Origin of the sequence: Trichococcus palustris (assembly GCF_900114465.1) — a bacterium.
GTDB lineage: Bacteria > Bacillota > Bacilli > Lactobacillales > Aerococcaceae > Trichococcus > Trichococcus palustris.
Window position 1 is genome coordinate 1 of the sequence record NZ_FOTD01000006.1, and the last position, 115,343, is coordinate 115,343.

Here is a 115,343-nt window from a genome sequence, read left to right on the forward strand (position 1 = left end):
AAACGAATCCGCTAAGTGCTGTAAGGAGGACTGAAGCGCAATACTGTCGACTTCTTTCAACCAACCGGTTTCTTCTTCCCTTTTCATTTTGGGGAGCATGGCGGAGCAAGCGTTATAGGACAAGCCTTTGCCGGTTTCCGCATAGGTGGTGTTCCAGAGATCCAGAAAGTGATTAAAGACAAATCGTGAACAGCCGATGGTTTTCGCAATCAGAATGGTTTGTTCCTGATTGGGATAGAGGCGGAATTGATAGGCTTTGTATCGCAGCATTGAACTCATCTCCTTTACTCCAATTATACGCCGAGGCTGTCATAAGAACAAAAAAGACCGCGCCGATTCATCCCACGATTGAAATCACGGGTGTTCTCGGCGCAATAATAAAGAAAAACGAGGTGAATCTTCATGAAAGAAATTTGCTACCGCAATGAATATAAGCATGAAATATCACAGAAAAACAAAATCATCCTCACGAGCCGATTGAGGAAATTTCTGCCGCACGATGAGAATGCCATCGACAACAGTTATTTCGTCAAAAGCTTGTACTTCGACACCATCTATGATGACGCCTTTTGGGAAAAGGAGGATGGCGCAGCCTATCGCGAAAAGTTCCGAATCCGCCACTACAACAACGTTCACTCCTTCATCCGCTTGGAAAAGAAAGTGAAGGACGGTGCCGTCGGGTACAAAAGAAGCGCGCGGCTCACAAAAGAACTGGCCGAACAGCTCATCCAGAAAAACTATGACGTTCTGGCCGATGAAACCGACCCTCTGCTCCAGGAATTTTATGCGAAATGCAAAAGCCAATGCATGGAGCCGAAAGTCATCATCGCCTATGAACGGGAGGCTTTCGCCTATGTGCCCGGCAATGTACGCGTCACCTTCGACTACGACATGCATGCCTGCACGCAGGTATCAACCTTTTTCTCCTGCGAAACAACCGGCATGAGGGAACCCGGCATCGCTTGCGTCCTCGAAGTCAAGTTCGACAAATACTTACCGCTTTGGATCCAAAATTTGGTCCAGGTGGAAGAAACATCCAGCACATCCCATTCGAAATATGTCATCGGCCGGCATCTGAACCAATACTGACCATAACCAGGAGGAACAACAATGAACACTTTCACCGATATTTTGAAAAACAGCTTTTTGGACCAGACATCCGACTTTTCCATCGCGGGGGCTGCGGTTTCCCTTTCCTCCGCCCTTCTCATCGGGCTTTTCATCTTCTTCATCTACAAGAAGACCTACGCCGGCGTCATGTATTCCAAACCGTTCAATACGTCATTGGTCCTTTTGACGGTCCTGACCACCTTCGTCATCCTGGCGGTAACGTCAAACGTCGTCCTTTCGCTCGGGATGGTCGGAGCCCTTTCGATCGTCCGCTTCCGTACCGCCATCAAGGAACCCTTGGATCTGGTTTTCCTTTTCTGGTCCATCAGTGTCGGCATCATCCTCGGCGCCGGGCTTTACCCCCTGGCTTTCTTGGGATCCGTGTTCACCACTGCGATCCTGCTGCTTTTGACAGCCAAGGTCGACGGGTCCGCCCCTTATATATTGATGCTGCACCTGGAGAATGAGAATGCGGAATTGGAAGCAGTCGAACTCCTGAAGAACCGCTTCGGCAAACTGGTCGTGAAATCAAAAAGCATCACCCATGGCCAACCCGAACTGATCTATGAAGTGAAAATAAAAAATAACGAAACCAATTTCCTGAACGACCTCTGCGCTCTCGAAGGCGTCCAAAATGCAACCTTGGTCAGCTACAACGGCAACCAAGCCTGAGCTGAAACAACCAAAATAAAATGAACTTATTAGGAGACAAATATGATGAAAAACACTAAAATGAAGATGAATAAACCCTTCTCGAAATACCTTTACCTCACCAGCAGCCTTGTGCTCTTGACCGCCTGTTCAGCGGATGCAGACACTGCTTCCACATCCAGTGCCGTCAGCATCCCAGAAAACACAACCACATCAGATTCTTCCTATTCAACCGACAACAGCACCCTTGTCTCCTTCGAAGCGGAAGCCATCACAATCGATGGCTCAGGCGCGACGGAAGCGGACAGCATCCTCACCATCACCAAGCCTGGGACCTACATTTTGAGCGGCACGCTCAGCCAAGGACAGGTGCGGGTCGAAGCAGCCGACGAAGCCGATGTCCAAATCGTCTTGAACAGCGTCTCCATCACCAACTCCACCGGCTCCGCAATCTATGTGAAGAGTTCGAACCAAACGACGATCACCCTCGCCGAAAATACGACCAATACCCTTACGGATGGCGAAAGCTACACCTTTGAAGACAGCGAAGATGAACCGGACGCTACCCTATTCAGCAAAACGGATCTTGTCCTGAACGGAACAGGAACACTTGTTATCGACGCGAACTACGCACACGCAATCAAAGGCAAAGACGATGTGACCATCGCCGAAGGTATCTATAATATAACCGCAGTCGGCGACGGCATAAAAGGCAGAGATTCCTTGACGATTCAAAGCGGAACATTTAATATAGTATCCGGCGGTGATGGCCTGCAGACTACCAATGAGGAAGAGGAAGGCAAAGGATACCTGTCCATCCAATCCGGTTCCTTCACCGTTACCGCGGGAGGGGATGGCCTCCAAGCGGCCACCGACCTGCAGATCAGCGGCGGAGATTTCGCTCTGACAACGGGCGGCGGCAGTGCCAACAGCACCAAGGATGCCAACGGTGGATCACCAGGATTCCCAGGTGCTGTAGAAAGTTCCAGCAGCGAAGATGCAGCCAGCGCCAAAGGTCTGAAAGCCGGAGCATCTTTAGCGATTGCCGACGGGACCTTCTCGTTGGATACAGCGGATGACGCCCTGCACACCAATGACGCCATCACGATACAGGGCGGGGACTTCACCATCTCTTCCGGCGATGACGGCATCCACTCCGATGCTTCCTTGACGATCGATGGTGGAACGTTCGACATCGTCCAAAGCTATGAAGGCCTGGAGAGCATGGCGCTCACCATCAATGGGGGCGAATTTAACATAACAACATCCGATGACGGCATCAATACATCAGGAGGCAATAACGTTTCCTCATCTGATGGCAGCAACACCGTTCAAGACACGTTCGCAAACACAGCTACAGGATCCGGTACATTGATCATCAACGGCGGTACGATTACCGTCAACGCCGTCGGTGACGGTGTCGACAGCAACGGCAGCATTGAAATGAATGGCGGCACGCTCGTTGTGAACGGTCCGACGGAAAATGACAACGGAACCTTGGACTATGATACCAGCTTCGCTATGAACGGCGGTACCCTCGTCGGAATCGGCAGTGCCGGCATGGCGATGAGTCCTTCGTCGACATCCACCCAAAGCTTCCTGTTCACGACCGATTTGGCACTTTCCGCCGATGAAGCCATCCAGATAACGGGACCGGACGGCGAAGTCATCCTGACATTCAAGGCTTCCGAAGTTTCGCAATCACTCGTTGTCTCGACACCGGAACTGGTTGAAGGGAATACGTATACGGTTTCTTCCGGCGGCACGACAGCTACCGATCTGGCGGCCACGACTGAGGCCAGCTCCAGCGGCATGATGGGCGGCGGCGCTGCACCAGGCGGATTCATGAAATAAGCAAAGGCATAGATGGAAAGGAACTACCATGAAAAAAAGAAAAAAAAGGAAAAAATTAAAAAAGAAATATTCTGTTTTGCTGGTGGCTCTCTGCATTACCGCAGGCATCCTCTTGACAGTTTCCAATAATGCAACAGAACCCGATTATTCAGATTACAGCGCTTCGGCAAAAGCGGTGCCGGCAGGTGTTTCGGACACTACCGTCGCAACAGAAGAAGCAGCGACGATCAATGCCCCCTCTACGGATGCGGGCATCGCCCTTTCGGACGAACTGGCTCGGTTGAATGAAACCTACCCCAACCAAGTCGGATTCGTTCTGATAAACGAAGGGACGGGCGAAACCATCGCCACAAACGAATCGCGCATTTTCACGAGCGCCAGCCTCTATAAACTGTTCCTTACCTATGCTGTATTGGAAAAGGTCGACAAGGGCGAGCTGGCCTTGACCGACGTGATGGATGACACGCTGGAGGGGTATTCCGGAGCGACCATCGACGATTATTTGACGGACACCATCACCCTTTCGGTGAACGAAACGGCCCATGGCCTCGCCCATCTCATCGGCTGGCAAAACGTAGAGTCCTTCATCCATGAGAACGGCTTTAAGAATACGACCTTTAACCCTTACCTGGAAACGGACGGCATTTATTACTCCGGAACCTTGCAGACCACGCCGGCCGAGGTGGCTGAATTACTGGAACGCCTGTTGAAGGGCGAATTATTGTCGGAATCGAGCACCTCTTACTTCCTCTACCTGTTGGCGGATCAGCAATTGGTTTACGCACTGAATACGGGGCTGACGGATGAAGTTTCCTTTGCACACAAAACCGGCATATTGGATGATGTTTCCCATGATGCCGGCATCATCACGCTGGATGGCCAGGATTATATTGTCGCCGTCCTGACCGACGGCTGGCAAAACGCAATCGATGAAGCGACCCCTGTCTTTGAGAGCGTCGGCGCTTCCATCATGACTTATCTGCATGCATCGGAAAATAAATAAACATCACAAAAAAAGATTTTCCTTTTCGAACATAAGAAAAGGAAAATCTTTTTTATTTTCTCCATCCCAAGCTGCCGCCTGAAAGCCAGACGGGCCCCACCTTTCTATCGCGCTTGGTGGGATTCCGTCGCCTATTTTTCCCCTGCTGCGGATGGGCAAAATTAGGTAATTCGACTTATGTGCGGTATGATGGCGGGGTACTTACCTTTCATCAACGTTCTGTTCCAAAAAAATCGGACTGATTCAAGACAGTACAAGTAATTATTAAGAGGAGAAAAACATGAAATTACAGGTAGAGAAACGCACTGAGGTTGGATCATCTGCTGCTAAGCGTGCAAGAATGAATAAGAAAATCACCGCGGTCATCTATGGAAAAGACGTTGAAGCCACTCCCGTATTACTTGATGCAAAAGATTTTGATGGGATCCTTAAGAATTTAGGCATAAATGCCATCTTCGATGTAGCTGTGTCCGATGGCAAGACTGCACAAGTGATCATCAAGGATGTCCAAGTCGACTCCCTAAGCAACCAAATCTATAATGTGGCATTACAAGCCATTAAAAAAGGCCAAAAATTGACAATGAGTGTGCCTATTCACCTTGAAGGCGCAGAAGAAGTCAAAGAAGGCATCTTATCCCAAACACTGAACGTATTGGAAATCGAAACCATTTCCACTAACATACCCACTGAATTCGTCATCGATGTCAGCAAAATGAAAATCGGCGAAGCCCTGACGGTTGCTGATATCATCGTTGATAAAGACATCACTATTCTTGCGGATGCAGACGAAACCGTTGCGGTTGTAGCAGCACCTTCAGCTTCGGAAGAAACAACGCCAGCTGCAGCAACAGAACCTGCAGTGATCGGCGAAAAACTAAAAGCATAAGCCATAACCAAAAGGACTGAGAGGGTATATTCCCTTTCAGTCCTTTTTTGATGTTATTCACTTTTTTGCAAGACATGCACCGTCGGACAGATTAGCTCTTCCATCATATCGTCTTGTTTGGCGCTGATCTGGCGCATGAGAGAATGATTTCCGCAACAGGAGGATTTCTCCGCGGAAAAGATTTCCACTTTTGCGGGCTCATTCATCGGGCAAGCCGTGACGGGACAAGCATTGCATTTTTTTCTACCGCTCCCGATCAAGCGGATTTGCCGGAATAAAATATAGCCCATCAGGCTCAAAAACAACAGTAACACAATCCAAGATTGCAGATTCATTCAGTATTCCTCCTCATTTCTCATTTGACCATCGGTTTCGCCAGGCTTCCCCATAGCGGCGAGGCCAGTTTAGGGGCGGGCCGCACAACCAGGAACAGCAGCGCGGCAACAGCAGCGAACGCCAAACCGGCCGCAAATCCAAACGGCGTCCCCAACAGGAAGACCGAGCCGATTTGGTTGATGATGAAAGCCAGCACATAAGCCAGCGTCGTCTGGTACAGGACACCGAACGCAGTCCACTTCGCGCTGCCGAATTCCGTCCGCATCGCCCCGACCGCCGCGAAACACGGCATACAGATCATATTGAACACGAGAAACGAAACGGCGCTGACCGGATTGAATAGCGTACTGAAGGCCGTAGCCACTTCCGCTTCCGAGCCGGTCGCGCCCATCAGCACACCCAGCGTACCGACGATGTTTTCCTTCGCGATCAGTCCTTGGATAGTCGCCACCGTCGCTTGCCACGAGCCGAAGCCCAACGGAGCGAAGAAGACGGCGACAACGCTACCGATGTTAGCCAGGATGCTGTCGTTGCCTGCTCCAGTCATCTGCAACTGCCAGTTGAAGGACGACAGGAACCAAATCAGGCTGGCGCTGAGGAAAATGACCGTTCCGGCATTTTGCGTGAAGGCCAGACAACGTGCCCCCACCGCACGCAGAATGCTTTTCCACTGCGGCCAATGATACATCGGCAATTCCATGACGAACGGCGAAGGCTCGCCGGCGAAGATGGCCGTTTTCCGCAGCAAAACGCCTGAAAAAACGACCGTCGCGATACCCAGCAGGTACATGGATAAAGCCACCCAGGAGGCCCCGCCGAAGATGGCATTGGCGATCAGCGCGATGACAGGCAATTTGGCTCCGCAAGGGATGAACGACGTCGTCATGATCGTCATGCGGCGATCTTGCAAATTTTCGATGGTGCGCGAAGCCTGGATGCCCGGAACCGAACAACCGGATCCGATCATCAAAGGGATAAAGGATTTACCCGACAAGCCGAAGCCCCGGAACACCCTGTCCATGACAAACGCAACCCGCGCCATATAGCCGCTGTCCTCCAACAAGGTCAAGCAGAAGAACAAGGCTGCCATCTGCGGCAAGAAACCCAAGACCGCTCCCACCCCGCCGATGGCACCATCAATGACCAAACTGCTGACGGCAGGATGGATAGCAATCTTGTCAAAAAAATTCTGCGCCGCTTCCGGTACAATCCGCCCGAACAGTTCATCATTTACCCAGTCGGTCCCCCACGTCCCCACCGTCGTGATGGCGAAATAGTAGACCGCAAACATGATCAGGATGAAGATCGGCAAGCCCAACCAACGATTCGTCACCACCTGGTCGATGTAGACCGAGACGGATTGTTTGTTTTGGTTCTTGACCAATACCTTCTGCGTCACTTTGGTCACGAACTGGTAGCGTTCGTTGATCAGGATGGCTTCGGAGTCGTCGTCCAAATCCTTTTCGTAGCGGCTGAGCAACCCTTCCATCACCTGCAGCGCGTCTGCGGGGATGTTCAATTTCTCTGCTGTCTGGCTATCCCTTTCAAACAGTTTGATGCTGTAATACCACAGCAAATGTTGTGGCACAATCGGCGCAAGAATCTCCTGGAAAGTGTCCAAAATGCTCTGAACTACCGTACTATAGGAAATCGGTTCGGCAATCCTATGATCGACGGCGGCTACCGCTGCAATCAGATTGTCCATACCGCTCTCCTTCAAAGCCGAAATCGTGACGAACGGGATGCCGAAAGCCCGGGAAAGACCCTCCACATCCAACTGGTCGCCGCGATTTTCGACGATATCCATCATATTCAAAGCGACGACCATCGGCAGATGCAATTCCATCAGTTGGGTCGTCAAATAGAGGTTCCTTTCCAAGTTGGATGCATCTACAATATTCACGATCAGATCCGGCGCATCCATCGTCAGAAAATCGCGCGTGACGATCTCTTCGATCGTATAAGGCGACAGGGAGTAGATGCCCGGCAGATCGACGACTTCCGTTTCACCGTCCTGCCGCAGTGTCCCCATTTTCTTCTCGACCGTCACTCCCGGCCAATTCCCCACTCTTTGGGTGGAACCGGTCAGATGATTGAACAAGGTCGTCTTCCCGCTGTTCGGGTTCCCTACCAAAGCAATGCTCTTAGCCATTCAGTTTCCTCCCCCAAAGTTGACTTCTATCATTTCCGCATCTTTTTTGCGGATGGAAAGTTCGTATCCGCGAACCATTATTTGAAGGGGGTCACCCAAGGGCGCAACTTTGCGGACATAGATGGGCGTCCCTTTCGTGATGCCCATATCCATCAGCCTTCTGCGGGTTGCCCCTTCCCCCGTTACTTTGTTCACAATGGCGGTCACACCAATCGGCAAATCTCGTACATTTGTCAAACCGCTCACTCCATTCACTTGAATTGCTTCCTTACGCACCTAATTGAGAATAATTCTCATTACGGAATAAGAGTACGTCATACAGACGTTGAGGTCAAGTAAATTCGGAAATTTTGCGATTATTTCATCCCTTCTTATCTTTTTCCGGACAAAAATATGCCATCCCGAAGCAACAGCCATCTTATCGCAGTTTTTACCATCTCAAAAAGACCCCTGAAGGAAGAAAGTACTCTTCTTTCAGGGGCCACTCTGCTTCTATTATTACCGGTCATTGCTAGCGGAAATGGTCATCTTTTCTCCTGTTGACGCCGGAAACATCAAAAACGGCTTTGATGACGACCGCGATGACGGCCCCCAAAACGGCCCCGATCGGCCCGAAAAGCAGGATGCAGATGACGGTCGCAGCAAATGTATACAGCGGACGGATACCGATTTCCTTACCGGTGATGAACGGTTCGGCTACTTGGCGGACGATGGCGAGGATGATGTACAGCAGACCGATTTGCCATGCCAGGGTGGTGTTGCCCAACAACAGATGGATGATGGCCCACGGAATCATCACCATGCCGCTGCCCAATACGGGAATCAAATCAAGGACGGCGATACCCAAAGCTTTCAGAAACCAGAAGTCGATCCCGAAAAACAGGAAGCCGACGCAAAGGATCAAAAAGCTGATGCCGGACAGTTTGATGCCCGCTTTCAGATAGCCCTTGATTCCTTTGCCGGTTGCGTTGATGATTTCTTGTATATAATAGCTGATTTTATCCAATTATGTTCACTCCTATCCTTATGAACAAAGTATACAGAAATAATACCGAATAAGTATCCGTCTTGGGGCGGATTTCCACCTGCTGCCTACGGTGCGTCTTTTGCTTCCGGGTGCCTGCGAAAGCATTCTATGTTACTATGATAAAGGAAAAAACAGAATATTTCACGTTTGAACAACGTCAAAGGAGCCTAAGATGGATACTTCTTATTTTAAAAAATTTTATGACAAATCCCGTTCCGAACGGATCGCCGCCCTGCAGCAAGCCGGCATCCTATCCGAAGAGGATGCCATCCGATTGGAAGATGGACTCGCACTGTCCCCGGAAATAGCCGATAACATGATCGAAAACCAGCTGTCCACCTATGAACTGCCCTACGGCGTCGCCTTGAATTTCCTGATCGACGGGAAAGACTATGCCGTCCCGATGGCAATCGAGGAGCCATCCGTCATAGCGGCCGCCAGCTCCGCCGCCAAAACCATCGCGCAGGCGGGCGGTTTCGCAACGGTCGTGCAGAAGCGGCTGATGATCGGCCAAGTCGCCCTGAAAAAGGTGCCGGACAGCGCCTTGGCCGAACAGACTATCCGAGCCCATGAAGCGGACATCCTGAAGCGGGCGAACGAAGCGCACCCTTCCATCGTCAAACGCGGCGGCGGCGCCCGCAAAGTTTCGGTGCGCATCATCCCGGCCGATGCAATCGGGGGAACACCCGAATTTGTCGTCGTCCACCTGCACGTGGAGACGTTGGAGGCGATGGGAGCCAACATCATCAATACGATGATGGAAGGCGTCAGCCCTTACCTGCAAGACCTGACGGGAGGCGAAGCGCTGATGGGAATCCTGTCCAACTATCCGACCGATTGTCTGGCCACCGCCACCTGCCGTATCCCGGCGAACGCCTTGGCAAAGGGGGAGCTTTCGGGTGAGGAAGTCCGCGACCGGCTGATCGAAGCTTATCAATTCGCCTATGTCGACCCCTACCGCGCCGTGACCCACAACAAAGGCATCATGAACGGCATCGATGCCGTCGTTCTGGCTTCCGGCAACGATTGGCGCGCGATTTCCGCCGGCGCCCACGCCTATGCTTCCCGTTCCGGCCAATACCGCTCCCTGTCCTCCTGGAAAAAGGCGGAGAACGGCGATCTCATCGGAAGCCTGACCCTGCCCTTGCCTGTCGGTGCGGTCGGCGGTTCCATCAGCTTCCATCCTGCGGCAAAGATGACGAGAGCCATCCTTGGTGATCCATCCGCAGCCGAACTGGAAGCCGTCATCGTTTCCGTCGGCTTGGCCCAGAATTTTTCCGCCATCAAAGCCTTGGTGACGGAGGGCATCCAAAAAGGGCACATGGGCCTACAGTCACGGTCATTGGCGATCAGCGCCGGCGCCACTGGCGAACAGATCGAATGGGTTTCAGAGCAACTGAAGAAAGAAAAAAACATGAACTTGGCCACGGCAAAAGCCTTGCTGGAACAGCTGAAAGCCGAGTAGACATACAAAATTCTGCCCTGAATAAGGAAAAAACGTGACCAAACGGGTTCGTCGGTTATCTGACTCCCTTTTCACTCTCAAAACCCGACATTCAGGAGGAACGTCGGGTTTTATGGCTAATCGGCAGCAATCCAGGTGCGGCCTTCTATCGATACGGAGCGTACGCACAAAGAAAGCAGCATTCCCAATCAATAGCGGGATTGCTGCTTTTTCAATCTATTCATTCGTTTTGTTGATGTAGAGGCGTTTGTTGTCTTCCATGCCGGCCACACAGATGACAGCCGGATCGGCTGCTATGTCCAGCGTCACGGTTGAACCGTCCGTCGGCAAGGTTTGCGAGAACACCGCTTCGTATTCCTCAACCGTCAATTCCTTGCGGTCGGCGAATAAGGCTTTGTGTTCCGCGATGGCCAAGGCTTCGCGGAATCCTTCCTGCAGCCTGCCGGCGAAAAATTCACCGACAGCACCGGAACCGTAGCTGAACAGGCCGATTTTGTCGCCCGCCTTCAGGTCATCGGACAATTCCAGCAACGACAACAGGCTCAGATAAAGCGAACCGGTATAGATGTTCCCGACGATTTTGTTGTAGCTTGTGCTCGTTTGGTAATGCGCAACCAATCGTTCGCGGTCGGCTTGCGAACCTTGATCCAATATTTCGCGCAAAGCCTTCATGCCCATCTTTGTATACGGCAGATGAAAACAGATCGCTTCAAAATCCGCCAAGGTGGCGCCATATTTCGCTTTGTATTGCTCCCAGACATTCAAGAAGAAGGCGATGTATTGTTCGTTCGAGTATTTCCCGTCGACGAATGCCGTTTCCGAATAGATCGGTCTCCAAAAATCCATGACTTCCGACGTCAAATAGGCGCTTTCGTTCTCCAACACCAGGATGCGCGGTTTTGTGCTGATGACCATGGCAACAGCCCCGGCACCTTGTGTCACTTCACCGGCAGTGCCGATCCCATAGCGTGAAATATCCGTCCCTAGCACCAATACGCGGCTCTCAGGATTCAAGGCGATGTGGCCTTTCGCCATCTGGATGCCCGCCGTCGCCCCGTAACAGGCCTGCTTCACTTCGATTGCGCGCGCATGCGGTTGGATGCCCAACAGATCATGCACATAAACAGCACCCGCTTTGGAATTGTCGATCCCTGATTCCGTTCCGAAAATGACCAGATCAATCTTTTCCAGATCTTCTTCATCCAAAATCTGCAGGGCTGCATTCGCCGCCAATGTCACCGCATCTTGTGTGACCGGAGCGACCGCCATTTTTTCCTGTCCGATGCCGATTGTATATTTTGCCGGATCCACATTCCTCGCTTCAGCCAGCTTCACCATATCCACATATGTATTTGGCGTATAGAAGCCAATCTTATCTATTCCGATTTCCAAGTGAAAAACTCCTTTACTCTGCTATGTATCAGTAAAACTCTCACCTCAAATGATAGACCAGGTCCGCTGAAAACACAACGTCAATGCCCGAAATTTAAAAATAACTTAGAAAATTGACTTGCACCATCTCTATATTTTCTTTTCTTTAAAAAATCTTATATGCAAATCCTTCCATATTAAAGTAAAATAGAGATTCCGAAAGAAATAGATCCATTTTCAATATACATGCAAATCATTTTATCAACCAAAAGGAGTTTTATTATGGAAGAAGTTGTGATTGTCAGTGCTGCCCGCACCCCCATAGGTTCGTTCGGAGGAAGTCTGAAAGATAGTTCCGCCGTCGTATTGGGAAGCATGGCTGTACAAGCAGCCCTTCAGCGGGCAAACCTCTCCCTGAACGATATCGATTCCGTCATTTTCGGAAATGTCCTGCAGGCCGGGCTTGGCCAAAACCCCGCCCGCCAGATCGCCATCCAGTCCGGCATCCCCTTCGAAGTTCCGGCCATGACGGTCAATGAAGTCTGCGGTTCAGGCATGAAGGCCATCATCCTCGGCAGCCAGGCCATCCGTGTCGGCGATGCAGAAACCGTGGTCGTCGGCGGAACGGAAAACATGTCCCAGGCGCCTTATCTGCTGAACAACCAACGTTGGGGAAGCAAACTCGGTGATGTGCGCACAATCGACAGTTTGGTGCACGATGGCTTGACCGATGCGTTCGACCAGACCCATATGGGCGTAACCGCCGAAACGGTTGCGGAAAAATTCGGGGTGACCCGCGAAGAACAGGACGCCTTCGCCTTGCATTCCCAGCAAAAAGCCGCCGCTGCCCAAGCAGCCGGCCATTTCAAGGATGAAATCGTCCCGGTCTCGATCTGGGACCGCAAGAAACAGGAAACGCTTGCCGCAGAGGATGAATATATCCGTAAAAATGTGACAGCGGAAAGCTTGCGCAAACTGAAGCCCGCCTTCATGAAGGACGGTACAGTAACCGCCGGCAACGCGTCCGGCATCAATGACGGCGCCGCCGCCTTGGTTTTGATGGCCAAATCGGTTGCCGAGGCCCAGAACATCCCTTACCTTGCGACTTTGAAGGGATATGCCGAAGTCGGCATCGATCCCGCCATCATGGGCTATGCGCCCTACCATTCCATCAAAAAGGTTTTGGCTAACCTGGATCTTTCCGTCGACGACATCGACCTATACGAATTGAACGAAGCCTTCGCTTCGCAAAGCATCGCCGTAGCCAGAGACTTGGGTTTGCCGGAGGAAAAGATCAACATCAACGGCGGCGCCATCGCCCTGGGCCATCCGATTGGGGCATCCGGCTCCAGGATTTTGGTGACGTTGCTTTACGCTATGGAACGGACCGATAAAAAAATCGGCCTCGCCTCTCTTTGCGTCGGCGGCGGCATCGGCATCTCGCTGGTTGTCGAAAGACCCTGATTTCCCGAAATGGCGATTCCTTTCTGTTTTCAGATTTCTAAACCAGATCATCCAGGAATGTTCCATTAGGGAATTACTGCGTTCCCTGTTTTCGATTGCCGGATGGTGGCGCGGCGGTTTATTTGGCGCAGATAATGTCGGGAAAACCTTCCGAAAAGTCGGCGACGGTTTTTTTGATTGCTCCATCGCGATAATAACCCTTCGTGGAGCCTTCGGCAGGTTATTCTATGTGGAACGTTGTATTTTAAATTGTCGAACCACTTTCGGCGGGTTTATTCCGTTGGAACTCCACAATTCTCGGCATACAACAAAAGGGGGCTGGGACAAAATTCCTAGCCTCGTTCGCATTTCCTAACAATTAACCGTAAACGTGTTCCAAAAAGCAGACCTGAAGTCACTTCACGAATAATGCTCAGACGGTCTGCGACCATCCTCCGCTTATTCGCTCCAGTGATTCGGGTCTAAACGCTTTTTGTCTCACTCTCTTTTTTGACCGACTGAAATCGAACGACAATCATTTCTTGATGCTTGCCGCCATCTCCAGGATGGCTATCGGGTCTTTGGTGCTATCGATGGAGTAGACGACTTCCTCTTCTTGCCATTTGATCGTCGTCCGCGGTACAGAGGGGTCTGCGTAATCGATGCGGATGTGACCCGTATCTTTCGGCGGCGGTAAAAAGAGTGTTTCCAAGGCTTGGACAACTGCCCTTGCGGAGGAGACGCCACGCTCCCCGTCACTGATCAGCTGCCTCGTTTCCAGCAGCCAGTTGCCTTCATTCCATCCCAAAAAGGTCGAACCGGCTCCGGAATCCTGGTAGCCACTGATGCCGTATCCCAAGTCTACTTTTGGCGGAGCGCTTGGTCCGTATCCCTGACCGGCATCATGATGATCCACCGCTACAGCAGCAGCGGCTTTGCTGACATAGACGGTCGCTTCAAAAGTGGCTATCGGGGAAGCCTGCTGACTATCAGCCAAAGCGGGTGCGTTTACCGCAATCGGTTCCTTCGTTTCGTAATACGTGATGAAATAACCGTATGTCGTCCGTTCCGTCTTGGCGCTGACAAAAGCATAGCCCGGTTCAAGCGGGAGCCACGCCGGCAGGTTCAGCGGGCTTTCCCCCAGACTATCCGCCACTTCCTGCAGCACCACCCCGGTTGTTTGCCCGGTACCCGCACCACCGCTTTCTTGACTTTCCGCTGAACTTTCCGACTCAGGAATCGATCCGGAAGATGATTCCTTTTCTGAATCCGAACCGGAACTATCCTTTGCCGAACTGCTGGAAACAGCAGAGGATCCGTCCGGCTCACTGGCTAAAGATGCACTGACACTGGAAACGCCGGAAGAGGAGTCCGCCTTCTGAAACAAGCTGCAACTGCCGAGTATAGATGATACAAACAACATACCTGTTAGGAAAACCATCCGTTTTTTTGACACCGCTCTCATCCCTTTCTGCCTTAATGATATACGCAACCGTTTTCATCCGCAAGAGATACGCCCTTCGCTGCAATCCCCTCTCCGCCAGTTTCCGGAGACCGATGGAATTGTGTCCAAATGCGATATTTTATTGAGTTTTCAACGGAAATGTGGCATACTCTTTATGAGAAAATTTTAATTTTAAAATAGAAATTTGTAGAGGAGACTGAATCCGTGACGACCTACCATAGTACGCGAGACGCAGGAAATACACTGACGGCTTCACAAGCAATATTAAGAGGAATAGCTCCCGATGGCGGGTTGTATGTACCTGATCATATCCCTTCCTTAGATATTGCGCTGGATCAACTGGCCAACCTGACCTATCAAGAAACAGCCTATGCCGTAATGAAAAACTTTTTTGATGATTTTACCGAAGAGGAATTAAAGCACTGTATCGCGGCCGCCTACGATGAAAAATTCGACGATGCGACGATCGCTCCGCTTGTGAAAGCAGACGGCCACTACTACTTGGAATTGTTCCATGGCCCGACCATTGCATTCAAGGATATGGCCCTATCCATCCTGCCGCACCTCTTGACGACTTCCGCCAAGAAAAACGGCAGCACAAAAGAAATCGTGATTTTGACGGCGACTTCCGGCGATACCGGAAAAGCTGCCCTTGTCGGCTTCGCTGATGTACCGAACACGAAAATCATCGTCTTCTATCCGAAGAACGGCGTCAGCGCCATCCAAGAAAAACAGATGGTTACGCAAAAAGGCGACAACACCTATGTCGTTTCCATCGATGGAAACTTCGACGATGCACAGACAAACGTGAAGAACATGTTCGGAAATGCCGATTTGGCGGCACGTCTGGATGCTGCCGGCTATCAATTCTCATCCGCCAACTCAATCAACATCGGGCGTTTGATTCCGCAAGTCGCTTACTATGTGTACGCTTATGGTCAAATGGTCAAACAAGGCGCCATCGCTGCCGGTGAACCCATGAACGTGGTTGTGCCTACCGGTAACTTCGGAAACATCTTAGCTGCCTACTTTGCGAAACAAATGGGCTTGCCGATCCAAAAATTGGTCATCGCTTCAAACGAAAACAAAGTCTTGGTCGACTTCTTCCAAACAGGAGCCTATGACCGCAATCGCGACTTCATCCTGACGACTTCCCCATCCATGGATATCTTGGTTTCCAGCAATCTGGAACGTCTCTTGTATTTGATGGCTGACGAAAATCCGCAAGCCATCCAAACATTCATGAACCAGTTGAAAGAAGTGGGACGCTACGAAGTGACGGCAGCGATGAAAGAAAAAGCAAAAGATTTCTACGCCGACTACGCGAACGAAGCGGAAGTATCCGCACAGATCGCAAGCTTGTACCATACGGACGGCTATGTCATCGATCCGCATACAGCCGTTGCTGCGCATGTCGCAAACAGCTATACTGCGGAAACAAACGATGCTACGCCGATCGTCATCGCATCCACAGCCAGCCCATATAAATTCCCGCAGGCTGTATTGGACGCCATCGACCCTGAATTCGGTGACGGAACGATGGAAGAAATGTTGGAACGCTTGAGAGAATTGAGCGGTGTCGCTTATCCAAAAGCGATCGAAGAACTGCTTCATGCCGAAGTGCGTCATGACACGGTCATCGCCTCCGACGAAATGCAGGACAGCGTGGAATCCATCCTTGGATTGAAACGTTAATTCCAATAGTAACATTCATACTGATGATCTGGATCACTCCAGATCATCAGTTTTTTTATTGCCTTCGTATTGCGGTACTTCTTGTCCATATTTTGGTAAAATAGACTTGAGCAGAATCCGCTACAGAAATGAGAGAAACCTTATGAAAATATTGATTGACGGGGATGCCTGCCCCGTAAAAGACATCGTGATCGAGGAAGCCGTGCGCAGAAAGATTCCCGTCACGATCGTCACCAGCTTTTCGCATTATTCCAACGCCGAACAACCGCCCGGCGTCAAGACCGTATACGTGGATTCGGGAGCGGACGCAGCCGATTTCCGGATCATCCAATTGGCCGTAAAAGGCGACCTTTTGGTTACGCAGGACTACGGGTTGGCTTCCCTCGCATTGCCGAAAGGTCTGACCGTGCTGCACCACAAAGGTTTCCAATATGACAACGACAATATCGGACAGCTGCTGGAATCCCGTTATCTGAGCGCCATGATCCGCAAAAGCGGCAAACGGACAAAGGGACCGAAACCATTCACGACAGAAGACCGCCATAAGTTCAGGCATTTGCTGGTCACTATCCTTAAGGAAAAGACAACAGAATCATAAAGGGAGCGTGAACAATATGCGCAATGAAATCATTATCGAAGATGTGAAACACCTCGTCGCGGAAAAATTAAGAAACGAATCCACCGGACACGACTGGTGGCACACGTTGCGGGTCTACAACACCGCGATGGACATCGCCAAAGCCGAACAGCAAGGGAATCCCTTCGTCATCGCCTTGGCCGCCCTCCTACATGACGTCGCGGACCATAAATTCGGCTATACCGATGATGACCGGGAAGATATCATCACCACTATTCTGACGCCGTTTGAAGTCGGCGATTCCGTCATCCAAGCAGTCGTCTACATCGTGAACAACATGTCCTTCAAGCAAGGCAAAAACAAACACGTCTTGACCAGCATCGAAGGACAGATCGTCCAGGATGCGGATCGGCTGGACGCGATCGGCAACATCGGCATCGCACGCGCCTTTGCCTATGGCGGACATAAAGACCGCCCCCTTTATAATCCGGATCGCACCGAAGGCGAAGAAGGCGATACCATCAGCCATTTTTACGAAAAGCTGCTGCAGCTGAAGGACAAGATGAACACCGAAACCGGCAAACAAAAGGCGCTTATCCGCCATCAAAGAATGGAACAGTTCCTGCAGGACTTCTACGATGAATGGGACGGCAAATGATGGGCTAAAAGAATAAAGAGGGTGGTCACAAATCATTATTGCTGATTTGTGTCCACCCTCTAATTTTTTAACTTCGTTCGCCATTTTTGGTTAATTCCCTTTGATGACCAATCCCAACATGACCAAGAAATCCAGCGCCTGTTCCTGGCTTACGATGCATCCTTTCAGATCTTCGATGGTGACGCTGATGCGGTCAAATTGCGAGCTGCTGATATCGATCCCCTTCAGGGCGGTGCCGACAAAATTGATGCCCGACAGGTCGCAATCCGTAAAAGCCACCTTCGCCAGCTTGTTCTCGTAGAAATCGGCATCCTTCAGGCGGCAGCTGGCATAATGCACGTTTTTCTGCTTGCTGAAACCAAGCGCGGCCAACTGCAGATTGCAATCCTGGAAAACGACATCCTCAAAATAGCTCTCCGCAAAGGACGTCCCGACTAAACGGCAATTCAGGAAAGTGACCCGTTTCATCGTCATTTCACTGAGCTGGGCATTCGCCAAATCGCAGCGTTCGAACACCACGTCGCGCAAGTACATTTTGGAAACGGCCGCTTCATCGAACGTCACATTATCGAACTTGACCTCGGTGAACTCCACCGCTGAGTCGGTGGCGAGGGAAATCGTGCAGTCCTTGAAGAGCGCGTTATCGATATAGGGTTCCCCCGCATCATAGACGTCTTCAAAATGCTTTTCTGGTAATTCCGATGGTACTTTCGGTTTCATGATTTTTACGGCCACTTTTTCTGTTCCCCTTTGCATTCGACTTCATATTTCCAACAGTATAACACGATTCCATCAGGGAAAAAGGTGCGGCTGGAGAAAAATCTCTTTACGGGCACAACGCTACAGTTTGAAGTGCCCGAAGCTCACTCGGATGGCGTTTTTTTGGTCCCCGAACAGCAGACCTTCCTTCACGATCACTTTTTCAGCCAGCAGTCCCTGCAGGATGCGGTCCATCTCTTCTTCCTGCTTATCCGGAAAACGGCAGTACAGATGGAACCCCCCTTTTGCCGGTTCGAAGACGATTTGATCACCGAATTTCCCTTTCAACCAGTTTTCCAATTTCTCCGCACGGTCTCTCAGGGCATCCACGATGATCGGCTGATGTTTCATTATCTCGCTAGTCAGATAATGATCCGCCAACAGTTGCGGCAGAAAACTCAAGCCGGAATCGATCTGCTCCCTGATGTCCGCCAATTCCTTCAAAATAGCAGTTGGTCCGACCATCCAGCCGATGCGGATGTGCTGGCCCGCGAATTTTGACAACGACCCCACATACAGCACCTGTTGGCGATCGTCCAGGCTTTTCAAAGGCCGGTTGTCGACGGCTTCGTCAAAAACGAAACTGCCGTAAGCATCATCCTCCACGATCGGGATGCGCTTCAGCAGACAGTAATCCAGGATTGCCTGTTTCCGTTCCGGGCTCATGATCGTTCCGGTCGGATTCTGGAAAACGGGATTCAGGAAAATCATCTTCAATGGATACTGCAGCGAGGCTTCCTGCAGCCCTTTGACGGTCATGCCTTCCGCATCCATCGGAATGGGTACGATCCGCAGGCCTGCCGCCTGGAACAGCCGCAGCGAATAAAAGTAGGACGGCGCCTCGATGCCGATTGCGTCACCCGGCTTCAGCAGCCCTTGGGTAATCAGAAACAACGCTTGCTGGGTACCCGAGGTGATGAGGATTTCCTCGATCGGAACGGCCATCCCGTATGCCTGCTTCAGATGTTCCTGGACGCTCTCCCTTGTCGACAGCATCCCCCTGTTCTCTTGGCTGAAAGCCAATTCCCCCTGCAGCATCTCCCCCAAAGACATATCCGGCATCTTCAACTCCGGCAAGAGGTCCTTCGGCAAGTCCCCGTTGCCCAAATCCATTATTTCCCGGGAACGGTGCTGTGTCAGCAGCCCCTTGGCTGCTTTTTGATAGGGGCTCGCCGCCGACAGATTATCCGGCGTCAGCGACGTCTGCCAATTGATGATAGGCTTGGTCTGCATCCCCCATTTATTCGGGTTCACATAGGTGCCGCTCCCCCTTTTGCGGATCAATATCCCCTGCATCGTCAATTCTTCCAACGCCCGGATGACGGTGGAACGATTGACTGCCAGCGCTTCGGCCAATTTCCTTTCGGCCGGCAAGGGCCTGCCGGGCACCAATTCGCCGGCTTTTATCTTCTCTTCGATCGCTTGCATGATCTGTTGATAGAGCGGCCTTCCTCGCTCTTGCTCCAGCCTCCATTCAGCCATTCGCTCACCCCTCAAACTTTTTTCTTATTATACATCAAATTGGTTGGTATGGAAACAGTCCAATTGGATGTAGGCATCCGCTGCAAAATAAATTAATATTTAATCATTCTTTAATCTGTTTATTATTTTATCCAAGGAGGATTATCAATGACAACAAAAATTATTGGTTCTGAAAAAGTGAAACGCGGCATGGCGCAAATGCAAAAAGGCGGTGTCATCATGGATGTGGTGAATGCGGAGCAAGCCCGGATCGCAGAAGCGGCCGGCGCCGTAGCGGTTATGGCTCTGGAACGCGTCCCTTCCGATATCCGTGCGGCCGGCGGTGTTGCCCGGATGGCAGACCCTACCATCGTGGAGGAAGTGATGAACGCCGTCAGCATCCCGGTCATGGCGAAAGCCCGCATCGGCCACATCACCGAAGCGCGCATCCTGGAAGCGATGGGCGTCGACTACATCGACGAAAGCGAAGTACTGACCCCTGCCGACGAGGAATTCCACCTGTTGAAATCGGACTACACCGTTCCCTTCGTCTGCGGCTGCCGCGATCTGGGCGAAGCCTTGCGCCGCATCGGTGAAGGCGCATCGATGTTGCGTACGAAAGGCGAACCGGGAACCGGAAATATCGTGGAGGCCGTCCGCCATATGCGCAAAGTGAACGGACAAATCCGTCTATTGATCACGAAATCGGATGACGAATTGATGACATTCGCCAAGGAAATCGGAGCGTCTTACGAATTGGTGAAGCAAGTGAAACTGCTCGGCAAATTGCCGGTCGTGAACTTCGCCGCAGGCGGCGTTGCGACGCCAGCCGATGCGGCCTTGATGATGAGTTTGGGGGCGGACGGCATCTTCGTCGGATCCGGCATCTTCAAAGCCGAAAATCCCGAAAAATTCGCCCGCGCCATCGTCCGTGCGACAACCAATTACGAAGACTATGCCTTGTTGGCTGAATTGTCCAAAGGCTTGGGCGAACCGATGAAAGGAATCGACATCAGTACCCTCCAAGCTTCCGAACGCATGCAGGAAAGAGGCTGGTAAGCATGACAAAAAAAATCGGCGTATTGGCTTTGCAAGGGGCCGTTACCGAACATATCCTGTCGCTTGAAAAATTGGGCGCCCGCGCCACAGCCGTGAAGCTGCCCGCCGACTTGGACGGGCTGGACGGGCTCATCATTCCCGGCGGTGAATCGACCGCCATCGGCCGGCTGATCCGCGAGCAACACCTGGAAGAGCCGTTGCGGACTTTCTTCGAAGCCGGCAAGCCGATTTTCGGCACCTGTGCCGGCCTGATTCTGTGCAGCACCGACCGCAGCCATCCGACCGGCGATCTCCGTCTCGGTTTCATCGAAATGGAAGTGGAACGGAATGGCTTCGGCCGTCAAATCGACAGTTTCGAAGCGCTGCTTCCTTTTGAAGGGATCGCAGAGCCGGTGGAAGCCGTCTTCATCCGCGCGCCTTATATCCAATCCGTCGGTGCCGGCGTCACCGTTTTGGCTACCATCGACGGCAAAATCGTGGCCGCCGAAACCGATCAGATCCTGGTCACCGCCTTCCATCCCGAGTTGACGGATGATTTGGCCGTACTGCAGTATTTCCTAGAAAAAGTGAACCAAGGATCAACAAACGGTCGCACGGTCCACTGAAAGTTCCACAAATAGACCAAGGAGGCCGTCTCAATCGAGGCAGTCTCCTTGGTCTATTTTGAAGTGGCACATACAAACTGAAGATTCGGAAGTGATCCCTAGTCACGGTAAGGCTTTTTTGGATGGCAGGTGCGGTGGATTCCCGGCGAAAATTCGCTCCTCCGGTGAGCTGCATTTTCGCCGGAGAAGAGAATCCAAAAAAATATCACCTCCGGACAGCAAGGCTTCGCCGGGGTACGACTGCCCGGAAATAAATCTGCTCCGGTCGACAGGTCCCTCGCCGGAGAACGGAGCTTCCTCGAGTCCAATCAGCCCCTTTCTTGACAATTAATATCGTGAAATGCCATCGGGGTCTAAACGCTTTTTTTCTCACTTTTTTCAGTATAATATATCGTTGCTGACGGTTGTGTAGAACAGCTCCTTTATCCTATCCGGATCAGCGGTCTGGCCCAGTATCCACATCAATTTGCAGAGGACGGCTTCGGTGATCATGTCGTAGGCTTCCAGAACGCTCACCTTATCTTTGAGCTGATTCCCGACTTTATAGATCGTCATATCGCTGCCTTCGTTCGGCACTTGCGTCGTCATGACTACCGTCTTCCCCTTCTCTGTCCACTGTTGGATGACATCGTAGTAACGGTATTGCGGCAGCGAAGGGATCCCCCCGACACCGTAGCTTTCCACGATGACGGCATCATTTTTTTCCAGCATATAGGACAGAATATCGGCATCCGCACCCGGCGTCAGTTTAAAGAGCCCGACTTTGGCATCCAATTTATCAAAGAAGATCGGCTCTGCCGCCTTTTCGGTGGTGATGTACTGGATCAGATGGCTGTCCTGGATGATGGCCAAATAGGGGTAATTGATGCTGGAAAAAGCCTGCAGACTTTTTGAATGCGTCTTTCTGGCGCGCGTCCCCAGGATGACCTTTCCGTTGAACACAATCTGCACCCCGCTGGCTTTGTCGGACGCTGCATAGAGGAAGCTGTCGAACAGATTCGTTTTGGAATCGGTCACTTCCACATTGATCGGTTTTTGCGCCCCCGTGACCACAATCGGTTTTGGCGAATGTTGGATCAGGTAGGACAATGCCGCGGCGGTATACGCCATCGTGTCCGTCCCATGGGTTACGACGAAACCATCATAAGCGTCGTAGTTGGACCGGATCGTTTCCACCATCAGAATCCAAATATCCGGTGAAATATTCGTGCTGTCGATATTGCAGATCTGGATCGTCTCCACTTCGCATACGTCCGAAATGGTCGGAATATATTTCAGGATCTCATCCGATGTCAATTGCGGATCCAAACCATTCTCGGTGACTTTAGAGGCGATCGTTCCGCCTGTCCCGATCATCAATATTTTTTTCACTTGCAAACCCCCTGTTTCATACTTTCGTTATTACCCATTATCGCACAAAAGCAAAGAGTCAGGACATCCAATTTACTGGTATGCCCTGACTCTTTTATGATTTTCTATTAGCCCTGCCTATGCAGCGGCTGTTTCGTCTTTTTCTTTCAAGATGATGTTCAATAATAAAGCGACGATTGTACCGGCGGAAATGCCGGATGAGAATAATCCGCTCAAAATACCCGGCAATTGCGCCACTGTATCCGGCACGAAGGATACGCCCAAACCAATCCCCAATGCGGAAGCAACGATGATCATGTTGCGGTTGTTGAAATCAACGCGCGACAAGGATTGCACACCTGCAGCTGCTACCGTACCGAACATCAAGATACCGGCTCCACCCAAAACAGGCAGCGGCATGATGGAGATAAGGGTAGCGAATTTAGGGAAAAGGCTCATCACGATCATGATGAATCCACCCATGATCGCAACGGTACGGGAAGCGTTGCGGGTCAACGGAATCAACCCGGCGTTTTGGCTGAATGTGGCAGCCGGACCGGAACCCATGAACGGCGCGATGAACGAACCGAATCCATCGGCACGGACGCCGGCAGCGATCCGTTCATCGCTCAGTTTTGTCTCTGTCACAACCCCAAGCGTCTGCATCACCCCAACCGTTTCAATGACGGTCACCAAATAACCGGATACGAAAGGAAGAGCATATTCCAATTTGAACGATGGCACCCCAAATTTGAACAATTGCGGGAAAGCGAACCATTCAGCGGAGGCAACTTGGCTGAAATCGACCAATCCTAATGGGATACAGACGACATAACCGATGATAGCGCCGATCAATACCGCGGCAGGAGCGATTCTTCTGCTGCCGTAATGGTTAAGCAACGCAATGACCAAGAACACAAACACCGCAATGCCGATGTTGAGCGGAGCGCCGAAGTTTTCTGATCCGAAACCGCCGCCGGCCCAGCCCATCGCAACGGACATAAGCGTCATCCCCATCAAGGAAATAACCGACCCGGTTACAACCGGAGGGAAGAATTTCATCAAGGGCTTAACAAAATAGCTTAAAACGATTTCCAGCAAAGCGCCCAGCATCGTACCACCGAAGTAACCCAAGATACCACCGGCACCGATTACGGAAGCAGCCGGAGCAACGAATGCGAAGTCTGTGCCCATGATCGTCGGCATCCCTGCACCGACACGGAACCATTTCGGTCCGAAACTTTTTGATTGGATGATGGACACCACACCAGATGCCAACAATGCCGCACTGACCATATAAGCAGTGTCCGCAACGCCGAAACCGGCAATCCCAGAAATGATAAGCGGAACAGCGACCAATCCGCCAAATGCCGTGATGACGTTTTGAAAACCGAGAACGACGGTCGTTCCCAAATCCGGTTTGTCTTCAACACCGTATACTAAGCCTGTACTTTTTATCTTTTCCATGAATATCCCCCTATATTACGAACATTAATAATAGCTGAATGAAATATAATTCGTATATTTTTATGATAAAACAAATTATATCGATTTTATTCCAATAAGTAAATAATAAATAACGAAATATAAGTGCTTACATTATTAGAAAATTCACATTTACTATAAAAAGCTCATCAAAATCCGAACATTATAAGCAAAACCGGCGTTTCTCTCCGTAAAACCTCCATTTTGAAACGAAAACCCCTCACCAACGAAAAAAATCCCAAGTGGCAAAGATGCATCCGCTTCGAAACTAGAATCTTTTCATCATTATTTTCCGATTATTTTGCTATAATAGCAGATGAGGGTTAGACAACTCCCTACAACAGGAGGAAAATCTATGAAAAAAGAAAAATCATGCGGAGCCATTGTTCTTTCCAGCAACAACGGCAACCGGAAAGTATTGCTGATCCAGCACGAGAACGGCGGCCATTGGGCGTTCCCGAAAGGCCATGTCGAAAACGACGAAACGGAAATCGAAACGGCTGCACGGGAAATCAAGGAAGAAACCGGGCTGCAGGTTGAAATAAGCACGGCCTACCGAAAAGCGGTCAGCTACTCACCCGCGGAAGGCATCACGAAAGAGGTCGTTTATTTTCTGGCTTTCGCGGCTGATGAAGAGATCCAAAAACAGGACGCGGAGGTCGCGGACTACATTTGGCTGCCGATGAATGACGCCTTGGCAAAAGTCACCTATGCCAACGACAAGTACATTCTGCAGACCGCAATTGACTTTGTCGAAGGCTTGAAAAACTGATCCAACCGGAAACGGCACTACTCTTGATTACGATATTTTGAAGATAATGGAGGAATCGAACATGAAAAAGACTAGTACTTTTTGGCTAAATTCAGAAAAAACAGATGGAGACTATACGGAATACAATCTATACAAAAGCGGCGTCCGCATGGGCGGCATCTCCCACCTCAAAGGCGATGACTTTTGGAGTTGGTGGGTCTACGGAATCGGCAAGAAGAACAAGCCCACCATCCACAAAGTCGACACAGAAGATGAGGCCAAAAAAGCATTGGAATATGAAGTCTAAACAAGAACGAACATATTATAGACATTACGGTCCCGCCGCTTAGATTGAGCAACATCTAAACGGCGGGACCGGTCGCTCATCAGGACCGATTGAGCTAGCTATTTCAGTGGAAATAAGGAGTGGACATTTTGACAAAATTAATAGTGGATTCAACCTGCGACCTTAACGAAGCGATGCGCAAGCACCCCCAACTGGAGTATCTGCCCTTGAACATCATCATCGACGGCAAAAGCTACAAGGACGGCATCGAAATCGATTTGGAACGCGTCTACGAAGTGATGCGCAAAGGCGATGTACCCCAGACTTCACAGATTGACATCGCTAGCCTAATGGAAATACTGGACCGGAACCGCGATGCCAATGAAGATTTGATTTATTTGGCTTTCTCGAGCGCTATGTCGGGAACCTACGCGGTAGCACATCAAGTTTTTGAGATGTACCGCGAAGAATATCCGGACATGAAATTGACTTTGATCGACTCGCAAGGCGGCTGTGGCGGCGCAAGCCTGGCTGCCATCCAGGCTCTGAATATGCTGGATAAAGGCTATTCCCATGAGGAAATTACTCAAGCCGTGCAAGAAATCGTAGAGCATACTTCCTATTCCTTCACGATCGCTAATCTGGATTGGCTCCAAAAAGGAGGCCGCATCAACAAAGCAACCAGCCTCATCGGCGATACGCTGAACATCAAGCCTTTGTTGACTGTGAAGGCAGGAAAAATTGTGATGGATCAGCTCTTGCGCGGGCATGAGAGAGTCTATAAACGCATCAGCAAAAATACGCTGGATCACATCGGTTCCCACACGGATCAACTGATTGTCATCAGTCATGTGGGTGATCCGGAAACCGCACAGAAACTCAAGACGATGCTGAGCGAAGCATTGCCGGAAGCTACTTTTATTATATTAAGGGTCAGTGCAGTTCTAGGGGTGCATCTCGGCATCGGTGGCGTCGGCGTGTTCGCCCTTTCCGAATTTCCGGCGAAATACGATCGACGCCCTGCGTTTTTGGAAGATTTAAACGCTAATATGGAGAAAGCGTAATAACAATTTAATGGGGAAGGGGCCACTGGCTGGAGGAGAGCCGCGGAATCGGCACGCTGCTCCGGTCAAGCAGACGCGCTCCGGAGGATAACGGCAACAGTCAGCCGCTATTCCGGCGAAGCCGCCCTTATCGGAGGACGAACGGATAATGTGGGCTGAACTCCGGCGAAGCCTCCGTTCGCCGGAGCACAGCAGTGTGATGCCCATTCGTTGGAATTCGTCCGGATAAATCCGAGCGCACTGAAAAGAGGCTGCCTTCAAAAAAGGAGACAGCCTCTTCGTCACTTTATTCATCAATTCAAATTATGAACGAGACTTTTCCATCAGCTGTAAGGTAGCTCTCTTTCGTCGTCTGTCACCTTCAAATCGAAAAGAAGTTATTCAGGATCCACTTGATTTTCAAGGTTTTGGGGACCAATTGCATGAATTTTTGATGGGCCGTCAACTCTTCGATGGCCTTCTCGTTTTTCTCCAGATACGCTACGACAGCATCCAAAGAAACATCCTCTCCAGCGAGCCGTTCCACCATTCTTTTTATATCGGGCCCCGTAATCAAGGAATGCTTATCGTGCAATTGGTATTTTTCTCCCTCAGCGGCGATGCTCTTGATGAGCAGCAGCAATGCGATATTGAACCTCGTCCCCCTGAAGGTCACGATGCCTATGTTCGTCTGATTGTCCTCATACCAATAGTTCCCGTCATCGTAGTAGAGTTCCCTCTTCAGAAAATCAAAATCCCGTGTAATCTTATCATTGTTCAGGGTCAGATAATCTCCCGTCCGCAACAGCCTCTCCATATTTTCACGTACTTCATTGGAAACGAACCCTTCATCGCTGATGAATTTCGGGGGTCTTCCTTCTTTCGTCATTTCTACCATGATGCGCTTTGCCTTGACATCGATATCTTTCACGATCCACACCCTGCCCGCCAACAGAATTTTGCTTTCGATTTGGATATCAGGCGTAAACGGCAGACTGCCGATGCGCTCATGCTGGTAATGGACGGAAAAATCACTGGTCGTGAAAAACAGTGCGTAGAAATCCCTGGAGCGCAGCAGACGCTCCCCTTCCAAGCCGACAATTGCCTCTTCCTCCATGATTTCGATGAAATCTTTTTCCACCATGTAGTCGATCAATAACGCCAAATCCGCATCCGGTATCGCTGACCAGACCGGAAAGGTTTTATTCAGCTGCAACAATTGCGTCATCGGCATGCTGACCCTTTGGAAGAGGATCGCCATCACTTGATGCGCCAACGCATTGTAGGGCGTCTCGATCATTTCCGTGGCATCCATTTCCCCTCGTTCCAGCAAATCCAGCGCGGCATAGGTCTGAAGCATCTCCCATGAGTCATCCTCCACGATATGCAGGATGCTTTGATGGGTTCGCCGTCCGCTGCGTCCCAGTCTTTGGCTGAGAGAAGATGTTGACGGTGGGGAGCCATACTGCACCACGCTGTCCACCGATCCGATGTCTATGCCCAATTCCAAGGTGGAGGTGCAGGTGATCGTGAACAACTGATCCTCGTTGTTTTTGGCAAAAAATTCCACTTCCTCACGCAAAAGTTTGTCCACCGATGAGTGATGGGCAAAATAGCGGATGGGTGCGTGCTCTTTTTTTGCCATCTTATCCAGTTTATGGGTGATTTCTTCCACTCGGTTGCGGGAATTCGGAAAAATCAGCATCGTTTCCGTTTTGGAATACTGATAGATAGCCGCCAAGGATTCCCTTGCAACGAACGGACCCGCCTCACCACTCGTGTAGTCTATCGTGATGAGCAGATCATTTTTTTCGCGGTCCACGAGAATATCCGTATCCCGCTGGCTGCCGAAGAAGGCTTTCGCATAGCCGAAATCCTTCTTGTTCAAGGTTGCACTCATCGCGATGAAACGGGGAGATTGCATGAATTGGCTGATCCGCTGCAGCAGCGATTGCAGGTGAATGCCCCGTTCCGTCCCCAGAAAACTGTGCAGTTCATCGACGATGATCCATTCTACCCCTTTGAAGAGGTGCTGCGCTTCACCAGGACGGTTCACCAGCATTCCCTCAATCGATTCTGGCGTAATCAACAGAACGCCTTTCGGTTGGTTCACAATTTTTCTTTTCTGCGCTTGGGAAACTTCACCGTGCCATGGCGTGATTGGCACATCCAAATACTGGCAGAGTTCGCTGATGCGCTGAAATTGATCATTGATCAGGGCTTTCAGAGGAGAGATGTACAGCACCTTCAGTCCCGTTTCCCAATCATCCACACTATTCAGCGCCGGAATGAATGCTGCTTCCGTTTTTCCCGATGCCGTCGGAGCGGACAGGATGAGGTTATGATCGGTATTGGCAACCTGTTTGATGGCGGCACTCTGAATGCTCGTCAAGCTAGGCCACCCTTTATCATAGATGTACTGCTGGATGTCTCTGCTGAGACTATCAAATGCCTGCATCAGTAGACCTCTATTTCATCGTGGTCATCTGCGTCCTTCGCCACGACCGATTGCCTTCTGCCAAACCGATCGGAAAGGATCTGGCCGAAAGAATGGTCCGGATTTTGGCGCTGCAAGGACAGGATTTCGATAAAGTCCTTGATGACGGACCGTGGCGTCAAGAATGCCGCAGCTCCCGGCCGGTTCAACTGGTCTTCCATGTATTGCTGAATTTCGCTGTCCGTCACCGACAGCGCCGTTTGATAAGCCGTATTGTATATTTCCAACAACTTGGTCAAAAGGATGAAGATCTCTTCCGCTGTCAGCGGCTTCAGATCGATGACGGTACTGTTTACATTGACATAGTCTTTGTTTTTCATCAATTCGTTTCCAAAGCGTGTTTTCAAAGCGCCATAGCTGGCCAATCCTCTGCGTTCGTCATAGACCGTATTCTTCGTTGCGCCAAAATTAATGAATAAGCCTTTTGCTTCATTGGTTTTCGTTTCGTTATACAGATTGAGGATCATTTCGTAATTTTTTTCTCGGGTCAAGGCGCGGGGCAATTTGTACAGATTGACTGATTCATCAAAGTTTATGACAAATCCCTTGTAGCCGATCTTCAGGAATAATTCCGCCAGATTCTTCAACGCGATGAGATAGTTTGCATCGTTGATGACGTTCTTGATACCCAATTCTTTGGAGGCTTCCGTTTTTGTCGTGATATCCCCACGGATCCAACGAATCGCTTCAATCTGAAGGGACATATTATCGCCCGCAATCCCTTCGAAATATTTCATCAGCGCCTGCCCGAATTCATAGGAAAGCCCCGATGAATAGAAGGAATTCGTCGTCTTCAGGATGGCATTCTCCACCAATTTCCAATGGGACTTTTCCAGCAAAACGGGAACGGTGAGGCTATTTTCCGCGGCAATCTGCTCGAGCAGAACCTGAATCCACTGTTGGACGATCGTCTCGATGGCATTCCCGTCGCGGTTATTTTTGATGACGATCTTATTGACGACTTCATTGTACAACGCCAACGCTTTCCCGGATGAATCATAGAAACGACGCGTCGGGGTCAAGTCGATCGTGGAGACGACGAAATTCTTTTGCAGCGCCAACGATTCGATCGTCCGCAAAACAAAACTTTTCCCCGAACCGAAATCGCCTACCCAAAAACGCAGATCGCTGTTGCCGTCTTCCAATTTTTGCAAGGTATCGATGATTTCCTTGACTTCGTTGCTTCTGCCTACCAACACATGTTGTACCCCTTTTACTGGAACAACACCTGCCTCAAGCGAGGCAATAATCGTCTGGGCATCCTTCTTTCTCAGCTTGCTTTCAGCCATAGATCCAGTCCCTCATTTCTTCCATAAAATCCTCCTCAATGATGACCTGTTGGTGGCTGATCACCAGCACCTGATCATCAAATATTTCATACAGCACCTCATTCAATTCTGTGAAGTATGCCTGATGGAGTTTCCCTTTATTTTTTGCGTGTTCCTTGAAATCATCCAAAGATATCCCGTTGCCTTCCACTACCTGTTTGAGGAAACGCATATGCTCTGGCTCCTGTTCGCTGTCCTGTTTTTCGGATTCTTCTATATTAGAGTCCAAACTTTCTGCTTCTCTTTGCTCCACTGCCGGTGGAATCTCCGTCTCGGCAACAATATCCAGACTGACCGCCGAAACTAGCCCTTCGCCGGTCTCCTCTTCACGCAGATAAGTGTCAACCATATCGATGATGTTATCCAGGGCAGAATGTGATGCGGTGATTAAGGCTGTGTCCAGTTTGATTTCTCTGCGTATCGGTTGCGTGCATTCCTTTAAAAGTTCCGGCAAACTTTTGATAGGCAGATTCGGATCCGCCAGTAAACGCTGATAATCGGCCTGTCTGGTTGGATGAATGAAGCCATCCCGTTCTTTTTGCAGCGCTTTTGATACCGGCAAAGCCGTCCTTTCCATCAAGAAAATAAACAGGATGCGCTTATCCGAATCCTCGCTCTGCTTGATCACCTTCGTGGCTATCTTTTTCAAATCCGGATCTTTTGCAACATCCTCGAGCAGCACGCTGAGCTGCTCCGCCGATCGGCTTATAAGGAGATTGGCAGACTCATGCCAGACGGTCTTGTTCACGTTCCGCAAGGCTGCAATGGTTTGGTAATCCAGCTCGATCTCAATTTTTTGGCTCAGATAGCCTTGCATCTTCCGGAACGTTTCATCCGGAAAATATTTTTGCAGACTCTGCAGGCTTTCCTCAACAGGCAGCACACGGAGTCCCTCCACCTCCTGACGGATCGTGTTCTCGGCAAGGAGATAAAGATCCGTTGGCAGACGTACCGTTTCTGCCCAGACACGTCCATCATTCAGCGGCAGATGGAAATATTTCCTGAAATAATTATTGGGTTTGATCTTCCATTTGATGGATTCATCCTCCAGATCGCGCAATACGATCTGCAAAATGTCTACGTATTTCGACAAGCAAAGGGCCATGACAGCCGGTACTTCAGTAAACCGCGTCACCCGTCTCGTCAGGTGATTGAAATAATCCCTTTCGGTCCCATCAAAGATTTCTTTGTCCCGCAACATTCCCGACGGATCCCACCAAACGATTTTGGTGGAGAATGGTGTCAATCCAAATTGTTTTCTGGTCTCCTCATCCGGAATGGGTAAATTTTCCCGGCATGCGTCAACCTCATGCGCAAGGATTGTTTGGATATCCCGGGACAACATGGCTTTCAGGTCGTAGGAAAACAAATTAGCCACATGCGTATTTTCCAGCCTGTAAAACGAATAGACCACCTCTTTGGATAGCCGATATATTTCGTCAAAGACGGATACGCGGTAATAGTAACGCTCATATTTCAGATTTTTGATGTTTTTGCGTTTCTTCCTCAGTTCCACATCGACCACAGCGCATAAGCTTTCAAATAATGCGCCCATCACTTCCTCCACTTGCCTTGTAAAATTGTCATTCATTCTTAGGGGAGGTGAAACATAGCTGATCCAAGCCTCTTTCGCAGCTTTTTTTGGATGGCTCTTTTCTATGATGATCTCTCTTGGATTGATGAAAGACTCCTCGTTATTCACCAATTCAATGATCGATAATTTTTCTTCTTCGGTTAGTTGCTTATTTTTGAATATTTTATTTACGAATTCGAACATTTTGGAGGCCCCCCTTCCCAAGTCACTGCAGAGAATATGCCCTAAGTATACTTCTTATAGCGCGCATATTCAAGAACGCACGTTCTATGCAACTTGGATTAAAGAGCCCTCCTCATTGCATTTAAATAAAAATTTCTGATTTTCTATCGATTTGGAGGTTTTACATGGACATTATCCTATAGTTTCCTTACAAATCGCCTCAGATAAAACTATACCGTAATTTGCGGGAAATGGAATGGCTATAAATATTTCAATCAATTCCAAACCTATATGGTCGTGTCCCACCTCATTCCACCCTTATCATTTTCCCTAAGGCAACAAAGGTGCTACACTTTAATTAACAGAAAGCACTTATCAATCCTATGTATCTCAGAACCTCATGAGCTCAATTGCAACAGCTGCCAATCTCTCATTCATGAAAAGAACCTCGTCACCAGCAGCATCATCGATAAGGAGAGAATATAATGAACACGCTACGTAATTATGTGGACTCGGTCTTCTTGAATCTGCCGCAGACTCCCGAAATGGCAACGCGCAAGCAAGAGATGATTATGAACATGGAGGCCAAGTATCAACAATTATTGGCAGATGGAAAAAACGAAAACGAAGCGATCGGCGCGGCCTTGGCGGAATTCGGCCATGTCGACGACAGCAGCCGGGCACCAGCCGCAACGCCCAATACGGAGATAATCCCTGAAGGCGCGATTCATCTGTCCGCCGCCGAAGCGGACGATTATTTGGACCATCGGCATAAATTTGCCTTTGCCATGGCGGCGGGCGTGTTCCTCTGCATCATGGCGCCGGCTGCCATGATCCTGTTCCGGGAAATTCCGCAGTTCTTTGCGGTCACTGCAAGAGTCTCCCAAAATACCATTGATGTCCTCGCATTGGTTCCGCTCTTCGTTTTTGTGGCTGCCGCCGTCGCTCTGTTCATTATCTATGGGGCAAAGGACAGCGAATACGGCTTGAACAATCAGATCATCCATCTGGACGCCCAAACGCGGGCAGACCTGAGCAAGGAACAACGGGAATCAAAATCCCGTACAACCGTCGCCATCGCTGCCGGTGTCGTCCTCTGCATCCTGGCACCCATCGCTTTGCTGCTGTCGGTCCTTCTCCTTGGCAATGAAAATCCTTTACCCGTCGTCTTCCTGTTGAGCTTCGTGGCAGTCGGCGTGTTCCTGTTCGTATTCTATGGCATCCAGATCGATTCCTACACAATCCTCCTTTCCGGCAGAAACAATTCGCCGGAGCAGCTGCGCACCAAAAAAGTGACGGATACCGTAGCGGGCGTCGTCTTCCCGCTTGCCGCTGCCGTCTATCTTATCGCCGGATTCCTCTATAACGCCTGGGCGACGGCCTGGATCATCTTCCCGGTCGTGGGCATCCTTTTCGGAGTATTCGCCGCCGTCTATGGTGGCTATAGCGAGCTCAAAAAGAAAAGATGATTATTTACTGTCGCGGCCCAAACGGGGACTGTCTCGAATGAGGCAGTCCCTCCTTTTTTCGGCTTGCATGCTACTGCTCCTGTTGCAATACTCCCGATCTCCGGCGAAGCCTCGCTGTCCGGAGGTAACATTTTTTTGGGGATTCCCTTCTCCGGCAGGACTCCGGTTCACCGGAGCAGGGCGTCATCTCCGACCAAGGAGGCGTTCGCCGGGGAACGGGGATCTCCCGGGGCACTCTTCTCCGGCAAGGAAAATGTTGGCCGGAGAAGACTTGTTTCCGGGTGGCCGAACTCCGGCGAAGCCTAGCCGACCGGAGGTAACATTTTTTTTGGATTCTCTGCTCCGGCGGGACTCCGTTTCACCGGAGATTAAGCGATCAGAGCAGAAAAAGTTGAATAGATTGCATCAAAAAAAGTGAGGTCCGAACGCATCCTGCGCTCGGGCCTCACTTTTTCTGAGAAAAGATTACTCAGCTGTATTGTCTTGCATGATTTGTGTATTTTTTTGGTATAACTCTTCGATCTTGCCGCTGTCTCTCATTCCAACTACGATGTTATTGACTGTTTTCAGGAAGTCGCCGCCGTTTTTCGCAACTGCGATAGCTGATTCGTTTGGCGTGCTGGCAATATCAAAATTGGCGATCATCAAGCCTTCATTTTGGGCAATGAATTGTTTCGCAACGGTTTCTACCATCATGACGGCATCCACTTTACCGGTCGTCAATGATAGGATGGCTGTGTTCCATTTCGGTACGGACTGGATTTCTGCATCCGGGAAGGTTGTCGTTAGATAGTCTTCTTGGATGGTCCCTTTTTGGGTAGCCAATTTAGCTGTCTTCAAACTGTCTTCTGAAGTGAACTTGGCTGCATCTTCCGATCTGATCACGATAACGTCTTTTTGTGTATAATAGATATCCGTGAAATCGACGCTTTTCGCTCTTTCTTCCGTAGGGTTCATGCCGGCGATGATCATATCGATTTTGCCGGTCGTCAATGATGGGATCAGTGCATCGAAGTCCACGTCCTTCACTTCCAACTTAACGCCAATTTCATCGGCGATTGCTTGGGCGATATCAATATCAAATCCAGTTATTGTATCCTTGCCGTCTTTTACCAGATGCCATTCGTATGGAGGATAATCAGCCGATGTCCCCACCACCAATTTGCCTTTGTCTTTGATTTCTTGTAATTTATCAGTTGAAGCCGTTGACGCTGATGATGCTGTTGCGGAGCTGTCTGACTTATCGCTTGTATTGCCGCATGCTGCCAAAGCTAAAATACTCATCGTTCCCAAAACCAATTTCAATAATCCTTTTTTCATCTTAACCCCTCCAAATTTTGTTTTTTTGTATTATAGGACTTTTGATAAAAAGTCCTTTGTACGCTCATTTTGCGGATTGCCGAAAACTTGTTCCGGCGTTCCTTGTTCCACAATATACCCGCCATCCATGAAGAGGATGCGGTCTCCCACTTCCTTCGCGAAGCCCATTTCGTGTGTCACCACAACCATGGTCATCCCTTCAAGCGCCAAATCTTTCATAACCTGCAATACTTCTCCGACCATTTCCGGGTCAAGGGCCGATGTCGGCTCATCGAACAGCATCATTTTGGGCTCCATCGCCAACGCTCTGGCGATGGCGATCCGTTGTTGCTGGCCGCCGGATAAAGATTTCGGATAGACATTCGCTTTCTCGGTCATGCCCATGCGGGTCAATAACTTCATCGCCGTCGCTTCCGCCTGCTGTTTTGACACTTTCTTTATATAAGTCGGGCCGATGGTGATGTTCTCCAAGACCGTCAAATGCGGGAAAAGATTGAAGCTTTGGAAAACCATTCCCATCTTTGTGCGGATTTCATCGATGTTCGTCCCTTTTTTATTGATGACCTGCTCTTCGAAAATCACTTTGCCCGAGGTAGGTTCTTCCAAAAGGTTCAGGCAACGGAGGAAAGTGCTCTTCCCCGATCCGGATGGGCCGATGATAACGACCACTTCGCCGGCTTGGATTTCTTCCGTTATACCCTTCAATACTTGTTTGTCGCCAAATGATTTGGTAAGATTTTCTGTTTTAATCACTTTGTTTCATTCTCCTTTCTAGCATATCCACTAACTTCGCAACGACTGTCGTCATGATGAAGTATAGCACGGCAGCAATCACCAACGGGAAGAATGGCATGAACGTCGCCCCGCGGACGGTATTGGATGCGAACATCAAGTCCCGTAGTCCCAGAACGGATACGATGGATGTTTCTTTGATCAGTGTTGCGACCTCGTTCCCCAACGCCGGCAGGATATTTTTGACTGCTTGCGGGTAAATGATTTTTTGCATCGCCAAACGTTTGCTCATCCCGATGGAACGGGCTGCTTCCATCTGGCCTTTGTCGACCGCTTGGATACCGGAACGGATGATTTCAGCGATATAGGCCGCCGAGTTGATTGAGATGGCGATGACCCCCGAAAGGAAGTCCGGCAGTTCAATGTTGATGACGTACAGTCCATAATAGATGATGAACAATTGAACCAACAGCGGGGTCCCTCTGATGATCTGGATATAGCCGTAAGCCAATTTGCTGAGCAGCTGGTTCGGCGACATTCTCATTAATGCCAACCCTGTACCCAAAATAGCCCCTATAATGATTGAACTGATGGAAAGGGCGATTGTGTAACCGGCACCTTGCAAGTAAAGCGGCATGTAGGTCTGAAAAAAGTTTAAATTCATTTGCTTGTGTTCTCCTTCTTTATTATGATTGCTCTGATTGATGTGGTCTTTTTGCGCACTAAAAAACCGCCCCTTGTATTTCTACAAGAGACGGGTCAATTTTTGATTCCGCGGTACCACTCTAGTTGATCTGTTGCGAAACAACACATCCACCTCGATTATATTAACGCATAAAATGCGTAAAAGGCTACTGAACGTTCACCTTTTCGTCATCCGAAGTGCGCTTCAATCTGATATTTTACTGCTGGGCTTCCACTCTGTCCCAGCTCGCTGGAGAAAATATTCAAATCTACTCTCTTCATCACTGACTTTGTTCTATTAAGTTTTGGTATTAATTTATGATATAAGATTTCAATTCAGCTGTCAACTGTAACCTTATTTAAGTTTACGCTTATTTTGACTTTTTGACTTCCTATTCCTACCATAAGCGCCTCAACAATTCATCTTAAACGCGTTCTAAGAATCACCCTACACTAGTGTGCCGTTATGGATGGGCTGACCGATTTCTGTCTCGCTTATTCCGCATCGATGATTCCGACTGCTCCGCGTTCCTCTTTCATCAGCAGCGTCATGATGAGTGCGATCAGCGAAAAGAGGCCGACGATAATGAATACGGCTCTGAAGCCAGCCAAATCGGCAAGCAATGTTACCTGTCCATTCGTTGCTGTAGCCTGTGATACTATCGTCATGATTACAACGAACAAGGCTGTTCCCAAAGATCCAGCTAACTGCCTTTGCGTATTGAACATCGCGGAGGCATGGGAGACCAATCCCATCGGCACCGCATTGAAGGCTGCCGTCTGCAACGGCATCAAAGTGGTCGAAAAACCGAGCGTACGGACCATCTGCAGGAGGACGATCGTCGCAATTGGAGTTTCCAGATCGATAAAACCGAACGCAGCAGTGGCTGCCGTTATGAGCACCAACCCAAAGGCAGCCAATTTTTTGGCCCCATAGTTATCAAACAGCCTGCCTGTTATCGGGCTCATGACGGCCATGAGGATCGATCCCGGCAAGAGCACCATACCCGATGTCATCGGCGAAAAACCGCGGATCGTTTGCAGATAGATCGGGATCAACAAGATGGACCCGAACATGCCAGCAGTGATGACAAAGGAAATAAGGATGCTCGTGCGGTAGCCTTTATAGCGGAACACAGCGAAATCCAGCAATGGGAAAGCTGATTTGTTGCATCTTTTGACAAGCAAAATCAGTGAAACGGCACCTACCACCAACGGCAGCAAGACCATCATGCTGAAAAACGGGTTGGATGATGCATTGCTGAATCCGAACAACAGGCCGCCAAAACCCAGTGTGGAATAGATGACACTCACATAATCCAATTTCGGCCTGCTGACTTCTCCTACATTTTTCATGACGAACAGCGCTATGATGATGTCGATGAGTGCGATCGGCAGGATGAAGTAAAACAGTCTATTCCATTCGAAATTCTGGACGACCCAACCGGAGAAAGTCGGACCGATGGCAGGCGCAAAGTTCATCGCCAATCCGATGATCCCCATGGCGTATCCCCGTTTTTCGATCGGATACATATACAAAATGACGATCATCTGCAGCGGTAGGACAATGCCCGCCCCTACAGCTTGTATCATCCGCCCCCCTATCAACATCCAATATTGGGTTGAGATTGCGGCGACGAACGTTCCCAGTGAAAAAAAGAGCATGGCGAAAAGATACAGTTGTCTCGTTGTGAATCGGCCCACCAGATAGGCGGATATCGGGATCATGATCCCGTTGATGAGCATATAGGCCGTTGTCAGCCATTGCCCTTGTGTTGTTGTTATCGAAAATTCTTTCATGATACTTGGTAATGCCGTACTCATGAGCGTCTGGTTCAGGATGGTCACGAACGACCCCATCACAATGACACCCAAAATCGACAGTACCTGCCTCTTTGAATAGTTTTCTTTTTCTATTGGTGCTTCCAAATAAAAACCCCTTCCGGTTCAATGCAGTAAATCAATTCAATCCATTAAAAACAATGATACTTTTTTAGTGGAAGATTATGTTTTAGAACAGTGTTGTAAATATATTAACTTTTAAGGGGAGTCTTTTTGACTTACCTTAAAAGTTTTTTTATATGGGCAAAACATGAATAAAATTATTAATCTGATTCTTTACTAGTTTGCTTTCGTTGTTTACGATTTAAACTCATCATTTCGACTCCAAACTGCAACATTCTCGAACCAGCCTTTGGTACTATTGGTGGGTCTCTTCATCCCTTAATCTTTGAGTACAATCAAAAATCTTTTTTAAGGACCTCATCGTAATAAGCATTTCTTCCTCTGTTAATTCTTCTGTCACTAAATTCATCATAGCTTGAATTTCTGCATGAATCTCGGGAATAATCTCTTTAGCTTTTTCTGTTAGATATAAATTATAAGCCCTACTATTTCTTTCATCTTGCTCTTTATACACATAACCTAGCTCTATCAGTTTTGTAATGGTCCTCGCTGACATTGCCTTGTCATTCCCTATTTCTTTGCTCATTTTATTTTGGCTAATACCTTCATTTTTCTCTAAGATAAATAAATACGGACAAGAGCCACTGCTTAGTTCATATTTTTTTAAAGCCTTATCCAAATGAATTTGTATGTTTCTATAAATCTTACTATTGAGCTTTACGAAATGCATACTTTCTTTTTCCATAGTTATCACCACCTCTGCAACTAGTTGACTAGTCAACACTTATTGTATTACCCCCACGTTGACTAGTCAACACTTTTTGCAAAAGAAAATTTAGTAGGTTTCTTAAAAAAATAGAAAAAATCTGACTTTTACTCTATATATTTATCAAAAAAGCACCCTTCTCGTCCAGATTAGCGGACGGGAAGGATGCTTTCCAGCTATTTTTTTGTCTATTTTTCTTTACCCGAAGAATGCCAGCAACACACCGGCTGCCACGGCCGAGCCGATAACACCCGCCACATTCGGGCCCATCGCATGCATCAACAGATAGTTGGAAGGGTTGCTCTTGATGCCTACCTTCTGCACTACACGCGCTGCCATCGGAACGGCGGAAACACCGGCTGCCCCGATCAGCGGATTGATTTTCCCGTTGGTCAATTTGTACATCAATTTGCCCATCAAAACGCCGGCTGCGGTGCCGACCGAGAAGGCGAAAAAGCCCATCACGATGATTTTGAGGGTCGTGGCCGAGAGGAAGAGGTCGCCGTTCGCTTTCGCCCCGACGGTGACGCCCAAAATGATTGTGATGATATACATGAAGGAATTTTGCAGTGTGTCCGATAATTTAGGCACCTGACCGCTCTCGCGGACCAGATTCCCCAGCATCAACATGCTGATCAGGGATGTTGCGGAAGGCACGACCAGGCTGATGAAAATGGTCGTTACAATCGGGAACAACACCCTTTCCGCCTTGTTGACTACCCGCATTTGCTTCATTTCCGTCTGCCGTTCTTTTTCCGTCGTCAACAGACGCATGATCGGCGGTTGGATGATCGGAACCAAGGCCATATAAGAATAGGCGGCCAGAGCGATGACCGGCAGGAGGTGATTCGCCAATTTGGAAGTGAGGTAGATGGCGGTCGGGCCATCCGCCCCGCCGATGATGCCGACCGAAGCTGACTCCTGCGGCGTCATGCCCAATGCCAAAGCACCAAAAAAGGCGGCAAAAATACCGAACTGCGCTGCGCCTCCGAGCAGCAAGGTTTTCGGGTTGGCGATCAGCGGACCGAAGTCGGTGGCTGCCCCTAGACAAAGGAAAATCAACGGCGGATAAATGCCCAGATTCGTCCCTTGATACAGATAATAGAGCAGCCCGCCCGGCTGGCCATCTGCAGGTGCATTCATCAACCCAGCCAGCGGCAAATTGACCAATAGGATCCCGAAAGCGATCGGAATCAACAGATAGGGTTCATATTCTTTTTTGATGGCAAGATATAAGAATAAACATGCGATTGCAATCATAATGACTTCTTTATACGTTGTATTCGCGATTCCCGATGTCCGGATTAATTCTGTCAAAGCTTGTACCATGATGGTGCCCCCCTTCCTACAGAATCAACAGCAGCTGATCAGATTCGACTTTTTCGTTCGGTTTCACCAATATTTTCTGGATGACCCCGTCTACAGGTGCAACAATCTCATTTTCCATCTTCATGGCTTCCAACACGATCAGGTTTTCGCCGCGCTTCACGCTCTGCCCTTCCTTGACGAGTACCCGCAGAATGGTTCCCGCCATCGGGGCTGCCATTTCTTTTCCACTGGCGATTGGTTGCGATGGTTGGAAAACGTGCGGCTGTTTTTCCGACGTTCCCATTTCGGCATCATCCGGCAATTCCCGCACTTTCACTCGATAAATTTGGCCGTCGATTTCAATTTCATAGTTTTTCATAAAAAAACCTCCTAGAAATATTTTTTCCTGTTTCCTGACCGTCACTTGACGCGGACCACTTCCACAATCTCGAACTTTTTGGCGGGATGTTCTTCGTAAGCCATCACCAGCGCCGTAACGGCTGCCGCCTTCGCCCGTTTCTCATCCACAACTATATTCACTGTTGCATTTGGCGTCGCACTTGTCCGTTGAAGCTCTTTTTTATCGCTCATAGCCTTTTCTTCCGTCGGATCACCGACCAGTTTATGGGTCAGTTCGACCATGAACCATAGACAAGTCAAGACAACAAAAACAACCACCATCGCAACGACTGTGACGACCATGCCATCCATCAGACTAAATGTTTCCATCCGTTTCACCCTTCCCTCTATCTGCGGTACCGTGCTTGAATGCGGATGATATCTTCAGCAGCATCCCTATTTCCCTTGTCATCGTAAGAAATTGCTTTCGCTATTTTTTCCGGGGCATATTTTTCTTCCAGATAGGCTTTGCCTACTTGCGGGAACAAGGCATAGGTCAAAACGTCTTCGTCGTTCCGTGCCAAATCGCCCAATTCCGCTTTCAATTTTTCGAATTCCGGCTCCAGATGATTGGCGGGTCGGTCGGTGATCACTTCATCATCCCCAATGATCTGTAAGCGGAAAGCGCCATCGATTGGGACAGGCGTCTTCCCGTATTTCCCGCGCAGATAATCCTTCACTTCATTCGGAACCATTTTATAGCGTTCCCCTGTCAAGACGTTGAAGACCGCTTGCGTTCCGACCATTTGGCTCATCGGCGTCACCAAGGGCGGATAACCCAGATCCGCACGGACACGCGGCACTTCCCTCAACACCGCTTCGTATTTGTCGCTGGCTTTGGCTTGTTTCAATTGCGAATTCAAATTTGACAGCATGCCGCCGGGCACTTGATAGATCAAGGCTTTCGGATCGACGCCCATCATTTTCGGATCCAATTCCCCGGAAGCGAGGTATCGGTCCCGCACGGGTTTAAAGTAATCGGCGATTTCTTCCAGCTTAAAGACATTCAGGGCTGTATCATAGCCCAACTCCTCCAGCACCAATCCCATCGATTCGGTCGGCGGTTGACTTGTCCCTTCGGCGAAAGGTGAGATGGCACAATCGATGATATCCGCTCCGCCTTCAATCGCCGCCATATAGGTCATCTGCGAAATGCCGCTCGTTGCGTGCGTATGGATATTCAAAGGGACGTCGATGACCTTTTTGATGGCGGGAATGAGTTCCGCTGCTACCTTCGGCGTCAAGATGCCGGCCATATCCTTGATGCAGATGGAATCGGCTCCCATTTCCGCCAATTCTTCCGCAAGCGCCGTATAATAGGCGATTGTGTGGACCTCGCTGATTGTGTAGCAGATCGCCAATTGCGCATGGGCTTTATATTTTTTGACGGCCTGCAGGGATGCCTGCAGGTTGCGCGTATCGTTCAAAGCATCGAAAATGCGGAAGATATCGACCCCGTTTTCCACAGCCTTTTCCACAAACTTATCCACAATGTCATCGGCATAGTGCCGATAGCCGATCAGGTTCTGCCCCCGCAGCAGCATCTGCAGCTTGGTATGCGGCGCCCGTTTGCGGATTTCGCGCAGCCGTTCCCAAGGGTCTTCATGCAGAAAGCGGATGGCCGCATCATAGGTGGCCCCGCCCCAGCATTCGAGGGCATAATAGCCGGCTTCATCCATCGTTTCCACAATCGGCAGCATATCTGCAGTTGACATCCGGGTTGCCATCAAGCTTTGGTGGGCATCCCGCAAAACAGTTTCCGTAAAACGTACTTTGGTTCTTTCATCCATTCCGTCCACCCCTTGTATCATCACTCTATCGCCCTACCTTTTCCCAACGATTCCCTTAAACCCCTTGCGTTAAAGCGCTTACATTTAAATGAGAGCCATATTCCATCCATTCAGCAACCGGCTGCTTGGATGGAACGGAAATATAGTGATGCGTTTTTCATATATATATACATTATATACTATCTAGATAATTAATAAACAGATAATATCTACATATTATCTGTTTATCGGCGTTTTTCATCATATTTTATCGCTTTTATAAGCCAGCCTTGCTGTTTTTGAGTGTGTGCAGACTGTTCAGAATCAAGACGATTTTTCCGCTGCGGCTATTTCTTTGCTGTTTCGTCAACGATGTTTTGGACGCGCCCGACTTGGTCGCCTTCCGCCAACATGACTTTGATGCCATGGGGATGTTGCGCGCTGTTCGTCAGGAGGCGTTTGACATGCCCTCTTGTCAGTGTGCCGGTCCGTTGATCTTTTTTCAGCACGATGTCAACCAATGCCCCGATCTTTATGTTCTTTCTTTGTTTTCCATCCATTCGAATCCACTCCTTTTCGGTCCCCTCAGTATAACATATCCCGTCCGACAGTAGACTGAGAAAAACGCCCACACTGGCAATCGCTTGGATTGCCGATGGGGGCGTTGCCTTCTTGGTTAGGGTCAGTTTATTTTTCCGCTCAATGAAATGATTTCGTTGACGGCTTCATTCAGATACTGGATGGTATCATGCAACGGTTTGTCGGTCGTGATGTCCACCCCGGCCACTTTTGCGGCTTCCGCCGATTCCAGTTGGTCACCCAAAGCCAGGAATGCCAGCCATTGCTTCACGGCTGTCTCGCCTTCTTGTTTGATGCGCAGGAAAGCCTGAGTAGCGATGGTCAGTCCAGCCGAGTAGGTGTAGGAGTACAAGCCCATATAGTAGTGGATCTGGCGCATCCAGGTCAATTCCGCACCGGCATTGATTTCCACGGCATCACCCCAGAATTGCGCCAACACCGTCCGTTTGATTTCGCTCAGCTTCGCCGCATCGAAACTCTTGCCGTCATCGATCAAGGCGTAGACTTCGCGCTGATAGGCGGCTTCCAGCAAGTGCGTGATGAAATTATGGAAGTAGGTATCGGACAGCATCTTGGTCAATGCGAAGCGCTGCATCCGCACATCTGCGCTCTTGCGCGCCAACGAATCCGTCAGCAACAGTTCATTGAAGGTCGAAGGGGCTTCGATCAAATAAAGCGAAGGCTCCGCACCCAAGATGCTGTTGCTCTCGTTGGAAAGGATCATCTGCCCGGCGTGGCCCAACTCGTGGATCAGCGTGTAGACATCAGATAACTGGTCCGTCCATGACATCAGGATGTATGGGTGCTTTCCGTAAGGGCTGGTGCAGAAGCCCCCGGTGGATTTGCCTTTGTTTTGCACGAAATCGATCCAGCGCTCTGGATAAGCTTGCGCAATCATGGCGACGTATTCTTCCCCCAATAGGCTCAGCGAATCGTTCACCATTTCTTTGGACTTCTCGATCGTCACTTCCGGCGAATAATCCGGATCCAGCGCAATCTTCAGGTCGGCGTAGGTCATCCTGTCCAATCCGCGTACCTCTTTCAGATGCGTGATGTATTTTTGCATGACCGGCGCAAGGTCGTTCATGATCGTATCGATTTGGCGATTGTACAGCTCACGCGTCACTTCCTGTCCGTACAGCAAGTAATCGATGACGGAGTCGAAGCCGCGCATGGTCGCCAGCGTCTTCTCCTTTTGAACTTGTGTGTAGTAGGCGGTTGCGACCACATTCTGGTAGTCTCCCAGCACTTGCGAGAACGCATCGAAAGCTGCCCGGCGGACCGCCGTATCGTCATGATACATATAATAATCCTCATAGAGCACGAAACTCAACGGATATTCCTTCCCTCCGACCGTGAACGTCCCGAAATCCATATCAGCCAGACGCGCCTGTTCATAGATGTCGCTGGATGCATTCAGCGTAGGCGCCAATTGCGCCAACGCTTTTTCAACCGCAGGATCCAATTGGATTTGTTTATCTTTCTTGATGTGCCGCATATAAGAGGCGAATGCCGGCTCTTCCAGGACTACCTGATCGAGTATTGCCGTATCGCAGTCCATCAATTCCGACTCAAAAAAAGTCAGTTTGGCGTTGATGTCCGCCAAAGCATTAGCTACTTGACGGGACAGTTCGACATTGGCCGGATCGGTCAAATCGGTTGCTTCCGGTAGCATGGCGTAATGGTCCACCCACGAGACGGTCTGCGTGATCCCTTCGTATTCCTTCAAGGCCGCAACGATCGTTTTTGCATCCATCACATGCCCTTCATAGCTGGCGCAGAACTTTTCTGTCGCAGCCTTCAAACCTGCCAGCGCAGCCTCGAACTCCGCCCTTGTTTCATATAATGCCGTGACATCCCACGTCAATTCTGCCGTGACATCCGCCCGGTTCTTCAGTTCTTCATTTGCCATATATTTCTCTCTCCTTGAAATGATAGTGGACGTTACCGCAGACGGTTCCGTTCCTGATCAGTAAGTAGCCTCGATTTCTTTGACTCGGTCATACAGATACTGGTTGACCGGTGCATGCAGGTCGTATTTTTTCGTTTTCTTCAGCACCGTCCCAGAAAACAGTTCGACTTCCGAAGGGCGCTTCGCCAAGCCGTCCTGCCGCATCGAAGGCATGCCGGCCGGCGATAGCTTCCCGATGATCGCCAAGTCTTCTTCCAAATCCGCTTCCGTCAGGTTTACGCCTTCCTTTTGGGCGATCGGCAAGACTTCCCGCATGGCGGCGATCATCAATTCCCTTGAGGGACCTTCCACCTGGATATCGCGGAAAACGCCTTCCTTCACCATCAGCACTTGGTTGACCCCGACGTTCAGCATGAATTTCGCCCACATCCGGTGCATGATGTCGTCCTCCACCACATACGGCAAGGCCGTCTCCTCGAAGAAGGCCGTCACGGCATCCAGCCGTGCCTGTTTTTGAGGTTCGTCCTTATCGATGCCGATGCGCAATTCGCCGATGTGCACATAGTTCACTTCGTTTCCGCTGCGGAGTGCATCCATCCCTTGCGCGACGCAATGGACGATTTTTTCGCTGCCGAAGACATTCGCCAAAACTTCCTCGCTCGCTATCCCGTTCAGGACCGAAAGGATGGTCGTATCCGGCCCGATCTGATGCCGGGCCGTCTCAATCGCCGCATCCAGGTTCGTCCCCTTCACCGCGATGATGACCAGATCAGCCGGTTGCATCTCGGCGCGTTCATCGACATACTGGAATGCGCACTTCTCGCCGTTGCAGACGATGCCTTCCTTTTCGTACCGTTCCATCCGTTCCTTGTTCACGACGATGCGTACGCGGTCTTTGCCGATGGCTTTCGTGAAATGATGTCCATACAAAATGCCCAGTGCTCCCAACCCTACAATCGCTACGGTTTCTATCTTCAAAACATTACACCCTTTCTTTCCATGTTATCTTTGGCTGCAGTCTAGGCTTCCGCACGTTTGCAACTTTTCAAACTTTCAGCTTGTTTTTTTGGAGTTGCGCAATCAAATAAGGCAGATCGGTCTCAAATTGCAGTCCGTAGAAAGCCTCCACCCCGTTTCGGATGGTCCGCTCAATGACCTTGTTGTTGTAGCTGACGGCCGTCTCGGTCGCCACCGCCAACGGTTGTTTTTGGAATAAAAACCCCCCCACGACGCTGGTGAACAGATCCCCCGCGCCGTCGAAATGGCCCGGATAGGCTGGGGCAAAGAAATAATCAGCGGCTGCCCGTTCCTCGCTTGCGCATGCCGCGCCGATCGATCGGGCATCGAATGTCACGCCCGTCAAAATAACGGCCGATTGGCTCAATTGGCGCAGGCCGTCCAACAACGCTTCGATGTCGGACAGCCGATACGGTTTGGTCAGACAAGGCTGCTGCATCAAGAAACAGGCCTCCGTAATGTTTGGCACGATGACGGTTGCTTCTTTGCAGAGTTCCGCCATCGCCTCCACGTATTCCTGCGTGAAGCCGGGATAGAGGACGCCTTGGTCAGCCATGGCCGGATCCAAAACAATCTGCGCGTCTTCTTTTGCGAATTCTTTGATGATCCCCTTCACCAATTCGATTTGCGAATGGGATCCCAAGTAGCCGATCAGGATGCCGTCGAATAGGATGCCCAAGGATTTCCAATGGCGAAGGATATTTCCCATCTCTTCCGTCAAGTCCAGAAAGGTATAGTCGGCGAACGGTTGACCGGTATGGGTGGACAAAAGCGCTGTCGGCAAAATGCTTACCCAATTATCCAGGCAGCTCACAACCGGAACCGCAACGTTCATCGAAATGCGGCAGCTGGCAGAAATATCTTGAATGAGTAGTACTCTCGGTTGCTTCAAATGATCACACCTCTTTTTCATAAAAATCCATTGCATCCATTTTATCATTTTTTTCAATAAATGCTTCATTTACAGAACAATTTGTAGGAATGTTAATCTCTTCCAAGAAAGGAATGCCTTTCTTGCGCAAAAAGTATATAATGAGAAAATAATGAGTGGAGGAATGAAGATGGAGAATAAAAAGACAAATACGTTCAAAATAGTGCTGATTGCTTTGTTCATGGCATTGACCGTCGTGATGACGATGCTGTTCCGCATCCCGATACCGTTCGGCTATGTGAATTTGGGCGATGCGACGCTGTTGTTGGGCGGATTGGCCCTGGGCGGCAACGCGGGATTCTTTATCGGCGGCCTCGGGAGCGCCTTGGCTGATCTACTGTTGGGATACGCCAGTTATGCCCCGATCACCCTGATCGTCAAAGGCTTGGAAGGCTTCCTCTGCGGCTGGCTGTTCAAGAAAATGCGCCATCAAAAGCCGTTGGTTGCCACTGTCATACCGGGCATCTGGATGGCGATCGGCTACTTCATCGGGGATACCATCCTCTTCGGTGTCGGTGCCGCTATCGGCTCTTTCCCGTTGAACCTCGCGCAAGGTCTTGTGGGTGCCGGTCTTTCAGTACTGTTGTACAAAATGCTGAAACCTACCCTTGATAAAAGATTTACTAAACAATAAACGGTTCGATAAGATTTGCGGCCGGCGGAGAAATCCGCCGGTTTTTTTGTTTTGCTCTTGCGGTTCCCGATGATGTTCCTCATCGGGAACTCCACGACGAATGTTCCCGGCTTTCCCGGCGGAGGCCAGTTCACCGGGAAAGCCAATCCGATATCACTTCATATTACCGGTGAACACGGCTTCGCCGGTAATTCAACATGCTTTTCGCCTGCAGTTCCCGGCGAGGTAGATTTTTATCAATTTCTACATTCAATTGACATAAACATACAAGCTTTATGCTCGCCGATACGGAATGCCTCAAAACAAAATAAAAAATTGTCTAACACCTTATCCTATCAAAAAAACCCATCCTTTTCGAATGGGTCCCCAAAATATTAAAACAGCAGATAAGCCAGCAACGGGATCGTTATGACGGACAACATTGTCGACAGGAAGACGTATTTGGTCGCGAAGGCCGTGTTTCCGCCGTATTGCGTGGACAGTGCCACCGCCATGGCCGGACCCGGCATGGCTGCGATGATGACGAGGATGCCCAGCATGATCGGATTTGTCAAAAAGCCCTTCGTAGCCCACCACAGGAACAATGGGACCACAACCATCCGGAAGATGGCGAAGGCGTAGATTTTCATCCCCTTGAAGGCATCTAATATCTTGATGTCCGCCAACGATGAACCAATGATGATCATGGCCAGCGGGGAAGTGATGTTCCCGATGCTTGTGGCCGTATCCATCACCAACGCAGGCAGCTTGATGTCAAAAAGAAAAATGAAGACGGCAAAAACCGAGGCCACGTTGCCGGGGTTCAGGGCGATGGCCTTCCAGTTCGCCTTCGATTTTTGGGATCCCTTCGTGATAAGATAGATCCCATAAGAATAGATCAACAGGTTATTGGGTATGCCGTAAAGGGAAGCATAGAACAAGGCTCCGGTTCCGAAAATCGCCTGCACAACGGGCAAACCCATGAAACCGTTGTTCGTGAATACCGTCAAAAACTGCAGAATCCCCTCCGTATCCGCATCTGTGCGAAAAAGCTTCGGGGTGAACCTAGACAAAATGACGGAGAAGAAATACATCAAGGTGGCCGTCAGCAAGACAAAGAGCGTATCCGCCTTGGTTCCGAATTCCCCTGCCCCTTCCACCGAAGAGATCACCAGCGCCGGAACCGTCACATAGGCGATCAACGCCGCGAAATTTGCATTCGCATGCTTATTAAATACCTTCTTTATCGTCGCAATATATCCCACCAACATAATCAGCACCAGCATGATCATCCGGCTGAAAACTACCGTAACATCCAAAAAAACGCCTCCTCTTTTTAACCCACTACCAATTAATCTCTATCCTAAATAGTAACACACTTTGTGCTCGAATATGGTGTCCAAATCAGCCCAACCCGCACCGGTTGATTGGGCAATCGTGACAGAAAACATCAAAAAAAGATACTTCCTGGATTGGACGCCATAAGCGCATCATCCAGGAAGTATCTTTAATATTCCATTGCATCAGAGCCCTGATTCGTGCTCCGCCAATTGATAATTTTTCGGATCGACGCGTTGCAGCAACGGTTCCTCCCTGTCGGCGACCATGAAATAGAGTTCATGCATCGCGCGGGTGCAGATGGTGTAGACGATCTGCAGTTCATTGTCGATGACGTTTTGGCTCGGATATTGGCAAAGGGCGAACACCACGTCGAATTCCAACCCTTTCGCGAGTTGCGCCGGAATGACGATGACCGGATGATGGCTGTTGTCCGTATCCCGTTGCACCGATCTGAAGGCGATGTCCGCTTCCGCAAGCTCATCACTGAAGCGCTCGGCTTCGGCGTAGTTCTTGCCGATGAAGGCGACACGCAAGCCGGCCGCTGTGCTCTCCTCCACTTTCCGTTTCACGTAGTCCATATAGTCCCCTTGTCCCTCGGTCTGGATCACGACCGGTTTCTGGCCGGAACGGATATAGTTGCCCGCAGGTATTTCGTGCTCGATGAAGCTGTTCGAAAACTGGACGATTTCATTGGTCGAACGATAGCTGGTCAGCAGCTGGAACGAGCGGAACGAGTCATCGGCGAAGATTCTCTTCAGATCCTCGAAGGACATCCGTTTCATCAAGATATTCTGGTTCAGGTCCCCGCTCATCACGAACCGCGCAGTCGGATAGGAATCTTTCAGCATCTGCAATTGGAACGGCGAAAAATCCTGCACTTCATCCAGACAGATGTACTTATATTTCTTGGCGCTTGTCGGCCCCTTCAGCAAGCGAACGAGCGTGTCATACGCATCCATGTCTTCCAACAACAGCTGTCTGGCTTTCACATGATTCGCCACGATCGCGATATGCTCTTTCCAGTCGGCTTCATTCAAGCCGAAGTCGCTCAGGTTGACAAGCTTAGGCACGGCTTTCAGGAAATGGATATATTGACTTTGGTAGCGGACGAAGGCCAGCGCTTCGATTTTTTGCTCGATCGGTTCAAACGCCGTATCGATGATCTGTTCCGCAAGCTCATCCTCCGCCGCCTTCTTATTCCGCGACTGCAGTTCATAATGGCGCAGATTTCGGTTGGAAAGGTTCATTATCGCTTCTTCGACCCATACCGCCCGCAGCTGATCCACTTTGATGAGATTGATTTTGTGCAAGAGCTTGTTCTGCAGAATCAACAGTTTGCTGGCCAACGAGCCTTCGCTGTCGATGCCATAGAACAGCGCGGCGATTTCTTCCTTGGAGATGAGCACCTCATCCTGGAAACGGATGTCCGCGAAGCGCATGTACCGTTTCTTCAACACGGCCGCGTATCTCTTCAGCGCCTCATAGAAGGCCAGGCTGTCCTTCAGCAGCGCCACATTCGTCAGCCTTTCGTCTTGATGGGACACAAGCTTGAACTGCGGGACTTTCCGTTTCATGAAATCCTTGAAGGTTGTGCTGTCCACGTTCAGCTCACCCAATGCAGGCAACACCTGGGAAATGTACTCCTGGAAAATTTTGTTGGGCGAGAACAGGACAATCTCTTCTGCCGTCAATTGGTCGCGGAAGGCATAGAGCAGATAGGCGATTTTTTGCATCAAAACCACAGTCTTGCCTGATCCGGCGACGCCTTCGATCAAGGTGACAGCTTTTCTTGTCTCCCGGACGATCTGGTTCTGTTCCCTCTGCAATGTCGATACGACCGCACCCATTTGGTAGGAGGAATGTCCTTCCAGCACTTCCAACAGATAAGGGTCGCCCATGACGTTGTCGGTGTCCAGCATCCGCACGATTTCGGCATCACGGATCAAAAATTGGCGTTTCAAGTCGATTGTGAAAGCCAGAGACTGCTGACCGACCTTGATTTTGACGTCATCGCCGATGTTTCCTTCATAGTAGAGCGAGGCGATCGGTGAACGCCAATCGACGACCAGATTATCGTTCTCTTCGAACAACGAACCGATGCCGATGTAGATGGTTTCCTGGCCGTCTTCGTCATGGTAATCGATGCGGCCGAAATAAGGCGCCGCCTGCATCTTTTCCAGGATGGCCACGCGGTTGTTGCTGTTGATCAATTCTTTGTCCCGGATCATCAGATCCTTTTCGAATTCGCGCAGCTCGCCAGCCGATTCCCACATGCTTTCGGTTGAACCTTGGCTGATCTTTATTTCCTTGGATAATTTCAATTGTTGTCTTTGCTTCTTCGTTTTCACTTCTACTTGTTCTTTTAAACGGGTCCATTCATTTTTGATGATCTGAACGACACGGTATACTCTTTCTTGTTCTGTTGCTTGATCTTTTTCCAACAAGACAACACCCCTTTCTTCAGAAGAAAACTGCAATGACAATGGATTTTCTTCACTTCGCTAAAATTACGGCCTTTAGCAGTATACCACCTGAAAAGGAATCTGGCTATGCGGAGCGTATTTTGGGATACAATAGGCTACTACTTCATGCGAATCATTTTGCGACATGAAAAAGGGACGCAGCGGTTGGCATGCGTCCGGATAAAGGCTAAAATAGCTCATCGGCTCAAGCTTGCAATAAAATTGATGGTCGTGGCGATGATGGTCGTCCCGAAAACAAAGGACAGCAGCGCGTGCCCCAATGCCATTTTCCGGAATGCAGTATTCGTCAAAGCGGTGTCCGAAACCTGATAGGTCATCCCGATGGTAAAAGCCAAATAAGCGAAATCTGAAATTTTAGGCTGTTCAGTCCCCTGGAATTCGATGCCGCCGTTCACACCCTTATAGTACAGCTCCGCATAACGCAGCGTATACAGGGCGTGTACGGTCGCCCAAGAGGTGACGATGCTGAAAAGGCCAAAACCGATGTCCAGAAAATTTGCCCCCTTGCTCGTCAATAAGAACGCAACCGCCCCAATGCTGATCAGACTGGCAATCAGAACGATGAAATCGATCGTGGTATACGTGATATCTTCTTCTTCCACCATGGTTTCCGTTGCGGCCGCTTCACTCCCACGGAAGTCTTGCCACAGCATATACAGCAAAATTACGGCCGCACTGTCCCAACCGATCAAGGGGGCCAGCTCCCATCTCAGGAAAAATCCCCCGGCAAGGCCCGCGAGCACGCCTATGATAAACGCAATCAAGAAACGCGTCTTTTTTTTGCGGATATCCTTTCCATCTGGATGGCTGCCTTTTGCCGCTTGTCTCGTCTCTCCCATATATACGCTCTCCCTCCGCCGAAACCCGATTGGCTTCGTGCTGCATTCTTTATTTTTCATAACAGCATTATACCACTTACCAGGAAGCCTTTTCTATCGAGAGTGATTAATTTGAAAGACTGGATTAACAGCCGGACAATTTGGAGTATAATAAAAAATGCAATACAGATTGAGCAGCATTTGATCCTGCTTACCTGAAAATGAGAAAAGGAGCGATATCATGCTAAAAGAAATTAAAAACCAGGCAGCCGCCATCGCCACGGAATTGATCGATGCAGCGCAGCTGCGAAGCGGGCAGATCGTTGTGGTCGGTTGCTCCTCCAGCGAAGTTGGCGGGCATCAAATCGGGAGCGATTCAAGCCCCGAAATCGGCAGAGCGCTTTTCGAAGCGCTGCATGCCGTCTTCTCCGAAAAAGGTATTTACCTTGCGGCGCAATGCTGCGAACATCTGAACCGCGCCATCATCATCGAAGCGGAGGCTGCCACAGGTCTGGAAATCGTAAATGTCGTTCCCAAACCGAAGGCTGGCGGCTCCTTCGCGACTGCCGCCTACAAGGGCTTCCACCATCCCGTGGCGCTGGAAGAAATCAAGGCGGACGCGGGCATCGACATCGGCAATACCTTGATCGGGATGCACTTGAAGAAGGTGGCTGTTCCCATCCGCCTGACGCATGGCCGCATCGGCGAAGCCCCCATCACTGCCGCACGGACCCGCCCCAAATACATCGGCGGCAGCCGCGCTGTGTATGACGATTCCTTGAATTAACGGTACCAGGAATTCTGTGATAATGAGAACAAGATTAAGAAAAAAGGATAGAACGCTGAAATTCCGATTGACACAAGCGCTCCCATTTGATAGAGTTAAAGGAACAAAATATTCGATACAATATGAAGAAGAGGCCGCGGTTAACAATCAGTAAGGGATTCCCCGAAAGGTGTTGCCGCCGAAATACAAGCTATTGGGGCCAACGTTGAATAAACTTGGCACTGTCAAACAAAGCCGCCCAGCTTTGTTTGGTGCGCTTCTCATATTGGGGGCTTTTGGTAAATTACAAATTGGATGGAGCGGCTTTCGCCGTCTTATCCTCTTTTGGAGCGACTATGAGACCACATTCTCATAGTCGTTTTTTGTCATTGTGCCTATCTGTCGCAAAAGAAACATATTCAAGGAGGAGATTTTATAATGGCTATTTTTGAAGGTTCCGGATGTGCAATAGTTACGCCGTATAAAGATACGGAAAATCAAGAAATCAATTACGAAGTGTTGGAGGAATTATTGGAGTTCCACATCGCGAACGGCACGGATGCCATCATCATCGCAGGTACGACAGGAGAAGCTTCCACCCTGACCGATGAAGAACAGTTAGAGCTGATCCGATTCACTGTCGAAAAAGTGAACCATCGCATCCCCGTCATCGGCGGTGCCGGCAGCAACGACACGAGACACGGCGTCATTTTGACGCGTGAAGTAGAGAAAACGGGTGTGGATGCGATCTTGTCCGTGACGCCGTATTACAATAAAACGAACCAACAAGGATTGATCGAGCACTATACCGCCATAGCCAACAGCGTGAAAGTTCCCATCATCCTTTACAATGTCCCTGGCCGTACCGGCATGAACATCGAACCACAAACATTGGTGGAACTGGCAAAAATCGACAACATCGTCGCTTTGAAGGATGCTACCGGGAACTTTGGACAGGCCGTCGACAACTTGAGCTTATTGGGTGATAGCATGGATATGTATACCGGTAACGACGATACCATCATCCCGTTTATGAGCCTGGGCGCAAAAGGGGTCATCTCCGTTTTGGCCAACATCGCTCCCAAAGCGACAGCCGAAATGACGCACCTCTTCCTGAACGGCGACGTCAAACAGGCTGCCGCGATGCAAGCCGAATACAAAGAATTGATCGACTGCCTTTTCATCGAACCCAACCCGATTCCGGTGAAAGCCGCGTTAGGATTGATGGGCTTCAACGTTGGACCTTTCCGTCTTCCTTTAGCCCCCCCTAGCCCAGAAACAATTGAGCGTTTGTCAAAAGCGATGAAAAAAGTCGGCTTGATTTAGACCATATTTTATTTTATTGCGAAAAAAGCCTGACATTCCGTTTTGGAATGCCGGGCTTTTTTTCCGTCCTTATTTTCCCTTGTTCTTCCTCATCTGCTGTCTGCCGGCCAGTCTAACGACCAGATTGCGCGGCGCCAGCTTGGAGGATAGAGCCGCAACTTTGAGCAGCAGTGTCGGAACGATGATGCGCTTTTTCTTGAACATGTTGTCCAAACCGTAGCTCACGCAGTATTCCGCGGTGATGCCCTTCAACCCGAAGGACACATCCGCCACTTGGTCGAATTCGGTATCGACCGGACCCGGGCAAAGGGCTCCGACGTACACATGGCTCTTCTCGTTCGCGAGTTCCTCCGCAATGGCGGAGGTGAAGCTGGTCACATAGGCTTTTGTCGCATAATAGGTTGCCATATAGGGGCCCGCCGGCATCAGCCCGGCAACGGAAGCCACATTCAGGATATAGCCCGCATCACGCGCCATCATGTCCGGCAAGAATTTTTTGGTGAGGATATGGACGGCTTTGATGTTGACGTCGATCATATCCAATTCTTTTTCGAGGCTGGTGGAACTGAAATCGCCGAAATCGCCGAAACCGGCGCAATTGATCAGGATGTCGATCTGTCTCCCCTTCGTCTGTTCATACAGGTCCAGGCATTCCTCCTCCTTGGAAAGATCCGCCGTGATGATGGCGCAGTCCGTCTGCAAGGCTTGGCTGAGCTTCTTCAGTCGCTCTTCCCGTCTGGCTACCAGAATCAAGTCGTAGCCCTTTTCGCTTAATTGTTTGGCGAATGCCGCTCCTATACCCGAGCTTGCACCCGTGATGAGAGCTGTTTGTTTTCCCATTCCGCTTCCTCTTTTCTTCATTTTTTTCTAGATATTCATTCGTTTCTGCCATTCTACCCAAATGTCACCGCCTTGGAAAATCAGGATCAGGCTGAGCATCGCCGCGCTCATCCCCACCGATATCCACGAGGGTAACGGCTGGGTGACCCAGTCAAGGAGCAGGAATAGAGCGGGGAAAAGTCCGATCAAGGCGGCTGCCAACAAATACAGGACATAATCGCCGACGCTGAGCCTCACCACACGAACGGCGATGAACAGCGCCACTAGCGCAAAGCTGCAGACGATCGGCACGACGTAGGTCGTCGACCACCCCTCCCAGCCGGTCGCATAGTCCCAATAGACGCAAAGGAGGGATATGGAGACGATCAAATAGACGATCCCCTTCGCGATGTTGCGCCGTTTCCGGATGAGGATCAGCACCACCAGCCACATGCTCATCACGCCGAACAGAAGGAGACGGAGCCCCTCCAGTTTATCCCTCAACAGCATGTCCACAACGAAGTAAGCCACAATGAGGATGAGCGATAGCCACGTCAATAAACTCATCACATATTGCTTGTTGAAGCGCAACGGAATATCCGGATAAGGGTTTGGAACGGTCACCTCCGCTTCCGTATCCAAGGACCGCTGGCAAAGAGGGCAGCTATCCCAATCGCCCTTGATGTCCACCCGGCAATGTTCACAATGTCTCATGTTCCACCCCTCCTAATTCGGCACTGGTTACCTTATTGGCTGCGACGGTCACGGACACACCGGCTTCCGTCAATATGATAGCGAATTGTTCCTGGATGTTCGTTTCGACGAAAGGCGAGGTAAAGCACACGGTTAAGTGTTCCCCGTGGCTCAGCGCACAGAACTGCGGTCTCACCGCTGCAGTCTGCAGATAGAGCCGTTGGACGTAGCCGTCGATCGGCTCCGGCAAAGAAACCCTCCCCAGATTCGAAATCGCCACCGTAAGATTCCGGTTATTGAAAAGATTCACTAGCCTCAGGATGATATCCTTGATGGGCCGGATGATGATGCGGGTGAAAGGATTGTACTCGAACGCAATCAGCCGATTCAATTTGTTTTCCAAACTTGCAGGGGTGATTTGTCCTTGGAACTGCTCCTTGAGCGTCGCGCAGATCGCCGCCAGACTGTCGTCTCCCGTTTGGCCATAGGTGTAGGCCAAACGTGTCGTGCTGAAGAAATTCCGTGCCGAATGGGAAGGATAGAACTGGCGCAAATTGATCGGGACCGATACTGCAATCGTCCGCGCCTTCTTCGGATGGGGATTGGTCCTGCGGGTGGCCTCGATGAAGACGGCCGTCAAATACATCGTCAGCGTCGTCTGCTGTTCACGTGCTAGCTGCAGAACGGCCTTGACCGGCATCTCCATTTCGATCACATGGGGGCGGTTATCGGGCGTCTTCTTCCCGCGGACCCGATAGACGCGTTCCTTGCGTTGGTTTTCCAAAGGGAACGGATCCAAATAACGCGTCGCCTTTTCACCGTAGCTCACAGCCAGTTTCCCAGCCTTCGTCAAGGCCCGGATGGCTGATTGCGCCTCTTCGGAGAAGTTTTGCTTCCCTTTGCGGAAATAATGGGCAAAGCTGTCTTCCGACTGTTCTTTCAACCGATCCCTTTCCTTTTGATCCATGCCCCCGAAATTTTCGGGATAGCGCAGCATGGCATATTCATTCAACAGATCCTCGAAAAACCACAGCGCACCCGTTCCATCCGACAAGGCATGGAATACTTCCAGGTGGATCCGGTTACGATGATAGACGACGCGAAACAGCAGTTCCTTGCGGTCAAAATGGTACAGCGCTGCGCAAGGCGGTTGCAGATCCGGGCGAACCACCGGCTTCAGGTCGCTGTCTTCCAAGTAATACCAAAAAAAGCCCCGGCGCAGCACACTGTGGTACAGAACGTATTGTTCATAGGTTTTATCCAATGCTTGTTGCAACAGCCCGGGATCAACCGCATCCCCCATCGCTGCGCTCAGACGAAACACTTTCGTATCGCTGGCGGTCATCGCGGCGAGAAAAATATTGGATGCATTATCGAGCCGTACCCAATTTTTCCGTTTCATCCTGTTCCCTCCTTCTATTTTTCCTCGCCCGTTCCTTCTTCCTGTTCTCCGTTCAAAAAGGCATTGATTTGCTGATAGGCCTCCACGACGGAATGCACAAACTTCGGATAGACGATGAAGCCGTGCACACTCCCGTTGATACGATGGATTTTCACTTTATTGCCGGCTTTTTGCAGGGCAGCACCGTATGCCTCTCCCTCATCGCGCAGGGGATCGAATTCGGCTGTTATCACCAATGTGTCCGGTTGTCCGGAAAGGTCCCTTGCCATCAAAGGGGCAATATAAGGATTTTCGCGGTCGCAGCCTTCCGGCACATACAGCGTCATGTATTCCTCCACCTTTTTCGACGTCAGCCCATAATCATAGCCATTTGTGCGGATAGACTCAAACGGGGAATCCTCCGTGTGGTCCCAATACGTCACGGGATACAGCAGAATCTGTTTTGCCGGCACAAGCTGCCCCCTATCACGCAGCAACAAAGAAACGGCTGCCGCCAAATTCCCGCCCGCGGAATCACCGATCAAGGTCAATTGCGATACATCCTTCAGTCCGCTGAGCTCCAAATGGGTAAGCAGAACTTCCGCTACGCGATAACAATCATCCAGGCCTGCCGGATATGGATGTTCCGGAGCCAACCGATAATCGACGGAATAGACGACCCTTCCCGTCAGGTCCGCCATGTTGGTACAGGCATTCGTGTACGTTTCGATATCCCCGATCACCCAGCCGCCGCCATGGAAAAACAACAAAGCATCTTGATGCAGCTGTTCCTTCGGATAAAATACCCGCACCGGAATGTCATGCGAACGATCCTCTGAATAGATTTTCTGATCAAAAATGATATATCCCTTTTTCGGCTTTGGCGCCAATATGCGCTGCAGTTTCCGTACTTTCGGATAATCCTCCTCCATATTGATCTTCGGCGAAGAAGCCACCTTCAGCACAAACTTGAATAGTCGATTCATCACTTTTCTCCTTCTGCAGCAACTTGCTTTTTTTCAATTGTTCTGCGCTTGCATCGCTCACGGGCATTTCCCGCAAACAAGCCTACTCATCCTCATTATATCATAGGAATACCGCCAACAACGCACTTAGTAATTCACGAGCTTGTCTCAGCTACGGAGAGCAATGCGCGAATGCAGCTGGCTTACCTTATTTATCTTCAAACCGACAGCGCTGAAGAAGGAAGCGGACACCACAATAAAGCCGTGAAGAATCTTGCCGTCCGTGAATGGGATTGCCCGGAATGCCACACCCACCATGACCGGGATCTGAACGCAAGTATCAATATCAAGAATGAAGCCTTAAGGCTTCTAACCGCAGGAATCTGCGGGGATAGCCTACTCAATTAACCGGGGGATACTTCGGTGTTCGTAGGAATCCTCCACCTCTAAGCGAATGCGTAGGTGGGGGTAGTTCAATTGACTGAATTCCCAATGGCGTAGCCACAAAAAATCACCCCTCGAGGTATCCATCAAGCTGCGGTCATTATTTATTTGCGTTTTTCGAGAGCGTTTGCGGAGTAATCGCAAAGCATTAGTGCTATATTATCTGTAAGAGATCCTCCATCCTATGTTGTTTCTGAAGGTTTTCCGGATTTCCCTAAAATACTGTGAGGAGTTGGAATCATGAATGAAAAGCAATTCGATATTATGAAAAATGGCAAAGGTTTTATCGCGGCATTGGATCAAAGCGGCGGCAGTACGCCGAAAGCATTGGCATTGTATGGTATTCTAGAGAATTCCTATTCCAACGAAGAGGAGATGTTCACGCTCGTCCATATGATGCGGACACGCATCATCACCTCACCCGCTTTCACTTCCGAACATATTCTGGGCGCCATCCTGTTTGAGCAGACGATGGACCGCAAAGTGGAAGGCCTGTATACCGCCGATTACCTGTGGGAAAAGAAAGGCATCGTCCCCTTCCTGAAAGTCGATAAAGGGCTGGGCGAATTGGCGGATGGCGTGCAATTGATGAAACCCAATCCAGAATTGGCTGACCTGTTGACGCGGGCAAAAGAAAAAAACATCTTTGGTACGAAGATGCGCTCGGTCATCAAGGAAGCGAATCCTGAGGGCATCAAAAAGGTCGTTGTCCAACAATTCGAGGTCGGCAAACAGATCATCGCGGCCGGTCTGGTTCCCATCATCGAACCCGAAGTGGATATCCACAGTGTGGATAAAGAAAAATCGGAAGCAATTCTGAAAGCGGAACTTTTACGCCATCTGGACTCCTTGAGCGAAAATGAACCAGTCATGCTGAAGTTATCCATACCGACTGTGGACAACTTCTATGCCGAACTCATCAACCATCCCAAAGTCCTCCGCGTGGTCGCTCTTTCCGGCGGTTACACGATGGAAGAGGCGAACGAAAAATTGGCCCGCAACCACGGCCTGATCGCCAGCTTCTCGCGGGCGCTATCGGAAAACCTGAGCGCCAATCAAAACGATGAGGCCTTCAATGAAGCGCTCAAAGAGGCCGTCCAAAAAATCTATGCTGCATCCATCGCGTAAAAAATGATCAAAAAACAGTACGGGAACTCATTCGGGTTCCCGTACTGTTTTCGTTTTTATCCGCAAAAGCCCATCATCACTTGAACCAACCCTTTTTCCGGATCCAAAGGTACATCGAAACCCCGATGATACCCATCAAGCCCAGTGCAAGAAAATACCCGTATTGCCATCGCAATTCCGGCATATTCTGGAAATTCATGCCGTATATACCGGCAAGCAGCGTCAACGGGGAAAAGATCGACGTGATGATGGTGAGGATTTTCATGACGTTATTTGTTTGATGCGAATTCATCGAGAGATAGCTGTCCCTCATATCGGTGGTGACTTCCCGGTTCGACATGATCAATTCGGATACCTTCAGCAGATCGTCATGGATATCGGAAAAATAGGCCCTTCTTCTTTTCACGCCCTCCAGATGTTGGGAATTCAGCATGCGGTAAAGCAGATCGCGCATCGGATTGACGGTCTGCATCAGGCTCAACAGCATGTGCCGGATGTCGAACAATTTGGGCATGACATCATTAGTCGCTTTTTTCTGTGTGTTGTCCTCGATGTTCGCCAATTCCACTTCGATTTGATAAATGATCGGAAAATAGTTGTCCACAATCTTATCCAGAATCTTATAGAAGACATGATGCGTATCCCATTGCTCGCTATTTTTTTGCGACAACAACCGTTCCCAAACATAGTCGACTTCCTGGGATGGGAAAAGATGGAACGTGACGATAAAGTTATCCGAGACAAAAAAATCCAGTTCTTCTTTGACGATATCCTTCTCTTCTTCCCGGACATGATGGGTGATGTAAAACGTATAATCGTCGTAATAATCCAGTTTAGGGCGTTGAATCATCTGCAGACAGTCTTCAATGGCCAGCGGGTGAAAGTGGAACGTGTCCGCCAAATGCTTCACTTCTTCGTCGGTGGGCTCACCGAAATCGACCCAAACCCATTTATATTTTGAGAACGCCGCGGTATCGATAGGCACATCTTTCTCCAACTGATTTTCATTCGTAATGCCGATAACATTTATCATAATATGGACACCTCTTCGTAGAGTAACTTTACCGTCAAGTATACGTCAACCTCCGACACTTATCCACAACCAGCCTTTTTAGGTGCGACAGAAAGACTGCCCGAAACGAAAAAAAGAACCCACCCCGAAGGATGAGTCCTGGCCTTTAGTTTGCCTTTTGCTCTTTGTCGAAAGCGTTGATGGCCATCGCCACTAACACGATAAGGAAACCATAGAAGAAGATGCTATGGATACCCGCATAGAGGATCCCCCTCACTGTCGGCAGGAGCGTCGGATCCAGGTTGACCGCCGTCAAAGGATTGATCAGTTGGTTCATCATTTCGTCCGTTATTTTGGTTCCTGACACTTTCTGGCCTGCGATAAGCTGTGCCATCTTGTTGTTCAATACGATGCCGTAGATGGATACCATGACCGTCTGCCCCAGGATCCGGAACAGAGTGTTGACGGATGTCGCTATCCCGATCTGTTCCCTCGGCACAATATTCTGTACGGTAACCGTTGTTGTCGTGATCGTCAACCCCATCCCCAAACCAATCAAGGCGGTGATGAACAGGAAGACAAAGAACGGCGTTGCAATCGGCAAGATGCCCAGCAATAGCGCGCTTGCCGCTATGATCGCCAAACTGCCCGCCAAGATGTGCTTGACCGCATGCTTCAACAGGAATCGGCTGGCAAAAAAGGAGCCTACCATCCAAGTCAAGGACATCGGTGTTATCGCAAAGCCGCCCATGGCCGCCTTCAAACCCTTGATGCCCTGCATCCACATCGGTATGTAGATGTCGGCACCCAGCAAAAAACCGCTGACCAGTGCCGCTGCCGTATTTTGGATGACGAAGGTCCGGCTGCTGAACAAACCCAAAGGAATGATCGGGTCGGCTGCCCGTCTTTCCGCAAAGAGGAAGACTGCACTGCACAACGCCGCCGCTGCGAACCAGCTGACGCTCTCCGTCGAAAGACGACCGTTGTCGCCGACGACTTGGATCCCGTACAGGATGCTCAACAGCACCCCCATCAAGGAGAAGCTTCCCAGGTAGTCGACCGGCTTCTTCTCGAAGGTGTAATCCTCGTGGAAGAACAGACTGACCAACAGTACCGCCGCCAAACCGACCGGAATGTTGATATAGAAAATCCAATGCCAACTCCATTGATCAACGATGAAGCCTCCCAGCAGCGGTCCTAAAATGCCGGCGATGCCCCAGGCCGCACCATTCAGCCCCATTATTTTTGCACGCTTCTCAAACGGATAGATGTCCGCAATGATCGTCGAAGTGACCGGCATGATGGCGCCCGCACCGATTCCCTGCACCGCCCGGAAGGCGATCAACTGCCCCATCGATTGGGACAGGCCGCAGAGGGAAGAACCTATGATGAAGATAAGCAATCCTGCGATGAAGACAGGCTTCCTCCCGATCATATCCGATAATTTACCGTAGATGGGCGTCATCAGTGCACTTGTCAATAAATAAATGGAAAATACCCAGTTCATGATGGCTATCCCATTCAAATTTCCGATGATGGTCGGCATCGCCGTTGAAACGATCGTCCCCTCGATGGCCGACATGAATGTTGCGACGAATATCGCCAATGTCACCAGCGCAACATTCGTTTTTTTCTGTTTGTTTTCCACTGCTTCCTCCTGGCTGCCTCTCGCGTCAAGAGAGTGATTTTTTTGAAAATTGCATTCCATTTATATTGCAAACTCCAATTATTATATCACACAAGTTCCGTGAAAGGACAACCGGGAAAAGCCCTGTTCCCTCTACCGCCGCGCGACTGTGCCGATACTAAGCGGTTATGCCGCAGTTTCCAACACTTTTTCATATGCCAAACGCAGATCGCCACTCGCCAAGAGAATATTCCCGCAATAGTGATATCCCGCTTTTTGCAGAGCGCGCTGCATGCTCTTGTTTTCCGGGTGCGTATCGATGCGCATGCTCTTGAACCCGTTCTTCAATGATTCTTCCCCCGCGAATGCGATGATTTTCCCCACTATCCCTTTTCCGCGCAAATGCCCATTGATCGCAACCCGATGGATGACACTATACGAATTATCCGTCAGCCACTCCCCATCGTAGATGGTCACATATGTCGGATCTACACCGTAGAATAAGCCGAAGGTAGCCAACAGCTCACCCTCCTCTGTATAGACATAACTGTTGCCGCCTGCTATATCCTGCAGGATGATTTCTTCATTCGGATAGCCGCTTTGCCATTGGTCTATCCCTCTCTCCTTCAATGAACGTTTTGCGTCATTTATGATTTCCATTATTTTTGGCATATCCTCGGGTGTTGCTTTTCTGATCATCTCTTCACCTACTATTCAATAATATCTACAGTATACAAAAAATACTTCTCCTTGTATAACGATGGGCTCTACAATTCCCGAACGATACCGGGGCCGAAAAAAAGAGCCCCTCCCGAAGGAGTGAGCTCTTCCAATAATTAAACATTTTGCGAATTTCGTTTATGCCAACTTCTGACGACACTTGAAAGTGAAAAACAGATGATGAAATAAACAAGCGCAAGGAAGGCGTAGATCATAAATACTTCTGAAGTCTTGGTCACTTTCCCCAAGATGACTTGTCCGCTTCTTGTGAACTCCATGATTCCCAAGCCCGCAAGGAAGGACGTATCTTTGATGGTCGTGATCACCTGCGACAAGAGCGAAGGTATGATCTTTTTGAAGCATTGCGGCAAAATGATGTACCATAATGTCTGCAAAAACGAGAATCCTTCCGAATGGGCAGCTTCGAATTGTCCTTTCGGTATCGAATTCAAGCCCCCTCTAACGATTTCCGCCACTACCGCTGACGTGTACAGGAATAGGGCCAATGAGCCTTTCAGCGTAATCGTGCTCCCCGGAATCAAAAAGGAACAAGTTAGCATCCATAGAAGCAACGGCGTATTACGGAAAAGCTCGATATAGGCGCCTGCTAGTTTTCCCAAAAATTTCTTCTCATAGTTCCGCAGCAAGCCCAAAACCGTCCCGTAGATGATCGACAGGATAACGACGCTGATGGAAATGAGCAGCGCCAGTTTCAACCCTTGCATCAAGAAGGAAACGTTGGACGGAGTGAAAACAGTTTGGATCGATTCAATCATTCCATCACCTCCGGAATATCTACGCCTATGTTCACTACAACCGAATCATTGTCCTTCAGCTTCTGTTCGTATCTCCTTGCAAACGTTGCAAGCGGGAAACAAAGCAGGAAGTAAAGGAATCCTGAAACGAGATAGGCAGGTCCGTAGTTCAAGCTAGAGGAAGCATAGGAATCTGCCGCATACATCAAATCGGCACCGGCGATGATCGCCAATACAGAAGTATTTTTGATCAGGTTGACGGCTTGGTTGGTCAATGGCGGCAGAATGATCTTCACCATTTGCGGAAGGATGATATAGCGCATCATCTGTACATAACCGAATCCTTCCGAATACGCCGCTTCCTCCTGGCCCTTTGGTACGGCCATTATTCCGGCCCGGACAACTTCGGCAACATAGGCACCGTGGTATATCCCGACACCTACCACGCCGATCGTAAATTCATTCAGCACCAGCCCTGCCATGGCGAGGCCGTTGTACATGAAGAAGATTTGGATGACTAAAGGGATATTCTGAAACATTTCTACGTATATTCTGGCGATAGCGCGAGGCAACCGGCTTTTTGCCGTCGACATCGTCCCAATGATGATACCGATGGACATGGCCAACAGCAAAGCCAATACGGCGACTTCAAGCGTCCGCAAAAAGCCGTTCCCAAAGCTGCTAAAATTTTGAAAAAGATCTTCCCAACGCCAGAGAGCGAATGGATTTGTACTCCTCATTATTCACTCAATCCCCACTCTTTAGCCATTGCATCAAGAGTGCCATCTGCTCTCCATGTTTTGATTAAGTCATTCACGGTTGTCGCTAATTCCGTATTGGATTTCTTCGTTGCGATGCCGTAGTCTTGCGTCGCAAAACGGTCTTTCAGGATTTCAGTCGAATCATCCAGATAGCCGGCCAGGATTGATCTGTCCACGCTGAAGGCATCGATACGACCTGAATCAAGTGCTGCTTTGATTTCCGGATAAGTCGCGTATTCAGAATATTTCAAAGAAATGCCATATTGCTTGGCTTCTGCATTGATGGCATCCGCTGTTGTCGAGCTTTGTGCAACCCCGATGGTAGCTCCGTTCATATCGGCTAACCCTTTATAGCCTTTTTCTTTCTTAACCAATAGCCCCACTGCATCTACATAGTAGGCATCAGAGAAATTGTAGGTTTCTTTCCGTTCATCGGTAACGGTGAAGGTAGCGATGACCATATCCACTTCCCCATTATCCAATAATGGCCCACGCGTTTTGGCCGTAACCGGCGTCAATTCGATCGCTTCCGGGTCGCCCAAAATTTCTCCCGCTATCTTCTTGGCGATGTCGATTTCGAATCCTTCTATTTCATTCGTTTCTGTATTTCTTAATCCGAAGTTTGGAACATCTTCTTTTACGCCCACTTTCAACACGCCGGCTTTTTTGATCGATTCAACCGTTACTTGATCCGATGTTGTTGAAGTTGCTGCACCCGTCGAGTCCGCAGTATCCGAACCGTCGCTTGAGCAAGCGCCTAAAAACAAAGCAGCTGATAAACATAACGAAACCAATAGATTTTTTTTCTTCATATTCCAATTCCCCCTGATAGTGTATGCCGATGTCTCATCGGTTATCTTAAGATTTTGCCTAAAAAGGCTTTCGTCCGCTCATTCGTCGGATTATCGAAGAAGTGTTCTGGCGTACCCTCTTCCACGATCGTGCCGTCAGCCATGAAGATGACGCGGTCCGCCACCTGTCTCGCAAAGCCCATTTCATGGGTCACCACAACCATCGTGATGTTCATGCTGGACAATTTGATCATGACATCCAGTACTTCCTGTACCGTTTCCGGATCCAAGGCTGAAGTCGGTTCATCGAAAAGGATGATTTTTTTCTGCGAACATAGCGCTCTGGCGATGGCCACCCTTTGTTGCTGTCCGCCTGAAAGGGTCGAAGGATACACATTCGCCTTCTCGCGCAAGCCGACGATATCCAAGTAGCGATAAGCCATTTCTTCCGCTTCTTTTTTTGATTTTTTCTGTAATTTGATAGGACCGATTGTTAAATTACCTAACACGGTCATATGCGGGTACAGATTGAATTGCTGAAAAACCATCGCCGATGAATGGCGGACAATCTCCAGCTTATTCTTTGCGGTAACTTGCTTCCCATCGATATAGACGTTTCCGTCTGTCGGCTCTTCGAGGAAGTTCATGCAACGGACAGTGGTACTTTTCCCCGATCCGGAAGGACCGATGATGACCACTTTTTCCCCTTCTGCGACTTCCAGGTTGATATCCTTCAACACATGGTTGTCTCCAAAATATTTATTGACGTGCTCTAATTTAATCAATTTTGCCTCAACCCCTTTTGTGCATATTCATTTGTGTATGATAACCTTTCAAACACTTGCGATTGCCCTTATGAAAATGGAGCTATCATTTACTATCGTCTTTATCTTACCATTTTAATGATATAATAGTTGAAACACAATTAAAATATGTCGCGGATATGTAAGGTTTTGTTACATTGCCCTTTCCGACACCTCATCCATGTCAATAAAAACCGTTTATACGACTCTATTTTCGAGCCTTCATGACATCTGAAAAAGATTTCCCCAAGGAGCAACTATCACAATACTTATCGATACCCCGGCCAATTATCTTGCTTCGCTGAAGGAAAACAGACGCTCTTCCAGGATGGCTCATTCCCAATGTGCAGGAACGTTCAGTCCATCAGGTATCCTGGTATAGGCATTCCCTTTCGCTGCATTGATTTGGGATTGCGTCAAAAATATACTGTTCCTTAAATCTGCACCGCTTATATCGGCGTTCCGCATATCCGTTCCTAAAAAATCGCAGAACTGCAAATTTGCATCCTTCAAATCCATTTCAATGAAAAGGAAGCCTCTGAAGTTCTGGTAGGAAAAATCGCGACTGGCATGATTCTGCCCAGACCAATCCCCATACGGTTCGAAATCATATTTCGCCTTATTATCCCTGTACGCTGCACTTACTTCCATGAATATCCTGCTGGAAATTATCCGATAAGGCATAATATCGAAACCTGCAAGGATTGCCGGCGGGTCCTTTTTGATCTTTTCCAGATCCTTTATCAGTTCCTCACATGCCTTATCTGTATCCTTATTTTTCGTGATTGCCATGCTGCTGCGAAGATGGTAAATAATCTCATGGATATTTCTGACCACGGGCAACAGTTGAAACATTTGCTTTCTACTGACCGGATCAGTTTGCCAATCCCTCCCGTTAAAAAGTTCCACCGAAATAAATTGCCCCGCCCCAAAACATTCATATGTCGTGCAGCCATTGAAGCCATTCGCCTTCAACTGATTGTGAATAGCGCAGCCAAAATCAGTTCTTAGATTTTTACAAGGTACACCCTCTTTTTTGCTGAAAGGGAAATCCTGCGATTTTTGAAATTGCAGAGCTACACAACAGAGCGCAAAACAGTTACTGCAGTCCGAAGAATATTCTCCTCTGCTATTGTATTCTTCCATAATCTTCTCCTTTGTGTTCGATTTGGTTCCTGTTTCTTCAGCAGAATAGCATTCCTGCCGTTGCTTGGTTCTTCATTCCTTTCCATTTATTTTAGCACCACGTTGGCTTTTTGAGGGGAAATTTTTTCCAGAACCAGTCGAAAAAGGAATTGACTCAAAAGCGTGTTGCCTCTTGCTTCAGCAATTGTGGGGAGCAAGAGGCAACATGCGCGAAATACCTTGAATAGAGGTGACCTGATTCCCCCATTTTTATGCGGATGATTCAGGTATTCTTTTTTCCTGCATGTAAACGAAAAAAGAAGGCAATATTTCTGGGTTTAATCAGAAATATTGCCTTCTTTTATTTATGACTTTTTTGTTGCTCTTTATTTATTTCCCTTCACGACGTGCTAACAAAATAGCATTGTTTTCGAGAACTTTTTTCTTGCCTAATGGATAGATCGTCAATAGAATGATTCCGGCAAGTGTCAAACCTACGGCAGGTGCAACAGTGTAAACTTGGTATAGCCCATTTTTAACTGCTTCTGTTTGGACTTGAGCGGTTTGTTGATAGCCGATCACTGTCAAAGCGTAACCGCCAAGACCACCAGCAAGAGCTTGTCCGATTTTGCGTGCGAATGAGTAGCAGGCATAGACGGTAGCATCTTCGCGGACACCATTTTTGATTTCCATATTGTCGATGACATCAGTGATGAATGCCCAAATGATGATCATGAAATAGCCTTGGCCTAAGTTAGCCAAGAAAATGATCGTCAAGAATGTTGTAAGGCTTTGAACATGAGTGAAGTATAAGCCTGCGTATAAAAGGCCGGCGAAAATCAGTGAAAGCCCACCGGATTCCTTTTTACCGAATTTTGATGCGATTTTTCCGGCGAATGGAGCAAGGATCAGGGTACCCAGCGTACCGAAAATACCGGCGATGGCCAAACCAGTTGAACTATTGAAGTATTCTGGATACACGTAAGCATTCATTGTTCCGACAAGCAAAGTTGAAAGTAACAGCAAGATAGCAATCCCGATAAGCGTAAGCAAAGAACGATCCGAGAAGAAGAGTCTTGTGATTGCTTTCATTTCTTTGCCGATGGTAGTGCTTTCAGCCGATTCTTTTGGAGCAGCTTGGACACGTTCAACCGAAAATGAGTAACAGATGCGATACAAAATAAAGGATGTTACTGCAAAAGCAGCAGCGATGATGGTGAAGCGAACAGGGATAATGACTTGCGCTGCAACACCATTGATTATTTCAGATTTGAAAATGAGTTTTGGAACAAGGAATGAGATGATGATGCTGGCAACAGCGGCACCACTACTTCTGAAGACAGAAAGGGATGCGCGTTCATCCGGATTTGGGCTGATGACAGAGGCCATCGAACCGTAAGGGATATTGATGGATGAATAAAGGATTCCCCAGATAATGTATGTCACATAAATATAAGCGACTTTGACAGGCATCGAGGCGTCTTGGACCCCGTAAATGAACATAGAGAACGTTGACAAAGCGATGAACGGTGCCATGCGACGAATCCAACTTCTGAAACGGCCATCTTTGGCGGGCTTAGCTGTATCAACGATACGGCCAATCGTAATATCTGCGAATGCATCAATGACACGGGAGATTAAGAACAGTGTACCAACAACAGCAGGGTTAACACCCAGCACCTTCGTATAAAATACCATCAAAAAACTACTTGTAAAAATGAATGAAAAATCGTTCGCCATATCACCGATAGCATAACTGATTTTGTCCTTCATCCCAAATTTCGGATATTCTTTCGTTTTGTTGTCATCGCTTACATTTTCGATATTTTTTTCGTTTACATTTTTCATTTTCAAACACCTCTTCCGATTTAATAAAAACCCACCAATAAAAACGAGAAACAAGAAAAAATTATTTCATTATCGCATCATGAAACTCAGTTATCAAAAAAAGTAATCATGGTTAGATAATAAAATTGAGTTATAAGAACTAAGGGAATAATACCATCGCCAGAAATCGGTTACAATCTTTTTATTATTAACAATTTGTGAACGTTGTCTTTCTGGCCTGAATAAATGAGCTGCAATAGCGTTCGCTAAAGGTTTTGACTCTTCTAGGGGATATGCTGATTTCCACTTGGAAACCCATTGATGAGGTTTTTATCACATCCGGTGTTGACAAAGCCGACTAAATATTTTTGGGGAAATGGACAAAAAAACGCAACCCGAAAAAATGAAAGAAGATGACCCCGACTGCCTATCGGGATCATCTTCTGTGAGCTGCATGATACAGCTTTTTTTAAGTGCTAGCTTATGGGCGATCATTTACGCAATCGCTAACATTATTATTTTTCCTCTTGCTCTAAAATGAAAAGCTCATAGCTTTAGTCATTCATTGCAGGGATTGCATGAGGCATTTCGTCTTCTTCATCATCACTCGGTCCCACATTTTTCATTGTTGAAATTTTTGCTTGAATACCTTCCATTGCTTCTTTATTTAATGGGTAGAATTTCATGAATCCTAAAGCAATCATTGTACCGGCTAAAGGCAATACTGAAAGCAAAACAATACCAGCCATCCGCAATTGTGGCGAAAGTGGCGTGTCAGCCGTTGGATACGCTTGCGCAAATCCCACAGCGGCTAAGATCCAACCAATTGACATTGGTGCGAACGATGATGCGACTGAGTCAGTCAACGAGAACATGGTGCTCAACATTCCGGAAACATAACGCCCAGAAACACTTGTTTCGTAGTCGGAGACATCCGCTGCCATGGTCAAGGCTAAGCCTGTTGGTGTAGATGTGAATCCTTTCGCACAAGCAAAAACGATTGTAAAGGCAATTGTCCATAAGGATAGGCTAGAGAAGCTCAAATCACCTGGGTTTGCAAAGAAAAGTAATCCGCCTAATAGGATTAATGAAATAACTGCGCCTTGCAAGTAACGAACATATGAGTAACGCAATCCTCTTTTTTGAGCAATGGTTGCTGCAAAGGTTGTAAACAATAGACTAGGCAAAATCAACACTAAAGAGATCGTACCGGATAGACCAAAGTTACCAAAGATGATACCAAATAGGATCATCAACACAACTTGGTCACCGAATAATGCTGAATTGAACTTCACAAAAGCTGCTGCCATGGTCAACATTTGTAAAGGTCTGTTGCCTTTGACAATCTCCCAGTAATCTTTAAACGAAGTTTTAGTCGTTTTTTCACCGATACCAAAGTATTGTTTGTTGTCTTTTTGGGCAATACCGATAACTGCCAAAATTCCTAGGATAGCTGAGATGATCATGACTCCTGGGATAAATACTTTGAAGAACGCTGGTGTAAACCCACCATATTTTGGCACTAAGAAGTTTGCCACAACAATTTGACCACCAGTAAACAATAAAGTCGTTACCCAACCATCAACGATATTGAAGATAGGACGTTGTTTTGGATCGCTTGTCAACGCTGCTTGACCGGCTTTTGTAACCGTCGCTTGCAGGGAATAACCGATTTTATGCACGACTAACGCAAGTAAGAAAATTGGAATTTTCATTCCATTGCCCAGACCATGAATATTAAATAGTACCAAGAATGAAAGAATAGTAATAATATTTCCTAAAATCATAATCGGACGATACTTACCAAATTTTGTATCTGTTTTATCAATTAAAACCCCGATTGCCGGGTCGATGACCCCATCAAAGATACGGATATACCCCATAATTTGACTTACGAAGAGTGCAGTTAACCCAACAAGACCCGTTGAATAATAGGTAACAAAACCAAAAGCAAACATATAAATATTTGTTGATGAATTATTCAAAGTAAATAACACGATTTGCCACAGTTTGGCACGGTTGTAATTTGGTTCCCCGATAACCGTTGAAGCCTCTTTTGCCATAAAAAAACCCCTCCATATTATGAAATTTAGAACTTATTGCAACAAGTATTTATTATCACATTATGAAACTCAGTAACCACAAAAAGTTGTCATAGTTATAAAAATAAAACTTAGTTATAAGAACTAACGTAATAGTATCATAGCAAAAAAACGTTTTCAATATTTTTATTGTTAACGAATTGTGAACGCTTTCTAAAATTCGTAATTCCCAACACAAATTGCTATCAATATAAAGAAATCCACCACGGAATATGTGGATGAGATACTAAAAAAGCGGGCTCCCATTTAGTCGTGGGGGCAGGAAACGCCTGCCCACTTCCTTGCTTCATAAGTGCATTTGTTAAGCCTATGGAGTATAATTATCTTAACAAATTGTTCGAAATTTCTTACGATAATCCAAAGGAGCACAAGTACCTATGAATACAACAAACAGCGACAAGCAAAATAGCCACCTCGATTTGAACAACAAAGACGTTCAAGACGTCTTTTCAATCTATGAAGATTATGCAGAAGTCCCTTACATCTCACCCAAACGGGATTTAGAAAACTGGCTCCATTTAGTGAGAATCGGTTCAGAACATCTCGTACCCAAACGAAGTATGGTTCGTTATGAAGAGGATATTTTACCGGGGCATCTGATTTTATTGTGGCGCATCAATTTCGGCACCTTTACCAATGAGAGTGTCTTCCCAAAATATTTTGAATACGACTACGGCATCAATGGTAGACAGGCACTGGATGAATTACAAGAAAAAGGCTATGCCAGAGAACTGTCCGCAACCGATTCTTTGGATTATCTGAACGCCGCACAGTTAAAAGCGATTCTAAAACATTTTGAAAAAACAGGCTACTCTAAACTAAAGAAGCCCGAATTAATGGAACTCGCGAAAAAAGAATTAACTGAGGAACAGCTCGCCGCCCAATTCAAACTGAGAGGGTTTCAGATAACGCCTGAAGGAAAAGCCCTTCTGGCCAAATATCCTGAACCGGTTGATCGTCATCCCAAGAAAAAATACTGATTTCATAAAGATAAAAACTCCCTGCTGGATTAATTCGCAGCAGGGAGTTTTTGCATATTTTTTATTCTTGCATAAGAAACGGTAAAGCCGCTCCCACTATGTTTTCTATCAATGAAAAATGCCGAAGCCGCCTGTCCAGCTGATTTTTTCAGAAGCAGCCAATGCAATTTGAAGGAATCCCATCGCTTCGAGCTCGCGGGCCCGTTTCAGTGAGCCGGCATCGATGAATGCCAAACCGCTGCCGTCCAATGCTGCCACAAACTTATCCTTCGCTTCTTGAACATCGGACGCAAATAATACCGTGGTTTGGTGGGCATCCGCTACTTTCTTCGTCACCAAAGTGGCGGCGAAAGTTGTGTTGAAGGCTTTGATGACCGACGAATCCGGCAATTCCTTGGCGATTTCCGCAGCGGCTGAACTATCGGCTGGGACATCCAAACTGTCAAACGTCTTAAAATTCACAGGATTGGTGATATCAATAACGATTTTCCCGGAAAGCTGGGCCCGATAAGTATCCAAGATGCCGGCAACGGCTGCATACGGAACTGCAAAAACGACGATTTCACCCAATTCGTCCACAGTTTTCTCTTTTGTGACGTACGTTACCTTGTTTCCGGCAGCCTCAAAGTTACCTCCGATCGCATTCCCCATGTTCCCTTTGCCAAAAATACTGATGTTAGCCATATTTCATTCCTCCTAGTCCATTTCGCGGTCATTCCTGTTCACACGATACTGCACTGACTTTTTTCGAAAGCATATACAAACTCATTATACAACTTACCTAAGTTAAGTAAAACTTTTTTCTCCTGCGCTGTTGCGGTTCTGTGCGCGAAAAAAGAACCACACCGAAGTGTGGTTCCCCTATAATAATTAAAAAAAAAATTGTAGATAACTACTGACTGATACCTTCTAAGTAATGCAAATCAGCTTACTTATTATAAATCTTTGGACCTTTTCGCATGTTCTTAAGATCATTTTTCGGCGAGTCGGTTTGTTTAGACTTTCCGCCACCTACTTGTTTCTTTTTAATTAACTCTAACATTTTTTCTTTTGAATTCACTTTTCACACCACCTTTGTTAATGTAACACTCCATACTTTAAGGACGATAAGAAGTTGTAATTGGTTAATATATTAATGAAAATAACTTTCTTCGATGGCAACGATTTTTTTAGAATCACTAATCAACTTCCAAAACAACAACCTACTACATTCAAACAATTTAGAATGATTGTTTTGAATTGATGCCAGAAAAAAAGCATCAGCAAGATGCTGATGCTTTAGGGTTGTTAATTGATTTTTCAAATTGGACATTTGAACCAACTTGAAGCAAAAAAACTTTTGAAAACGTTGATACAATAAATATTAACGTTTTGAAAATTGTGAAGCTTTACGAGCTTTCTTAAGACCTGGTTTTTTACGTTCAACCATACGTGGGTCACGTGTTAACAAGCCTGCTGCTTTTAATGCAGGGCGGAAGTCAGGATCTACTTGCAATAATGCACGTGAGATACCGTGACGAGCTGCTCCAGCTTGTCCAGTGAATCCACCGCCGTTTACGTTTACGAAGATATCGTAGTTGCCTAAAGTACCTGTAAGGTTTAAAGGTTGTTTGATAACTTCATATAAGTAAGCGAATGGGATGTATTCAGTCATGTCTTTTTTGTTGAAAATGATGTTTCCTGTTCCGGGTACTAAACGTACGCGGGCAGTCGAATTTTTACGACGACCAGTTGCGATATATTGTGCTTGTGCCAATGAAATTCCCTCCTTAAATTAGATTAGTGATGTCTAAAACTTCTGGTTGTTGTGCTTCGTGTGGGTGAATTGCTTCGCCGTACACATGTAATTTAGTGAATTGTCTTGCACCTAAAGAGTTTTTAGGAAGCATTCCTTTTACAGATAATTCAACTAATTTTCTTGAATTTTTAGCACGTAATTCGCCAGCTGTGATTTGTTTTAGTCCACCTGGATAACCTGAGTGGCGGGAATAAATCTTGTCAGTTGCTTTTTTACCTGTTAATTTGATTTTATCTGCATTAATAACGATCACATAATCCCCTGTATCTACGTGAGGTGTGAAAGTTGGTTTGTTTTTACCGCGTAAGATAGTTGCAACTTGTGTTGATACACGTCCCAATGGGATGTCAGTTGCGTCGATAACGAACCATTTGCGGTCGATTTCGTTTGCTTTAGCCATGTATGTTGTACGCACGTTTGTTTCCTCCATATTCTTCTCTGTCTGTTTGATCCAATTGAGTTTCCGGGGCTCATCGTGGGGCAAACAATACCGTCTTACATGTTACAATATTTCTTTGTGGTTGTCAATGCCTTCCTTTGGAAAAAGTTGAAGGATTTCATTTTTTTCCGGAGAAGATCAGGATGGACTCCATGCAGCATGAATCTTTTTGATATATTAATTTGCTATCTTTTGAACAAATATTTGACACTTATTTTCCCGCGTGCTATTATTGATTCAATTATTAAAAAACAATGATAAACGCGATGATAAGAAAAGTACATTATATGGAACCGCATCAGCGAGCTTCGGTAGGTGAAAAGAAGCCGGGAAAGCATAATGGAAAATGGTCTTTGAGCGGAACAGTCGAACGCACTTGCCTGAAACTGTTACGGAGTTCCCCGTTAGAACGAAACAGTGTACTTTGCCGTAGTTTCCGCAAACGCACTGCTGGAGGCTGAATACATTCAGCAAATCAAGGTGGTACCACGATAATCAATCGTCCTTGCACAATATAACTATTGTGCAAGGACTTTTTTTGTTTCCAAAGACCCGCATCCGTCTATTGTTAACCATACTAGCTTAATCAATCGAGGAGGAAAGAACATGACAGAATTTTCGCAACAAACTTATTTGGCGCAATTGGGCAACCGCAAAGATAAATTAACCGGTGCAGTCAGCGCCCCGATTTATTTATCCACAGCTTTTGGACACCCCGGCTTGGGGCAATCCACCGGCTATGACTATACCCGCACGGCGAATCCGACCCGGGACATCCTTCAAGAGGGGTTAGCGGTGCTCGAGAACGGCACGCAAGCCTTCGCAACCAGTTCCGGCATGAGCGCCATCCAATTGGCAATCAGCATTTTTCCGGCAAACAGCCACTTCGTGACATCGCGTGACCTATACGGCGGCAGCTTCCGCTACTTCCAGGATACGGAAAGAAAAGGTTTCTACTCCTTCAGCTATGTCGACGATCCAAAAGAGATCGAAGCGGCCATCCAGGAAAACACCGTGGCGATTTTCATCGAAACGCCGACAAACCCCTTGATGAAAGAAACAGACATCGCTGCCGTTGCGGCCGTCGCCAAAAGACACGGTTGCTACGTCATCGTCGATAACACGTTCTACACGCCGCTTTTACAACGTCCCTTGGAACTGGGTGCGGACATCGTCGTGCACAGCGCCACGAAGTATTTAGGCGGCCATAACGACTTGCTGGCCGGTGCGGTCGTGACGAACGACGATGCGTTGGCTGAACAGCTGGCATTCCTGTTGAACACGACCGGTGCAACCTTGGATGCCTTTGACTGTTGGCTCTTGGTGCGCGGCCTCAAAACCTTGCCTTTGCGTTTGAAGCAACATCAAGCCAATGCGAAAGCCGTCGTCGCTTACCTGGAGCAGGAGTCTTCGGTCAAAGCGGTCCACTACCCGGGGAAAGGCGGTATGTTGAGTTTTACCGTGCAGGATAAGGAACAGATCCCGGCCCTGCTGGATTCCCTTAAAATCTTTACCTTTGCCGAAAGCTTGGGCGGCGTCGAAAGCTTGATCACCTACCCGACCAGCCAAACCCATGCCGATATCCCCGCCGAGGTAAGGGAATCCTACGGGCTGACGGATGATCTGTTGCGCATTTCGACCGGTATCGAAGATGCCGACGATTTGATTGCCGACCTAAGGCAAGCTTTCGCAACAACCGCAATTTCCGTCAAATGATGCAATAAAATAGACTGCGGCTGATAGGCAAGTTCTATCAGCCGCAGTCTATTCATGCTATCCTTTTTTGCACACCACCATGCCTTTTTCTGAAACAAGCCGATCCACGGGGACATCGAACGGCTCCGTGGGGACCTTGTCGACTATTTGCATCGAATGGGCCAAGGAAACCGTCTGGATGGTCTGTCCCTCCAAGAACCGGTCATAGTAGCCCCCGCCAAAGCCGATCCGGAAGCCTTCCCTGTCGAAGACGATGCCGGGAACAATCAGGAGATCCATCTGTCCGATTTCCACCCGCTCGCTCGCCTGGGGCTTAGGTTCCCGCAAATTGTAGTAGACGACTTCCAATTGGTCGTAGTCAGTAAACCGATAGAAGTTCAACCGCATCATCTTTGGGTCGCATTTCGGCACACAAATGCTTTTCCCTTGCCGCCATCCGGTTTCGATGATGGCCTGGGTATCCCATTCGAATCCATTAGCCAACGTGATGCCGATCATCTTCGCTTCCTTCCACACCTCAGAACGGACGAGCACATCGGTCATTTTCTTTTCGATTTCGTGTTTTTCGTCTTCCGTCAACCGTTTCAACTTTTCGGTCACTGCTTTGCGTAATGCTGCTTTATCCAAGAGATCGCCTCCGTTCCATTCACTTTGTCTTTGTGTCTATCCACTATTATACTGTTTGACTGCCCCATTTGTGAATGGAAAATCCAATCGTTCGGTTCCTCGGGGAAGCCGGGCTGCGAATGGTCACAAAAACTCCCTTCCGGACAGACGGAGTTTCATCAGTTACTCTGTCTGTCCGGAAGGGAGCGATCGCTTCATCCTCTATTTGTTTTGTTCCTCTTCGAAATCTTTTGTGACGTTCATCAGATGTTTGTACAGCTGCACCATGCTCTCGGCATAGGCTTTGTTTTCGGTCAGATTGCGTACCTTTTCCAGCACCTTATCCTCCCTCTTCTGATCCAAAACGGGAAGATGATATTTTTTTTTGATGCGTGCCACTTCCGTTACGGCATCCATTCTGCGTTCAAACAATTTCACCAATTCTTTATCGATTGCATCGATTTCCGCTCTTTCTTTTTTAAACATCCTTTGCTCCCCCCCCCCTACTCTCCTCTTTTCAATTTTTCCTCGTCATAATAAACTTTCGCCAGATACAGTCCTTCCGGTGCTGCGGTCGGTCCGGCTTTGCGCCTGTCCTTTGCTGCCAAGAGCCGCTCGATTTCCCCGACGGGCTTCAGGCCATCCGCAATCTGCAGCAACGTTCCCACGAAGATCCGGATCATGTTGTACAGGAAGCCGTTCCCTCTGAAGGTGAAGACTAGCTCGTTGGCCGCTTCATCCTTGATGACACTGGCTTCATAGACGGTGCGCACCAAATCGGTCTTGTCCGTCTTTGTCGAACAGAAGCTGGTGAAGTCATGCTCCCCTTCAAGGTGTTTGATTGCCTTCTGAAGGTTTTCCATGCTGAAACGGAACGGATGATGCAACGTATATTGGCGTTTGAACGGATCCGGGAACCGATTCAGATCGACCCGGTAAATGTATTTCTTTCCTACCGCATGGTAACGGCAATGGAAATCCTCCGTTGTCTGTTCGATTTCCGTAATCATGATGTCCGCCGGCAACAGGCTGTTCATTGCCCGCATCAGGTGGTCCGCCTTGATGGCTACCGGATAGTCGAAATGGATGACTTGCCCCAGCGCGTGCACGCCGGAATCCGTCCTTCCGGAAGCCTGGATGGGGATATATTCCCCTTTGCACATTTTTTTTAAAGCTTTCTCAATCTCTGCCTGTACGCTGTTGCCGTTAGGTTGGACCTGATAGCCAACATAGTTGGTGCCATCGTACTGGACAATACATTTATATCGCTGAGCACTCATAAAAGCAGCATGCCCCTTTCTCTCAAAAAAAGGACCGGGATAGCATTCCCGGGCCTCTTGGATTTATAACCAGTCGTGCCTTTGTTTCGTTCCGATCCTTTAGCTGGTGCGGAAGATTACGAGCAAAGCCGTCAATACGGCAAACGCCAAAAGACTCAGCGTATCCCGCAATTGCCAGTTCAATACGCGGTATTTCGTGCGGCCTTCTCCGCCTTGGTAGCCGCGCGCTTCCATGGCGTTGGCCAATTCGTCGGCGCGGTTGAAGGAGCTGACGAACAGCGGCACCAAAATCGGCGTGACTGCTCTCATCTGTTGCACGATGTTCCCTTCGCCGAACTCGACGCCCCTAGCCCGTTGCGCATTCATGATTTTGGTGGCTTCGTCCATCAAAGTAGGGACGAAACGCAACGCAATCGAAAGCATCAAGGCAATTTCATGCACCGGCACCTTAAAGCGTTTCAACGGTCCCAACAATTTTTCGATGGCATCCGTCAAAGACAGCGGCATGGTCGTCAGCGTCAATAAGGTCGAGATGAAGATGATCAGGATAAAGCGCATGAAAATGAAGGCTCCGTTGATCAAACCATAGGAAGTGATGCTGATCGGCCCCCATTGCAGATAGGTTTCCCCGCCTCTGGTGAAGAGGATCTGCAGCAGCACCGTAAACAGGATCAGCCAGACAAGCGGTTTGACGCCGTTCAGGAACACCGACAATTTGATGTCGGATAAAATCACGCAGAGGAACGTGAAGAGCGTCATGATCAGATAGGTTTGCCAGTTATTCGCCAAGAAGATGATGATGATGAAGTAAAAGGCCCCCACCAGTTTCGCACGCGGATCCAGGCGATGAACAAGGGAATCACTCTGAATAAAGCGGCCGAATAATAATTTATCAAGCATGCAGTTCACCCGCTTTCCCTGGAACAGCTTGGTCAGGCACTTTATTTTCGTTTACTTTCGCGATCAGCACGGATGCCAGTTGCTCGGTGCGTAACGGCCGTTCTTCGCCGAAATCGATGCCCGTTTTTTTGCTGAGCTTGTCCAAGAACGCCAGTGCGGAAGGCAGCCCCAATTGTTTCTGTTGCAGCCATTCGGCATCCTGGAAGATTTCAGCTGGCGGCCCCATCTTCACGACCGTGCCTTTTTCCATGATGATGACATGGTTCGCATAGGTGGCCACATCGTTCATTTGGTGGGTGACCAATACGATCGTCAGGCCTTTATCCACATGCAGCTGGTAAAACATATTCATGATTTCCCGGCGTCCTGCGGGATCCAGCCCGGCAGTCGGCTCGTCCAACACCAGCACTTCCGGTTCCATCGCCAAGACGCCGGCTATCGCCACACGCCTCATTTGACCCCCTGAGAGGTCGAACGGGGAGCGTTCCATGAAAGATTCGTCCAGTCCCACCAAAGGCAATACACGCTTCACAATCGCCATTGCGTCCTCTTTGCTGACGCCGAAGTTCATCGGTCCGAATGCGATATCTTTGGCGATCGTTTCTTCAAACAATTGCGACTCCGGGAATTGGAATACGATGCCTACCTTCTTGCGCAGGGCTTTCAGATTCTTGTTGTTCGATTTCGCCGTAATCACACGGTCCCCGATCGTTACGGTCCCTTCCGTCGGTTTCAGCAACGCGTTCAGATGTTGGGTAACCGTCGATTTCCCGCTGCCGGTATGACCGATCAACGCCGTATAACTGCCGTCCGGAATATTCAAGTTCACATCGTACAAGGCCCTGTTTTCGAAGGGGGTTCCAGCCGAATAGGAGAAGCCTACTTTGTCGAAAGTAATGTCCATAGCCAATTCATCATCCCTTCTTCGGTTAAATATTCTGCAGGCACCGTCAAGCCCTGTCTTTGCAGCTGATATTTCAGCTTTTCGGGGAACGGGATATCCAAACCCATATCGATGATATCTTTTCCGACACCAAAGATTTGTTCCGGTGTCCCGATCTGCTTCAGCTGCCCGGCTTCCATCACAAAGATGCGGTTCGCTTTTGCGGCTTCGTCGATATCATGAGTGATGGAGATGACCGTCAAGTTTTCTTTTTCTTTGATTGCTTGGATGGTCTCGATGACTTCATGGCGTCCTTCCGGATCCAGCATCGTCGTCGCTTCATCAAGGATGATGATTTCCGGCGACAACGCCACAATGCCGGCGATCGCCACCCGTTGTTTCTGGCCGCCTGAAAGTCTGGCCGGCTCCTTATCCATGAAATCAGCCATGTTTACTGCCGCCACGGCGTCCGCCACGCGTTTGATCATCTCTTCCCGTGGAATACCGACATTCTCCAATCCAAAGGCAACGTCGTCCTGCACGGTCGAACCGACGAATTGATTATCGGGATTTTGGAAGACCATCCCGATTTTACGGCGGACGTCCCAGACGGTCTGGGCATTCAAGGTTATCCCGCTGATGATGACCTCACCGGAATGGGCTTCAATCAGACCGTTGATCGTTTTTGCCAAGGTTGATTTCCCTGAACCGTTCGGGCCGATGATGGCTATCCATTCGCCCTGGTGAATAGACAGCGAGACATTGTTCAATGCCGGTATACTGTCCTCTTCTGAATAAGAAAAAGTCACATTACGCAACTCAATAATATCATTCATGATAGCTAATCCCACTCTCTCATTTGTTAAATCCTACGATGCGCTCTTTGCGGAAAGTCCGTAGGCGGCAATATCAGCTGCCCTGCAAAGAGCCCCCGGCAGTCCCTTTTTGAGAACAAAAAAAAACATGCCGAAAAGCAATCGTCTATCTTATTACAGTATAAACTACTCTTCTGCATTTTTCATCCGCTGTCTTGACACTCCACGAAATAAAAACGCTTTTATTTTATATATCAAAAGAAACTAGAAAAAAATACCCTTTTCTAGTTTCTTTTGATAAAAAAAGCACTTTTTGGATGAATAATGCCCCTCCGGAGATTATGGCAATCTCCGGAAGAACCTGAGCTAGACTAGGGAAGCTTAAGCGTTCCCATCATCATAACACTCTATTCCATCTAAAAGTGAACGTTTCATCTTTTGATTAAATTATACTAACTCAATGATAACCATTTGAGCTGCATCGCCACGACGAGGTTCAGTTTTCAAGATACGTGTGTATCCACCTTGACGTTCTGCATAGCGAGGTGCGATATCACTGAACAATTTTTGTAAAGCTGATTGAACAACGATTTTATCATCTTCTTCGCGTACATCTGCTACTTCGTTACGAACGAATGCTGCAGCTAAACGACGAGCAGATAAATCCCCGCGTTTGCCCAAAGTAATCATTTTTTCAGTGGTTTTACGAATTTCTTTAGCACGAGCCTCAGTTGTAACGATGCGTTCATTGATCAATAAATCAGTAGTTAAATCGCGAAGCATTGCTTTTCTTTGAGAACTTGTACGTCCTAATTTACGGTAAGCCATCCTAGGTTTTCCTCCTTTGCTACAGTACTAGTCGTCTTGACGCAAGCTTAGATTTAAATCATTTAGCTTGTTCTTCACTTCTTCAAGTGATTTACGTCCCAGATTTCGTACTTTGATCATTTCTGCTTCAGATTTATCAGTCAATTCTTGAACTGTGTTGATGCCTGCGCGTTTCAAACAGTTGTATGAACGAACGGATAGATCCAACTCTTCAATAGTCATTTCCAGCATTTTCTCTTTATGTGTTTCTTCTTTTTCAACCATAATTTCTGCTTTACGGGCCTCGTCGGTTAAATTAACGAAAATGTTCAAATGTTCTGTCAGGATTTTAGCAGCTAAACTAACTGCTTCTTCCGGGCTGATGGAACCATCTGTCCAGACATCCAACGTCAATTTGTCATAGATGTTCTTTTGTCCGATACGAGTATTTTCTACTTGATAATTTACTTTACTGATGGGTGTGTAAATTGAATCAACTGGTAAAACACCGATAGGCATATCTTCAGTTTTGTTATATTCGGAACGAACATAACCACGACCATTTTTTACATCCAATCGTACATGAAATTGTGCTCCCTCTGAAACTGTACATATATATAAATCAGGGTTTAAGATTTCCACGTCACTGTCATGGGTAATATCCGCTGCAGTTACCACGGCAGGGCCTTTTACATCAATTTCAATAGTTTTATCTTCTTCTGTATACAATTTCAAAGCCAATTTTTTGATGTTAAGGATGATTTGAGTAACATCTTCCACGACACCATCAATCGTTGAAAATTCATGCAGAACACCATCGATTTGGATAGTTGTGACTGCAGTACCAGGAAGTGAAGATAATAGAATACGACGTAATGAGTTACCAAGGGTTGTACCATAACCGCGTTCAAGTGGCTCTACAACGAATTTACCGAACTTGGCATCCTCGCTGATCTCAATCGTTTCAATTCTTGGTTTTTCAATTTCGATCATTTATCAATTTACCCCTTTCAAAACGTGTAGTTCATGTAAGTGAGTCCATTGCGTTTCGTTACATATGCAGTACAATCTCAATTAAACACGACGACGTTTTGGTGGACGACATCCGTTGTGAGGAATAGGTGTTACGTCGCGAATAGCGGTAACTTCTAAACCTGCAGCTTGTAATGAACGAATGGCAGCTTCACGTCCAGAACCAGGTCCTTTAACAGCAACTTCAACTGTTTTCATACCATGTTCCATTGAGACTTTAGCTGCTGCTTCTGCAGCCATTTGTGCAGCATAAGGAGTAGATTTACGAGAACCTCTGAATCCTAATGACCCTGCTGAAGACCATGAAATAGCATTTCCATGTACATCTGTTATCATAACAATAGTATTATTGAAAGTAGAACGGATATGTGCTACACCTGCTTCTACATTCTTTTTCACACGACGTTTGCGAGCTATTTTTTTAGCCATGAAGTTTTAACCTCCTTCACTTAATTATTATTTTTTCTTGCCTGCGATTGATTTAGCTGGGCCTTTACGAGTACGAGCGTTGTTCTTAGTGTTTTGTCCGCGAACAGGCAAACCACGACGGTGGCGCATTCCTCTGTAAGATCCGATTTCGATCAAACGTTTGATATTTAGGCTTACTTCACGACGAAGGTCACCTTCGATTTTTAATTTGTCCACTTCTACACGAATACGGTCTAATTCGTCATTCGTTAAGTCACGAACACGTGTATCTTCTGAAACTTCAGCTGCTTTTAAAACTTTTTGAGCTGTGTTCAAACCGATACCAAAAATATAAGTTAATGAAATAACTACACGTTTGTCACGCGGAATATCTACTCCTGCGATACGAGCCATTTATAGGCACCTCCTTGTTATTATCCTTGGCGTTGTTTGTGTTTGGGATTTTCGCAAATCACCATAACACGACCATTGCGGCGAATCACTTTACATTTTTCGCAAATGGGTTTTACTGATGCTCTAACTTTCATTTAAATTCCCTCCTATTTAGTGATGGAGTGCAATTATTTAAAGCGGTAAGTAATGCGTCCACGAGTAAGATCATACGGTGATAATTCTACCGTAACTTTATCGCCTGGCAAAATGCGGATGTAATGCATTCTAATTTTACCAGATACGTGTGCTAATACTATATGACCATTCTCAAGTTCGACTTTAAACATTGCATTGGGCAAAGTTTCAACGACAACTCCTTCGATCTCAATGACATCGTCTTTCGCCACGCCTGCTAACCTCCTAACATTCTGTTGAGCTGATTAATCTCATGTCTTGGCAATTTTTACTCTAACTGTTAGATTATACCACAGCAAATAGCAATTGAAAAGGAAAATTTGATTAATTCTATTTTGTCAAATTGCAACTATTCTATAATCTTTTGGATTTCGGTAAAAACATTGTCAATCCCGATTTCGCCATCTACAGTGTGGAGTAAACCTTTTTCGCTGTAAAATTCAATGATTGGTTGAGACTGTTCTAGATTAATCTGAATGCGATTTTCTACGGTTTCAGGCTTGTCGTCATCACGTTGATAAAATTCATGTCCACCACAACGATCGCACGTTCCTTCAACTTTTGTAGGATTGTTTGTTTTGTGATAGGTCGCTCCACAAGAGCGGCAAATGATTCTACCCGTTAGACGTTGCATTAAAACTTCAGGGTTCACATCAATGTTAATAACAGCATCGATTTTTTTGTCAAGTTCAGTCATGATTCTGTCAAGCGCTTCTGCTTGAACGAGGGTTCTTGGAAAACCATCCAACAGGAAGCCCTTTTCAGTATCAGACTCTTGCAATCTTTCTTTAACGATTCCGTTTGTAACTTCATCAGGTACAAGCTCGCCTTTATCCATATATGTTTTAGCTTCCAGGCCCAATGCTGTTTCATTTTGAATGGCAGCTCGGAACATGTCACCGGTTGAGATATGCGGAATGTTATATTTCGCGATGATCTTTTCGGCTTGCGTTCCTTTACCTGCACCGGGAAGTCCCATAATAATTAGGTTCATCATTTTACTGCCTCCTAAAGATGTAAGAAACTGTGATGAGGAAAAAGTTTCCCCGTCACAACCTTACTATTGAATAAATCCTTGGTAATTACGTTTAACCATTCTTCCTTCAATTTGCCTTGCCGTTTCCAATGCAGTACCAACTACAATTAAGAGACTTGTTCCGCCAAGAGCGAGCGAGTGCGGCAAATTCCACAAACCTGAAGCAATAATTGGCAATAATGCAATCAATCCAAGAAATAGAGCTCCGACCGTGCTGAGTCGCATAATCATACCGGAAATATATTCTTCTGTCCCCTTACCAGGACGGACGCTTGGAATGTAGCCGCCTTGTTTTTGTAAATTCTCAGCCATTTTTTCAGGATTAATCTGAACAAACGCGTAGAAAAAGGTAAAGACAATAATTAACGTAGTATAGATTGCTGCACCGATTGGTTCACGGAAATTAAAGATGGTTGTTAAAACTTTATACCAGCTTGCGTCACTATGAGTCGCTGCAAAGAATCCTAGGATTGTTTGCGGGGTCATCATAAATGAACTGGCAAAGATTACTGGAATAACTCCAGCGGAATTAATTTTTAAGGGCAAATGCGCAGATTGGTTTGTGCCGGAGGCACGTTTAGAATATTGGATAGGGATTTTACGTTCAGCTTGTTGAACATACACAACTAAAATCACAACCAACAATATTCCGACCAACAATGCTACCGAAAAGAGAATGTTCTTCGTCAATTCAGACCCTGCATTTACAAAACGTTCAGTATAGTACGTATACAAGTCTGTTGGAATCCTTGCGATGATACCTGAGAAGATGATCAACGAGGTGCCGTTTCCGATACCATACATTGAAATCGACTCTCCGATAAACATAACAAGCATTGAACCTGCAGTCATCACTAATGCGATCATCATGTAGGTTGCCATGCCCGGGGTATTTATCAATCCCAAATTTGAGAGTTGATTAAACCCGATTGAAATACCGACAGATTGAACAAATGCTAAAATGACCGTCAAATATCTTGTAACTTGATTTAACTTTCTTCTACCTACTTCACCCTGTTTGGACCATTCCACAAATTTAGGAACAATGTCCATTTGCAACAATTGAACGACAATAGAAGAAGTGATGTATGGCGAAACACCCATAGCGAAAATGGAATACTGACTCAGCGCTCCACCGCCAAAAGTGTTCAACAAACTGAACAAGCCTGTCGATGCCAAACTAGAGATGGCACCCGCATCAACACCCGGTACAGTAATATGTGTTCCGAGACGGAACACAATCAACATACCTAGAGTAAAAAAGATTCTATTTCTAATGTCCTTCGCCTGAAATGCATTTTTCAGAAGACCAAACATTAGATCACCTCTACAGTCCCACCTGCAGCTTCGATAGCTTTTTGGGCTGCTGCGGAAAATTTATTAGCTTTAACTGTAAGTTTTTTCTCAACGCTTCCGTTGCCTAAAACTTTAATGCCTGATTTTTCATCTTTGACAATACCTGTTTCAACTAATAAAGCTGGAGTAACTTCTGTACCATCTTCGAAACGGTTTAATGTTTCTAAGTTGACAACAGCGTACTCTTTGCGGTTGATGTTCGTGAATCCACGTTTTGGAACACGACGGAACAATGGAGTTTGTCCACCTTCGAATCCAAGTCTCACACCGCCACCTGAACGGGCTTTTTGACCTTTATGGCCACGTCCTGAAGTTTTACCGTTTCCGGATGAAGATCCGCGACCTACACGGTTACGTTCTTTACGTGAGCCTTCAGCTGGTTTTAATTCATGAAGTTTCATAGTAACTTGGCACCTCCTTCGGTCTAATATTGATTATTTAACTTCTTCTGTTACGACTAGATGGCTTACTGTGTTTACCATACCCAAGATAGCTGGGTTAGCTGGTTTCACTACAGATTTGCCGATTTTGGACAATCCCAAAGCTTTGCAAGTATCTTTTTGGTTTTGAGGACGTCCAATCAAGCTACGTTTTAAAGTGATCTTTAATTCTGCCATTATGTGGTCCTCCTTATCCTATAATTTCTTCTACTGTTTTGCCGCGTAATTTCGCAACGTCTTCAACATTTTTTAATTGTTCTAAACCATTGATTGTAGCACGAACCATGTTAATTGGTGTGTTTGAACCAAGTGATTTACTTGTGATATCAGCGATACCAGCTAATTCTACAACGGCACGAACTGATCCACCTGCGGAAACTCCAGAACCGGATCTAGCAGGTTTCAACATTACGTTACCGCCACAGAAAGTTCCGACAACGTGATGAGGGATTGTAGAGCCAGACATTGGAACTTCGATTAGGTTCTTTTTAGCTGATTCGATAGCTTTACGAATAGCTTCAGGAACTTCAGCTGCTTTACCAGTACCGAAGCCAACATGTCCGTTTCTGTCTCCTACAACAACTAAAGCGGCAAAACGTAGACGACGTCCACCTTTAACAACTTTTGTTACACGATTAATCGCAACAACGCGATCTTCTAATTCAATATGAGCTGGGTCAACATAAACCATGTGTGGTTATCCTCCTTTTCCTAGAAATCTAGTCCATTTTCGCGAGCAGCTTCAGCTAACGCTTGTACACGCCCATGGTACAGATAGCCACCACGGTCAAAGACTACTTTTTTGATACCTTTAGCAACAGCACGTTCAGCAATTAGTTTTCCAACTGTAACAGCAGCTTCAGTTTTTGTACCAGTTGCGACGTCTTGTTCTTTTGTAGAGGCACTTGCTAGCGTCACACCCGCTACGTCATCAATTAATTGAGCGTAGATGTGTTTGTTGGAACGGAAAACGTTCAAGCGTGGGCACTCAGCAGTACCAGAGATTTTTCTTCTTACACGTGCGTGTCTAGCTTGGCGCACTTTATTTTTATCTGGTTTAGTAATCACAATTGTCACCTCTTTAATTTGATTTAATTTGTTCAGGTCAATCAAGCTGCCATTTTAAACAACAGTCGATTATTTACCTGTTTTACCTTCTTTACGACGGATGATTTCGTTAGTGTACTTGATACCTTTACCTTTGTATGGTTCTGGTGGACGTACGCCACGAACGTTAGCTGCTAATGCGCCAACTTTAGATTTATCGTAACCTTTGATGATGATCTTAGTGTTAGTTGGAACTTCCACTTCAACACCAAAGTCAGGAGTGAATTCTACTGGATGAGAGTAACCAACGTTTAATACAAGTTTGTTTCCTTGCATTTGAGCGCGGTACCCAACCCCTACTAAGTCTAATTCTTTTTGGAATCCTTCTGATACGCCGACAACCATGTTGTTGAACAAAGCGCGGGTAGTACCATGAATAGATTTCGTGAATTTATCTTCGTTAGGGCGAGTGAAAGTAACAGTGTTTCCATCGATATTCATACCGATCATTTCGTTAAATGTGCTAGTTAATTCGCCTTTAGGGCCTTTAACTGTAACAGTGTTACCTTGTTGAGTAACGGTTACGCCAGCTGGGATTTCGACTAGTTTATTACCAATACGACTCACAGGGCTGCACCTCCTTTAATTTTCTATTTTTTTTATATTACCAAACGTAAGCTAATACTTCTCCGCCGACGTTTTTCGCTCTTGCTTCTTTATCAGTGATAACACCTTCAGCAGTAGACACGATTGCAATTCCTAAGCCGTTTAATACTTTAGGAATTTCGCCAGTTTTAGCGTATACACGCAAACCTGGTTTTGAAATACGTTTCAAGCCAGTAATAACGCGTTCGTTATTTGGGCCGTATTTTAAGAATACGCGGATAACACCTTGTTTGTCGTCTGAAGTATATTCAAAGTTTTTGATGAAACCTTCAGCCTTAAGAATGTTTGCGATCTCTAATTTGATTTTTGATGCAGGCACTTCTAAAGATTCGTGACGTACCATGTTGGCATTACGAATACGAGTTAAGAAATCTGCGATTGGATCTGTCATGACCATTTACATTATACCTCCTTTTGCGAGTATGGTTAAATTACCAGCTAGCCTTTTTAACGCCGGGAATTTGTCCTTTATAGGCAAGTTCACGGAAGCAAATACGGCAAAGTTTGAATTTGCGATAAACTGAATGTGGACGTCCGCAACGTTCACAACGAGTGTAAGCTTGAGTGGAGTGTTTTGCGGGACGCTTGTTTTTAGCAATCATGGATTTTTTAGCCACTTATTATTCGCCTCCTTAGCTTATTTTTGGAATGGCATTCCAAGTTGAGTCAATAATTCTCTTGATTCTTCGTCAGTGTTAGCAGTAGTTACGATAACGATATCCATACCGCGAACTTTGTCGACTCTATCATAGTCAACTTCTGGGAAAATCAATTGTTCTTTAACGCCTAATGTATAGTTTCCACGACCATCAAATGATTTTTTGCTGATCCCACGGAAGTCACGTACACGTGGTAATGAAACTGTAACTAGTTTGTCCAAGAAGTCGTACATTCTTTCGCCACGTAAAGTTACTTTTGTGCCGATAGGCATACCTTCACGTAAGCGGAATGCTGCGATTGATTTTTTCGCTAGGGTGATGACTGGTTTTTGACCAGAAATCAACGTTAGTTCTTCAACTGCTTTGTCTAAGTTTTTTGTGTTTGAAACGGCATCACCAACACCCATGTTGATAACGATCTTATCAACTTTAGGAGCTTGCATGATTGATTCATATTCAAATTTTTCCATCATAGATGGTACGATTTCATTCAAGTATCTTTCTTTTAAACGGTTCATCTAAGTGATCCTCCTTCCTCTAATAATTAATCAATGATTTCGCCGGTTTTTTTAGAAACGCGGACTTTTTTACCGTCTACAACTTTAGATCCTACACGAGTAGGTTCACCAGTCTTAGCATCAATTAACATAACGTTAGAAACATGGATAGGTGCTGCTTCTTCAAGAATTCCACCTGTAGGGTTTGTTTGTGAAGCTTTACGATGTTTCTTGACGATATTGATGCCTTCGACAAGAACACGATCTTTTTTAGGGAAAGTTTTAAGGATTACTCCTTCTTTGCCTTTGTCTTTGCCAGTAATTACTTTAACTTTATCACCAGTTTTTACGTGCATGCGTTGTTGCACCTCCTTCATTTATGACAGTTTATTACAATACTTCTGGAGCAAGGGAAACGATCTTCATGTAGTTGTTATCACGTAGTTCACGAGCAACTGGTCCAAAGATACGTGTTCCACGAGGGCTCTTGTCGTCACGAATGATTACACAAGCATTTTCGTCAAATTTGATGTAAGAACCATCTTTACGGTGTGCGCCATGTTTTGTACGAACGATAACGGCTTTAACTACATCACCCTTTTTGACAACACCACCGGGTGTAGCTTGTTTTACTGTGCAGACGATTGTATCACCAATTCCTGCGAATTTGCGGTTTGAACCACCTAACACTTTGATAGTTAACACTTCTTTAGCGCCTGAATTGTCGGCAACTCTTAAGCGGGATTCTGTTTGTATCACTTCAGTATCCTCCTTCCGGATATAGAAATATTTTTTTGTCTATTAGATAATAACGGATTCTTCAACAACTTCTAGTAAACGGAAGTGTTTTGTAGCAGAAAGAGGACGAGTTTCCATAATTCTTACTACATCACCCAATTTAGCTTGGTTGTTTTCATCATGCGCTTTGTACTTTTTAGAGTACTTGATGCGTTTACCGTAAGTAGGATGAGTTTTTTGTGTAGAAACTTCTACAACAATCGTCTTGTCCATCTTATCGGAAACAACGCGGCCTTGGTAGACTTTACGTTGATTACGTTCTTCAGTCATTTGTTTGTGACCTCCTTTGCTGATCTACTATTTTTGCAATTCTTGTTGTCGCAATACAGTTTTAATACGTGCAATTGATTTGCGCACTTCTTTCAAGCGAGCAGTGTTTTCTAACTGTCCGGTTGCAAGTTGGAATCGTAGATTGAATAATTCTTCTTTGAATTGTTTTTCTTTTTCAACCATTTCAGCAGTGGATAACTCTTTAAGTTCATTAGCCTTCATTCGATTCACCACCAATTTCTTTACGTTTTACAATTTTAGTTTTAAGTGGCAGTTTGTGCGATGCAAGACGTAAAGCTTCGCGTGCTACTTCTTCAGAAACGCCGCCTACTTCAAACATAATTTTGCCACGTTTTACAGGAGATACCCAGCCTTCAGGTGCCCCTTTACCAGAACCCATACGAACTCCGATAGCTTTAGATGTATAAGATTTGTGAGGGAAGATTTTAATCCAAACTTTCCCACCACGCTTCATGTAACGAGTCATTGCGATACGAGCTGCTTCGATTTGACGGTTTGTAACCCAGTGTGAGCCTACTGCTTGCAAACCATATTCGCCAAATGCGATTTCTTTTCCGCCTTTAGCTTCTCCGCGCATTTTTCCACGGAATTCACGACGGTGTTTAACACGTTTAGGTACTAACATTGATTATTTCCCTCCTTTCTCAGTTGTTTTTCTTGCTGGCAATACTTCGCCACGGTAGATCCATACTTTAATTCCTAATTTACCGTAAGTTGTATTTGCTTCTTCCCATGCATAATCGATGTCTGCACGTAATGTATGCAATGGAACAGTTCCTTCTGAATGAGTTTCTGAACGAGCGATATCTGCTCCATTCAAACGACCGGAAACCATAGTTTTGATTCCTTTAGCTCCAGCTCTCATTGTACGTTGGATTGCTTGTTTTTGAGCACGACGGAAAGCTACACGGTTTTCCAACTGTTTAGCAATGCCTTCGCCTACTAATTTAGCATCTAAGTCTGGTTTTTTGATTTCCACGATGTTGATGTGTACTTTTTTACCAGTTAAATTGTTTAATTCTTTACGAGTTTTTTCTACTTCAGAACCGCCTTTACCGATAACCATACCCGGTTTAGCAGTATGAATTGATACGTTCACGCGGTTAGCTGCACGTTCAATTTCAATTTGTGAAACAGAAGCTTCGCTAAGGTTCTTTTCAATGTATTTACGGATGCGTAAATCTTCATGTAAGAAAGCTGCGTAATCTTTTTCAGCATACCATTTAGCATCCCAGTCACGGATGATGCCGACGCGTAATCCTAATGGATGAATTTTTTGACCCACAGATTATCCCTCCTTCTTTTCTGATACCACAATTGTGATGTGGCTAGTACGTTTCAAAATTGGTGAAGCAGATCCTTTTGCACGTGGACGGAAGCGTTTCATTGTTGCTCCTTCATTCACGTAAGCTTCGCTTACTACCAATTTTTCAATATCTAAATCGTAATTATGTTCTGCATTAGCAATTGCTGACATCAACACTTTTTCAACAACGGGCGAAGCGCCACGCGGTGTGAATTTCAGAATGGAGATAGCTTCTCCGATGCTTTTGCCTCTGATAAGATCCACTACTAAACGAACCTTACGAGCGGCAATGCGAACAGTTTTTGCAGTTGCTTTTGCAGCTGTGATTTGTTCTGGCATGTTATTTCCTCCCCTCGTAATTAACGGCGACCTGTTTTCTTGTCGTCTGCGGCATGGCCACGGTATGTTCTTGTTGGAGCGAATTCTCCTAATTTGTGTCCTACCATGTCTTCTTGAATGTAAACTGGAACATGTTTTCTTCCATCATAAACTGCGATCGTTTGACCAATGAACTGAGGAAAAATTGTAGAGCGGCGAGACCAAGTTTTAATTACTTGTTTCTTTTCACTTGTTAATGCAGCTTCAACTTTCTTCATTAAGTGTTCATCGATAAAAGGTCCTTTTTTCAAACTACGACCCATGGTGAAGCCTCCTTTCGATTATCTGTTGCTTCTCTTCATTAATGTTTCAGTAATTATTTTTTACGTCCACGAACGATTAGTTTGTTGGATTTAGCTTTCTTATCACGAGTCTTGTAACCAAGAGCAGGTTGTCCCCAAGGTGATACTGGCGCTTTACGTCCGATTGGAGCTTTACCTTCACCACCACCGTGTGGGTGATCGTTCGGGTTCATTGCAGATCCACGTACTGTAGGGCGTTTGCCTTTCCAGCGGTTACGTCCAGCTTTACCAAGGTTGATCAATTCGTGTTGTTCATTACCAACAGCACCGATTGTTGCACGGCAAGTTGAAAGGATCATACGAACTTCGCTTGAGTTCAAGCGAACCAAAGTGTATTTGCCTTCTTGTCCAAGTACTTGTGCACTTGTACCAGCAGAACGGATTAATTGTCCGCCTTTGCCTGGTTTTGTTTCGATGTTGTGGATAACTGTACCGACTGGGATGTTTGCCAATGGCAATGCGTTACCGACTTTGATGTCAGCCTCTACTCCAGATTCGATTTGTTGGCCTACTTCGATGCCTTTAGGGGCAATGATGTAAGTTTTGATTCCATCAACATATTGGATCAATGCGATGTTTGCAGAACGGTTTGGATCGTACTCAACTGCTTTAACGATTCCGATAACTCCGTCTTTGATACGTTTGAAGTCGATCACACGGTAAGCACGTTTGTGTCCACCAGCTTGATGACGAACGGTAATTTTACCTTGGTTGTTACGTCCGGCTTTTCTTTTGATTGGTTGGATCAATGATTTCTCAGGTGTTGTTTTTGTGATCTCTGCGAAATCTGAACCAGTCATATTACGACGGCCGTTTGTAGTAGGTTTGTATTTCCTAATTCCCACGTTTTTCCCTCCTATTTGATGTATTTAAACATGATTAATTTTCAAATAATTCGATGCTTTTTGATGCTTCAGTCAAAGTGATGATTGCTTTACGGCGTTTTTTTGTATAGCCTTTGTATTTACCCATACGTTTTAACTTGCCGCGTACATTCATGATATTTACGTTTTTAACATCTACGCCGAACAATGATTCGATCGATTGTTTAACTAGCGTTTTGTTAGCACGAACATCCACTTCAAAGGTATATTTCTTTTCATCCATTGCAAGCATAGAAGCTTCAGTGATGATTGGGCGTTTGATAACGTCATATGATTCCATTATTGAAGAGCCTCCTCTACCTTAGAAAGTGCAGCTTGTGTTAATACTAATGTGTTGTTTGAAACAACATCTAATACGTTCAAACCAGTTTCGCCAAGTACAGTAACATTTGGAATGTTACGTGCTGATAAAGCAGCGAAGTCATTGTCGTTTTCTACAACGAACAATACTTTTTTATCAAGGTTTAAGTTTTTCAACACTTGTGCAAATTCTTTTGTTTTTGGTGCGTCAAAGTTCAAGCTTTCAACTACTAATAGGTTTCCTTCAGCCACTTTTGATGAAAGAACTGATTTGATAGCTAAACGACGAACTTTTTTATTTAATTTATAACTGTAAGAACGAGGTGTTGGTCCGAAGACTACTCCACCGCCTACCCATTGTGGTGAACGGATTGAGCCTTGGCGTGCACGGCCAGTTCCTTTTTGTTTCCATGGTTTACGACCACCGCCGCTAACTGCGCTACGATTTTTAACTGCGTGAGTTCCTTGTCTTAATGAAGCACGTTGCATAAGAATTGCATCGTAAACAACGTTTTCGTTTGGCTCAATTCCAAAGATTTCTTCATTCAAAGTAACTTCACCGTTTTGTGTTCCATCTTGTCTAAATAAGGCTACGTTTGGCATTTTTCTCGTTCCTCCTCTCTAATTTTATTATTTTTTAACAGCTTTACGAGCTGTTTTGATTTCGATTAATGATTTTTTAGAACCAGGTACATTACCTTTGATCAAGATTACGTTGTTCTCAACGTCAATCTTTACGATTTCAAGGTTTTGGATAGTGACACGGTCATTACCCATACGTCCTGCTAATTTTTTACCTTTAAATACGCGAGATGGGAATGAAGCTGCACCCATTGAACCAGGACGACGATGGTAACGAGATCCGTGGGCCATTGGTCCACGACTTTGTCCGTGACGTTTGATAACGCCTTGGAAGCCATGTCCTTTAGATGTACCAGTGACATCAACGATGTCGCCTGCTTCGAACATATCTACTTTAATTTCTTGTCCTACTTCGTATTCTCCCAGCTCAACATCGTTAAATTCGCGAATGAAGCGCTTAGGAGCAGTTTTTGCTTTTGCTGCATGACCCTTAGCAGGTTTGTTTGTCAATACTTCGCGAATTTCTTGGTAACCTAGTTGTACTGCTTCGTAGCCGTCTGTTTCGATTGTTTTAACTTGTAAAACAACGTTTGGAGTAGCTTCGATAACGGTAACTGGTACTAATTCACCATTTTCAGTGAAGTATTGAGTCATTCCTACTTTTCTGCCTAAGATTCCTTTGGTCATGGTAACACCTCCGTTTGTTTTTTATTATTTAGGTTTGATTATAATTTGATTTCGATGTCTACGCCGCTTGGTAAATCAAGCTTCATTAACGCGTCAACAGTTTTTGTTGTTGGGTTGATGATGTCGATTAGACGTTTGTGTGTAAGCATTTCGAACTGCTCACGAGAATCTTTATACTTGTGAGTAGCACGGATCACTGTGTAAAGTGTTCTTTCAGTCGGTAATGGAATCGGACCTGAAACGGTAGCTCCCGTTCTTTTTGCTGTTTCCACAATCTTATCCGCTGATTGATCAAGAGCACGGTGTTCATATGCTTTCAAACGAATACGTATTTTTTGTTTTGCCATGTTGTTCCCTCCTTCGTCAAATGTAATTCATAAGACTAGCTCCACGAAAATTTTCCGGTACACCCGCCGTGGCAAAGCGTCCGGGTGTGTCGCAACCTCTCGTCTCTTCGCTGCGGTTCCCGAATCATCGGGCCCCAATACATTATTCATAGCCATGAATGCCGTACTAGTAAATTATACATAATCGCATTAACAAATGCAAGTCTTTTCTGAAAACAATCATGATTTTTCTCATGTGCCTTTCAAAAATAATTTGCATCCGTCCTTGATATGATTCATTTTACCCTCTCACTATTATACTGATTCAAAAAAAGATTGCAACTATTTTCCTGTTTCTCTCATCATTTTATTTTCAGCCCAGTTTTTTATAGTGTTCACGCTACACGCTGTGCCCTTATTATAGAAGAAACACGTCTTTTCCATTTTTGCGAAGATCATGGGAAACGTAAGACAAACTTTTTCGTATTTTTCGATTCGTTCCAAAAATATTTTTAAAAGATTTGAAAAACTTGTTATATCAGTCTTTACAGGCATTTTTTTGCCCGTTGTGAATACCGCTCATGTCAGACTCCCGGTTCGCCATCCCTGATGCCGGAACTTCTTTCTACTATATAAGAAGCACTTGATTTTTGCAGTCTTTCGTTCATTTTGCGGGTAGTCCCCTCCCATGGATGCTTTCGAATAGTGCGCATACGTTCCATGTTACATATTCTGACATAACCCGTTATCAGTTTGATGATTTTCTTTGGATTCGGTTGTAGAATGGACGAAACGGTAAGCAATACATATTTTTTTAAATCATTTTTATCAAGGGAGGATTACAAAATGGAAAATATTAATTATGCAGATACTACGTTCGTATTCTTTGCAACAGCGCTGGTCATGCTGATGACGCCGGCTTTGTCCCTATTTTATGGAGGCATGGTCAGAGGAAAGAATGTGCTCAGCACGACGATGCACAGTTATGCGGCAATCGCAGTCGTATCCGTCCAATGGTTACTTTTTGGTTATTCATTCGTATTCGGCGGAAACAGTCCCTTGACCGGAGATTTTTCTTTCGCACTATTAAATGGCGTAGGTTTTTCACCAATCGATTATGCGCCGACGGTTCCCCATCAATTATTCATGATGTTTCAATTGGCCTTCGCGATCATCACTCCTGCCCTGATTTCAGGAAGTGTCGCAGAAAGAATTAAGTTCCCAGCGTTCCTTGCCTTCATCTTACTGTGGACAACCTTCATTTATGATCCTATTGCCCACTGGGTATGGGGTAACGGCGGTTGGATCCGTGAACTGGGCGCGCTGGATTTTGCAGGCGGAAGCGTCATCCATATCAGTTCCGGCGTCTCCGCACTTGTAGCCGCCATCTTCATCGGCAAGAGGATCAATGCGGATTCCGTTAGACCCCACAGCATACCGATGACCATGGTCGGGGCGGGGGTGCTGTTGTTCGGCTGGTTCGGTTTTAATGCCGGCAGCGCCCTTGCCATTAATGCTATCGCAGTGAATGCTTTTATCACAACCGCTATGGCAGCAGCTACCGCCGGTCTTAGCTGGCTCCTGTGCGAATGGATCATCCATAAGAAACCAACTGCATTGGGATTCGTCAGCGGTATCGTAGCCGGACTTGTTTCCATCACCCCCGGAGCTGGTTTTGTCAGCCCGCTTTCTTCGCTGGCTATCGGTTTCATCGGCGGAATTGCTTGTTTCTTTGGTGTCACCGTTTTGAAACGGAAATTAGGCTATGATGATGCCCTTGATGCTTTCGGTTGCCACGGAATCGGCGGTATCTGGGGCGGCATCGCAACAGGTATTTTCGCAACAAGCTCCATCAATCCCGGAATCGAAGGCGGCCTGGTGGATGGCAAACTTGCGCTATTAATCGCCGAGCTCATCAGCATGGCGGCTATCATTGCCTACGCTGCTGCAGGATCTTATATCCTATTGAAATTGATCAGTCTTGTTATGCCGGTTAGGGTTACGGCTGAAGAAGAGGAAAGCGGTTTGGATTACTCCCTACACGGAGAGGCTGCCTACGGTACTGTCAACGCTGTAAGTTTTGACAACAGACTGTCTGAAAGCGAACATGAAACAGTGCCAGGAGATTTGTCTACAGTATTGAGTGGATTGAAAAACATGGCGTTCAATGGAAGCGAACCTGCTCTGGCGTTCGACGGCGGGTTCAACGTCGACGTGCACGATGCCATTGTAGTGGAACGAAGCTCCGTAGCCATTTCGGATAATTCATTGCCTAAATATGCCAAACTTACAAAAGTCGAAATAGTGATCAACGAAAGCAAATTCGACCGTCTGAAAAAAGCCCTGAATGGTATCGGCATCACCGGCATGACCGTTTCCAATGTATTCGGATATGGCATGCAAAAAGGCCACACCACTTACTACCGCGGGGTGGAAGCCGAAGCTGACCTGTTGCCAAAAGTCCGAGTGGAAATCGTTGTCAGCAGTGTACCAGTCGATCTAGTCATCGAGACAGCCAAAAAAGCACTTTACACCGGAAATATCGGCGACGGCAAAATATTTGTTTACGATGTTGAGAATGTCATCCGCATCAGCACCGGGGACCAAGGCAAAAAAGCATTGGAGTATCCCGTAGAAGCATAGTAAAGAGATTTGATGCGCTGTCCGATGTTCAGCCCATCAAATCAGAAACGCTGAGATAAAAAAAACATCCTGTTATATCGAATGAATCCCCACCCTGCCTTGACATATCCGGCAGGATGGGGATTTTTTTGCGGCAAAGCTTAACCCCGTCTCCTTTCGGATCAGATAAAAGTGCGGAAACTTTCTATCCAATCAAAAGAACCAAAAACGCTAGACTCAAAAATGAGTCATTTGTTTTCGGTTCATTATATTATCATTTTTCTATCGGTACTTTTTAGAGTTAAGCTTTATGGTAACCATTTTCCAACAGGATCGCAATACCCATACCGCCACCGATAAAAGCAGAACCGATACCGTATTTGTATTCCGGATGGTTTTTGAATTCATGTAGAATGGAAACCATGATACGCGCACCTAACATGCCAAGCGGGTGACCTAATGATACCCCACCACCATTTGGATTGTAGTTGTTTTTATACCAGTCGCTGTTCATGTCAACGCCTAGTTCATCCAAGCAAGCAACTCGTTGCGCTGCGAATGCTTCATTGATTTCTAAGATGCCGACATCTTTTTGCAGGTCCAACCCGCTGCGTTCCAATAAAGCTTTGATGGCTGGAACTGGTCCCATACCCATGTATTCCGGCTCTACTCCGGAAACTTTATAGTCGACAACCTTAGCCCAAACGGTCAAGTTATTTTTTTCGGCATAAGAAGCGGATGTCACGATACTGAATGCGCCGCCGTCATTCAAGCCGGATGCGTTTCCCGTGAGGCAAATGGTCGCAAAAACGCAAAAAAGCCCCGAGAGCAGAAGCTCTCGGGACTTTTTTATCGCATTAAATTTTATTCAGAATAAAATTATTTTGTGATTGTTGCTACGATACCAGCGCCTACTGTACGGCCACCTTCACGAATAGAGAACTTAGTTCCTTCTTCGATAGCGATTGGGTGGATCAATTCAATAGTCATAGTAACGTTGTCGCCAGGCATTACCATTTCAACGCCTTCTGGTAAGTTACATACACCAGTAACGTCAGTTGTACGGAAATAGAATTGTGGACGGTAGTTTGTGAAGAATGGAGTGTGACGTCCGCCTTCTTCTTTTGATAATACATAAACTTCAGCAGTAAAAGTTGTATGTGGAGTGATTGTGCCTGGTTTAGCTAATACTTGACCACGTTGGATTTGATCACGTGTAACACCACGTAATAAAGCTCCAACGTTATCGCCAGCTTCAGCGTAATCCAATAATTTACGGAACATTTCAACACCAGTTACAACTGTTTTCTTAGTTTCTTCAGCAATACCGACGATTTCAACTTCGTCACCAACGCGGACTTGTCCACGTTCAACACGGCCTGTAGCAACAGTACCACGTCCTGTGATTGAGAATACGTCTTCGATAGGCATCATGAATGGTTTGTCAGTATCACGAACTGGAGTTGGGATATATTCGTCAACAGCAGCCATCAATTCTAAGATTTTTTCTTCGTAAGCTGGGTCGCCTTCAAGAGCTTTCAAAGCTGAACCAGAGATTACAGGAACATCGTCGCCAGGGAAATCGTATTCTGTTAACAGGTCACGAACTTCCATTTCAACTAATTCTAACAATTCTTCGTCATCGACCATATCAACTTTGTTTAAGAAAACAACGATGTATGGAACACCAACTTGGCGAGACAATAGGATATGTTCGCGAGTTTGTGGCATTGGGCCATCAGCAGCAGATACTACTAAGATAGCGCCGTCCATTTGTGCAGCACCAGTGATCATGTTTTTAACATAGTCAGCATGGCCTGGGCAGTCTACGTGAGCGTAGTGACGAGTTTCAGTTGAGTATTCAACGTGAGAAGTGTTGATCGTGATACCACGTTCTCTTTCTTCTGGAGCGTTGTCGATTGCAGCATAGTTAGATGCTTCAGCGAACCCTTTTTTAGCTAAAACTGTTGTGATAGCTGCTGTTAATGTTGTTTTACCATGGTCAACGTGTCCGATTGTACCAACGTTTACATGGGGTTTTGAACGGTCGAATTTTACTTTTGCCATTTTAAATCATTTCCTCCTCATATTGAGTGCTTATAATTTGTTATAGACTCATATCATCTATCGTATAAAGTATACCGACTTGCGGTAAAAAAAGCAATATAGAAGCTAAACAACAAAGAGATTACTCTTCGCTGTTTTTGCCGTTTTTCTTGATGATTTCTTCTTGAACAGATTTAGGAACAGCTTCGTAATGATCGAATGTCATTGAGAACGTTCCGCGACCTTGTGTAGAAGAACGTAAAGTTGTAGCATATCCAAACATTTCTGATAATGGAATGCTGCTCTTAACGATTTGTGCGTTACCGCGAGCTTCAGTACCTTCGATACGTCCACGACGAGAACTTACGTGTCCCATTACATCTCCCAAATAGTCTTCAGGAACTGTAATTTCAACAGCCATCATTGGTTCAAGGATAGCAGGGTCAGCTTTCTTAGCAGCGTTACGCAAAGCAAGTGAAGCAGCAACTTTAAATGCTGTTTCAGATGAATCGACATCATGGTAAGAACCATCATACAATTTAGCTTTAACGTCAACTAAAGGATAACCAGCCAACACACCGTTTTCCATTGCGTCTCTCAAACCGGCTTCAACTGCAGGGATATATTCACGAGGAACAACCCCACCGACGATACCATTTTCAAACGCGAATCCGCCGCCTTCTTCATTAGGTGTGAACTCGACCCATACGTGACCGTATTGACCTTTACCACCGGATTGACGAACGAATTTACCTTCAGCTTGAACTGATTTACGGAATGTTTCACGATAAGATACTTGTGGAGCACCTACAGTGGCTTCAACTTTGAATTCGCGTCTCATACGATCAACGATGATATCCAAATGTAATTCACCCATACCAGCGATAACTGTTTCACCAGTTTCTGGATTTGTGTAAGCACGGAAAGTAGGATCTTCTTCAGAAAGTTTTTGTAGAGCGATACCCATTTTATCTTGGTCAGCTTTTGATTTAGGTTCAATAGCAACTTCGATAACTGGTTCTGGGAATACCATAGATTCAAGGATTACTTGTTTCTTTTCGTCACATAAAGTGTCCCCTGTAGTTGTATCTTTCAAACCAACTGCAGCAGCGATATCTCCAGCAAATACTTCTGGGATTTCGTTACGGTGGTTAGCATGCATTTGTAGGATACGGCCTACACGTTCGCGTTTGCCTTTTGTAGCATTTTGAACGTAAGAACCACTTTGTAGTGTACCAGCGTATACGCGGAAGAATGTCAGACGACCTACAAACGGGTCAGTCATAACTTTAAATGCTAGTGCTGCAAATGGCGCTTCGTCGCTTGCAGGAACAGCAATTTGTTCTTCAGTTTCTACATCTGTACCTGTAATGGCAGCAACATCCAACGGTGATGGCAAGTAGTCAATAACTGCATCAAGCAATAATTGAACCCCTTTATTTTTGAAAGCAGAACCGCAAAGCATCGGGAAAAATTCTACATTACATGTAGCAGTACGAATACCTTGTTTCAATTCTTCTTTCGTAATTTCTTCACCGTCAAGATATTTTTCCATCAAGGCTTCATCAGTTTCAGCAACAGCTTCAACTAATTTAGTATGCCATTCTTCAGCTGCTTCAAGATATTCCGCAGGGATATCTTCTTCATGGTATTCAGTACCTTCGTCGTTATCATAGATTTCAGCCTTCATTTCGACTAAATCGATGATACCTTTGAATGTATCTTCAGCACCAATCGGCAATTGAATTGGATGAGCATTTGCTTGCAGACGGTCATGGATAGTACCTAGCGAATATAAGAAATCCGCACCGATTTTATCCATTTTGTTTGCGAAAACAATACGAGGTACACCATAAGTTGTAGCTTGGCGCCAAACTGTTTCAGTTTGAGGTTCTACACCTGATTGTGCATCAAGTAAAGCAACAGCGCCATCTAATACACGTAGGGAACGTTCAACTTCAATAGTGAAGTCCACGTGGCCAGGAGTATCGATGATGTTTACGCGATACCCTTTCCATTGTGCAGTAGTAGCAGCTGAAGTGATGGTAATACCACGTTCTTGTTCTTGTTCCATCCAGTCCATTTGTGAAGCACCCTCATGGGTTTCACCGATCTTATGGATTTTACCGGTATAGTACAAAATACGTTCAGTTGCCGTTGTTTTACCAGCGTCAATATGAGCCATGATACCGATATTTCTCGTGTTATGTAGAGAAAATTCTCTTTGTGCCATCTTCTTCAAACACCTCTCTCTTTTAAAAGTAATCGTAAGATCATCTCATTAATAAAGATGATCTTACGCAACCGTTTTGCAGATGTCTTGCAAGAAAATCCTGCAAGTACATCTTACCAACGGTAATGAGCGAAAGCTTTGTTAGCTTCTGCCATTTTATGTGTATCTTCACGTTTTTTAACTGAAGCACCAGAGTTGTTAGCAGCGTCCATGATTTCTTTAGCTAGACGTTCTTCCATGGTATCTTCACCGCGTAGACGAGAGTAGTTAACCAACCAACGTAATCCTAAAGCCATACGACGATCTGGACGTACTTCGATAGGCACTTGGTAGTTCGAACCCCCTACACGACGTGCTTTTACTTCTAAAACAGGCATGATGTTTTTCATAGCTTGTTCGAAAACTTCCAACGGGTCGTTTCCTGTAGATTCTTTAATCATTTCAAATGCGTTATATAAAATGGTTGCAGCTTTACCACGTTTTCCGTCAACCATGATACGGTTGATTAAACGAGTCACCAATTTAGAATTGTAAATTGGATCCGGCATTACTTCACGTTTTGTGACTGGACCTTTACGAGGCATTCAAATTCCTCCTTTCTCGAGTGTTATTATTTTTTAAGTTGTTATTATTTTTTCTTAGGTCTCTTAGCACCGTATTTAGAACGGCTTTGCATACGGTTAGCTACGCCGGCAGTATCTAAAGCTCCACGAACGATATGGTAACGTACACCCGGTAAGTCTTTAACACGACCTCCACGGATTAATACCACGCTATGTTCTTGTAGGTTATGACCGATACCAGGAATGTAAGCTGTCACTTCTAATAAGTTAGACAGACGTACACGAGCATACTTACGTAATGCCGAGTTAGGTTTCTTAGGAGTCATAGTACCCACACGCGTACATACACCACGCTTTTGAGGTGAATTTGTATTCGTTTGAGCTTTTTTGAAGCTATTGTAACCTTTTCCTAAAGCAGGAGCTTTCGATTTTTCAATAGCAGATTTGCGCGGTTTACGCACTAATTGGTTAATTGTAGGCATTGATTTTCCTCCTTCCTCAATGGGATAACTAGGTCCACACATCCAGGTGGTTCCTTTTTTGGTAAAAAAATAAATAAATCGATGTTTCGCGACTTACATTTCTTTGTGTGACTATCATACACCAGTCAGCACGACTGACAGATTTTGTTCAGGGATCTGTGTATAAAAGCACCTTTTAGATAATAACATGTATATTTCCGTACGTCAACAGTTTGCACGGTCTTTTCACGAAAAAAGTCATTATTTTTGATGGAAACCGGAATTACCCACTTTTCACATAATAAAGGCGGAAGATCACCCTTCCGCCTTACATGTAATTTCCTTATTGCGTGGAACTCCGAATGGCATTCAAAAAGAATTTCCTTTCTGGACACCATTCATCGGATTCGGTTTAGTCTTCGATGTTTCTCATTGTCGGGAATAATAGAACATCACGGATGGATTGGCTGTCGGTCATCAGCATAACCATACGGTCGATACCGATCCCTAATCCGCCTGTTGGAGGCATGCCGTATTCCAAAGCTTCGATGAAGTCTTCGTCTACGCCATGGGCTTCGTCGTTCCCTTGTTCTTTTTCTTGTGCTTGCGCTTCAAAACGTTCCCTTTGATCGATAGGATCTGTCAACTCGGTGAAGGCATTTCCGTACTCCTTACCCATGATGAAGAACTCAAAACGGTCGGTAAAGCGCGGATCTTCTTCATTTTTGCGGGCCAACGGCGAAATTTCGATTGGGTGTCCATAGATGAAGGTCGGTTGAACCAATGTCTCTTCGACGAATGCTTCAAAGAATTCATTGATGATATGGCCGACAGTCATATTTTTTGTGAACGGCACGTTGTGCTCTTCAGCCAAAGCACGCGCTTCTTCAGCCGTCATCGGTTGCCAGAAATCGACCCCTGACGTTTCCTTGACTGCATCCACCATGTGGACACGTGGGTACGGTCCGGCCAAATTGATTTCTGTTCCATCAAAGACTACGGTTGTAGAACCTTTCACTTTTTGCGCAACGGTTTCGAAGATGCCTTCCACCACTGCCATTACATCATGGAAGTCGGTGTAGGCTGTGTACATTTCCAACATCGTGAATTCAGGGTTATGCGTCGTATCGATTCCTTCGTTACGGAATACGCGGCCGATTTCATAAACCTTTTCCATGCCGCCGATAACCAAACGTTTCAGATGCAACTCCAAAGCGATGCGCATGTATAATTCCATGTCCAATGCATTATGGTGCGTAATGAACGGTCTTGCGGTAGCCCCGCCAGCCATATTGTGCAAAGTTGGCGTTTCGACTTCCAGATAGCCCAATCCATTTAAATACGTTCTGATTTCGCTGATGATCTGACTGCGCTGCACGAATTTTCCGAAGCTGTCTTTGTTGCTGATCAAATCAAGGTAACGTTGACGGTATTTTTGTTCCACATTCGTCAATCCGTGATATTTATCAGGCAACGGACGCAATGCTTTCGTCAAATGGACGATCGCTGTCGGTTTGACGGTCACTTCACCTGTATCTGTCTTCATGATTGGCCCTGTAACGCCAATGATGTCACCTAAATCGGCTTGCTTGAAGATGGCATAGTTTTCTTCGCCTACTGCGTCCTTGCGCACATAGATTTGGATTTGGCCTTTGCTGTCTTGTAAATGTGCAAAGCCCACTTTTCCTTTTCCACGTTTTGTCATGATTCTTCCGGCTACGGAAACGATTGTTTCCGTTTGTTCTTCAATTTCTTCTTTTGAGAATTCATCAAATGCTTGGTGGATTTCTGCTGATAAATGTGTTCTTACAAACCCATTGTTAAAGGGTTCAATTCCTTCTTCGCGTAAAGTAGTCATTTTCTCACGGCGAATCAGTAACTGGTCATTCATTTCTTCTGAATGTTTTTCTTGACTCAATGATGTCACTCCGTTCTAAAATCTTCTTGATCCAGGTCTTCTTAATAGTGCCAATAAATCGTTGAAAAATCAAGACGTCTTATGCATTTTGTTCCAATTTTTCGAATGTACGCGCTTCTTTGGATGCTTCCCGTTCTTCCATTTCGTAAATGAAACGGTCCAACAAGTCAACAACTTCCGATTGTCTGGCTGCGGAGGTCACTGCCGCCTTCGTTTTTGAAGCACGCGGAACGCCTTTCAGGTAATAACCTGCGATGCTGCGGAATTCTTTGACGGCGGTCGATTCCCCTTTGAGGGTGACCAATCGGTCCAAGTGCAGCTTTGCGATTTCCATTTTCTCATACGGCGTCTGCTGCGGAAGCATTTCACCTGTTTCCAGATAATGGACCGTCTGCTTGATCATCCAAGGATTGCTCAAGGCGGCCCGGCCGATCATAACGCCGTCGACACCCGTTTCATCGATCATCCTGCGGGCATCTTCCGCCGTCTTCACATCGCCATTCCCGAGCAACGGGATCCTGGTCAAGGCTTGTTTGACGTCTTTGAAGATGGACCAATCGGCTTTGCCTTCATACATCTGCACCCGCGTCCGGCCATGCATCGCTACAGCTGCAGCACCTGCACGTTCGGCCGCCAAAGCATTCTCCACGGCAAAAAGGTGTTCCGCATCCCAACCGGTACGCATTTTAACGGTCACTGGTTTGTCCACGGCGTCGACGACGGCCGAAACCATCTCATAAACTTTGTTCGGATCCAATAGCCATTTGGCGCCGGCTTCGGCTTTGATGACCTTGTTGACCGGGCAGCCCATATTGATGTCGATGATTGCCGCTTCCGTGTTTTCGGCGACATATTTCGCCGCTGCCACCAACGTGTCCTTATTTCCGCCCATGATTTGGACGCTCAACGGGTATTCGTTCGGTTCGATGTGCAACATCCGCAATGTTTTTTCATTACGGAATTGGATTCCTTTATCGCTGACCATTTCGCAGACGACCAGCCCTGCGCCCATTTCTTTGACGGTGACACGGAAGGCCGAATTACTGATGCCGGCCATCGGTGCCACTGCGACGGGATTATTGATTTCTATATTGCCGATTTTATACATGAACACTCTTCCTTCTTCTGTTATTCTATATACTGCTTAGCCACTTGCTGCATGCGTCAAAAACTCTTGGACCATTCTAACATCTTACAAACAGTAAGAAAAGAAAAATATACTGGCATTCTCATGGTTATCCTGAAAAATGATCCTTTCATCCGAAAAAGACAATAAAAAATGGGACAAAACCACTTTCCAGTCTTGTCCCATTTATTTTTTTGATTATTTTCGTCCATTCAGATTACAGCGGAAAGGATAGTCGTCTCGCACTATGCTTGTGTGCTGAATACCGGCGTTGATAGGTAGCGTTCGCCGTTGTCGGGCGCAATGGTGACAACCGATTTGCCTTTGCCTAAACGGACAGCGACTTCGATGGCGCCCACGATTGCAGCACCGGCTGAGATGCCGACCAGGATGCCTTCCTCTGCGGCCACACGGCGGGTCATCGCAATTGCGTCCTCACTGGATACTTGGATGATGCCATTGTATAGAGAAGTGTCCAAAACGTCCGGCACAAAGCCGGCGCCGATCCCTTGGATTTTATGGGGTCCTTTCGGTCCGCCGCTCAATACGGGCGATTCGGAAGGCTCCAAGGCATAGATTTCAACATTCGGATTGGCTTTGCGGAGCGCTCTGCCGACACCGGTCACGGTTCCGCCGGTGCCGACACCGGCAACAAACGCATCGGGTCCTTTGCCGTCGAAGGCTTCAATGATTTCCGGGCCGGTCGTCGCTTCATGGACGGCCGGATTGGCTGGATTGGAGAATTGCATCGGCATGAAATGGCCGGGTTCCGCTGCGATTGCGGTTGCTTTCGCAATCGCACCAGGCATGCCGTCCGCACCTGGCGTCAATACCAATTCCGCCCCATAGGCCGCCAACAAGAGGCGGCGTTCGATGCTCATCGTATCCGGCATCACGAAGATTGCTTTGTAGCCTTTTGCGGCTGCAAGCATCGCCAAACCGACACCTGTATTGCCGCTGGTCGGCTCCACAATGGTGTAACCCGGTTTCAACAGGCCTTCCGCTTCGGCTACTTCGATCATGTTCAAGGCGATGCGGTCTTTTACGCTGCCGCCGACATTGAACGATTCCAATTTCACATAGACATCGGCCGCCCCTCCAGGAACCACTTTATTTAATTTCACAATCGGCGTGTCACCGATCAGATTTGCGACTGACGATACTATTTTCACCATATTATTGCCCCCATCATCCCTTATGATTTTTTGAAGCGAATGTTCCTCAAGCCTATTTTCATCACTATTTTATTATAAATTTTCGCCTCAGGAAATTCAAGCTAAGGCCCTCGCTTCACTTGAAATCGGCTGCTCTTTTTTCATCGATGGCGTCTACCAGTTCTTGCAGGTCCGATTCGGCATAATGGTATTTTTCGCCGCAGAAATGACAGACGACCTCAGCCCCATGATCTTCATGGATCATATCCAGCAATTCCTCTTTGCCGATGGAAGACAACCCCTCCGCAAAACGTTCCCTTGAGCAATCGCATTTGAATTGCACCGGCATCGTTTCAAGGATCTGAACATTTTCTTCACCTAAAATACGATACAAAATCTGTTCCGGTGTTTCTCCGCTTTCCATCAATCTGGAGACAAGAGGGATGGCTGCGATGTTTTTCTCCACTTGTGTGATGGCTTCATCGCTGGCATCGGGCATCACTTGAATCATGAACCCGCCCGCCGCTTTGATCGATTCATCCGTATCGACAAGGACGCTCAAACCGATGGCTGAAGGAACCTGTTCGGAGTTGGCCATGTAGTAGGTGAAATCTTCGCCCAACTCACCGCTGACGATCGACACTTGGCCCGAGAAAGGTTCTTTCATCCCCAAGTCCTTGATGACCGTCAATGTGCCTTCTGTTCCGACCACCGCTCTGACATCCAATTTTCCTTGGCTGTTCAATTCCAGGCTGACATGAGGGTTGGTGATGTACGCCTTGACGTCCCCTTTGCCATTTGCATCCGCGAGGATACGTCCGCCCAAACCGTCCCCGTCGACGATGACCGTCATTTTTTCTTCATTCTTCAAACCGGCTGAAGCCAGCAAAAGGGTTCCGACCATGGTACGGCCCAAAGCTGCGGAAGAAGCGCTCCAGGTATCATGTCTTCTTTGCGCTTCCCCAACCGTTGCTGTTGCCTTGATGGCATAGACGCGGAATTGCCCATCGTATGCCAAAGCTTTCACTATATAATCCTTCATTCCTTATCCCCCATAACCTTTATCTTTCTTATGAACCTCTCAATCATTCTACTATAGATTTTCCGAAAATGAACCTACTTTGCTCATGGAAAAATACCCAATCCATTTTATAGCAAAAAGTCCGGGATAACAATCCCGGACTTTCTGTTCCAAACTATACTATTTTGTTTCATCGGATTCGTTTGAATCCTCTGATGTCGTTCCTTCAGGCGTGCTGGTTGCGGTTGTTTCTGCAACAACTTCACTATCCTCGGCAGTAAAAGCCTCGCCTCTTTCACGGGCTTTTTCTTCTTGACGAAGTTTTTCAGCTTCCTTCTGTTCCAAGGCGCGTTTGGCATCTTCAAAAGAACCAGCTTTTTCGCTTGGATATTCATCTGATGTTGTCGTCGAAGGCATTTGGCCTGTCTCAAACAAACTGCGGATTGTCTTTTCATCCAATGTTTCCAATTCCAACAATTTTTCGGCGATCAGATTCAATTGTTCACGGTGTTCTGCAAGGATTTCGTGCGCTTTTACATGCGCCTCATTCATGATGCTGCGGACTTCAGAGTCGATTTGGTAAGCAATATCTTCTGAATAGGCTTTTGTTTGACCATAATCACGGCCAACGAATACTTGATGGTTCCCTTCGTACTGAACAGTACCCAATTTTTCGCTCATACCATATTCCGTCACCATACTTCTCACCAATGCGGTTGCTTGTTCGAAGTCATTGCTTGCGCCGGTTGTCTGAACGTCGAAGACGACTTCTTCAGCCGCACGGCCAGCCAGCAATCCGACAACTTGCTCGAATAATTCTTGTCTTGTCATCAAGAAGCGATCTTCTTTCGGAAGCATGATGGCATATCCGCCAGCGCGTCCGCGAGGGACGATCGTTACCTTGTGGACAATGCGCGCATCGCTTAAGACCATACCGGCAATGGTGTGACCCGCTTCGTGATAAGCGACCATTTCGCGTTCATGCTTGCTGATGACACGGTCCTTTTTGGCAGGTCCGGCAATCACGCGGTCATGTGCTTCATCTACATCAAGCGCATCGATTTTTGTTTTGTTGCGACGGGCTGCGACCAATGCCGCTTCGTTCAATAGGTTCTCCAGATCGGCCCCTGAAAAGCCAGGTGTTTGTTGTGCGACAACCTTCAAGTCCACATCGTTCGCCAACGGTTTGTTGCGTGCATGCACTTTCAGGATTGCTTCACGGCCTTTCACATCCGGTCTGCCGACAAGGATTTGACGGTCAAAACGACCCGGACGCAACAAAGCTGGATCCAAGACATCGGAACGGTTTGTTGCCGCAATGACGATGATTCCCTCGTTTCCGGAGAAACCGTCCATCTCTACCAACAACTGGTTCAATGTCTGTTCGCGTTCATCATGCCCGCCACCCATACCGGCGCCACGTTGACGACCGACAGCATCGATTTCATCGATAAAGATGATGGCAGGGGCTGCTTTTTTGGCTTGTTCGAATAAATCACGTACACGGCTTGCACCGACCCCTACGAACATTTCGACGAATTCTGAACCTGAAATCGAGAAGAAAGGCACACCCGCTTCACCGGCTACAGCTTTTGCCAATAATGTTTTACCTGTGCCGGGAGGTCCTTCCAATAATACCCCGGCAGGAATTCTTGCTCCCAACGCAGTAAAGCGGCGAGGATCTTTCAGGAATTCCACAACTTCGACCAATTCTTGTTTTTCTTCATCTGCACCGGCAACATCAGAAAAACGCACTTTGATCTGTTTCTTGGATGCATCTTCGGCTTTTGTTTTTCCGAAGTTCATCACATTGCGGTTTCCGCCTTGTCCGCCGGAAGATTGTCCCATCATCATGTACATGAAGAAGACAAAGATAACGAGCGGCAACACACTGAAGAGGATGCTGATCCAAGCACCGGATTGATCTTCCTCAAGCGGCGTCATCTGCGTATTAGTGGTTTTGGCGATGTCCGAAATCTGTTTCAGCGTATCATCATTCGGCAACACCCTGGATGTGAAGTTTTTCGTGGTGGTGCTTGATGTATCATTGAACAACAACAAATCACTGGAAGAATCTTTCGCATCCAACGTTTGCTCCGTACGATACACACCTTTGATTTCATAGACACCTGCACCCGACTGAATCGAGAAGTTGTCTATTTCTTTTGCGTTTAACGCATCCATGAATTCAGTGGATGTAATTTCTTGGCTTGTCTGATTGTCCATGCCACCTGTAATCATCGTAACTACTGCAATGATTGCAAGGAAAATCAGCACATAAAAGCCGCTGCTTTTAAGAAAACTATTTTTTTTCATTAGAACCTCCTCGTGCGATATCGTTCTTCGCTATGATTGTCTTACGTTTCGTCTTTTTAATCAAATATTTTTAATAATAATTATATCATATTTGACCAATTTTAACGAATCATTTTATTCATAAACTTCTTTTTTTAAAACGCCGATGTAAGGGAGATTCCGGTACTTCTCGTTGAAGTCCAAACCGTAACCGACGACGAACTCATCCGGAACATTGACACCGATATAATCGGCTTGCAGATCGACGACACGTCGTTCTTTTTTGTCCAGCAAAGTAACGATTTGAATGGACGCCGCTTTGCGGTATTTGAAAAGTTCGATCAGGCTGTTCAACGTTCTGCCGGTATCGATGATATCTTCAACAATGACCAGATGCCTGCCTTCGACGGATGTATCCAAATCTTTGAGGATCTTCACTTCCCCGCTCGATTCCATCCCGGCACCATAACTGGAAACATCCATGAAGTCCAATTCCAAATCGCACGCCATTGCTCTGGTGAGGTCTGTCATGAACATGACGGCCCCTTTCAGCACACAGATGACCAAAGGATTTTTGCCTTCATATGCTTCCGTCAGCTGGCTCCCTAAGCCTTTCACTACTTCTTTAATGTATTCTTCACTGTATAGTACTTCTTTAATATCCGGATGCAACATATCTTTCACCTCAAAAAATTATTTAATGTATAGTAACATATATTCTTCCTGCGCGCTCTCCGAATCAGAAATCCAGATGGATTCTGCATATCCGGGCACCCATAAAAGGCGTCCCCCGTTATCCGTAATGACGAGCGCTTGCTGTCTTTCTTCTATCGGCACCTTCGCATCCACAAACAATCTGCTGATTTTTTTCGTGAATGGTTGTTTTTTATTCAGCACAATCTTATCACCGGGCAGCCTGCTTCTTATCACAAAAGGCAATGCCTTTCTTTCCGCAGCCACATAATGGATTTCAGCTGTCGCAACAACATCTTTTGGAAACGCCTTCCCTTTTGGGAACAAGCCTATTTTACCATGAAAGGGTAGCTCCACCCACCGATTCAACTCGATTTCCTCAGACATCTCGAAAAGTAAGTTTTCCGGCGGTAATGCCGATAAGAAAATAAGTGTATCATACCTTTTTCGTACCTGCCAGCCTCCAGATAAAGATATTTGTTTTTGCGGTGAGGGGTTTTCTATCAAGGCCATGATGGCTTCCATTTGATTCCGCTGAAAGGTTCCACCGGCAGGGATCCAATGTTCACTGATGAAGTGACTGAGCACTGACCGTTGCAAGGCCGGCGTCATTTCCCGCCAAACCGGCAAGTCCAGCTGCCATTGCGCCTCTTTTTTTACAAACGCTTCCGCGAATTGTCTTTCAATCATTGGCTGCGCAACCTGCAGCAAGTCCTGCAGATCATCCGAAAATTCACCGAAGTGCCTAGTCACTTGTTCGTTTTCTTCTTTTAACAACGGAACGACGAGCTGACGGTAACGATTCCTTGTGAATGACGTCTCCAGGTTGGTTGCATCTTCCCGATAAGGGATATTTTCTTCCGCGCAGAAAGCGTAAAGTTCCTGTTTTTGGAACCCCAGCAACGGCCTGACAAGTTTCCCGCCCTTAAAAGGACGGCTTCTTGCAATCCCGGTCATGCCTTGCAACGTGCTTCCCCTTACCAATCGCATCAATATCGTCTCCAGTTGATCATCCGCATGATGCGCGGTCAAAACATGGGTAGCCTGTAATTGCTGCAGCATCTCCGCAAAAAAGGAATAGCGGAAATCCCGGGCGGCCTGCTCAATATTTCGGACAGGATGCCTTTCGGCCTGCCAATGTTTGGCATAAAAAGGGATGTCTCTTTCCGCACAGTACCCCTGCACCATTTTCAATTCTTCGTCGGATTCCTCCCGCAGGTGATGGTGCACATGCACAACCGCAAATGCAGGCCTCTCCTGCTCGGGAAGGCACGCCATGGACGCCAATAACGCCATGGAGTCGGCCCCTCCCGAAACGGCCAACAATAGTTTGCTGTCCGGTTGCCATAGCTGGTGTTGCTTGACTTCTTCCCGTAGACGCACTACAAAATCCTGCATAAAATCCCTGCTTCCTTATCCGTTGGCAAAGCAAAAAAGAGGATGCGACAAAGGACGAGACCCTTGACCAACCTCTAGAATGTACTACCTATTATCCACGTCTGCCGCCGCGACCGCCGCGTTTGCCTTCTGTGTTGCGTTTCAACGAAGTCAAACGGTCATCGCTATCTTTAAGGAAGCTAGACATAAGAGAATCGAAATCGCCTTTTTTCTCTTCCTTCGGATGAGCAGAATAGCTGCTGCTGCTTCTACCTTTAGAGTAAGATCCTTCAGAACGAGGAGCTGAACTTTTTTGATAAGGTTTACTTTCTCGTTGAGGTCTGGTAACTTCCCCCGCCGGTTTATCCACAGCCTTGCGGATGGATAATCCAATCTTGCCATCATCTGCAATGGACATAACCTTAACGGTCACTTCATCACCAATCTTTAAAACATCCTTTATTTCCTTTACGAAAGTATCGGAAATTTCACTGATATGAACTAATCCTGTCTTTCCGCCACCTAAATCGATAAATGCACCAAAATTTGTAATACCGGTAACTTTTCCAGGTACTTTGTTTCCAACCTCAATTGACATAAAAAAAGAGTTCCTCCTTAAATTTTGTTTCTTTATTATATCATGTTATTCAAAAAAAAAATAGGACGGCAGCCGATAGTCCCATTATGAATCCGACCCTGCAGTCGCTTCCTGTTTTTCTGCCATTTTCGTCTGATTATCCTCAGGCAAACTAAAAATGATTTCGCCATCCTTGCTTAAATAATATTTGCTGCGAGCCAATTTTGCAATGTAATCGTCTTCCTGCAAGAGTTTTACTTCGTAATTCAGCTTTGTGTTTTGATCTTCCGCAGCCTTCTTTTCTTTTTTTGCAACAGCGATTTCACTGTCCATCTGCCGAATTTCGAACACATTCCCCACGGTCTTCCACAGGAAAGGCACAATGAAGATTGCACCGGCTAAAAGGATGAAAAACAGTCTGTTTCTGTGCTTCTTCCGCTCACGTGAAGCAATCCGCTTCTGCTGATTTTGAACTTTTATGTAGTCGTTCTGCATCACGGTTACGTTGTCCGCTGAATGCTTTTCCATCTTCTTTTTCACTTGGCTACCTCCTTGCTTGGGAACGATGCATTTTTGTGCATCTTATGTAGAGTATAGAAGAAATCACCAAAATTGTCCATGCCTATCCGCAAACTCAGAAAAAGAAAACAAGCCCGCTAACCCCTACTGGAATATAGGAAAGCCGAGGGTCAGCGCGGCTCATTTCCGCATCGATCAAAAGGGACTGTCGCCTGCTCTGGGAACGCTCGTTTCGCTGATGATGGTATACATGTCTTGCGCTTCATCTTTTTTTGTGGTCTCAACAATTTTGTCGATGCGCACCACGACCGTCTTATTTCCGAACTGAAGGGTCATTTCATCTCCTGCCTTAACGGTGGAACTGGACTTCGCCTGTTTTCCGTTGATCAGGATGCGCCCTTTATCGGCCACTTCTTTTGCGACCGATCTGCGTTTGATCAATCGCGAAACCTTTAAAAATTTATCTAGCCTCATCAGAATCCTCCTTTTCTTTTGCCTTGATCGCCTGCCACATGCGATCGATTTCTTCTACCGTATCTGCTTTCACGCCATCGAAAACATGCGGATGGCGCCTTCTCAGTTTTTTATTGAGCGTCTCCAGAATATCTTCCATCGAAAAATAGCCTTCGCGTTCGCCGAATGAGGCATGATAGAAGACTTGAAGCATAATATCGCCCAACTCCTCGATAAGGTTATCGATATCGTCCTTTTTGATGGCCTCTTCTACTTCTTCGCATTCTTCCCTTAAATAAGGCAACAGACTTTCGTGCGTCTGGGATTGCACCCACACATCTTTTCCGACGATGGCATCCATATAGGCTTGTGTCGTTTCGAAGCTGCGGGTTTGTTCATCCCGCGCCAACGGTGGTACGTACAACGAAAGCAGGTTGTGGACGCCTTCCAGGCGATCCACTTCATAAAGCGGGCACCAGGTCACTGTTTCTGCGCTTGTGCCGGCTGCGTCGACTAAAGCCACTTGATGGTCATCAGGATATTTCTCCATCAGCTTCAGCTTCACATCGCTGGCGACAAAATCATTGAACACCTGCATGATGATGAGATGATTGCCCAAGCTTATCTGATCTTGATGGAACGTCAAACCATCCAACAGCTGGAATCCTTCTATCGGATCGACGGATACTGCCTGGAAAAAATCATCGATGAAACTTTTCCCGCCGACGATCGTGACCGGGACCCCTTCTTTGTTGTGCAAGAGATGCTGCACGGCATCTTCCGCTACCAACGGATGCCCCGGAACCGCATAGATGATATCCCCCTCTTTCGCTTTCTTCAATAAGAAATTTGCGATGTTACGGTAGACATCCTCAAATTTTGCTTCCGTTTCATAGACGTCATCAAAACTCTCAAACTTCATTCCGATTGCCTTCAAATCTTCCACTACCGGATGTTCTGCCGTGCGCAAGTATACGAACTCCGCCTCCGTCAGCATCTTATAGATGCCGTACGGCAATTGTTCCAAGTCTCCCGCACCCAGCCCTACTACACGTATATTACCCATATTCTCTCCTTTAAATGACCCCTGCGGCAACAATTATCCCGGAAATTTCCGCAATAATTTTTTGCCGAAAGGAATCGTGATCCATTCTCTTAATGTAAAGAGTTTTATTTTTAAAATATACCACACAAAGACGCCAACACCAGCGAAAACAGTCAGGATGGCTATAATCGAATCCTCCATCCGTCCGCCGCCCGTCAGCACATAACTTTCCAAGCCCCTGCGGACGATCCACGAACCCGCATAAAGGA

General features: G+C 47.1%; 122 protein-coding genes, 2 pseudogenes, 1 riboswitch and 2 other annotated features (1 of these 127 running past the window's edge). Of the genes and pseudogenes, 24 read left to right on the top strand and 100 right to left on the bottom strand.

The features are described 5' to 3' along the window. Positions 1 to 270: helix-turn-helix domain-containing protein (locus BM101_RS05405; RefSeq protein ID WP_177194401.1), on the bottom strand; the 270-nt coding region annotated here is incomplete at its 3' end. Positions 271 to 402: 132 nt separating this feature from the next. Between BM101_RS05405 and BM101_RS05410 the strand changes: the two genes are divergently transcribed. The 5 genes from BM101_RS05410 (at position 403) to BM101_RS05430 (ending at position 5,504) form a co-directional block, all read left to right on the top strand. Next, entirely contained in the window at positions 403 to 1,089 is a 687-nt protein-coding gene (locus BM101_RS05410) for a polyphosphate polymerase domain-containing protein (protein WP_087033289.1), read from the top strand. Positions 1,090 to 1,110: 21 nt separating this feature from the next. Beyond that, positions 1,111 to 1,782 (top strand): DUF4956 domain-containing protein, encoded by a 672-nt coding sequence (locus tag BM101_RS05415; RefSeq protein WP_087033288.1) that lies wholly within the window; start codon positions 1,111 to 1,113, stop codon positions 1,780 to 1,782. Positions 1,783 to 1,827: 45 nt separating this feature from the next. After that, positions 1,828 to 3,615 (top strand): carbohydrate-binding domain-containing protein, encoded by a 1,788-nt coding sequence (locus BM101_RS05420; protein ID WP_177194402.1) that lies wholly within the window; start codon positions 1,828 to 1,830, stop codon positions 3,613 to 3,615. Positions 3,616 to 3,643: 28 nt separating this feature from the next. Further along, complete coding sequence (locus BM101_RS05425; RefSeq protein ID WP_087033286.1) at positions 3,644 to 4,618, top strand: serine hydrolase; 975 nt, start codon at positions 3,644 to 3,646, stop codon at positions 4,616 to 4,618. 280 nt (positions 4,619 to 4,898) lie between these two features. Further along, positions 4,899 to 5,504, top strand: coding sequence for a 50S ribosomal protein L25 (locus BM101_RS05430; protein WP_087033285.1), 606 nt, complete (start codon positions 4,899 to 4,901; stop codon positions 5,502 to 5,504). A 53-nt stretch (positions 5,505 to 5,557) separates the two neighbouring features. Here BM101_RS05430 and BM101_RS05435 read toward each other — a convergent pair whose 3' ends face one another. The 4 genes from BM101_RS05435 to BM101_RS05450 all read right to left on the bottom strand — a co-directional run bounded on the left by BM101_RS05435 (position 5,558) and on the right by BM101_RS05450 (position 8,998). Next, positions 5,558 to 5,839, bottom strand: coding sequence for a hypothetical protein (locus BM101_RS05435; protein WP_087033284.1), 282 nt, complete (start codon positions 5,837 to 5,839; stop codon positions 5,558 to 5,560). Between the two features lie 20 nt (positions 5,840 to 5,859). Then, entirely contained in the window at positions 5,860 to 7,992 is a 2,133-nt protein-coding gene (gene feoB, locus BM101_RS05440; RefSeq protein WP_087033283.1) for a ferrous iron transport protein B, read from the bottom strand. Further along, positions 7,993 to 8,229: a FeoA family protein gene (locus BM101_RS05445; protein WP_087033336.1), complete on the bottom strand. Its 237-nt coding sequence runs from the start codon at positions 8,227 to 8,229 to the stop codon at positions 7,993 to 7,995. 274 nt (positions 8,230 to 8,503) lie between these two features. After that, positions 8,504 to 8,998 carry an AI-2E family transporter gene (locus BM101_RS05450; protein WP_087033282.1) on the bottom strand — a complete coding sequence of 165 codons (495 nt, stop codon included), beginning with the start codon at positions 8,996 to 8,998 and terminating at the stop codon, positions 8,504 to 8,506. A 190-nt stretch (positions 8,999 to 9,188) separates the two neighbouring features. Between BM101_RS05450 and BM101_RS05455 the strand changes: the two are divergent. After that, a pseudogene (locus BM101_RS05455) lies at positions 9,189 to 10,484 on the top strand (hydroxymethylglutaryl-CoA reductase, degradative); the annotation flags it as partial. 216 nt (positions 10,485 to 10,700) lie between these two features. Here the strand turns inward: BM101_RS05455 and BM101_RS05460 are convergent. Next, positions 10,701 to 11,876: a hydroxymethylglutaryl-CoA synthase gene (locus BM101_RS05460; RefSeq protein WP_087033280.1), complete on the bottom strand. Its 1,176-nt coding sequence runs from the start codon at positions 11,874 to 11,876 to the stop codon at positions 10,701 to 10,703. A 261-nt stretch (positions 11,877 to 12,137) separates the two neighbouring features. Between BM101_RS05460 and BM101_RS05465 the strand changes: the two genes are divergently transcribed. After that, positions 12,138 to 13,319, top strand: coding sequence for an acetyl-CoA C-acetyltransferase (locus tag BM101_RS05465; protein ID WP_087033279.1), 1,182 nt, complete (start codon positions 12,138 to 12,140; stop codon positions 13,317 to 13,319). Between the two features lie 514 nt (positions 13,320 to 13,833). Here BM101_RS05465 and BM101_RS05470 read toward each other — a convergent pair. Then, positions 13,834 to 14,754 carry a hypothetical protein gene (locus tag BM101_RS05470; RefSeq protein WP_143084434.1) on the bottom strand — a complete coding sequence of 307 codons (921 nt, stop codon included), beginning with the start codon at positions 14,752 to 14,754 and terminating at the stop codon, positions 13,834 to 13,836. A gap of 213 nt (positions 14,755 to 14,967) precedes the next feature. Here BM101_RS05470 and thrC point away from each other — a divergent pair, with 213 nt between their 5' ends. The 3 genes from thrC (at position 14,968) to BM101_RS05485 (ending at position 17,693) form a co-directional block, all read left to right on the top strand. Then, entirely contained in the window at positions 14,968 to 16,458 is a 1,491-nt protein-coding gene (gene thrC, locus BM101_RS05475) for a threonine synthase (RefSeq protein ID WP_087033277.1), read from the top strand. A 142-nt stretch (positions 16,459 to 16,600) separates the two neighbouring features. Beyond that, positions 16,601 to 17,056, top strand: a complete 456-nt coding sequence (locus BM101_RS05480) for a YaiI/YqxD family protein (RefSeq protein WP_087033276.1) — start codon at positions 16,601 to 16,603, stop codon at positions 17,054 to 17,056. A gap of 16 nt (positions 17,057 to 17,072) precedes the next feature. Next, positions 17,073 to 17,693 carry an HD domain-containing protein gene (locus BM101_RS05485; protein ID WP_087033275.1) on the top strand — a complete coding sequence of 207 codons (621 nt, stop codon included), beginning with the start codon at positions 17,073 to 17,075 and terminating at the stop codon, positions 17,691 to 17,693. Positions 17,694 to 17,783: 90 nt separating this feature from the next. On the opposite strand, the gene BM101_RS05490 is transcribed toward BM101_RS05485, so the two are convergent. Next, the gene (locus tag BM101_RS05490) at positions 17,784 to 18,428 is read right to left on the bottom strand and encodes a pentapeptide repeat-containing protein (protein ID WP_179193092.1); all 645 of its coding nucleotides are present in this window, start codon (positions 18,426 to 18,428) and stop codon (positions 17,784 to 17,786) included. Between the two features lie 105 nt (positions 18,429 to 18,533). Then, the gene (locus tag BM101_RS05495; protein WP_087033273.1) at positions 18,534 to 19,934 is read right to left on the bottom strand and encodes an aminotransferase-like domain-containing protein; all 1,401 of its coding nucleotides are present in this window, start codon (positions 19,932 to 19,934) and stop codon (positions 18,534 to 18,536) included. A gap of 147 nt (positions 19,935 to 20,081) precedes the next feature. Here BM101_RS05495 and pdxS point away from each other — a divergent pair, with 147 nt between their 5' ends. Together pdxS and pdxT are read left to right on the top strand one after the other, a co-directional pair. Beyond that, entirely contained in the window at positions 20,082 to 20,972 is an 891-nt protein-coding gene (gene pdxS, locus BM101_RS05500) for a pyridoxal 5'-phosphate synthase lyase subunit PdxS (RefSeq protein ID WP_087033272.1), read from the top strand. A 2-nt stretch (positions 20,973 to 20,974) separates the two neighbouring features. Beyond that, a complete protein-coding gene (gene pdxT / locus BM101_RS05505) occupies positions 20,975 to 21,577 on the top strand; it encodes a pyridoxal 5'-phosphate synthase glutaminase subunit PdxT (RefSeq protein WP_087033271.1) in 603 nt (200 codons plus the stop codon). Positions 21,578 to 21,955: 378 nt separating this feature from the next. Here pdxT and BM101_RS05510 read toward each other — a convergent pair whose 3' ends face one another. Both BM101_RS05510 and BM101_RS05515 read right to left on the bottom strand, forming a co-directional pair. Beyond that, positions 21,956 to 22,948 carry an asparaginase gene (locus BM101_RS05510; protein ID WP_087033270.1) on the bottom strand — a complete coding sequence of 331 codons (993 nt, stop codon included), beginning with the start codon at positions 22,946 to 22,948 and terminating at the stop codon, positions 21,956 to 21,958. A gap of 117 nt (positions 22,949 to 23,065) precedes the next feature. Beyond that, positions 23,066 to 24,394 carry a uracil-xanthine permease family protein gene (locus BM101_RS05515; RefSeq protein ID WP_087033269.1) on the bottom strand — a complete coding sequence of 443 codons (1,329 nt, stop codon included), beginning with the start codon at positions 24,392 to 24,394 and terminating at the stop codon, positions 23,066 to 23,068. A 373-nt stretch (positions 24,395 to 24,767) separates the two neighbouring features. Between BM101_RS05515 and BM101_RS05520 the strand changes: the two genes are divergently transcribed. The 3 genes from BM101_RS05520 (at position 24,768) to BM101_RS05530 (ending at position 26,513) form a co-directional block, all read left to right on the top strand. Continuing rightward, entirely contained in the window at positions 24,768 to 25,184 is a 417-nt protein-coding gene (locus tag BM101_RS05520; RefSeq protein WP_087033268.1) for a bis(5'-nucleosyl)-tetraphosphatase, read from the top strand. A 61-nt stretch (positions 25,185 to 25,245) separates the two neighbouring features. Next, on the top strand, positions 25,246 to 25,470 hold the full coding sequence (locus BM101_RS05525; RefSeq protein WP_087033267.1) for a hypothetical protein: 225 nt from the start codon (positions 25,246 to 25,248) through the stop codon (positions 25,468 to 25,470). 128 nt (positions 25,471 to 25,598) lie between these two features. Continuing rightward, positions 25,599 to 26,513 carry a DegV family protein gene (locus BM101_RS05530; protein ID WP_087033266.1) on the top strand — a complete coding sequence of 305 codons (915 nt, stop codon included), beginning with the start codon at positions 25,599 to 25,601 and terminating at the stop codon, positions 26,511 to 26,513. A gap of 361 nt (positions 26,514 to 26,874) precedes the next feature. Here BM101_RS05530 and BM101_RS05535 read toward each other — a convergent pair whose 3' ends face one another. The 3 genes from BM101_RS05535 to BM101_RS05545 are packed head-to-tail and all read right to left on the bottom strand — an operon-like array spanning position 26,875 to position 32,094. Further along, the gene (locus BM101_RS05535; protein ID WP_087033265.1) at positions 26,875 to 28,950 is read right to left on the bottom strand and encodes a DEAD/DEAH box helicase; all 2,076 of its coding nucleotides are present in this window, start codon (positions 28,948 to 28,950) and stop codon (positions 26,875 to 26,877) included. Then, positions 28,950 to 30,278 carry a BREX system ATP-binding domain-containing protein gene (locus tag BM101_RS05540; protein WP_087033264.1) on the bottom strand — a complete coding sequence of 443 codons (1,329 nt, stop codon included), beginning with the start codon at positions 30,276 to 30,278 and terminating at the stop codon, positions 28,950 to 28,952. The genes BM101_RS05535 and BM101_RS05540 overlap by 1 nt, the downstream gene beginning before the upstream one ends. After that, the gene (locus BM101_RS05545) at positions 30,271 to 32,094 is read right to left on the bottom strand and encodes a tellurite resistance TerB C-terminal domain-containing protein (RefSeq protein WP_087033263.1); all 1,824 of its coding nucleotides are present in this window, start codon (positions 32,092 to 32,094) and stop codon (positions 30,271 to 30,273) included. Before BM101_RS05545 ends, BM101_RS05540 begins: the two co-directional genes overlap by 8 nt. A 464-nt stretch (positions 32,095 to 32,558) precedes the next feature. Here BM101_RS05545 and BM101_RS05550 point away from each other — a divergent pair, with 464 nt between their 5' ends. Then, positions 32,559 to 33,542: a permease prefix domain 1-containing protein gene (locus BM101_RS05550; protein ID WP_087033262.1), complete on the top strand. Its 984-nt coding sequence runs from the start codon at positions 32,559 to 32,561 to the stop codon at positions 33,540 to 33,542. A 465-nt stretch (positions 33,543 to 34,007) separates the two neighbouring features. On the opposite strand, the gene BM101_RS05555 is transcribed toward BM101_RS05550, so the two are convergent. The 13 genes from BM101_RS05555 to BM101_RS05615 all read right to left on the bottom strand — a co-directional run bounded on the left by BM101_RS05555 (position 34,008) and on the right by BM101_RS05615 (position 46,825). Then, on the bottom strand, positions 34,008 to 34,862 hold the full coding sequence (locus BM101_RS05555) for a transporter substrate-binding domain-containing protein (RefSeq protein WP_087033261.1): 855 nt from the start codon (positions 34,860 to 34,862) through the stop codon (positions 34,008 to 34,010). 30 nt (positions 34,863 to 34,892) lie between these two features. Beyond that, positions 34,893 to 35,615 (bottom strand): amino acid ABC transporter ATP-binding protein, encoded by a 723-nt coding sequence (locus BM101_RS05560; RefSeq protein ID WP_087033260.1) that lies wholly within the window; start codon positions 35,613 to 35,615, stop codon positions 34,893 to 34,895. After that, on the bottom strand, positions 35,608 to 36,258 hold the full coding sequence (locus tag BM101_RS05565; RefSeq protein ID WP_087033259.1) for an amino acid ABC transporter permease: 651 nt from the start codon (positions 36,256 to 36,258) through the stop codon (positions 35,608 to 35,610). The genes BM101_RS05560 and BM101_RS05565 overlap by 8 nt, the downstream gene beginning before the upstream one ends. An 83-nt stretch (positions 36,259 to 36,341) precedes the next feature. After that, positions 36,342 to 36,572 (bottom strand) — a binding site (T-box leader). A gap of 201 nt (positions 36,573 to 36,773) precedes the next feature. Beyond that, the gene (locus BM101_RS05570) at positions 36,774 to 38,207 is read right to left on the bottom strand and encodes an MDR family MFS transporter (RefSeq protein ID WP_245825748.1); all 1,434 of its coding nucleotides are present in this window, start codon (positions 38,205 to 38,207) and stop codon (positions 36,774 to 36,776) included. 271 nt (positions 38,208 to 38,478) lie between these two features. Then, positions 38,479 to 38,928 (bottom strand): MarR family winged helix-turn-helix transcriptional regulator, encoded by a 450-nt coding sequence (locus tag BM101_RS05575; protein ID WP_087033258.1) that lies wholly within the window; start codon positions 38,926 to 38,928, stop codon positions 38,479 to 38,481. 219 nt (positions 38,929 to 39,147) lie between these two features. Beyond that, a complete protein-coding gene (locus tag BM101_RS05580) occupies positions 39,148 to 40,278 on the bottom strand; it encodes a sodium ion-translocating decarboxylase subunit beta (RefSeq protein WP_087033257.1) in 1,131 nt (376 codons plus the stop codon). 16 nt (positions 40,279 to 40,294) lie between these two features. Next, entirely contained in the window at positions 40,295 to 40,636 is a 342-nt protein-coding gene (locus BM101_RS05585) for a biotin/lipoyl-containing protein (RefSeq protein WP_087033256.1), read from the bottom strand. A gap of 41 nt (positions 40,637 to 40,677) precedes the next feature. After that, entirely contained in the window at positions 40,678 to 40,986 is a 309-nt protein-coding gene (locus BM101_RS05590) for an OadG family transporter subunit (protein ID WP_087033255.1), read from the bottom strand. A gap of 17 nt (positions 40,987 to 41,003) precedes the next feature. After that, positions 41,004 to 42,446 (bottom strand): oxaloacetate decarboxylase subunit alpha, encoded by a 1,443-nt coding sequence (locus tag BM101_RS05595; RefSeq protein ID WP_087033254.1) that lies wholly within the window; start codon positions 42,444 to 42,446, stop codon positions 41,004 to 41,006. Positions 42,447 to 42,772: 326 nt separating this feature from the next. After that, positions 42,773 to 42,985 carry a YwbE family protein gene (locus BM101_RS05600; RefSeq protein ID WP_087033253.1) on the bottom strand — a complete coding sequence of 71 codons (213 nt, stop codon included), beginning with the start codon at positions 42,983 to 42,985 and terminating at the stop codon, positions 42,773 to 42,775. A gap of 122 nt (positions 42,986 to 43,107) precedes the next feature. Next, the gene (gene pepF, locus BM101_RS05605) at positions 43,108 to 44,916 is read right to left on the bottom strand and encodes an oligoendopeptidase F (RefSeq protein WP_087033252.1); all 1,809 of its coding nucleotides are present in this window, start codon (positions 44,914 to 44,916) and stop codon (positions 43,108 to 43,110) included. Between the two features lie 57 nt (positions 44,917 to 44,973). After that, on the bottom strand, positions 44,974 to 45,894 hold the full coding sequence (locus tag BM101_RS05610) for a ketopantoate reductase family protein (RefSeq protein WP_087033251.1): 921 nt from the start codon (positions 45,892 to 45,894) through the stop codon (positions 44,974 to 44,976). A gap of 67 nt (positions 45,895 to 45,961) precedes the next feature. Then, the gene (locus BM101_RS05615; RefSeq protein ID WP_087033250.1) at positions 45,962 to 46,825 is read right to left on the bottom strand and encodes a pyridoxamine kinase; all 864 of its coding nucleotides are present in this window, start codon (positions 46,823 to 46,825) and stop codon (positions 45,962 to 45,964) included. A 169-nt stretch (positions 46,826 to 46,994) separates the two neighbouring features. Between BM101_RS05615 and BM101_RS05620 the strand changes: the two genes are divergently transcribed. After that, positions 46,995 to 47,498 (top strand): ECF transporter S component, encoded by a 504-nt coding sequence (locus BM101_RS05620; RefSeq protein ID WP_087033249.1) that lies wholly within the window; start codon positions 46,995 to 46,997, stop codon positions 47,496 to 47,498. 374 nt (positions 47,499 to 47,872) lie between these two features. Here the strand turns inward: BM101_RS05620 and BM101_RS05630 are convergent, their stop codons facing one another. The 3 genes from BM101_RS05630 to BM101_RS05640 form a co-directional block, all read right to left on the bottom strand. Beyond that, a complete protein-coding gene (locus BM101_RS05630; protein ID WP_087033247.1) occupies positions 47,873 to 48,796 on the bottom strand; it encodes an AEC family transporter in 924 nt (307 codons plus the stop codon). A 204-nt stretch (positions 48,797 to 49,000) separates the two neighbouring features. After that, positions 49,001 to 51,262, bottom strand: a complete 2,262-nt coding sequence (gene helD, locus BM101_RS05635) for an RNA polymerase recycling motor HelD (protein ID WP_245825746.1) — start codon at positions 51,260 to 51,262, stop codon at positions 49,001 to 49,003. A 215-nt stretch (positions 51,263 to 51,477) separates the two neighbouring features. Next, entirely contained in the window at positions 51,478 to 52,140 is a 663-nt protein-coding gene (locus BM101_RS05640) for a DUF1345 domain-containing protein (protein ID WP_177194405.1), read from the bottom strand. 220 nt (positions 52,141 to 52,360) lie between these two features. Here BM101_RS05640 and BM101_RS05645 point away from each other — a divergent pair, with 220 nt between their 5' ends. Together BM101_RS05645 and dapA are read left to right on the top strand one after the other, a co-directional pair. Next, positions 52,361 to 52,906, top strand: a complete 546-nt coding sequence (locus BM101_RS05645; protein WP_087033245.1) for a TIGR01440 family protein — start codon at positions 52,361 to 52,363, stop codon at positions 52,904 to 52,906. Between the two features lie 120 nt (positions 52,907 to 53,026). Then, positions 53,027 to 53,173: riboswitch (Lysine riboswitch) on the top strand. A gap of 150 nt (positions 53,174 to 53,323) precedes the next feature. Continuing rightward, a complete protein-coding gene (gene dapA / locus BM101_RS05650; protein ID WP_087033244.1) occupies positions 53,324 to 54,211 on the top strand; it encodes a 4-hydroxy-tetrahydrodipicolinate synthase in 888 nt (295 codons plus the stop codon). A 69-nt stretch (positions 54,212 to 54,280) separates the two neighbouring features. On the opposite strand, the gene BM101_RS05655 is transcribed toward dapA, so the two are convergent. Genes BM101_RS05655 through BM101_RS05670 form a run of 4 tightly spaced genes read right to left on the bottom strand, consistent with a single transcriptional unit; the run spans position 54,281 to position 58,090 of the window. Then, the gene (locus BM101_RS05655; RefSeq protein ID WP_087033243.1) at positions 54,281 to 55,051 is read right to left on the bottom strand and encodes an SDR family NAD(P)-dependent oxidoreductase; all 771 of its coding nucleotides are present in this window, start codon (positions 55,049 to 55,051) and stop codon (positions 54,281 to 54,283) included. Positions 55,052 to 55,078: 27 nt separating this feature from the next. Beyond that, complete coding sequence (locus BM101_RS05660) at positions 55,079 to 55,744, bottom strand: DUF6320 domain-containing protein (RefSeq protein WP_087033242.1); 666 nt, start codon at positions 55,742 to 55,744, stop codon at positions 55,079 to 55,081. Further along, positions 55,731 to 57,125, bottom strand: a complete 1,395-nt coding sequence (locus tag BM101_RS05665; protein WP_087033241.1) for a DUF167 domain-containing protein — start codon at positions 57,123 to 57,125, stop codon at positions 55,731 to 55,733. The genes BM101_RS05660 and BM101_RS05665 overlap by 14 nt, the downstream gene beginning before the upstream one ends. Before the next feature lie 14 nt (positions 57,126 to 57,139). After that, positions 57,140 to 58,090, bottom strand: coding sequence for an alpha/beta hydrolase (locus BM101_RS05670; protein ID WP_087033240.1), 951 nt, complete (start codon positions 58,088 to 58,090; stop codon positions 57,140 to 57,142). Positions 58,091 to 58,342: 252 nt separating this feature from the next. Between BM101_RS05670 and BM101_RS14605 the strand changes: the two are divergent. Beyond that, a pseudogene (locus BM101_RS14605) lies at positions 58,343 to 58,477 on the top strand (zinc ribbon domain-containing protein); the annotation flags it as partial. 276 nt (positions 58,478 to 58,753) lie between these two features. Beyond that, positions 58,754 to 59,641, top strand: a complete 888-nt coding sequence (locus BM101_RS05680; RefSeq protein WP_087033239.1) for a fructose bisphosphate aldolase — start codon at positions 58,754 to 58,756, stop codon at positions 59,639 to 59,641. Between the two features lie 76 nt (positions 59,642 to 59,717). On the opposite strand, the gene corA is transcribed toward BM101_RS05680, so the two are convergent. The 10 genes from corA to BM101_RS05730 all read right to left on the bottom strand — a co-directional run bounded on the left by corA (position 59,718) and on the right by BM101_RS05730 (position 71,125). Next, positions 59,718 to 60,674 carry a magnesium/cobalt transporter CorA gene (gene corA, locus BM101_RS05685; RefSeq protein WP_087033238.1) on the bottom strand — a complete coding sequence of 319 codons (957 nt, stop codon included), beginning with the start codon at positions 60,672 to 60,674 and terminating at the stop codon, positions 59,718 to 59,720. A gap of 145 nt (positions 60,675 to 60,819) precedes the next feature. Further along, complete coding sequence (locus BM101_RS05690) at positions 60,820 to 62,301, bottom strand: MDR family MFS transporter (RefSeq protein ID WP_087033333.1); 1,482 nt, start codon at positions 62,299 to 62,301, stop codon at positions 60,820 to 60,822. A 165-nt stretch (positions 62,302 to 62,466) separates the two neighbouring features. Next, positions 62,467 to 62,979, bottom strand: a complete 513-nt coding sequence (locus BM101_RS05695) for a GNAT family N-acetyltransferase (protein ID WP_087033237.1) — start codon at positions 62,977 to 62,979, stop codon at positions 62,467 to 62,469. 137 nt (positions 62,980 to 63,116) lie between these two features. After that, complete coding sequence (locus tag BM101_RS05700) at positions 63,117 to 63,776, bottom strand: amino acid ABC transporter permease (protein WP_087033236.1); 660 nt, start codon at positions 63,774 to 63,776, stop codon at positions 63,117 to 63,119. After that, a complete protein-coding gene (locus BM101_RS05705; protein ID WP_087033235.1) occupies positions 63,773 to 64,495 on the bottom strand; it encodes an amino acid ABC transporter permease in 723 nt (240 codons plus the stop codon). Before BM101_RS05705 ends, BM101_RS05700 begins: the two co-directional genes overlap by 4 nt. After that, on the bottom strand, positions 64,495 to 65,328 hold the full coding sequence (locus tag BM101_RS05710; protein ID WP_087033234.1) for a transporter substrate-binding domain-containing protein: 834 nt from the start codon (positions 65,326 to 65,328) through the stop codon (positions 64,495 to 64,497). Before BM101_RS05710 ends, BM101_RS05705 begins: the two co-directional genes overlap by 1 nt. 41 nt (positions 65,329 to 65,369) lie before the next feature. Continuing rightward, positions 65,370 to 66,092: an amino acid ABC transporter ATP-binding protein gene (locus tag BM101_RS05715; RefSeq protein ID WP_087033233.1), complete on the bottom strand. Its 723-nt coding sequence runs from the start codon at positions 66,090 to 66,092 to the stop codon at positions 65,370 to 65,372. 351 nt (positions 66,093 to 66,443) lie between these two features. Continuing rightward, complete coding sequence (locus BM101_RS14240) at positions 66,444 to 67,256, bottom strand: pentapeptide repeat-containing protein (protein ID WP_087033232.1); 813 nt, start codon at positions 67,254 to 67,256, stop codon at positions 66,444 to 66,446. 369 nt (positions 67,257 to 67,625) lie between these two features. Next, positions 67,626 to 69,083 (bottom strand): MFS transporter, encoded by a 1,458-nt coding sequence (locus tag BM101_RS05725; RefSeq protein WP_087033231.1) that lies wholly within the window; start codon positions 69,081 to 69,083, stop codon positions 67,626 to 67,628. A 533-nt stretch (positions 69,084 to 69,616) separates the two neighbouring features. Then, on the bottom strand, positions 69,617 to 71,125 hold the full coding sequence (locus tag BM101_RS05730) for an MFS transporter (RefSeq protein WP_087033230.1): 1,509 nt from the start codon (positions 71,123 to 71,125) through the stop codon (positions 69,617 to 69,619). Positions 71,126 to 71,541: 416 nt separating this feature from the next. Between BM101_RS05730 and BM101_RS05735 the strand changes: the two genes are divergently transcribed. Continuing rightward, a complete protein-coding gene (locus BM101_RS05735) occupies positions 71,542 to 72,144 on the top strand; it encodes a hypothetical protein (RefSeq protein WP_087033229.1) in 603 nt (200 codons plus the stop codon). 108 nt (positions 72,145 to 72,252) lie between these two features. Here BM101_RS05735 and BM101_RS05740 read toward each other — a convergent pair whose 3' ends face one another. The 4 genes from BM101_RS05740 to rplM form a co-directional block, all read right to left on the bottom strand. Beyond that, positions 72,253 to 72,828: an NADPH-dependent F420 reductase gene (locus BM101_RS05740; protein WP_087033228.1), complete on the bottom strand. Its 576-nt coding sequence runs from the start codon at positions 72,826 to 72,828 to the stop codon at positions 72,253 to 72,255. 244 nt (positions 72,829 to 73,072) lie between these two features. Continuing rightward, positions 73,073 to 73,204 (bottom strand): hypothetical protein, encoded by a 132-nt coding sequence (locus tag BM101_RS14350; protein ID WP_256212139.1) that lies wholly within the window; start codon positions 73,202 to 73,204, stop codon positions 73,073 to 73,075. Positions 73,205 to 73,507: 303 nt separating this feature from the next. Beyond that, positions 73,508 to 73,900, bottom strand: a complete 393-nt coding sequence (gene rpsI, locus BM101_RS05745) for a 30S ribosomal protein S9 (protein WP_087033227.1) — start codon at positions 73,898 to 73,900, stop codon at positions 73,508 to 73,510. Between the two features lie 13 nt (positions 73,901 to 73,913). Beyond that, on the bottom strand, positions 73,914 to 74,357 hold the full coding sequence (rplM, locus tag BM101_RS05750) for a 50S ribosomal protein L13 (protein ID WP_087033226.1): 444 nt from the start codon (positions 74,355 to 74,357) through the stop codon (positions 73,914 to 73,916). 281 nt (positions 74,358 to 74,638) lie between these two features. Next, positions 74,639 to 74,891: a binding site (T-box leader), on the top strand. A gap of 96 nt (positions 74,892 to 74,987) precedes the next feature. Between rplM and BM101_RS05755 the strand changes: the two genes are divergently transcribed. Next, entirely contained in the window at positions 74,988 to 76,097 is a 1,110-nt protein-coding gene (locus tag BM101_RS05755; RefSeq protein ID WP_087033225.1) for an aminotransferase class I/II-fold pyridoxal phosphate-dependent enzyme, read from the top strand. A gap of 57 nt (positions 76,098 to 76,154) precedes the next feature. On the opposite strand, the gene BM101_RS05760 is transcribed toward BM101_RS05755, so the two are convergent. The 35 genes from BM101_RS05760 to rpsJ form a co-directional block, all read right to left on the bottom strand. Continuing rightward, complete coding sequence (locus BM101_RS05760) at positions 76,155 to 76,724, bottom strand: 5-formyltetrahydrofolate cyclo-ligase (RefSeq protein WP_087033224.1); 570 nt, start codon at positions 76,722 to 76,724, stop codon at positions 76,155 to 76,157. A gap of 201 nt (positions 76,725 to 76,925) precedes the next feature. Beyond that, the gene (locus BM101_RS05765; RefSeq protein ID WP_087033223.1) at positions 76,926 to 77,189 is read right to left on the bottom strand and encodes a chorismate mutase; all 264 of its coding nucleotides are present in this window, start codon (positions 77,187 to 77,189) and stop codon (positions 76,926 to 76,928) included. 17 nt (positions 77,190 to 77,206) lie between these two features. Then, a complete protein-coding gene (truA, locus tag BM101_RS05770; RefSeq protein WP_087033222.1) occupies positions 77,207 to 77,983 on the bottom strand; it encodes a tRNA pseudouridine(38-40) synthase TruA in 777 nt (258 codons plus the stop codon). A 99-nt stretch (positions 77,984 to 78,082) separates the two neighbouring features. Further along, positions 78,083 to 78,883 (bottom strand): energy-coupling factor transporter transmembrane component T family protein, encoded by an 801-nt coding sequence (locus tag BM101_RS05775; RefSeq protein ID WP_087033221.1) that lies wholly within the window; start codon positions 78,881 to 78,883, stop codon positions 78,083 to 78,085. After that, entirely contained in the window at positions 78,876 to 79,787 is a 912-nt protein-coding gene (locus BM101_RS05780) for an energy-coupling factor ABC transporter ATP-binding protein (RefSeq protein ID WP_087033220.1), read from the bottom strand. Before BM101_RS05780 ends, BM101_RS05775 begins: the two co-directional genes overlap by 8 nt. Beyond that, positions 79,763 to 80,602, bottom strand: coding sequence for an energy-coupling factor ABC transporter ATP-binding protein (locus BM101_RS05785; protein ID WP_087033219.1), 840 nt, complete (start codon positions 80,600 to 80,602; stop codon positions 79,763 to 79,765). Before BM101_RS05785 ends, BM101_RS05780 begins: the two co-directional genes overlap by 25 nt. Positions 80,603 to 81,028: 426 nt before the next feature. Beyond that, positions 81,029 to 81,409: a 50S ribosomal protein L17 gene (gene rplQ, locus BM101_RS05790; protein WP_087033218.1), complete on the bottom strand. Its 381-nt coding sequence runs from the start codon at positions 81,407 to 81,409 to the stop codon at positions 81,029 to 81,031. Between the two features lie 27 nt (positions 81,410 to 81,436). Further along, entirely contained in the window at positions 81,437 to 82,381 is a 945-nt protein-coding gene (locus tag BM101_RS05795) for a DNA-directed RNA polymerase subunit alpha (RefSeq protein ID WP_087033217.1), read from the bottom strand. Between the two features lie 81 nt (positions 82,382 to 82,462). Then, complete coding sequence (gene rpsK / locus BM101_RS05800) at positions 82,463 to 82,849, bottom strand: 30S ribosomal protein S11 (protein ID WP_087033216.1); 387 nt, start codon at positions 82,847 to 82,849, stop codon at positions 82,463 to 82,465. A gap of 27 nt (positions 82,850 to 82,876) precedes the next feature. Then, on the bottom strand, positions 82,877 to 83,242 hold the full coding sequence (rpsM, locus tag BM101_RS05805) for a 30S ribosomal protein S13 (protein ID WP_087033215.1): 366 nt from the start codon (positions 83,240 to 83,242) through the stop codon (positions 82,877 to 82,879). A gap of 20 nt (positions 83,243 to 83,262) precedes the next feature. Then, positions 83,263 to 83,376: a 50S ribosomal protein L36 gene (rpmJ, locus tag BM101_RS05810; protein WP_062470716.1), complete on the bottom strand. Its 114-nt coding sequence runs from the start codon at positions 83,374 to 83,376 to the stop codon at positions 83,263 to 83,265. A 33-nt stretch (positions 83,377 to 83,409) separates the two neighbouring features. Next, complete coding sequence (infA, locus tag BM101_RS05815) at positions 83,410 to 83,628, bottom strand: translation initiation factor IF-1 (protein WP_068558953.1); 219 nt, start codon at positions 83,626 to 83,628, stop codon at positions 83,410 to 83,412. 137 nt (positions 83,629 to 83,765) lie between these two features. Continuing rightward, positions 83,766 to 84,410: an adenylate kinase gene (locus BM101_RS05820; protein ID WP_087033332.1), complete on the bottom strand. Its 645-nt coding sequence runs from the start codon at positions 84,408 to 84,410 to the stop codon at positions 83,766 to 83,768. A 66-nt stretch (positions 84,411 to 84,476) separates the two neighbouring features. After that, a complete protein-coding gene (gene secY, locus BM101_RS05825; protein ID WP_087033214.1) occupies positions 84,477 to 85,769 on the bottom strand; it encodes a preprotein translocase subunit SecY in 1,293 nt (430 codons plus the stop codon). Continuing rightward, complete coding sequence (gene rplO / locus BM101_RS05830; RefSeq protein ID WP_087033213.1) at positions 85,769 to 86,209, bottom strand: 50S ribosomal protein L15; 441 nt, start codon at positions 86,207 to 86,209, stop codon at positions 85,769 to 85,771. The genes secY and rplO overlap by 1 nt, the downstream gene beginning before the upstream one ends. A gap of 33 nt (positions 86,210 to 86,242) precedes the next feature. Continuing rightward, positions 86,243 to 86,425: a 50S ribosomal protein L30 gene (gene rpmD, locus BM101_RS05835; protein ID WP_087033212.1), complete on the bottom strand. Its 183-nt coding sequence runs from the start codon at positions 86,423 to 86,425 to the stop codon at positions 86,243 to 86,245. Positions 86,426 to 86,438: 13 nt separating this feature from the next. Beyond that, on the bottom strand, positions 86,439 to 86,939 hold the full coding sequence (rpsE, locus tag BM101_RS05840; protein WP_087033211.1) for a 30S ribosomal protein S5: 501 nt from the start codon (positions 86,937 to 86,939) through the stop codon (positions 86,439 to 86,441). A 20-nt stretch (positions 86,940 to 86,959) separates the two neighbouring features. Next, positions 86,960 to 87,325, bottom strand: a complete 366-nt coding sequence (gene rplR, locus BM101_RS05845) for a 50S ribosomal protein L18 (protein WP_087033331.1) — start codon at positions 87,323 to 87,325, stop codon at positions 86,960 to 86,962. A 60-nt stretch (positions 87,326 to 87,385) separates the two neighbouring features. After that, positions 87,386 to 87,922, bottom strand: coding sequence for a 50S ribosomal protein L6 (gene rplF, locus BM101_RS05850; RefSeq protein WP_087033210.1), 537 nt, complete (start codon positions 87,920 to 87,922; stop codon positions 87,386 to 87,388). Between the two features lie 37 nt (positions 87,923 to 87,959). After that, positions 87,960 to 88,358 carry a 30S ribosomal protein S8 gene (gene rpsH / locus BM101_RS05855; protein WP_087033209.1) on the bottom strand — a complete coding sequence of 133 codons (399 nt, stop codon included), beginning with the start codon at positions 88,356 to 88,358 and terminating at the stop codon, positions 87,960 to 87,962. A 34-nt stretch (positions 88,359 to 88,392) separates the two neighbouring features. After that, positions 88,393 to 88,578, bottom strand: coding sequence for a type Z 30S ribosomal protein S14 (locus tag BM101_RS05860; RefSeq protein ID WP_087033208.1), 186 nt, complete (start codon positions 88,576 to 88,578; stop codon positions 88,393 to 88,395). Between the two features lie 20 nt (positions 88,579 to 88,598). Then, positions 88,599 to 89,138, bottom strand: coding sequence for a 50S ribosomal protein L5 (gene rplE / locus BM101_RS05865; protein WP_087033207.1), 540 nt, complete (start codon positions 89,136 to 89,138; stop codon positions 88,599 to 88,601). Between the two features lie 26 nt (positions 89,139 to 89,164). Next, positions 89,165 to 89,473 (bottom strand): 50S ribosomal protein L24, encoded by a 309-nt coding sequence (rplX, locus tag BM101_RS05870; RefSeq protein WP_087033206.1) that lies wholly within the window; start codon positions 89,471 to 89,473, stop codon positions 89,165 to 89,167. A gap of 34 nt (positions 89,474 to 89,507) precedes the next feature. Beyond that, positions 89,508 to 89,876 (bottom strand): 50S ribosomal protein L14, encoded by a 369-nt coding sequence (rplN, locus tag BM101_RS05875; protein ID WP_068558973.1) that lies wholly within the window; start codon positions 89,874 to 89,876, stop codon positions 89,508 to 89,510. 42 nt (positions 89,877 to 89,918) lie between these two features. Beyond that, the gene (gene rpsQ, locus BM101_RS05880; protein ID WP_087033205.1) at positions 89,919 to 90,185 is read right to left on the bottom strand and encodes a 30S ribosomal protein S17; all 267 of its coding nucleotides are present in this window, start codon (positions 90,183 to 90,185) and stop codon (positions 89,919 to 89,921) included. A gap of 27 nt (positions 90,186 to 90,212) precedes the next feature. After that, positions 90,213 to 90,407, bottom strand: coding sequence for a 50S ribosomal protein L29 (gene rpmC / locus BM101_RS05885; protein ID WP_087033204.1), 195 nt, complete (start codon positions 90,405 to 90,407; stop codon positions 90,213 to 90,215). Then, positions 90,397 to 90,831 (bottom strand): 50S ribosomal protein L16, encoded by a 435-nt coding sequence (rplP, locus tag BM101_RS05890; protein WP_087033203.1) that lies wholly within the window; start codon positions 90,829 to 90,831, stop codon positions 90,397 to 90,399. The genes rpmC and rplP overlap by 11 nt, the downstream gene beginning before the upstream one ends. Positions 90,832 to 90,834: 3 nt before the next feature. Continuing rightward, positions 90,835 to 91,491, bottom strand: a complete 657-nt coding sequence (gene rpsC / locus BM101_RS05895) for a 30S ribosomal protein S3 (RefSeq protein ID WP_087033202.1) — start codon at positions 91,489 to 91,491, stop codon at positions 90,835 to 90,837. A 3-nt stretch (positions 91,492 to 91,494) separates the two neighbouring features. Next, the gene (rplV, locus tag BM101_RS05900) at positions 91,495 to 91,851 is read right to left on the bottom strand and encodes a 50S ribosomal protein L22 (RefSeq protein ID WP_087033201.1); all 357 of its coding nucleotides are present in this window, start codon (positions 91,849 to 91,851) and stop codon (positions 91,495 to 91,497) included. Between the two features lie 20 nt (positions 91,852 to 91,871). Continuing rightward, entirely contained in the window at positions 91,872 to 92,153 is a 282-nt protein-coding gene (gene rpsS, locus BM101_RS05905) for a 30S ribosomal protein S19 (RefSeq protein WP_087033200.1), read from the bottom strand. A 53-nt stretch (positions 92,154 to 92,206) separates the two neighbouring features. Beyond that, positions 92,207 to 93,037, bottom strand: coding sequence for a 50S ribosomal protein L2 (gene rplB / locus BM101_RS05910; RefSeq protein ID WP_087033199.1), 831 nt, complete (start codon positions 93,035 to 93,037; stop codon positions 92,207 to 92,209). A 34-nt stretch (positions 93,038 to 93,071) separates the two neighbouring features. Continuing rightward, on the bottom strand, positions 93,072 to 93,356 hold the full coding sequence (gene rplW, locus BM101_RS05915) for a 50S ribosomal protein L23 (RefSeq protein WP_087033198.1): 285 nt from the start codon (positions 93,354 to 93,356) through the stop codon (positions 93,072 to 93,074). Further along, positions 93,356 to 93,979: a 50S ribosomal protein L4 gene (gene rplD / locus BM101_RS05920; protein WP_087033197.1), complete on the bottom strand. Its 624-nt coding sequence runs from the start codon at positions 93,977 to 93,979 to the stop codon at positions 93,356 to 93,358. The genes rplW and rplD overlap by 1 nt, the downstream gene beginning before the upstream one ends. Before the next feature lie 27 nt (positions 93,980 to 94,006). Further along, on the bottom strand, positions 94,007 to 94,645 hold the full coding sequence (gene rplC, locus BM101_RS05925; protein WP_087033196.1) for a 50S ribosomal protein L3: 639 nt from the start codon (positions 94,643 to 94,645) through the stop codon (positions 94,007 to 94,009). 38 nt (positions 94,646 to 94,683) lie between these two features. Further along, a complete protein-coding gene (gene rpsJ / locus BM101_RS05930) occupies positions 94,684 to 94,992 on the bottom strand; it encodes a 30S ribosomal protein S10 (protein WP_087033195.1) in 309 nt (102 codons plus the stop codon). Between the two features lie 825 nt (positions 94,993 to 95,817). On the opposite strand from rpsJ, the gene BM101_RS05940 reads away from it, so the two are divergent. After that, positions 95,818 to 97,614: an ammonium transporter gene (locus BM101_RS05940; protein ID WP_087033193.1), complete on the top strand. Its 1,797-nt coding sequence runs from the start codon at positions 95,818 to 95,820 to the stop codon at positions 97,612 to 97,614. A 280-nt stretch (positions 97,615 to 97,894) separates the two neighbouring features. On the opposite strand, the gene BM101_RS05945 is transcribed toward BM101_RS05940, so the two are convergent. From BM101_RS05945 to BM101_RS06025, 17 genes are all read right to left on the bottom strand, one after another. After that, positions 97,895 to 98,365, bottom strand: a complete 471-nt coding sequence (locus tag BM101_RS05945) for a beta-ketoacyl-[acyl-carrier-protein] synthase family protein (protein ID WP_245825742.1) — start codon at positions 98,363 to 98,365, stop codon at positions 97,895 to 97,897. Between the two features lie 107 nt (positions 98,366 to 98,472). Beyond that, on the bottom strand, positions 98,473 to 99,660 hold the full coding sequence (gene tuf / locus BM101_RS05950) for an elongation factor Tu (RefSeq protein WP_087033191.1): 1,188 nt from the start codon (positions 99,658 to 99,660) through the stop codon (positions 98,473 to 98,475). 121 nt (positions 99,661 to 99,781) lie between these two features. After that, on the bottom strand, positions 99,782 to 101,872 hold the full coding sequence (gene fusA / locus BM101_RS05955; RefSeq protein WP_087033330.1) for an elongation factor G: 2,091 nt from the start codon (positions 101,870 to 101,872) through the stop codon (positions 99,782 to 99,784). A gap of 113 nt (positions 101,873 to 101,985) precedes the next feature. Further along, the gene (rpsG, locus tag BM101_RS05960; protein ID WP_068559002.1) at positions 101,986 to 102,456 is read right to left on the bottom strand and encodes a 30S ribosomal protein S7; all 471 of its coding nucleotides are present in this window, start codon (positions 102,454 to 102,456) and stop codon (positions 101,986 to 101,988) included. 44 nt (positions 102,457 to 102,500) lie between these two features. Further along, positions 102,501 to 102,917: a 30S ribosomal protein S12 gene (gene rpsL, locus BM101_RS05965; RefSeq protein ID WP_087033190.1), complete on the bottom strand. Its 417-nt coding sequence runs from the start codon at positions 102,915 to 102,917 to the stop codon at positions 102,501 to 102,503. Positions 102,918 to 103,308: 391 nt separating this feature from the next. Next, a complete protein-coding gene (gene lysS, locus BM101_RS05970) occupies positions 103,309 to 104,787 on the bottom strand; it encodes a lysine--tRNA ligase (protein ID WP_087033329.1) in 1,479 nt (492 codons plus the stop codon). Between the two features lie 106 nt (positions 104,788 to 104,893). Continuing rightward, entirely contained in the window at positions 104,894 to 105,922 is a 1,029-nt protein-coding gene (dusB, locus tag BM101_RS05975) for a tRNA dihydrouridine synthase DusB (protein ID WP_087033189.1), read from the bottom strand. Between the two features lie 263 nt (positions 105,923 to 106,185). Then, the gene (gene cysK / locus BM101_RS05980) at positions 106,186 to 107,115 is read right to left on the bottom strand and encodes a cysteine synthase A (protein ID WP_087033188.1); all 930 of its coding nucleotides are present in this window, start codon (positions 107,113 to 107,115) and stop codon (positions 106,186 to 106,188) included. A gap of 115 nt (positions 107,116 to 107,230) precedes the next feature. Then, the gene (gene hslO, locus BM101_RS05985; protein WP_087033187.1) at positions 107,231 to 108,136 is read right to left on the bottom strand and encodes an Hsp33 family molecular chaperone HslO; all 906 of its coding nucleotides are present in this window, start codon (positions 108,134 to 108,136) and stop codon (positions 107,231 to 107,233) included. A 159-nt stretch (positions 108,137 to 108,295) separates the two neighbouring features. Beyond that, the gene (ftsH, locus tag BM101_RS05990; protein WP_087033186.1) at positions 108,296 to 110,431 is read right to left on the bottom strand and encodes an ATP-dependent zinc metalloprotease FtsH; all 2,136 of its coding nucleotides are present in this window, start codon (positions 110,429 to 110,431) and stop codon (positions 108,296 to 108,298) included. A gap of 114 nt (positions 110,432 to 110,545) precedes the next feature. Beyond that, complete coding sequence (gene hpt / locus BM101_RS05995) at positions 110,546 to 111,085, bottom strand: hypoxanthine phosphoribosyltransferase (RefSeq protein WP_087033185.1); 540 nt, start codon at positions 111,083 to 111,085, stop codon at positions 110,546 to 110,548. Between the two features lie 18 nt (positions 111,086 to 111,103). After that, positions 111,104 to 112,501 (bottom strand): tRNA lysidine(34) synthetase TilS, encoded by a 1,398-nt coding sequence (gene tilS, locus BM101_RS06000; RefSeq protein WP_087033184.1) that lies wholly within the window; start codon positions 112,499 to 112,501, stop codon positions 111,104 to 111,106. 91 nt (positions 112,502 to 112,592) lie between these two features. Further along, positions 112,593 to 113,078: a S1 domain-containing RNA-binding protein gene (locus BM101_RS06005; RefSeq protein ID WP_087033183.1), complete on the bottom strand. Its 486-nt coding sequence runs from the start codon at positions 113,076 to 113,078 to the stop codon at positions 112,593 to 112,595. Positions 113,079 to 113,162: 84 nt separating this feature from the next. Further along, positions 113,163 to 113,597, bottom strand: a complete 435-nt coding sequence (locus tag BM101_RS06010) for an FtsB family cell division protein (protein WP_218149886.1) — start codon at positions 113,595 to 113,597, stop codon at positions 113,163 to 113,165. A gap of 174 nt (positions 113,598 to 113,771) precedes the next feature. Continuing rightward, the gene (locus BM101_RS06015; protein ID WP_087033182.1) at positions 113,772 to 114,050 is read right to left on the bottom strand and encodes an RNA-binding S4 domain-containing protein; all 279 of its coding nucleotides are present in this window, start codon (positions 114,048 to 114,050) and stop codon (positions 113,772 to 113,774) included. Then, positions 114,037 to 115,095: a MazG nucleotide pyrophosphohydrolase domain-containing protein gene (locus BM101_RS06020; protein WP_087033181.1), complete on the bottom strand. Its 1,059-nt coding sequence runs from the start codon at positions 115,093 to 115,095 to the stop codon at positions 114,037 to 114,039. Before BM101_RS06020 ends, BM101_RS06015 begins: the two co-directional genes overlap by 14 nt. Positions 115,096 to 115,128: 33 nt before the next feature. Then, positions 115,129 to 115,343 carry the 3' end of a putative polysaccharide biosynthesis protein gene (locus BM101_RS06025; RefSeq protein WP_087033180.1) on the bottom strand. Its footprint extends 1,387 nt past the window's final position, so 215 of the gene's 1,602 nt are visible here — the last part of the coding sequence; its start codon lies off the right edge, out of view; its stop codon occupies positions 115,129 to 115,131.

Excerpts from the sequence above, each read along its gene's own strand:
- BM101_RS05410 (WP_087033289.1), top strand. The coding sequence starts at position 403 with ATGAAAGAAATTTGCTACCGCAATGAATATAAGCATGAAATATCACAG.
- BM101_RS05415 (WP_087033288.1), top strand. The coding sequence starts at position 1,111 with ATGAACACTTTCACCGATATTTTGAAAAACAGCTTTTTGGACCAGACA.
- BM101_RS05420 (WP_177194402.1), top strand. The coding sequence starts at position 1,828 with ATGAAAAACACTAAAATGAAGATGAATAAACCCTTCTCGAAATACCTT.
- BM101_RS05425 (WP_087033286.1), top strand. The coding sequence starts at position 3,644 with ATGAAAAAAAGAAAAAAAAGGAAAAAATTAAAAAAGAAATATTCTGTT.
- BM101_RS05430 (WP_087033285.1), top strand. The coding sequence starts at position 4,899 with ATGAAATTACAGGTAGAGAAACGCACTGAGGTTGGATCATCTGCTGCT.
- BM101_RS05435 (WP_087033284.1), bottom strand. The coding sequence starts at position 5,839 with ATGAATCTGCAATCTTGGATTGTGTTACTGTTGTTTTTGAGCCTGATG.
- feoB (WP_087033283.1), bottom strand. The coding sequence starts at position 7,992 with ATGGCTAAGAGCATTGCTTTGGTAGGGAACCCGAACAGCGGGAAGACG.
- BM101_RS05465 (WP_087033279.1), top strand. The coding sequence starts at position 12,138 with ATGGAAGAAGTTGTGATTGTCAGTGCTGCCCGCACCCCCATAGGTTCG.
- BM101_RS05480 (WP_087033276.1), top strand. The coding sequence starts at position 16,601 with ATGAAAATATTGATTGACGGGGATGCCTGCCCCGTAAAAGACATCGTG.
- BM101_RS05485 (WP_087033275.1), top strand. The coding sequence starts at position 17,073 with ATGCGCAATGAAATCATTATCGAAGATGTGAAACACCTCGTCGCGGAA.
- BM101_RS05495 (WP_087033273.1), bottom strand. The coding sequence starts at position 19,934 with ATGGCTGAATGGAGGCTGGAGCAAGAGCGAGGAAGGCCGCTCTATCAA.
- pdxS (WP_087033272.1), top strand. The coding sequence starts at position 20,082 with ATGACAACAAAAATTATTGGTTCTGAAAAAGTGAAACGCGGCATGGCG.
- pdxT (WP_087033271.1), top strand. The coding sequence starts at position 20,975 with ATGACAAAAAAAATCGGCGTATTGGCTTTGCAAGGGGCCGTTACCGAA.
- BM101_RS05515 (WP_087033269.1), bottom strand. The coding sequence starts at position 24,394 with ATGGAAAAGATAAAAAGTACAGGCTTAGTATACGGTGTTGAAGACAAA.
- BM101_RS05520 (WP_087033268.1), top strand. The coding sequence starts at position 24,768 with ATGAAAAAAGAAAAATCATGCGGAGCCATTGTTCTTTCCAGCAACAAC.
- BM101_RS05525 (WP_087033267.1), top strand. The coding sequence starts at position 25,246 with ATGAAAAAGACTAGTACTTTTTGGCTAAATTCAGAAAAAACAGATGGA.
- BM101_RS05535 (WP_087033265.1), bottom strand. The coding sequence starts at position 28,950 with ATGCAGGCATTTGATAGTCTCAGCAGAGACATCCAGCAGTACATCTAT.
- BM101_RS05540 (WP_087033264.1), bottom strand. The coding sequence starts at position 30,278 with ATGGCTGAAAGCAAGCTGAGAAAGAAGGATGCCCAGACGATTATTGCC.
- BM101_RS05545 (WP_087033263.1), bottom strand. The coding sequence starts at position 32,094 with ATGTTCGAATTCGTAAATAAAATATTCAAAAATAAGCAACTAACCGAA.
- BM101_RS05550 (WP_087033262.1), top strand. The coding sequence starts at position 32,559 with ATGAACACGCTACGTAATTATGTGGACTCGGTCTTCTTGAATCTGCCG.
- BM101_RS05555 (WP_087033261.1), bottom strand. The coding sequence starts at position 34,862 with ATGAAAAAAGGATTATTGAAATTGGTTTTGGGAACGATGAGTATTTTA.
- BM101_RS05565 (WP_087033259.1), bottom strand. The coding sequence starts at position 36,258 with ATGAATTTAAACTTTTTTCAGACCTACATGCCGCTTTACTTGCAAGGT.
- BM101_RS05575 (WP_087033258.1), bottom strand. The coding sequence starts at position 38,928 with ATGGAAAAAGAAAGTATGCATTTCGTAAAGCTCAATAGTAAGATTTAT.
- BM101_RS05580 (WP_087033257.1), bottom strand. The coding sequence starts at position 40,278 with ATGGTACAAGCTTTGACAGAATTAATCCGGACATCGGGAATCGCGAAT.
- BM101_RS05585 (WP_087033256.1), bottom strand. The coding sequence starts at position 40,636 with ATGAAAAACTATGAAATTGAAATCGACGGCCAAATTTATCGAGTGAAA.
- BM101_RS05590 (WP_087033255.1), bottom strand. The coding sequence starts at position 40,986 with ATGGAAACATTTAGTCTGATGGATGGCATGGTCGTCACAGTCGTTGCG.
- BM101_RS05595 (WP_087033254.1), bottom strand. The coding sequence starts at position 42,446 with ATGGATGAAAGAACCAAAGTACGTTTTACGGAAACTGTTTTGCGGGAT.
- BM101_RS05600 (WP_087033253.1), bottom strand. The coding sequence starts at position 42,985 with ATGGATGGAAAACAAAGAAAGAACATAAAGATCGGGGCATTGGTTGAC.
- pepF (WP_087033252.1), bottom strand. The coding sequence starts at position 44,916 with ATGGCAAATGAAGAACTGAAGAACCGGGCGGATGTCACGGCAGAATTG.
- BM101_RS05620 (WP_087033249.1), top strand. The coding sequence starts at position 46,995 with ATGGAGAATAAAAAGACAAATACGTTCAAAATAGTGCTGATTGCTTTG.
- BM101_RS05640 (WP_177194405.1), bottom strand. The coding sequence starts at position 52,140 with ATGGGAGAGACGAGACAAGCGGCAAAAGGCAGCCATCCAGATGGAAAG.
- BM101_RS05645 (WP_087033245.1), top strand. The coding sequence starts at position 52,361 with ATGCTAAAAGAAATTAAAAACCAGGCAGCCGCCATCGCCACGGAATTG.
- dapA (WP_087033244.1), top strand. The coding sequence starts at position 53,324 with ATGGCTATTTTTGAAGGTTCCGGATGTGCAATAGTTACGCCGTATAAA.
- BM101_RS05655 (WP_087033243.1), bottom strand. The coding sequence starts at position 55,051 with ATGGGAAAACAAACAGCTCTCATCACGGGTGCAAGCTCGGGTATAGGA.
- BM101_RS05660 (WP_087033242.1), bottom strand. The coding sequence starts at position 55,744 with ATGAGACATTGTGAACATTGCCGGGTGGACATCAAGGGCGATTGGGAT.
- BM101_RS05665 (WP_087033241.1), bottom strand. The coding sequence starts at position 57,125 with ATGAAACGGAAAAATTGGGTACGGCTCGATAATGCATCCAATATTTTT.
- BM101_RS05670 (WP_087033240.1), bottom strand. The coding sequence starts at position 58,090 with ATGAATCGACTATTCAAGTTTGTGCTGAAGGTGGCTTCTTCGCCGAAG.
- BM101_RS05680 (WP_087033239.1), top strand. The coding sequence starts at position 58,754 with ATGAATGAAAAGCAATTCGATATTATGAAAAATGGCAAAGGTTTTATC.
- corA (WP_087033238.1), bottom strand. The coding sequence starts at position 60,674 with ATGATAAATGTTATCGGCATTACGAATGAAAATCAGTTGGAGAAAGAT.
- BM101_RS05695 (WP_087033237.1), bottom strand. The coding sequence starts at position 62,979 with ATGATCAGAAAAGCAACACCCGAGGATATGCCAAAAATAATGGAAATC.
- BM101_RS05700 (WP_087033236.1), bottom strand. The coding sequence starts at position 63,776 with ATGATTGAATCGATCCAAACTGTTTTCACTCCGTCCAACGTTTCCTTC.
- BM101_RS05705 (WP_087033235.1), bottom strand. The coding sequence starts at position 64,495 with ATGAGGAGTACAAATCCATTCGCTCTCTGGCGTTGGGAAGATCTTTTT.
- BM101_RS05710 (WP_087033234.1), bottom strand. The coding sequence starts at position 65,328 with ATGAAGAAAAAAAATCTATTGGTTTCGTTATGTTTATCAGCTGCTTTG.
- BM101_RS14240 (WP_087033232.1), bottom strand. The coding sequence starts at position 67,256 with ATGGAAGAATACAATAGCAGAGGAGAATATTCTTCGGACTGCAGTAAC.
- BM101_RS05725 (WP_087033231.1), bottom strand. The coding sequence starts at position 69,083 with ATGAAAAATGTAAACGAAAAAAATATCGAAAATGTAAGCGATGACAAC.
- BM101_RS05730 (WP_087033230.1), bottom strand. The coding sequence starts at position 71,125 with ATGGCAAAAGAGGCTTCAACGGTTATCGGGGAACCAAATTACAACCGT.
- BM101_RS05735 (WP_087033229.1), top strand. The coding sequence starts at position 71,542 with ATGAATACAACAAACAGCGACAAGCAAAATAGCCACCTCGATTTGAAC.
- BM101_RS05740 (WP_087033228.1), bottom strand. The coding sequence starts at position 72,828 with ATGGCTAACATCAGTATTTTTGGCAAAGGGAACATGGGGAATGCGATC.
- BM101_RS05755 (WP_087033225.1), top strand. The coding sequence starts at position 74,988 with ATGACAGAATTTTCGCAACAAACTTATTTGGCGCAATTGGGCAACCGC.
- BM101_RS05765 (WP_087033223.1), bottom strand. The coding sequence starts at position 77,189 with ATGTTTAAAAAAGAAAGAGCGGAAATCGATGCAATCGATAAAGAATTG.
- truA (WP_087033222.1), bottom strand. The coding sequence starts at position 77,983 with ATGAGTGCTCAGCGATATAAATGTATTGTCCAGTACGATGGCACCAAC.
- BM101_RS05775 (WP_087033221.1), bottom strand. The coding sequence starts at position 78,883 with ATGCTTGATAAATTATTATTCGGCCGCTTTATTCAGAGTGATTCCCTT.
- BM101_RS05780 (WP_087033220.1), bottom strand. The coding sequence starts at position 79,787 with ATGGACATTACTTTCGACAAAGTAGGCTTCTCCTATTCGGCTGGAACC.
- BM101_RS05785 (WP_087033219.1), bottom strand. The coding sequence starts at position 80,602 with ATGAATGATATTATTGAGTTGCGTAATGTGACTTTTTCTTATTCAGAA.
- rplQ (WP_087033218.1), bottom strand. The coding sequence starts at position 81,409 with ATGGCTTACCGTAAATTAGGACGTACAAGTTCTCAAAGAAAAGCAATG.
- BM101_RS05795 (WP_087033217.1), bottom strand. The coding sequence starts at position 82,381 with ATGATCGAAATTGAAAAACCAAGAATTGAAACGATTGAGATCAGCGAG.
- rpsK (WP_087033216.1), bottom strand. The coding sequence starts at position 82,849 with ATGGCTAAAAAAATAGCTCGCAAACGTCGTGTGAAAAAGAATGTAGAA.
- rpsM (WP_087033215.1), bottom strand. The coding sequence starts at position 83,242 with ATGGCTCGTATCGCAGGAGTAGATATTCCGCGTGACAAACGTGTAGTT.
- rpmJ (WP_062470716.1), bottom strand. The coding sequence starts at position 83,376 with ATGAAAGTTAGAGCATCAGTAAAACCCATTTGCGAAAAATGTAAAGTG.
- BM101_RS05820 (WP_087033332.1), bottom strand. The coding sequence starts at position 84,410 with ATGAACCTAATTATTATGGGACTTCCCGGTGCAGGTAAAGGAACGCAA.
- secY (WP_087033214.1), bottom strand. The coding sequence starts at position 85,769 with ATGTTTGGTCTTCTGAAAAATGCATTTCAGGCGAAGGACATTAGAAAT.
- rplO (WP_087033213.1), bottom strand. The coding sequence starts at position 86,209 with ATGAAACTTCATGAATTAAAACCAGCTGAAGGCTCACGTAAAGAACGT.
- rpmD (WP_087033212.1), bottom strand. The coding sequence starts at position 86,425 with ATGGCAGAATTAAAGATCACTTTAAAACGTAGCTTGATTGGACGTCCT.
- rpsE (WP_087033211.1), bottom strand. The coding sequence starts at position 86,939 with ATGGTTTATGTTGACCCAGCTCATATTGAATTAGAAGATCGCGTTGTT.
- rpsH (WP_087033209.1), bottom strand. The coding sequence starts at position 88,358 with ATGGTCATGACAGATCCAATCGCAGATTTCTTAACTCGTATTCGTAAT.
- rplE (WP_087033207.1), bottom strand. The coding sequence starts at position 89,138 with ATGAACCGTTTAAAAGAAAGATACTTGAATGAAATCGTACCATCTATG.
- rplX (WP_087033206.1), bottom strand. The coding sequence starts at position 89,473 with ATGCACGTAAAAACTGGTGATAAAGTTAAAGTAATTACTGGCAAAGAC.
- rpsQ (WP_087033205.1), bottom strand. The coding sequence starts at position 90,185 with ATGACTGAAGAACGTAATCAACGTAAAGTCTACCAAGGCCGCGTTGTT.
- rpmC (WP_087033204.1), bottom strand. The coding sequence starts at position 90,407 with ATGAAGGCTAATGAACTTAAAGAGTTATCCACTGCTGAAATGGTTGAA.
- rplP (WP_087033203.1), bottom strand. The coding sequence starts at position 90,831 with ATGTTAGTACCTAAACGTGTTAAACACCGTCGTGAATTCCGTGGAAAA.
- rplV (WP_087033201.1), bottom strand. The coding sequence starts at position 91,851 with ATGCCAGAACAAATCACAGCTGCAAAAGCAACTGCAAAAACTGTTCGC.
- rpsS (WP_087033200.1), bottom strand. The coding sequence starts at position 92,153 with ATGGGTCGTAGTTTGAAAAAAGGACCTTTTATCGATGAACACTTAATG.
- rplW (WP_087033198.1), bottom strand. The coding sequence starts at position 93,356 with ATGGAATCATATGACGTTATCAAACGCCCAATCATCACTGAAGCTTCT.
- rplD (WP_087033197.1), bottom strand. The coding sequence starts at position 93,979 with ATGCCAAACGTAGCCTTATTTAGACAAGATGGAACACAAAACGGTGAA.
- rplC (WP_087033196.1), bottom strand. The coding sequence starts at position 94,645 with ATGACCAAAGGAATCTTAGGCAGAAAAGTAGGAATGACTCAATACTTC.
- rpsJ (WP_087033195.1), bottom strand. The coding sequence starts at position 94,992 with ATGGCAAAACAAAAAATACGTATTCGTTTGAAAGCATATGAACACCGT.
- BM101_RS05940 (WP_087033193.1), top strand. The coding sequence starts at position 95,818 with ATGGAAAATATTAATTATGCAGATACTACGTTCGTATTCTTTGCAACA.
- tuf (WP_087033191.1), bottom strand. The coding sequence starts at position 99,660 with ATGGCAAAAGTAAAATTCGACCGTTCAAAACCCCATGTAAACGTTGGT.
- fusA (WP_087033330.1), bottom strand. The coding sequence starts at position 101,872 with ATGGCACAAAGAGAATTTTCTCTACATAACACGAGAAATATCGGTATC.
- rpsG (WP_068559002.1), bottom strand. The coding sequence starts at position 102,456 with ATGCCTCGTAAAGGTCCAGTCACAAAACGTGAAGTAATGCCGGATCCA.
- rpsL (WP_087033190.1), bottom strand. The coding sequence starts at position 102,917 with ATGCCTACAATTAACCAATTAGTGCGTAAACCGCGCAAATCTGCTATT.
- lysS (WP_087033329.1), bottom strand. The coding sequence starts at position 104,787 with ATGAATGACCAGTTACTGATTCGCCGTGAGAAAATGACTACTTTACGC.
- dusB (WP_087033189.1), bottom strand. The coding sequence starts at position 105,922 with ATGTATAAAATCGGCAATATAGAAATCAATAATCCCGTCGCAGTGGCA.
- cysK (WP_087033188.1), bottom strand. The coding sequence starts at position 107,115 with ATGGTGAAAATAGTATCGTCAGTCGCAAATCTGATCGGTGACACGCCG.
- hslO (WP_087033187.1), bottom strand. The coding sequence starts at position 108,136 with ATGAAGGATTATATAGTGAAAGCTTTGGCATACGATGGGCAATTCCGC.
- ftsH (WP_087033186.1), bottom strand. The coding sequence starts at position 110,431 with ATGAAAAAAAATAGTTTTCTTAAAAGCAGCGGCTTTTATGTGCTGATT.
- hpt (WP_087033185.1), bottom strand. The coding sequence starts at position 111,085 with ATGTTGCATCCGGATATTAAAGAAGTACTATACAGTGAAGAATACATT.
- tilS (WP_087033184.1), bottom strand. The coding sequence starts at position 112,501 with ATGCAGGATTTTGTAGTGCGTCTACGGGAAGAAGTCAAGCAACACCAG.
- BM101_RS06005 (WP_087033183.1), bottom strand. The coding sequence starts at position 113,078 with ATGTCAATTGAGGTTGGAAACAAAGTACCTGGAAAAGTTACCGGTATT.
- BM101_RS06015 (WP_087033182.1), bottom strand. The coding sequence starts at position 114,050 with ATGAGGCTAGATAAATTTTTAAAGGTTTCGCGATTGATCAAACGCAGA.
- BM101_RS06020 (WP_087033181.1), bottom strand. The coding sequence starts at position 115,095 with ATGGGTAATATACGTGTAGTAGGGCTGGGTGCGGGAGACTTGGAACAA.